The organism is Nitratireductor sp. OM-1, assembly GCF_003296175.1.
Taxonomy (GTDB): domain Bacteria; phylum Pseudomonadota; class Alphaproteobacteria; order Rhizobiales; family Rhizobiaceae; genus Nitratireductor; species Nitratireductor aquimarinus.
Genome location: NZ_CP029209.1, coordinates 740,279 through 851,684 on the forward strand (window position 1 = coordinate 740,279; position 111,406 = coordinate 851,684).

109 protein-coding genes, 2 pseudogenes and 3 riboswitches (2 of these 114 cut by a window edge) are annotated in these 111,406 nt (G+C 63.1%); of the genes and pseudogenes, 36 read left to right on the top strand and 75 right to left on the bottom strand.

Translation table 11 applies throughout. The features are described 5' to 3' along the window. Positions 1-571, top strand: partial view of a mechanosensitive ion channel family protein gene (locus DEJ54_RS22535; protein ID WP_113156985.1) — the 3' portion only. 359 nt of this gene lie to the left of the window's left edge; 571 of the gene's 930 nt are visible here — the last part of the coding sequence; the start codon falls outside the window, past its left edge; the stop codon is at positions 569-571. A 115-nt stretch (positions 572-686) separates the two neighbouring features. Here the strand turns inward: DEJ54_RS22535 and DEJ54_RS22540 are convergent, their stop codons facing one another. The 3 genes from DEJ54_RS22540 to DEJ54_RS22550 form a co-directional block, all read right to left on the bottom strand. Beyond that, positions 687-1,022: a YegP family protein gene (locus DEJ54_RS22540; protein ID WP_113156986.1), complete on the bottom strand. Its 336-nt coding sequence runs from the start codon at positions 1,020-1,022 to the stop codon at positions 687-689. A gap of 112 nt (positions 1,023-1,134) precedes the next feature. Continuing rightward, the gene (locus DEJ54_RS22545) at positions 1,135-1,719 is read right to left on the bottom strand and encodes an NAD(P)H-dependent oxidoreductase (protein ID WP_113156987.1); all 585 of its coding nucleotides are present in this window, start codon (positions 1,717-1,719) and stop codon (positions 1,135-1,137) included. Between the two features lie 7 nt (positions 1,720-1,726). Beyond that, positions 1,727-2,113 (bottom strand): hypothetical protein, encoded by a 387-nt coding sequence (locus DEJ54_RS22550; RefSeq protein ID WP_113156988.1) that lies wholly within the window; start codon positions 2,111-2,113, stop codon positions 1,727-1,729. A gap of 157 nt (positions 2,114-2,270) precedes the next feature. Between DEJ54_RS22550 and DEJ54_RS22555 the strand changes: the two genes are divergently transcribed. Both DEJ54_RS22555 and DEJ54_RS22560 read left to right on the top strand, forming a co-directional pair. Then, complete coding sequence (locus DEJ54_RS22555; protein ID WP_113156989.1) at positions 2,271-2,603, top strand: cytochrome c; 333 nt, start codon at positions 2,271-2,273, stop codon at positions 2,601-2,603. 24 nt (positions 2,604-2,627) lie between these two features. Then, on the top strand, positions 2,628-3,470 hold the full coding sequence (locus DEJ54_RS22560) for a universal stress protein (protein ID WP_113156990.1): 843 nt from the start codon (positions 2,628-2,630) through the stop codon (positions 3,468-3,470). Between the two features lie 141 nt (positions 3,471-3,611). Here DEJ54_RS22560 and DEJ54_RS22565 read toward each other — a convergent pair whose 3' ends face one another. From DEJ54_RS22565 to DEJ54_RS22575, 3 genes are read right to left on the bottom strand one after another with little or no spacing between them, the layout of a single operon-like run. Beyond that, entirely contained in the window at positions 3,612-6,821 is a 3,210-nt protein-coding gene (locus DEJ54_RS22565; protein WP_113156991.1) for an efflux RND transporter permease subunit, read from the bottom strand. After that, positions 6,818-7,780: an efflux RND transporter periplasmic adaptor subunit gene (locus tag DEJ54_RS22570; RefSeq protein ID WP_113156992.1), complete on the bottom strand. Its 963-nt coding sequence runs from the start codon at positions 7,778-7,780 to the stop codon at positions 6,818-6,820. The genes DEJ54_RS22565 and DEJ54_RS22570 overlap by 4 nt, the downstream gene beginning before the upstream one ends. Positions 7,781-7,799: 19 nt before the next feature. Beyond that, complete coding sequence (locus DEJ54_RS22575) at positions 7,800-8,000, bottom strand: DUF2892 domain-containing protein (RefSeq protein ID WP_113156993.1); 201 nt, start codon at positions 7,998-8,000, stop codon at positions 7,800-7,802. 181 nt (positions 8,001-8,181) lie between these two features. Here DEJ54_RS22575 and DEJ54_RS22580 point away from each other — a divergent pair, with 181 nt between their 5' ends. After that, positions 8,182-8,496, top strand: a complete 315-nt coding sequence (locus DEJ54_RS22580; protein WP_113156994.1) for a helix-turn-helix transcriptional regulator — start codon at positions 8,182-8,184, stop codon at positions 8,494-8,496. Here the strand turns inward: DEJ54_RS22580 and DEJ54_RS22585 are convergent. Beyond that, the gene (locus DEJ54_RS22585; protein ID WP_113156995.1) at positions 8,472-9,395 is read right to left on the bottom strand and encodes a DMT family transporter; all 924 of its coding nucleotides are present in this window, start codon (positions 9,393-9,395) and stop codon (positions 8,472-8,474) included. The two genes, DEJ54_RS22580 and DEJ54_RS22585, sit on opposite strands and share 25 nt — an antisense overlap. A gap of 99 nt (positions 9,396-9,494) precedes the next feature. After that, entirely contained in the window at positions 9,495-10,598 is a 1,104-nt protein-coding gene (locus DEJ54_RS22590; RefSeq protein ID WP_113156996.1) for a saccharopine dehydrogenase family protein, read from the bottom strand. Positions 10,599-10,721: 123 nt separating this feature from the next. On the opposite strand from DEJ54_RS22590, the gene DEJ54_RS22595 reads away from it, so the two are divergent. Further along, the gene (locus DEJ54_RS22595; protein WP_113156997.1) at positions 10,722-11,153 is read left to right on the top strand and encodes an Lrp/AsnC family transcriptional regulator; all 432 of its coding nucleotides are present in this window, start codon (positions 10,722-10,724) and stop codon (positions 11,151-11,153) included. 59 nt (positions 11,154-11,212) lie between these two features. On the opposite strand, the gene DEJ54_RS22600 is transcribed toward DEJ54_RS22595, so the two are convergent. The 4 genes from DEJ54_RS22600 to DEJ54_RS22615 all read right to left on the bottom strand — a co-directional run bounded on the left by DEJ54_RS22600 (position 11,213) and on the right by DEJ54_RS22615 (position 15,425). Beyond that, on the bottom strand, positions 11,213-12,019 hold the full coding sequence (locus DEJ54_RS22600; protein ID WP_113156998.1) for an ABC transporter permease: 807 nt from the start codon (positions 12,017-12,019) through the stop codon (positions 11,213-11,215). 190 nt (positions 12,020-12,209) lie between these two features. Then, positions 12,210-13,091, bottom strand: coding sequence for an ABC transporter permease (locus DEJ54_RS22605; protein WP_113156999.1), 882 nt, complete (start codon positions 13,089-13,091; stop codon positions 12,210-12,212). After that, positions 13,084-14,148: an ABC transporter ATP-binding protein gene (locus DEJ54_RS22610; protein WP_113157000.1), complete on the bottom strand. Its 1,065-nt coding sequence runs from the start codon at positions 14,146-14,148 to the stop codon at positions 13,084-13,086. Before DEJ54_RS22610 ends, DEJ54_RS22605 begins: the two co-directional genes overlap by 8 nt. Positions 14,149-14,300: 152 nt before the next feature. After that, positions 14,301-15,425 carry an extracellular solute-binding protein gene (locus tag DEJ54_RS22615; protein WP_113157001.1) on the bottom strand — a complete coding sequence of 375 codons (1,125 nt, stop codon included), beginning with the start codon at positions 15,423-15,425 and terminating at the stop codon, positions 14,301-14,303. 240 nt (positions 15,426-15,665) lie between these two features. Between DEJ54_RS22615 and DEJ54_RS22620 the strand changes: the two genes are divergently transcribed. Together DEJ54_RS22620 and DEJ54_RS22625 are read left to right on the top strand one after the other, a co-directional pair. Then, the gene (locus DEJ54_RS22620; RefSeq protein WP_113157002.1) at positions 15,666-16,415 is read left to right on the top strand and encodes an SDR family oxidoreductase; all 750 of its coding nucleotides are present in this window, start codon (positions 15,666-15,668) and stop codon (positions 16,413-16,415) included. A 411-nt stretch (positions 16,416-16,826) separates the two neighbouring features. After that, positions 16,827-18,044 (top strand): GTP-binding protein, encoded by a 1,218-nt coding sequence (locus tag DEJ54_RS22625; RefSeq protein ID WP_113157003.1) that lies wholly within the window; start codon positions 16,827-16,829, stop codon positions 18,042-18,044. Between the two features lie 201 nt (positions 18,045-18,245). Here DEJ54_RS22625 and cobF read toward each other — a convergent pair whose 3' ends face one another. The 8 genes from cobF to cbiE are packed head-to-tail and all read right to left on the bottom strand — an operon-like array spanning position 18,246 to position 25,276. Further along, entirely contained in the window at positions 18,246-19,007 is a 762-nt protein-coding gene (gene cobF / locus DEJ54_RS22630; RefSeq protein WP_113157004.1) for a precorrin-6A synthase (deacetylating), read from the bottom strand. Positions 19,008-19,009: 2 nt separating this feature from the next. Continuing rightward, on the bottom strand, positions 19,010-20,023 hold the full coding sequence (cobT, locus tag DEJ54_RS22635; RefSeq protein ID WP_113157005.1) for a nicotinate-nucleotide--dimethylbenzimidazole phosphoribosyltransferase: 1,014 nt from the start codon (positions 20,021-20,023) through the stop codon (positions 19,010-19,012). A 9-nt stretch (positions 20,024-20,032) separates the two neighbouring features. Next, entirely contained in the window at positions 20,033-20,797 is a 765-nt protein-coding gene (gene cobS / locus DEJ54_RS22640) for an adenosylcobinamide-GDP ribazoletransferase (protein ID WP_113157006.1), read from the bottom strand. A 4-nt stretch (positions 20,798-20,801) separates the two neighbouring features. After that, the gene (locus DEJ54_RS22645; RefSeq protein WP_113157007.1) at positions 20,802-22,115 is read right to left on the bottom strand and encodes a cobyrinate a,c-diamide synthase; all 1,314 of its coding nucleotides are present in this window, start codon (positions 22,113-22,115) and stop codon (positions 20,802-20,804) included. Further along, positions 22,112-22,888, bottom strand: coding sequence for a uroporphyrinogen-III C-methyltransferase (gene cobA / locus DEJ54_RS22650; RefSeq protein ID WP_113157008.1), 777 nt, complete (start codon positions 22,886-22,888; stop codon positions 22,112-22,114). The genes DEJ54_RS22645 and cobA overlap by 4 nt, the downstream gene beginning before the upstream one ends. Next, positions 22,885-23,649 (bottom strand): precorrin-4 C(11)-methyltransferase, encoded by a 765-nt coding sequence (cobM, locus tag DEJ54_RS22655; RefSeq protein ID WP_113157009.1) that lies wholly within the window; start codon positions 23,647-23,649, stop codon positions 22,885-22,887. Before cobM ends, cobA begins: the two co-directional genes overlap by 4 nt. Continuing rightward, a complete protein-coding gene (locus DEJ54_RS22660) occupies positions 23,646-24,050 on the bottom strand; it encodes a cobalamin biosynthesis protein (protein ID WP_245447830.1) in 405 nt (134 codons plus the stop codon). Before DEJ54_RS22660 ends, cobM begins: the two co-directional genes overlap by 4 nt. After that, positions 24,029-25,276, bottom strand: a complete 1,248-nt coding sequence (gene cbiE / locus DEJ54_RS22665; protein ID WP_113157010.1) for a precorrin-6y C5,15-methyltransferase (decarboxylating) subunit CbiE — start codon at positions 25,274-25,276, stop codon at positions 24,029-24,031. Before cbiE ends, DEJ54_RS22660 begins: the two co-directional genes overlap by 22 nt. Between cbiE and DEJ54_RS22670 the strand changes: the two genes are divergently transcribed. Continuing rightward, positions 25,275-26,048, top strand: a complete 774-nt coding sequence (locus DEJ54_RS22670) for a cobalt-precorrin-6A reductase (RefSeq protein ID WP_113157011.1) — start codon at positions 25,275-25,277, stop codon at positions 26,046-26,048. The two genes, cbiE and DEJ54_RS22670, sit on opposite strands and share 2 nt — an antisense overlap. Here the strand turns inward: DEJ54_RS22670 and DEJ54_RS22675 are convergent. The 6 genes from DEJ54_RS22675 to cobW are packed head-to-tail and all read right to left on the bottom strand — an operon-like array spanning position 26,012 to position 33,731. Continuing rightward, positions 26,012-26,776, bottom strand: coding sequence for a precorrin-3B C(17)-methyltransferase (locus tag DEJ54_RS22675; protein WP_113157012.1), 765 nt, complete (start codon positions 26,774-26,776; stop codon positions 26,012-26,014). The two genes, DEJ54_RS22670 and DEJ54_RS22675, sit on opposite strands and share 37 nt — an antisense overlap. Further along, on the bottom strand, positions 26,773-27,513 hold the full coding sequence (locus DEJ54_RS22680) for a precorrin-2 C(20)-methyltransferase (RefSeq protein ID WP_113157013.1): 741 nt from the start codon (positions 27,511-27,513) through the stop codon (positions 26,773-26,775). The genes DEJ54_RS22675 and DEJ54_RS22680 overlap by 4 nt, the downstream gene beginning before the upstream one ends. Next, entirely contained in the window at positions 27,510-28,142 is a 633-nt protein-coding gene (locus DEJ54_RS22685; protein ID WP_113157014.1) for a precorrin-8X methylmutase, read from the bottom strand. Before DEJ54_RS22685 ends, DEJ54_RS22680 begins: the two co-directional genes overlap by 4 nt. Beyond that, on the bottom strand, positions 28,143-29,354 hold the full coding sequence (gene cobG / locus DEJ54_RS22690; protein ID WP_113157015.1) for a precorrin-3B synthase: 1,212 nt from the start codon (positions 29,352-29,354) through the stop codon (positions 28,143-28,145). Then, positions 29,351-32,689: a cobaltochelatase subunit CobN gene (gene cobN / locus DEJ54_RS22695; protein WP_113157016.1), complete on the bottom strand. Its 3,339-nt coding sequence runs from the start codon at positions 32,687-32,689 to the stop codon at positions 29,351-29,353. Before cobN ends, cobG begins: the two co-directional genes overlap by 4 nt. 4 nt (positions 32,690-32,693) lie before the next feature. Further along, positions 32,694-33,731, bottom strand: a complete 1,038-nt coding sequence (gene cobW, locus DEJ54_RS22700) for a cobalamin biosynthesis protein CobW (RefSeq protein ID WP_113157017.1) — start codon at positions 33,729-33,731, stop codon at positions 32,694-32,696. 175 nt (positions 33,732-33,906) lie between these two features. Continuing rightward, positions 33,907-34,110: riboswitch (cobalamin riboswitch) on the bottom strand. Positions 34,111-34,228: 118 nt separating this feature from the next. Then, positions 34,229-34,429: riboswitch (cobalamin riboswitch) on the top strand. Positions 34,430-34,463: 34 nt separating this feature from the next. Between cobW and DEJ54_RS22705 the strand changes: the two genes are divergently transcribed. Genes DEJ54_RS22705 through cobO form a run of 3 tightly spaced genes read left to right on the top strand, consistent with a single transcriptional unit; the run spans position 34,464 to position 36,253 of the window. Next, a complete protein-coding gene (locus DEJ54_RS22705) occupies positions 34,464-35,084 on the top strand; it encodes a HupE/UreJ family protein (protein ID WP_113157018.1) in 621 nt (206 codons plus the stop codon). A 16-nt stretch (positions 35,085-35,100) separates the two neighbouring features. Next, a complete protein-coding gene (gene cobU, locus DEJ54_RS22710; protein ID WP_113157156.1) occupies positions 35,101-35,637 on the top strand; it encodes a bifunctional adenosylcobinamide kinase/adenosylcobinamide-phosphate guanylyltransferase in 537 nt (178 codons plus the stop codon). A 1-nt stretch (position 35,638) separates the two neighbouring features. Next, positions 35,639-36,253: a cob(I)yrinic acid a,c-diamide adenosyltransferase gene (gene cobO / locus DEJ54_RS22715; protein WP_113157019.1), complete on the top strand. Its 615-nt coding sequence runs from the start codon at positions 35,639-35,641 to the stop codon at positions 36,251-36,253. 205 nt (positions 36,254-36,458) lie between these two features. On the opposite strand, the gene cbiB is transcribed toward cobO, so the two are convergent. Further along, entirely contained in the window at positions 36,459-37,427 is a 969-nt protein-coding gene (cbiB, locus tag DEJ54_RS22720) for an adenosylcobinamide-phosphate synthase CbiB (protein ID WP_113157020.1), read from the bottom strand. Here cbiB and cobD point away from each other — a divergent pair. Both cobD and DEJ54_RS22730 read left to right on the top strand, forming a co-directional pair. Continuing rightward, positions 37,420-38,466: a threonine-phosphate decarboxylase CobD gene (cobD, locus tag DEJ54_RS22725; RefSeq protein WP_113157021.1), complete on the top strand. Its 1,047-nt coding sequence runs from the start codon at positions 37,420-37,422 to the stop codon at positions 38,464-38,466. The two genes, cbiB and cobD, sit on opposite strands and share 8 nt — an antisense overlap. Next, positions 38,466-38,972: a tyrosine phosphatase family protein gene (locus DEJ54_RS22730; protein ID WP_113157022.1), complete on the top strand. Its 507-nt coding sequence runs from the start codon at positions 38,466-38,468 to the stop codon at positions 38,970-38,972. Before cobD ends, DEJ54_RS22730 begins: the two co-directional genes overlap by 1 nt. 64 nt (positions 38,973-39,036) lie before the next feature. Here DEJ54_RS22730 and nhaC read toward each other — a convergent pair whose 3' ends face one another. The 4 genes from nhaC to DEJ54_RS22750 form a co-directional block, all read right to left on the bottom strand. Next, a complete protein-coding gene (gene nhaC, locus DEJ54_RS22735) occupies positions 39,037-40,548 on the bottom strand; it encodes a Na+/H+ antiporter NhaC (protein WP_113157023.1) in 1,512 nt (503 codons plus the stop codon). 198 nt (positions 40,549-40,746) lie between these two features. Beyond that, positions 40,747-41,751, bottom strand: coding sequence for an LLM class flavin-dependent oxidoreductase (locus tag DEJ54_RS22740; protein ID WP_113157024.1), 1,005 nt, complete (start codon positions 41,749-41,751; stop codon positions 40,747-40,749). Positions 41,752-42,046: 295 nt separating this feature from the next. Beyond that, positions 42,047-43,237, bottom strand: a complete 1,191-nt coding sequence (locus DEJ54_RS22745; RefSeq protein ID WP_371685987.1) for a CaiB/BaiF CoA transferase family protein — start codon at positions 43,235-43,237, stop codon at positions 42,047-42,049. Between the two features lie 13 nt (positions 43,238-43,250). Further along, positions 43,251-44,216, bottom strand: a complete 966-nt coding sequence (locus DEJ54_RS22750) for a hydroxymethylglutaryl-CoA lyase (RefSeq protein WP_113157025.1) — start codon at positions 44,214-44,216, stop codon at positions 43,251-43,253. Positions 44,217-44,366: 150 nt separating this feature from the next. Here DEJ54_RS22750 and DEJ54_RS22755 point away from each other — a divergent pair, with 150 nt between their 5' ends. Genes DEJ54_RS22755 through DEJ54_RS22770 form a run of 4 tightly spaced genes read left to right on the top strand, consistent with a single transcriptional unit; the run spans position 44,367 to position 48,029 of the window. Further along, the gene (locus DEJ54_RS22755) at positions 44,367-45,059 is read left to right on the top strand and encodes a GntR family transcriptional regulator (protein WP_113157026.1); all 693 of its coding nucleotides are present in this window, start codon (positions 44,367-44,369) and stop codon (positions 45,057-45,059) included. A 60-nt stretch (positions 45,060-45,119) separates the two neighbouring features. After that, positions 45,120-46,088 carry a tripartite tricarboxylate transporter substrate-binding protein gene (locus tag DEJ54_RS22760; RefSeq protein WP_113157027.1) on the top strand — a complete coding sequence of 323 codons (969 nt, stop codon included), beginning with the start codon at positions 45,120-45,122 and terminating at the stop codon, positions 46,086-46,088. Next, positions 46,085-46,516, top strand: coding sequence for a tripartite tricarboxylate transporter TctB family protein (locus DEJ54_RS22765; RefSeq protein WP_162742448.1), 432 nt, complete (start codon positions 46,085-46,087; stop codon positions 46,514-46,516). The genes DEJ54_RS22760 and DEJ54_RS22765 overlap by 4 nt, the downstream gene beginning before the upstream one ends. A 4-nt stretch (positions 46,517-46,520) precedes the next feature. Beyond that, positions 46,521-48,029 (top strand): tripartite tricarboxylate transporter permease, encoded by a 1,509-nt coding sequence (locus tag DEJ54_RS22770; RefSeq protein ID WP_113157029.1) that lies wholly within the window; start codon positions 46,521-46,523, stop codon positions 48,027-48,029. Positions 48,030-48,458: 429 nt separating this feature from the next. Here the strand turns inward: DEJ54_RS22770 and purU are convergent, their stop codons facing one another. From purU to DEJ54_RS22825, 11 genes are all read right to left on the bottom strand, one after another. Then, complete coding sequence (purU, locus tag DEJ54_RS22775; protein ID WP_113157158.1) at positions 48,459-49,313, bottom strand: formyltetrahydrofolate deformylase; 855 nt, start codon at positions 49,311-49,313, stop codon at positions 48,459-48,461. Positions 49,314-49,450: 137 nt separating this feature from the next. Beyond that, complete coding sequence (locus tag DEJ54_RS22780; protein WP_245447831.1) at positions 49,451-50,200, bottom strand: hydroxymethylpyrimidine/phosphomethylpyrimidine kinase; 750 nt, start codon at positions 50,198-50,200, stop codon at positions 49,451-49,453. Further along, positions 50,191-50,796 carry a thiamine phosphate synthase gene (locus DEJ54_RS22785; RefSeq protein ID WP_113157031.1) on the bottom strand — a complete coding sequence of 202 codons (606 nt, stop codon included), beginning with the start codon at positions 50,794-50,796 and terminating at the stop codon, positions 50,191-50,193. The genes DEJ54_RS22780 and DEJ54_RS22785 overlap by 10 nt, the downstream gene beginning before the upstream one ends. Next, positions 50,793-51,566 carry a thiazole synthase gene (locus DEJ54_RS22790; protein ID WP_113157032.1) on the bottom strand — a complete coding sequence of 258 codons (774 nt, stop codon included), beginning with the start codon at positions 51,564-51,566 and terminating at the stop codon, positions 50,793-50,795. The genes DEJ54_RS22785 and DEJ54_RS22790 overlap by 4 nt, the downstream gene beginning before the upstream one ends. Position 51,567: 1 nt before the next feature. After that, positions 51,568-51,765 carry a sulfur carrier protein ThiS gene (gene thiS, locus DEJ54_RS22795; RefSeq protein WP_113157033.1) on the bottom strand — a complete coding sequence of 66 codons (198 nt, stop codon included), beginning with the start codon at positions 51,763-51,765 and terminating at the stop codon, positions 51,568-51,570. Next, positions 51,749-52,723: a glycine oxidase ThiO gene (gene thiO / locus DEJ54_RS22800; protein WP_113157034.1), complete on the bottom strand. Its 975-nt coding sequence runs from the start codon at positions 52,721-52,723 to the stop codon at positions 51,749-51,751. Before thiO ends, thiS begins: the two co-directional genes overlap by 17 nt. Before the next feature lie 3 nt (positions 52,724-52,726). Next, a complete protein-coding gene (thiC, locus tag DEJ54_RS22805) occupies positions 52,727-54,544 on the bottom strand; it encodes a phosphomethylpyrimidine synthase ThiC (protein ID WP_113157035.1) in 1,818 nt (605 codons plus the stop codon). Between the two features lie 113 nt (positions 54,545-54,657). After that, positions 54,658-54,782, bottom strand: a riboswitch (TPP riboswitch). A gap of 109 nt (positions 54,783-54,891) precedes the next feature. Beyond that, on the bottom strand, positions 54,892-56,058 hold the full coding sequence (gene argE / locus DEJ54_RS22810; protein ID WP_245447832.1) for an acetylornithine deacetylase: 1,167 nt from the start codon (positions 56,056-56,058) through the stop codon (positions 54,892-54,894). A 16-nt stretch (positions 56,059-56,074) separates the two neighbouring features. Further along, positions 56,075-57,568, bottom strand: a complete 1,494-nt coding sequence (locus tag DEJ54_RS22815) for a tripartite tricarboxylate transporter permease (protein ID WP_113157037.1) — start codon at positions 57,566-57,568, stop codon at positions 56,075-56,077. Positions 57,569-57,593: 25 nt separating this feature from the next. Further along, a complete protein-coding gene (locus DEJ54_RS22820; RefSeq protein WP_206546451.1) occupies positions 57,594-58,106 on the bottom strand; it encodes a tripartite tricarboxylate transporter TctB family protein in 513 nt (170 codons plus the stop codon). A gap of 28 nt (positions 58,107-58,134) precedes the next feature. Next, on the bottom strand, positions 58,135-59,112 hold the full coding sequence (locus DEJ54_RS22825) for a tripartite tricarboxylate transporter substrate binding protein (protein ID WP_113157038.1): 978 nt from the start codon (positions 59,110-59,112) through the stop codon (positions 58,135-58,137). Positions 59,113-59,249: 137 nt separating this feature from the next. On the opposite strand from DEJ54_RS22825, the gene DEJ54_RS22830 reads away from it, so the two are divergent. Then, entirely contained in the window at positions 59,250-60,158 is a 909-nt protein-coding gene (locus DEJ54_RS22830) for a LysR substrate-binding domain-containing protein (RefSeq protein WP_113157039.1), read from the top strand. A 9-nt stretch (positions 60,159-60,167) separates the two neighbouring features. On the opposite strand, the gene DEJ54_RS22835 is transcribed toward DEJ54_RS22830, so the two are convergent. The 3 genes from DEJ54_RS22835 to DEJ54_RS22845 all read right to left on the bottom strand — a co-directional run bounded on the left by DEJ54_RS22835 (position 60,168) and on the right by DEJ54_RS22845 (position 61,927). Then, complete coding sequence (locus tag DEJ54_RS22835) at positions 60,168-60,473, bottom strand: XRE family transcriptional regulator (RefSeq protein WP_113157040.1); 306 nt, start codon at positions 60,471-60,473, stop codon at positions 60,168-60,170. A gap of 71 nt (positions 60,474-60,544) precedes the next feature. Next, on the bottom strand, positions 60,545-61,381 hold the full coding sequence (locus tag DEJ54_RS22840) for a universal stress protein (protein ID WP_113157041.1): 837 nt from the start codon (positions 61,379-61,381) through the stop codon (positions 60,545-60,547). Positions 61,382-61,477: 96 nt separating this feature from the next. Then, complete coding sequence (locus DEJ54_RS22845) at positions 61,478-61,927, bottom strand: pyridoxamine 5'-phosphate oxidase family protein (protein ID WP_113157042.1); 450 nt, start codon at positions 61,925-61,927, stop codon at positions 61,478-61,480. A gap of 244 nt (positions 61,928-62,171) precedes the next feature. Between DEJ54_RS22845 and DEJ54_RS22850 the strand changes: the two genes are divergently transcribed. The 4 genes and pseudogenes from DEJ54_RS22850 (at position 62,172) to DEJ54_RS22865 (ending at position 64,884) form a co-directional block, all read left to right on the top strand. Then, positions 62,172-63,464, top strand: a complete 1,293-nt coding sequence (locus DEJ54_RS22850; RefSeq protein WP_113157043.1) for an NAD(P)/FAD-dependent oxidoreductase — start codon at positions 62,172-62,174, stop codon at positions 63,462-63,464. A gap of 12 nt (positions 63,465-63,476) precedes the next feature. Beyond that, the gene (locus DEJ54_RS22855) at positions 63,477-63,836 is read left to right on the top strand and encodes a DUF5368 domain-containing protein (protein ID WP_113157044.1); all 360 of its coding nucleotides are present in this window, start codon (positions 63,477-63,479) and stop codon (positions 63,834-63,836) included. Between the two features lie 105 nt (positions 63,837-63,941). Beyond that, a pseudogene (locus DEJ54_RS22860) lies at positions 63,942-64,076 on the top strand (helix-turn-helix domain-containing protein); the annotation flags it as partial. Between the two features lie 289 nt (positions 64,077-64,365). Then, the gene (locus DEJ54_RS22865) at positions 64,366-64,884 is read left to right on the top strand and encodes an AraC family transcriptional regulator (protein WP_162742450.1); all 519 of its coding nucleotides are present in this window, start codon (positions 64,366-64,368) and stop codon (positions 64,882-64,884) included. On the opposite strand, the gene DEJ54_RS22870 is transcribed toward DEJ54_RS22865, so the two are convergent. Both DEJ54_RS22870 and DEJ54_RS22875 read right to left on the bottom strand, forming a co-directional pair. Then, positions 64,846-65,184: a DUF1801 domain-containing protein gene (locus tag DEJ54_RS22870; protein ID WP_113157046.1), complete on the bottom strand. Its 339-nt coding sequence runs from the start codon at positions 65,182-65,184 to the stop codon at positions 64,846-64,848. The genes DEJ54_RS22865 and DEJ54_RS22870 overlap by 39 nt on opposite strands. Positions 65,185-65,188: 4 nt before the next feature. Further along, positions 65,189-65,578, bottom strand: coding sequence for a VOC family protein (locus DEJ54_RS22875; RefSeq protein WP_113157160.1), 390 nt, complete (start codon positions 65,576-65,578; stop codon positions 65,189-65,191). Positions 65,579-65,858: 280 nt separating this feature from the next. Between DEJ54_RS22875 and DEJ54_RS22880 the strand changes: the two genes are divergently transcribed. After that, positions 65,859-66,440, top strand: coding sequence for a TetR/AcrR family transcriptional regulator (locus DEJ54_RS22880; protein ID WP_113157047.1), 582 nt, complete (start codon positions 65,859-65,861; stop codon positions 66,438-66,440). Between the two features lie 6 nt (positions 66,441-66,446). Continuing rightward, complete coding sequence (locus DEJ54_RS22885; RefSeq protein ID WP_113157048.1) at positions 66,447-66,734, top strand: YciI family protein; 288 nt, start codon at positions 66,447-66,449, stop codon at positions 66,732-66,734. 311 nt (positions 66,735-67,045) lie between these two features. Here the strand turns inward: DEJ54_RS22885 and DEJ54_RS22895 are convergent, their stop codons facing one another. The 11 genes and pseudogenes from DEJ54_RS22895 to DEJ54_RS22945 all read right to left on the bottom strand — a co-directional run bounded on the left by DEJ54_RS22895 (position 67,046) and on the right by DEJ54_RS22945 (position 78,231). Continuing rightward, complete coding sequence (locus DEJ54_RS22895) at positions 67,046-67,285, bottom strand: YMGG-like glycine zipper-containing protein (protein ID WP_113157161.1); 240 nt, start codon at positions 67,283-67,285, stop codon at positions 67,046-67,048. A 302-nt stretch (positions 67,286-67,587) separates the two neighbouring features. After that, positions 67,588-68,055 carry a VOC family protein gene (locus tag DEJ54_RS22900; protein ID WP_113157049.1) on the bottom strand — a complete coding sequence of 156 codons (468 nt, stop codon included), beginning with the start codon at positions 68,053-68,055 and terminating at the stop codon, positions 67,588-67,590. Between the two features lie 143 nt (positions 68,056-68,198). Continuing rightward, on the bottom strand, positions 68,199-68,951 hold the full coding sequence (locus DEJ54_RS22905) for an ABC transporter ATP-binding protein (protein WP_113157050.1): 753 nt from the start codon (positions 68,949-68,951) through the stop codon (positions 68,199-68,201). Further along, entirely contained in the window at positions 68,945-70,012 is a 1,068-nt protein-coding gene (locus tag DEJ54_RS22910) for an iron ABC transporter permease (RefSeq protein WP_113157051.1), read from the bottom strand. The genes DEJ54_RS22905 and DEJ54_RS22910 overlap by 7 nt, the downstream gene beginning before the upstream one ends. Continuing rightward, on the bottom strand, positions 70,009-71,184 hold the full coding sequence (locus DEJ54_RS22915; protein WP_113157052.1) for an ABC transporter substrate-binding protein: 1,176 nt from the start codon (positions 71,182-71,184) through the stop codon (positions 70,009-70,011). Before DEJ54_RS22915 ends, DEJ54_RS22910 begins: the two co-directional genes overlap by 4 nt. Then, a pseudogene (locus tag DEJ54_RS22920) lies at positions 71,177-72,396 on the bottom strand (MFS transporter). The gene DEJ54_RS22915 and the pseudogene DEJ54_RS22920 overlap by 8 nt, the downstream one beginning before the upstream one ends. Then, positions 72,393-74,282 (bottom strand): IucA/IucC family siderophore biosynthesis protein, encoded by a 1,890-nt coding sequence (locus DEJ54_RS22925; RefSeq protein WP_113157053.1) that lies wholly within the window; start codon positions 74,280-74,282, stop codon positions 72,393-72,395. Before DEJ54_RS22925 ends, DEJ54_RS22920 begins: the two are co-directional and overlap by 4 nt. Continuing rightward, positions 74,282-75,421 carry an NAD/NADP octopine/nopaline dehydrogenase family protein gene (locus DEJ54_RS22930; protein WP_113157162.1) on the bottom strand — a complete coding sequence of 380 codons (1,140 nt, stop codon included), beginning with the start codon at positions 75,419-75,421 and terminating at the stop codon, positions 74,282-74,284. Before DEJ54_RS22930 ends, DEJ54_RS22925 begins: the two co-directional genes overlap by 1 nt. Next, complete coding sequence (locus tag DEJ54_RS22935; protein WP_113157054.1) at positions 75,418-76,428, bottom strand: cysteine synthase family protein; 1,011 nt, start codon at positions 76,426-76,428, stop codon at positions 75,418-75,420. The genes DEJ54_RS22930 and DEJ54_RS22935 overlap by 4 nt, the downstream gene beginning before the upstream one ends. Then, positions 76,361-77,803 (bottom strand): Y4yA family PLP-dependent enzyme, encoded by a 1,443-nt coding sequence (locus tag DEJ54_RS22940; protein WP_113157055.1) that lies wholly within the window; start codon positions 77,801-77,803, stop codon positions 76,361-76,363. The genes DEJ54_RS22935 and DEJ54_RS22940 overlap by 68 nt, the downstream gene beginning before the upstream one ends. Next, positions 77,800-78,231: a ParB N-terminal domain-containing protein gene (locus DEJ54_RS22945; RefSeq protein WP_113157163.1), complete on the bottom strand. Its 432-nt coding sequence runs from the start codon at positions 78,229-78,231 to the stop codon at positions 77,800-77,802. Before DEJ54_RS22945 ends, DEJ54_RS22940 begins: the two co-directional genes overlap by 4 nt. Before the next feature lie 204 nt (positions 78,232-78,435). Here DEJ54_RS22945 and DEJ54_RS22950 point away from each other — a divergent pair, with 204 nt between their 5' ends. Genes DEJ54_RS22950 through DEJ54_RS22960 form a run of 3 tightly spaced genes read left to right on the top strand, consistent with a single transcriptional unit; the run spans position 78,436 to position 79,847 of the window. Next, positions 78,436-78,903, top strand: a complete 468-nt coding sequence (locus DEJ54_RS22950; RefSeq protein ID WP_113157056.1) for a group III truncated hemoglobin — start codon at positions 78,436-78,438, stop codon at positions 78,901-78,903. After that, positions 78,896-79,378, top strand: coding sequence for a DUF4149 domain-containing protein (locus tag DEJ54_RS22955; RefSeq protein ID WP_162742451.1), 483 nt, complete (start codon positions 78,896-78,898; stop codon positions 79,376-79,378). The genes DEJ54_RS22950 and DEJ54_RS22955 overlap by 8 nt, the downstream gene beginning before the upstream one ends. Before the next feature lie 4 nt (positions 79,379-79,382). Further along, positions 79,383-79,847, top strand: coding sequence for an Rrf2 family transcriptional regulator (locus DEJ54_RS22960; protein WP_113157057.1), 465 nt, complete (start codon positions 79,383-79,385; stop codon positions 79,845-79,847). A 39-nt stretch (positions 79,848-79,886) separates the two neighbouring features. Here DEJ54_RS22960 and DEJ54_RS22965 read toward each other — a convergent pair whose 3' ends face one another. The 6 genes from DEJ54_RS22965 to DEJ54_RS22990 all read right to left on the bottom strand — a co-directional run bounded on the left by DEJ54_RS22965 (position 79,887) and on the right by DEJ54_RS22990 (position 85,369). Further along, entirely contained in the window at positions 79,887-80,351 is a 465-nt protein-coding gene (locus DEJ54_RS22965) for a pseudoazurin (RefSeq protein ID WP_113157058.1), read from the bottom strand. 114 nt (positions 80,352-80,465) lie between these two features. Next, positions 80,466-81,932, bottom strand: coding sequence for a M81 family metallopeptidase (locus tag DEJ54_RS22970; RefSeq protein WP_113157059.1), 1,467 nt, complete (start codon positions 81,930-81,932; stop codon positions 80,466-80,468). 25 nt (positions 81,933-81,957) lie between these two features. Beyond that, positions 81,958-82,323: a RidA family protein gene (locus DEJ54_RS22975; RefSeq protein WP_113157060.1), complete on the bottom strand. Its 366-nt coding sequence runs from the start codon at positions 82,321-82,323 to the stop codon at positions 81,958-81,960. Between the two features lie 21 nt (positions 82,324-82,344). After that, on the bottom strand, positions 82,345-83,169 hold the full coding sequence (locus tag DEJ54_RS22980; RefSeq protein WP_113157061.1) for a carbohydrate ABC transporter permease: 825 nt from the start codon (positions 83,167-83,169) through the stop codon (positions 82,345-82,347). After that, positions 83,166-84,041, bottom strand: coding sequence for a carbohydrate ABC transporter permease (locus DEJ54_RS22985; protein ID WP_113157062.1), 876 nt, complete (start codon positions 84,039-84,041; stop codon positions 83,166-83,168). Before DEJ54_RS22985 ends, DEJ54_RS22980 begins: the two co-directional genes overlap by 4 nt. 95 nt (positions 84,042-84,136) lie before the next feature. Then, positions 84,137-85,369 carry a sugar ABC transporter substrate-binding protein gene (locus DEJ54_RS22990; protein WP_113157063.1) on the bottom strand — a complete coding sequence of 411 codons (1,233 nt, stop codon included), beginning with the start codon at positions 85,367-85,369 and terminating at the stop codon, positions 84,137-84,139. A 275-nt stretch (positions 85,370-85,644) separates the two neighbouring features. Between DEJ54_RS22990 and DEJ54_RS22995 the strand changes: the two genes are divergently transcribed. The 5 genes from DEJ54_RS22995 (at position 85,645) to DEJ54_RS23015 (ending at position 90,033) form a co-directional block, all read left to right on the top strand. Beyond that, positions 85,645-86,418, top strand: coding sequence for an SDR family NAD(P)-dependent oxidoreductase (locus tag DEJ54_RS22995; RefSeq protein WP_245447833.1), 774 nt, complete (start codon positions 85,645-85,647; stop codon positions 86,416-86,418). Positions 86,419-86,429: 11 nt separating this feature from the next. Beyond that, a complete protein-coding gene (locus DEJ54_RS23000; RefSeq protein WP_113157065.1) occupies positions 86,430-87,500 on the top strand; it encodes an ABC transporter ATP-binding protein in 1,071 nt (356 codons plus the stop codon). Between the two features lie 2 nt (positions 87,501-87,502). Then, the gene (locus DEJ54_RS23005) at positions 87,503-88,414 is read left to right on the top strand and encodes a MurR/RpiR family transcriptional regulator (protein ID WP_113157066.1); all 912 of its coding nucleotides are present in this window, start codon (positions 87,503-87,505) and stop codon (positions 88,412-88,414) included. 4 nt (positions 88,415-88,418) lie between these two features. After that, positions 88,419-89,477, top strand: a complete 1,059-nt coding sequence (locus DEJ54_RS23010; RefSeq protein WP_113157067.1) for a D-TA family PLP-dependent enzyme — start codon at positions 88,419-88,421, stop codon at positions 89,475-89,477. Between the two features lie 70 nt (positions 89,478-89,547). Next, positions 89,548-90,033: a hypothetical protein gene (locus tag DEJ54_RS23015; protein ID WP_113157068.1), complete on the top strand. Its 486-nt coding sequence runs from the start codon at positions 89,548-89,550 to the stop codon at positions 90,031-90,033. Between the two features lie 64 nt (positions 90,034-90,097). Here DEJ54_RS23015 and DEJ54_RS23020 read toward each other — a convergent pair whose 3' ends face one another. From DEJ54_RS23020 to DEJ54_RS23045, 6 genes are all read right to left on the bottom strand, one after another. Then, the gene (locus tag DEJ54_RS23020) at positions 90,098-91,171 is read right to left on the bottom strand and encodes a sn-glycerol-3-phosphate import ATP-binding protein UgpC (RefSeq protein ID WP_113157069.1); all 1,074 of its coding nucleotides are present in this window, start codon (positions 91,169-91,171) and stop codon (positions 90,098-90,100) included. 16 nt (positions 91,172-91,187) lie between these two features. Continuing rightward, a complete protein-coding gene (ugpE, locus tag DEJ54_RS23025) occupies positions 91,188-92,024 on the bottom strand; it encodes a sn-glycerol-3-phosphate ABC transporter permease UgpE (protein ID WP_113157070.1) in 837 nt (278 codons plus the stop codon). A 12-nt stretch (positions 92,025-92,036) separates the two neighbouring features. Beyond that, positions 92,037-92,918: a sn-glycerol-3-phosphate ABC transporter permease UgpA gene (ugpA, locus tag DEJ54_RS23030; protein ID WP_113157071.1), complete on the bottom strand. Its 882-nt coding sequence runs from the start codon at positions 92,916-92,918 to the stop codon at positions 92,037-92,039. Between the two features lie 59 nt (positions 92,919-92,977). After that, positions 92,978-94,303: a sn-glycerol-3-phosphate ABC transporter substrate-binding protein UgpB gene (gene ugpB / locus DEJ54_RS23035; protein ID WP_113157072.1), complete on the bottom strand. Its 1,326-nt coding sequence runs from the start codon at positions 94,301-94,303 to the stop codon at positions 92,978-92,980. 445 nt (positions 94,304-94,748) lie between these two features. Then, positions 94,749-96,539 (bottom strand): ShlB/FhaC/HecB family hemolysin secretion/activation protein, encoded by a 1,791-nt coding sequence (locus DEJ54_RS23040; RefSeq protein WP_245447834.1) that lies wholly within the window; start codon positions 96,537-96,539, stop codon positions 94,749-94,751. 2 nt (positions 96,540-96,541) lie between these two features. Beyond that, positions 96,542-102,097 (bottom strand): MBG domain-containing protein, encoded by a 5,556-nt coding sequence (locus DEJ54_RS23045; protein WP_162742452.1) that lies wholly within the window; start codon positions 102,095-102,097, stop codon positions 96,542-96,544. 746 nt (positions 102,098-102,843) lie between these two features. On the opposite strand from DEJ54_RS23045, the gene DEJ54_RS23050 reads away from it, so the two are divergent. The 4 genes from DEJ54_RS23050 to DEJ54_RS23065 are packed head-to-tail and all read left to right on the top strand — an operon-like array spanning position 102,844 to position 105,450. Next, on the top strand, positions 102,844-103,482 hold the full coding sequence (locus tag DEJ54_RS23050; RefSeq protein ID WP_113157075.1) for a 1-acyl-sn-glycerol-3-phosphate acyltransferase: 639 nt from the start codon (positions 102,844-102,846) through the stop codon (positions 103,480-103,482). Continuing rightward, a complete protein-coding gene (locus DEJ54_RS23055; protein WP_113157076.1) occupies positions 103,482-104,432 on the top strand; it encodes a phosphatidate cytidylyltransferase in 951 nt (316 codons plus the stop codon). Before DEJ54_RS23050 ends, DEJ54_RS23055 begins: the two co-directional genes overlap by 1 nt. Beyond that, positions 104,429-104,815: a hypothetical protein gene (locus DEJ54_RS23060; protein ID WP_113157077.1), complete on the top strand. Its 387-nt coding sequence runs from the start codon at positions 104,429-104,431 to the stop codon at positions 104,813-104,815. The genes DEJ54_RS23055 and DEJ54_RS23060 overlap by 4 nt, the downstream gene beginning before the upstream one ends. Continuing rightward, complete coding sequence (locus DEJ54_RS23065; protein WP_204360919.1) at positions 104,812-105,450, top strand: CDP-alcohol phosphatidyltransferase family protein; 639 nt, start codon at positions 104,812-104,814, stop codon at positions 105,448-105,450. Before DEJ54_RS23060 ends, DEJ54_RS23065 begins: the two co-directional genes overlap by 4 nt. Positions 105,451-105,548: 98 nt before the next feature. Here the strand turns inward: DEJ54_RS23065 and DEJ54_RS23070 are convergent, their stop codons facing one another. From DEJ54_RS23070 to DEJ54_RS23090, 5 genes are all read right to left on the bottom strand, one after another. Next, the gene (locus DEJ54_RS23070) at positions 105,549-106,586 is read right to left on the bottom strand and encodes a histone deacetylase family protein (protein WP_113157079.1); all 1,038 of its coding nucleotides are present in this window, start codon (positions 106,584-106,586) and stop codon (positions 105,549-105,551) included. A gap of 9 nt (positions 106,587-106,595) precedes the next feature. Continuing rightward, positions 106,596-107,561 carry an NAD(P)-dependent oxidoreductase gene (locus DEJ54_RS23075; protein WP_113157080.1) on the bottom strand — a complete coding sequence of 322 codons (966 nt, stop codon included), beginning with the start codon at positions 107,559-107,561 and terminating at the stop codon, positions 106,596-106,598. Continuing rightward, positions 107,554-108,855, bottom strand: a complete 1,302-nt coding sequence (locus tag DEJ54_RS23080; protein WP_113157081.1) for an ArgE/DapE family deacylase — start codon at positions 108,853-108,855, stop codon at positions 107,554-107,556. The genes DEJ54_RS23075 and DEJ54_RS23080 overlap by 8 nt, the downstream gene beginning before the upstream one ends. Positions 108,856-109,214: 359 nt before the next feature. After that, positions 109,215-110,837, bottom strand: coding sequence for an ABC transporter ATP-binding protein (locus DEJ54_RS23085; protein WP_113157082.1), 1,623 nt, complete (start codon positions 110,835-110,837; stop codon positions 109,215-109,217). A gap of 9 nt (positions 110,838-110,846) precedes the next feature. Then, positions 110,847-111,406, bottom strand: the 3' portion of a protein-coding gene (locus DEJ54_RS23090) for an ABC transporter permease (RefSeq protein WP_113157164.1). The gene runs 280 nt beyond the window's last position; only the last 560 of its 840 coding nucleotides appear in the window; the start codon falls outside the window, past its right edge — the gene reads right to left on this strand; its stop codon occupies positions 110,847-110,849.

Here is a 111,406-nt window from a genome sequence, read left to right on the forward strand (position 1 = left end):
TCTGGGCTTCGCGCTGCGCAGCACGCTGGCGGATGTCTTCGCCGGCATCGCAGTGGGCATCGAAGCGCCATATCGCATAGGCGACTGGGTTTCCATCGACGACCAGACGCGCGGGCGGGTGATCGAGATCGGCTGGCGCACCACGCGCCTGTTCACCCGCAACGACACCTATGTGATCCTGCCCAACAGCCAGATCGCACGGCAGAAGCTCACCAACTACAGCGCTCCGAACCGGAAATACCGAACGCAGGTGGAAGTGGTGCTATCTCACGCCTTTGCCGTCAGCGATGCGCGCAAGCTTCTGGCCGAGGCCGCCAGCCGTTCACCGATCATCGTTCAGACGCCGGCGCCGGACGTTCGGGTAGCGTCATACGATCCGGAAGGCATTCGCTATAATGTGCGATTCTGGGTGCCCAGCTTCGCCGATGACATCGACTGCCGGGATGCGATCTTCGCCGAGATCGATGCGGCCCTGCGCAATTCAGGCCTGCCGCTGCCCGTGCCGGGGATACGCATTGTGAATGGTGGAGCGGAGGCGACCTCCGCTCCACGCAAGGTCATGGAGCACTAAAGGGAAAGCCGGGCTTGGAGCGTTTCCGCTTTTCATTGGATCGCGAAAACGCCCTACTCATTGTTTTTACGCAATTCCGGTCGGAAAACCGGTTCCCACTTTTCCCGAAATTGCTCTAGGCCGTCAGATCTTCCAGCTTGGCGTCCGGGGCGTTGTTCTTCACGGACTGGATGCCGTTTTCGCGCGCGCTTTCGCTGCTATAGGATTCGCTCGTGCCGATCACCTGGCCATTGGAGGCCTTCAGGTTGAACATGGGCTTGCCCGAAGAGGTATCCTTGCGCTCGTAGCGCTCGTCCTTGGGAGAGTTGGTGCGAACGGACTCGATGCCGTTCTCCGCGCTCGACTTCTGCTTGTAGCCTTCGCTGGCCAGAATGATCTCGCCATTGCCGGCTTTCAGGCGAAACCTGAATTCACCCGCCTTGTCCTTGTAGAGTTCGAACTTTCCCGCCATTGCGGATGCCCTCCTGATGATGATGCGTCGTCACGTCTGGATCCGTGAATCCATATGCGCAAGATGCTTTGTTATGCCGGGTCTGTCACCCCGGGCGGTGTGGATTTCACAACTAGAGAGCACTCTTGCCCAGCGCGCGGACCTCTTCGATCCAGCTTTTGCGCTTTTCTTCACTCGCTTCTTCCACTGCGCCGAACAGGGTTTCGCGCACGGGCGAAAAACCGACGAATTTCAGCACGTGGCGGCGAAGGCTGCGCAGGCTGTGCGAGAAGAACCAGAGCCGGTAGATCAGCGCCGGCATGCCCATGGTGACGATAACCCGCGCCGATTTGCCCTTGAGCAGCGTTTCGGGAAACCCCTTCTCCTTGTAGGCAAAGGCAACGCCCGGACGCAGGAGCTGTTCGAGAAAGCCCTTCAGGAGCGCTGGCATGGTGCCGAGCCACAGAGGGTAGATGAACACCACATGTTCGGCGGCGGTCACGGCCTCCTGCGCCGGTTTCAGCGCGTCGGGCAGGGCTCCGTGCAGAAAATCCTGCTGTGAATTCAAAAGCGGGAAGTCCAGCGCCGCCAGATCGATGATGTCGACCACATGCCCGGCCCCCTGCGCCCCTTCCGCATAGGCGGCAGCGAAGGCGCGGCAGAGCCGGTCGGGGCTGGGGTCGGGATGCCCCAGCACGATGGCGATGCGCCGGATCATCGGGCCGCTAAAGCCGTTCGACCAGCTTCACCTGAAAGGTGTGCATCTGGCCTTCACGGGAGATGGAAACATATTCGCCCTGCCGGAAGCGTTCCTCCCCGAGGCGGAAGCCGATCTCGTCATCGCGCTCGCCTTCCTCATAGTCGAAATACCACTGGCCGCCGGGCTTGCGGCGCAACCGGCCAATCTTGTCCTGCGCGTCCGGTTCAAAGCGGCGCACGCGGCACTGCATCTGGTGCTTCTTCCACTCCACGGGGTCGAGGCGGCCCTCCGTGTCCAGCGGTACGAGCAGATCGTAGCCCTCGTCATGCTCACCCATCGGGTGCCCTTTTTCGCGGGCGAGTTCGAGCCGGACATGGCGAATTTTCGGAGAGAGGTCAGAAACTGTGGTCATGCTGGATCCTTTCGTTCTTCACCACCCTAGAAAGCCGATTCTGAAGGCGCTTTGACAAAGATCAAGTCATTGTTTGCCACTGTTCCTTGACCCGCATCAAAGTTTGCTATGCTAAAGCTGATAGTTCTTGAATCAATTATGATCCGAAAGGCTGGAAATGCAGAACTTCACGCTCCGCACGGGCGTCTTCGCGGCGCTCTTCGCAGCAGCCTGCGCTCAGGCGATGGCAGACGAAGCTGATGAACTCGTGGCCTATGGCCGGGAGCTGATCGAGACGAACTGCTCCAGTTGCCATGCCGTCGGCGCGACTGATGAGAGCACACATCCGGAAGCGCCGCCCTTCCGCGAGCTCTCGCAGCGCTATCCGCTGGAGGCGCTGGAAGAGGCGTTTGCAGAAGGCATTGTCGTGGGCCATCCCGACATGCCGGTCTTCATCGCCGAGCCTGACCAGATCGACGCGATCCTGACTTATCTCGCCACGCTCCAGTAGCGCTTTTTCAGAAGGAGAAGAACCATGGCCGATAAACCGAAATGCATTCTTGTCGGCCTTGAGGCCAGCGAGGGGTTCACCTCCACGCCGGCGCTCGATTATGCGGTGGCGCTTGCCGCCCATCATGGTTCCTGTCTCACGGTCTGCGCGCTGCCGCCATCCATCTACCTGCCGATCTCGCGCACCGGCGGCGGCCTGGCCAGCATCGTCAAGAAAGAGCTGGACGCACTGGAAGCCACGACGCGCGAAACCGCGAAGGCTGCGGCGCGGCTTGCCGCAGGGGCCGGCGTGGAATGCGTGACCGAGCAGTCGCTTTCGCGGCTTGAGCCACGCAGCGCACGCCTTGCGCGCCTCGCAAGGGTCAACGATTTGTGCGTACTCGACGCACCGGGCAAAGGCTCGGATATGAAAAGCGATGTGGTCGAGGATGTGCTGTTCGACAGCGGCCGGCCTGTGCTTCTGGTGCCGCAGGCTGGTGGCAACCCCGCGCCGAAGCGTGTTGCGGTTGCCTGGGACGGCAGCGCCCGTGCGGCGCGCGCGGTGGACGATGCGCTGTCCTTCCTGCAGGAAGCAGAGCAGGTGTTCATCGTTTCGGTGACCGGCGAGAAGGATCTCTCGCGCATGGCGCCGGGGGCCGACCTTGCCGCCTATCTCGTCCGCCACGGGGTCAATGACCCGCAGATTGAAACACTCACCGCCATTGATGGCGATGTCACGGCGCGGCTGAATGCGTTTCTGTCGGCAGAGCAGGTGGAGCTGATGGTGATGGGCGCTTTCGTTCATTCCCGCTTCCGCGAGGCTGTCCTCGGCGGTGTCACCCGCACCATGCTCCAAAGCGCGCCCGCACCGCTTCTGTTAGCGCACTAAAGAAATTCCAGGAAAAGCGGGAACCGGTTTTTCGTCCGGAATTTCGTAAAAACAATGCGTCAGGGGGAGGGGAGAAGTGCCTTCCCCCTGACGGGCACATGTGCGCCCGTATGAGGGGGAAGGCGAGGGCTTTCGCCGCAATCAGGTGCGCAGCACACGGTAGATCGCGGGGATAACCAGCACGGTCAGCAGCGTCGAAGACGCCAGACCGAACAGGAGCGAGATCGCCAGACCCTGAAAGATCGGGTCCGCAAGGATCACCGCCGCGCCGATCATCGCCGCAAAGGCGGTGAGCAAGATCGGTTTGAAGCGGATCGCACCGGCTTCGATCAGCACCTCGGTCAGCGGCCGCTCGGGCGACGCCGCATGGCGGATGAAGTCCACCAGCAGGATCGAGTTGCGGACGATGATGCCGGCAAGCGCGATGAAGCCGATCATCGACGTGGCCGAGAAGGGCGCGCCAAACAACCAGTGCCCGCCGAGAATGCCGATGAAGGTCAGCGGGATCGGCGTCAGGATCACCAGCGGCACCTTGAACGAGCCGAACTGCGCCACCACCAGAATGTAGATGCCGAGCAGGGCAACCATGAAAGCAGCGCCCATGTCACGGAAGGTGACCCAGGTCACTTCCCACTCGCCATCCCACAGAAGCGTGGGGGTGCTTTCGTCCGAGGGCTGGCCGTTCAGGCTGATGGTCGGCTTTTCGAGCCCCGTCCAGTCCTGCGCATCCAGCGCCTCCTGCACGGCCATCATGCCATAGAGCGGAGCCTCGAAATCGCCGGCCAGTTCTGCCGTCACCATCTCGGCCGCACGGCCATTGTGGCGGAACACCGGATAGGAGGCGCGCTCCTCGGAAATCTGCACGACATCGCCCAGATCCACCACGCCGCGGCTGCCCGGCAGCACATTGGCGGGAATCGGCGTCGTCAGGAAATCCTCGTCCAGCGTCTTCTCGCCCCTGGGCCGCTCGACACGGATCGGGATCGGCTGACGGCCTTCGCCGCGATGCGAATAGCCAACGGTCTGGCCGCCATTGAGGATGGCCAGCGTGTCGAACACGTCGCTCTCTTCAACACGGTAGAATTCCGCATCATCGGTCGAGACCGTGGCGCGCAGACGCCGGGCAGGATCGCCGAAGGAGTTGTCCACGTCCACCACGAAGGGAACAGAGCGGAACGCAGCCTCCACCCGCTCCGCCACCTGACGGCGCGTTTCAGCGTCGGGACCATAGATCTCGGCCAGCAGCGTCGCCATGACCGGCGGGCCGGGCGGCGGCTCAACGACCTTCAGGCTCGTGCCCTCGGGCACCGGCAGCGTGGCAAGGCGCTCGCGAATGTCGAGCGCGATGTCATGGCTGGCGCGGTCGCGCTCGCCCTTGCCGGTCAGGTTCAGCGCCACGTCGCCCTGTTCAGGGGCTGCACGCAGGAAGTAGTGACGCACCAGCCCGTTGAAGTTGAACGGAGCGGCCGAGCCCGCATGGGTCTGCACCGAGCGAACCTCGGGCAGTTCGAGCACGTTGCGCGCAACCGCCTGGGCAACCGCATCCGTGGCTTCCACGGAAGAGCCCTCGGGCAGGTCGATCAGCACCGCCAGTTCCGACTTGTTGTCGAACGGCAGCAGCTTCACGGTCACGTCCTTGGTGTAGAACAGACCGAGCGAGCCGAGCGTCACGAGACCAACGGCGATGAGGAAGAACCAGCTCCGCCCCTTGCTCTTTAGGATCGGCCGGGCCGCCCAGCTATAGATGCGCCCGAGCGAACCGCCCTGGTGATGACCGTCGCCACCATGCGCAGCGATGGGGGCCTTGCCGGCGGTCTTCATCATCAGCCACGGCGTGACCATGACGGCGACGAAGAAGGAGAAGATCATCGCAGCCGAGGCGTTGGCCGGGATCGGGCTCATATAGGGCCCCATCATGCCGGACACGAACAGCATCGGCAGAAGGGCGGCCACCACAGTCAGCGTGGCGACGATGGTCGGGTTGCCCACTTCCGCCACGGCCTCAATGGCCGCGCGGCGGCGGTCGCGCCCGTCACCCATGCCCCAGTGGCGTGCGATGTTCTCGATCACCACGATGGCGTCGTCCACCAGAATGCCGATGGAGAAAATCAGCGCGAACAGCGAGACGCGGTTCAGCGTGTATCCCATCACGCGGGCGGCAAACAGGGTGAGCAGGATGGTGACCGGAATGACGATGGCCACCACGATCGCTTCCCGCCAGCCAATGGCAACCCACACGAGCGCGATGATCGAAATCGTCGCAAGAGCCAGGTGGAACAGCAGCTCATTGGCCTTTTCATTGGCCGTTTCGCCATAATCGCGGGTGATCTCCACGGAGACACTGTCGGGAATGACATTGCCTTCGAGCAGCTCCACACGCTCCAGAATCTGGTGCGCCACGGTCACGGCGTTTGCGCCGGCGCGCTTTGCGACTGCCAGCGTGACGGACGGAACGCGTTCGATTGCGCCATCCTCGCTGCGGGTCACGGTCGAGACCAGCGCTTCGCTGGCGTCCGTCGTGAAGCTCACATCGGCCACATCGCGCACATAGACGGGGCGTCCGTCACGCGCGGTCAGCAGCAGATTGCCGATTTCGGCTGGCGTGCGCAGCGTTTCGCCCGCAACAACGGTGATCTGCTCACCCGCATCGCGCACCTGCCCGACGGGGAAGGCGCGGTTTGCGCCCGACACCTTGCCGGCCAGCTGCTGCAGCGTGATACCGTTGAGCGCCAGGCGGCGCGGATCGGGCGCGATGCGGATCACCTCGCCGGTTTCGCCAACCAGATAGGTCAGGCCGACATCCTCGATCTTTGCGATCTCGGTGCGCAGCTCGCGGGCGATCCGGGTCAGATCGGTCGCCGTGGTGCTGTCGGCGGCCTCGGGCTTCGGCGACAGGGTGAGCGAGACGATGGCGACATCGTCGATCCCGCGTCCAACGATCAGCGGTTCGGGAATGCCGACGGGAATGCGGTCCATATTGGCCCGCACCTTGTCGTGCACGCGCAGCACTGCGGCGTCGGACGAGGTGCCGACAACGAAACGCGCGGTGACCATGGTGCGGTCGTCGCCGGTCTGCGAATAGACGTGCTCGACACCGTCAATGCCCTTGACGATGGTTTCCAGCGGCTCGGTCACGAGTTTGACGGCGTCTTCCGCCTTCAGCCCGTTGGCCTGGACGTGGATGTCCACCATGGGAACGGAGATCTGGGGCTCTTCCTCGCGCGGCAGGGTGGCAAGCGCCACGAGACCGAAGGCGAAAGCCGCGATCAGGAAGAGGGGGGTGAGGGGCGAATTGATGAAGGTGCGCGTCAGCACACCGGCAATACCCAGCTTTTCTGGTGCTTGGTTCATGGCGCGATGACCGTGTCTCCGGCAGCGAGGCCGCTCAGGATTTCAACAAAGTCACCATCGTCGCGGGTAACGGTTTCGCCCGGAACCACCGTGCGTTCGATGGTTGCCCCGCCTGCTTCAACGGTGACGAAATCGATGCCCGAGCGCGTGGTGACGGCAGCGGCGGGAACGAGCAGCGCTTCGCGTTCGCCCACCGGCACACGCACGAGCACACGCGCATCGACAAAGGCAGTGTCGAGGCTTTCCACCTCCACATCCGCGATAACGCGGCCATTCTCGATCTGCGGATAGATTTTGGCGAGACGGCCTTCCACTTCCTGCCCCTGGCTGGTGATGTGAATGGCTGCATCTTCTTCGAGCGCGGCTGCGTGCCGTTCGGGGATTGCAAGACGCAGGAAGAACCCACCGCCGCCAATCGTGGCGATCGGTTCACCGGGCAGAACCACGGCGCCCCTTGTGACGGGAACCGTCAGGATCCGGCCATCGAGCGGCGCAAAGATTGCGCCCTCGGCACCCTGCTGTTCGATCACCGAACGCTGTGCTTCGGTGGCGGCGATCTGGTTGCGGATCACGTCCACCTGCGTGCGCAGCTGGTCGAGCCGCTGGGTGGTAACAACGCCGCGTTCCACCAGTGTCTGGCCGCGGGCGAGTTCTGATTCCGCCGTTTCCATCTGCGCCTCCAGCGCGCGCAGCTGCGCGTCTAGAGCGGCGATCTGGAATGCGATCTTGTCGTCACGGATCGTGCCGATCTGCTGCCCGGAGGTGACGTTGTCGCCCTCGCTGACATTCAGTTCGACAACGATGCCACCGATGCGCGCACGCGCCGGCACCGTATCCCGAGCTTCCACGCGGCCATAGACCGGCTTCCACTCGGTTATCGCAGTTGGCGTCAGGGTGATGTTTTCGGCGAGTGCCGGGCCTGCTGAAAGAAACCCGGCGAGAAGAAGAATGGCGCGCATCGGAGCCTCACTGTGGTGATTAAAACGCGGTGCCGGACTTCACGCCCAGCTTGCGGAACAGGAACGCGGCCGGGCAGAAGCCCGTGAAAGCCGACTGTAGCATGTTCAGGCCGATAAAGACCGTGAACCAGATGAACAGCGGCGAGACCCACATGGTCAGAACCACGGAGAGAAGTATCATGATGCCAGCAAAGGCGAGAACTGCGCGATCGAGTGTCATGGCTATGCCTCCTTGAATATTATGATGTCTTCATATATTAATATACGAGTGAAATGCAAGACCCGATGATTTGAACTTTCCCGCAACGACATGGATCGGATTGTGCAGCAGCCCGCGAGAGCGCTTGACATGACTGCCCGCGCACCCGACATCTGAGATGCTCATAAATTCATGTATTCAGATGAACGAAAACGACATCGCCGCCTTTGAAAGCAAGGCGCGGCAAGCCTCGGACCTCCTCAAGGCCATGGCCAACCAGAACCGGCTCATGATCCTTTGCCACCTGCTCGATGGCGAAGCGAGCGTGAATGCGCTGGCGGAAGCGGTTGGCATGTCCCAGTCGGCCTTATCCCAGCAGCTCGGCAAGTTACGGGCACTGGGGCTGGTGGAGACGCGGCGAGACGGCCAGCAAATCTATTACAGCCTTGCCGCACAGGAAGTGGAGCAGGTGCTCCAGACCCTCTACGGAATCTACTGCGCGTCCGGCAAGGGCTGAGCCTGCACATCCCTTGCAATGGCCCGCTCGCGGAAAACGATGTAGAGCCCTGCGCCAATGGTGATGGCGATGCCGAGAGCGGCGAGCCCGTTGGGCAGGTCGCGGAAGATCAGCCAGCCGATCACGGTGGCGAAGGGGATCTCCAGATACTGGATCGGCGCCACGGTGGCCGATGGCGCAAAGCGCAGCGACCAGGTCATGAGCAGGTGCCCGAACGTTCCGAAAAAGCCCGAAGCGATCAGGAGCAGCGTCTCCCGCAGATCCGGCTGCACCATGCGCAGCTGCGGCAGATCGAAACCGAGATTTATGAACGCGACCGCCGCAAAACCGATGACGGCGTAAATGCCGCTCACCACCTGAAGCGCAATCGGGTCGGCCACGCGCGAGATCTTCCGCGTTACCAGCATGTAGCCTGAAAAGGCAAAGGCGACGACCAGCGGCAGCAAAGCCGGCGCGCCCACGGTCACGAGGTTCGGCTGCACGACAAGAAGCGTGCCGATGAAGCCGACCGTGCAGGCTGCAAGACGCCTTGGGCCAATCGCTTCGCCAAGAAAGAACTTTCCGAAAGCGAGCATGATGAACGGCATGACGAAGGCGATTGCCACCGCGTCGGCCAACGGCAGATACCGCAGCGACATGAACATCGCGCCGATGCCCGTGATGTGCAGCGCCGTGCGCAGCACTGTCAGCCGCATCACATATGCGGGCAGTGCGAGCCGTATGCCGCTCCACCAGACGATAGGCAGAAGAAAGACCACCTGCGCGGCGAAACGTACGACCAGAAGCTCGAACAGCGGAATGGTCTCGCCCAACAGTTTCGCAATCGAGTCGCCCAGAGGGGCGACCGCGCAGAAACCGATCATCAGGAGGATGCCGACTAGCGGCCGGTCGTTTGTCATCGCGCGAGATTATGGAGGGGTTCTGACCCGCGCAATGTCACATGAGGCCGAAACGGTACGGCCAGCGACCTATTTCGCCGCTGGCCGAAAAATGCTCGATCAGGCCGCTTTTGCCTGCGGGCCGCTGTCCGGCTGATAGGTGCGGCCGAAGCGGTTTGCCAAAAAGTCTTCCAGCGCAATGTCTTCCTGCTGCACGAAGCCTTTTGCGGGGAGTTTGCCATTGGCGAGCAGGTCAAGCACGGTGCAGATGCCGGCTGCCGTCGTCTTCTGGATGGCGCTGCGCGCATGCGGCCCTGCCGGATCGGCGAACACGGAGTTGGCGTAGCTCTCCTGCACCAACCGGCCATTCTTCAGGCCCGTGATCGTCACGAAGATCACCACCACGTCCTGCATGGTGGTCGGCAGTGCGTGCTCGAAGATCTCCTTCAACAGATCGCGGCGCTCGATCAGGCGCAGATCGTTCAGCAGCATCTTCATGATCGAGGCATGGCCGGGATAGCGGATCGTGCGGTAGTTGAGATTGCGCACACGCCCTTTTAGCGACTCGCAGATGGAGCCCAGGCCACCGGACGTGTTGAACGCTTCGTAGCGCACGCCGTCCAGCGAGAACTCTTCCAGCCCCTCAAGCGGCGCGACTTCCTTCATTTCGCCATCGACAATGGCCTCGCAGGATTCGCAATACTCGTTGATCACGCCTTCCGGCGACCAGGTGAGATTGTAATTGAGCGCATTGGCCGGAAACTGCGGCAGCGCGCCGACGCGCATCCGAACATCGTGCAGCTCGTCAAAGCGCTTGGCGAGCGAATTGGCGGCGATGGTGATGAAGCCCGGCGCGAGACCGCACTGGGGAATGAAGGCCGTGTCGGCGGTCGCCGCGATCTCCTTCACGCGACGCGTGCTTTTCACATCCTCGGTAAGGTCGAGGTAATGCACACCGGCTTCGGCTGCGGCCTCGGCAATGGGAACGGTCAGATTGTAGGGCGCGGCGTTGAGCAGGGCGAACTTGCCCTTCAGAACGGCAGCCAGCGCCTTCGTGTCGGAAAGGTCGACCTCGACACCCGCAATCTGCGGGTGCTCGGGCAGGGCCGCGAGCTGTTCGGCCGAACGGTCGGCAACGGTGACCGAATAATCGCCCGAGGCGACCAGCATGTCAGCAATGGCAGCGCCGATGCGCCCGGCTCCGGTGACGACGATTTCCTTCATTCCGTTCCCTTTCGATTCTGTAGAATGCGCACCAAGTGTCACCCCGATCTGCGTTGAATCGAAGAGATAAATCGGGTAATTTGACTTATCATTTTAAACATATTGACGATAAGATTGGACAATATGACGGTATCGCAAGCGGATCGTGCGGTGATCGCTCTCCTGCGGGAGAATGCCCGCATGTCGGTGTCGGAAATCGCACGACGGCTCGGGGTCTCGCGCTCCACCGCGCAAAGCCGGCTCGAGCGGCTGGAGCGCAGCGGCACAATCGCCGGCTATGCGGTGCGGCTCTCAGGCGAATATGACGCCGCGCAGATCCGCGCGCATCTTCTGGTAACGGTTTCGCCAAAGCTCTCCGGCGATGTCATCGCAGCCATGGAGAAGATGCCGGCCGTGCGCGCGGTCCATTCCGTCAGCGGCTCGTTCGACATGATCATCGTCGTCGAAGCGCCCTCGGTGGCCGAGCTTGATGCGGTGATCGACACGATTGGCGCACTGAAGGGCGTCGACCGGACAATGAGCTCCATCATCCTGTCGACACGGATTGATCGTTAGATCGCTGGGCCAGAGCAATTCCGGAAAAAGCGGGTCCCGGTTTTTCGTCCGGAATTGCTCTAATCCGCCGCCATCCGCGCAGCGCTGCGGCGGCGGGCAATCTCATAGGCGATGGCTCCAAGCACCGTGATCGCGATCATGATCAACGCCAGCGCATTCACGGCGGGCGTCAGGCCCGTGCGCACCTTGGTGGCGATGTAGACCGTCAGCGGCGTATCGAAACCGCGCACGAACAGCGTCGTGTTGTAGTTCTCGATGGATTGCAGGATCGCCAGGAAACCGGCTGCGATGAGCGCGGGTTTCAGGAAGGGCAGGAGCACGCGGCGGAACACCATGAACTTCGATGCGCCGAGACCAAGGGCCGCTTCTTCCTGTGTCGGGTCGAAGCGCTGGAGCCGCGCCGTGATCATCAGCATGACATAGCAGATGATGAAGCTCGCCTGCGCCACCACGATCAGAAACACGCCGCCGCCGACGCCGAGCTGCCGCCACAGAACCAGTGTGGCGATGCCGATGACCACGCCGGGCGTGAGCAGCGGCGACACCATGACCGCATACATGAAGCTGCGGGCGCGCGCATGCAGGCTCGTGAGAACAAGCGCTGCCGCCGTGCCGATGGGCAGAACGGTGATCACAACGAAGAAGGCGACGATGAAGGAGGTCCACAGCGACTGCCACATGCCGCTGTCGCTCCACAGCGCATCGAACCATTGAAGCGTCGTGCCGCGCCACGGCGTCACGGTCGGGAAGCGGCTGGTGTTGAATGTGGCGATGCCCATGATCGCGAGCGGCGCGAACAGGTAGAGAAAGAACGCCACCATATAGAAGCCGAACATGGCCCGGGCGATGCGGTCGGCGGCACTCATGCGCGAACCTCCGGCGCTGTCCAGAGAGGCTGGCGCTGCCCCTCACCTGCCTGCCGGCATCCTCTCCCCGTAAACGGGGCGAGGAAAGGCTGCGGATATCTCGGCGCATTTCCTTCTCCCCGTGCGCGGGGAGAAGGTGCCCGAAGGGCGGATGAGGGGCAGCGCCTGCATGGACGAATGAACGCCAGACTCATTTCGCCACCTCCGTCAGGCTCACGCGGGCGATGCGCAGCGTGATCAGCACCACTGCCAGGCACAGCACCAGAAGAACCAGCGCATAGGCGGCGCCCCGGTTCCAGTCACCGCCTTCGAAGAACCAGTTGTAGATGATCTCGGTGAACCAGCGGCTGCCGGGCGCGCCGAGAAGGGCTGGCGCGACATAGCTGCCGGCGGCGAGCATGAAGGTGAAGACACAGCCCGTGGCTATGCCCGCCTTGGCATGCGGGATGACCACCCGCCAATGAATGCGCCAGGTGGATGCGCCGAGATCGCGCGCTGCCTCGATCTGCGATTTGTCGAGAGACTCAATCGCGTTGTAGATCGGAAACAGCATGAACAGGATGTAGGCGTAGGTCATGCCAGCCAGCACGCCGCCATCGCCATACCAGCGCACCGGTTCATCAATGATGCCGAGCGACAGAAGAAAGGCGTTCAGCGGACCGCGAAACGCAAGCAGGATATACCAGGCAAGTGTACGCAACACCTCGTTGATCCAGAACGGAATGGTCAGCGCGAGAAGCACAATGGCCGTCTGGTTCACCGTCGCGTTCTGGGCAAGCCAGAAAGCCATCGGATAACACACCAGAAAGGTGATGAAAGCGACAAGCGCGCTCGCCCACACGGTCTTGAAGAAGATCGCGCGGTGAACGCCCTCATTCGCGAGGTAGAGAATGTTGTCGAGCGAATAGACATCATTCGGCCCGCCGAGCTGCGATGGCGGCAGGTTGGGCCGCAGCGCGTAGTCGATCATCATCACATTGGGCGCGAGCACCATGCCGGCGAGCCACGCGCCGACCAGCGCCAGAAACAGCGTGCCAAGCCCCCCGCCAAAACGTCTGTAGAGATCAGACATCGGGCAGCACCACGGCGTTTGCGCTCTCAAAGCCGAAACCGGATTTCTCGCCAATGGCAGGTGCGGCTGCGAGTTCCGTGCTGGCGATGGAGGCAACCAGCGGCATGCCGTCCCCGGCCATGCCGTGCGCGAGCGCAAAAGCGCCCTCGAAATCGATACGCTCGATGGTGGCGGCCAACCGGTTGGTTCCACCGTTCGGCTTCAGCGCCTCGGGGCGCACATAAAGCTTCGCTGTCGCACCCGCTGAAAGCCCGTCGCCCGCGCGGCCGCTCAGCGTGCCATGGGCGCTCTCCACCGTCGCGATGCCGTTCTCGATGCCTTTCACCGTGCAGGGCAGGGCGTTGGTCTCGCCAACGAAGGTGGCGACGAAAGGCGTGGCCGGATTGTCGTAAAGTTCACGCGGCGCGCCCACCTGCTGCACCACGCCGGCGCTCATCACCGCAACGCGGTCCGACATGGCGAGCGCCTCGGACTGGTCATGCGTGATGTAGATGAAGGTAACGCCGGTGCGTTTCTGCAGCGCGCGCAGCTCGGCGCGCATGTGCTGGCGCAACTTGAGATCAAGCGCGGAAAGCGGCTCGTCGAGAAGCAGCACCTGCGGCTCGACCGCGAGCGCGCGCGCAATGGCCACGCGCTGGCGCTGTCCGCCGGAAAGCTCGCCCGGCATACGGTCGCCATAGCCTTCAAGCGCGATCAGTTTCAGAAGCTCGTCGGCCTTTTTGCGCCGCTCGGCCTTTGCGATGCCACGCGCCTCCAGCCCGAAGGCTATGTTTTCCCAGACTGGCATCAGCGGGAAGAGCGCGAGCGACTGGAAGATCATCGCGGTGGGGCGCTGATTGGGCCCCAGCGGGGTCATGTCCCTGTCGCCGATCAGAACGCGGCCTTCGGTCGGCTTCAAAAAGCCGGCGATCACCCGCAGCAGAGTGGTCTTGCCACAGCCGGAGGGGCCGAGAATGGAGAAAAACTCTCCGCCTTCGACCGTGAAGGAGACGTCGTCGACGGCACGGGTCGCCCCGAAAGTAACGCCGACATGATCGAGCTCTACGGAATGTGACATGGTCCCCCGGTTCTGGTGCGCGCGGTATTATGGTCCGCGTTCTTTTGAATATGTCGGCGCTCGCCCCTCCGCTTCGTCCTTCTCCCCGTACGCGGGGAGAAGGTGCCGGCAGGCGGATGAGGGGCGAGCGCCATCGTGCGTTATTCAGGGCCTTACGCCGAGAGGAAACGGTCCTGATATTCGTTGCGCTTGGCGACGAACCAGCTTTCCTGGATCGGCCACCACCACAGCTTGTCCAGCGCGTCGCCGGGATAGGCGGCGGCGAAGAAGGCCTTGGCCTCGTCCGTCGTCTTGTCGGCAGCGCCAACGGCGGTGGAGTTGATCGAGGTTGCATTGGTGTACATGGCGCCGGCTTCCGGCGTCAGGAACCAGTTGATGAAGGCATAGGCCTGCTCAAGGTTTTCCGCACCCTTCGGGATTGCAACGCCTTCCATCCACGCCAGCGCGCCTTCCTTCGGCGCGATGAAGCCGACGGGAAGACCTTCCTTGCCGAGAGCCGCTGCAGTGGAATCCCACGTCTGGCCGATGGTGCAGCCATTGATGCGGAATGCGCCCTGCGCTTCGTTCTCGTTGGACCAGAACTGCGCGATGTTGGCCTTGCGGGCAATCGCTTCCTCGAGAATCACGTCATAGATCTTGACCATGTTCTCTTCGGACTTGAAGGCGTCCGCCATCGGCATGGGCAGCTTGCCTTCGGCTTCGAGCCAGAGGCCGAGACCGACAAGACCCGAATGGCCGCGCACGGTGGCCTTGCCCTTCATTTCCGGCTTCCAGATGTCGCCATAGGAGGCGGTGCCGTATTCGAGCGGAGCCTGGTCCTTGTCGAAGGAAACCGCTTCCGTGCCCCAGTCGGTGGGCACCTGATAGCGCTTGCCGTCGATGACCGCGCCGAGATTTTCAGAATTCTTCCAGGCGCTCGGCAGGCAGTTGTCGACGTTGACCTTGCTTTCGTCGATCGGCTGCACCAGCTCGAACTCGACATAGTTGGGCACGCGGTCGACCGTCGGCCAGATGATGTCGAACCCGCCGCCATTGTTGGCGCGAAGCTGGTTCAGCAGTTCGTCATTGGTGCCGTAGGGGGTGTAATTGGCCTTGATGCCCGTCGCCTTTTCGAAAGCGCCGATCATGTCGTCGTTGAGGTAACCGGCCCAGGCGAAGATGTTGACCGCGCCGGAAGAGCCCTGCGCATAGCTGCGCGAGATGAGCGGCGCCGCCAGCGACAGTCCTGCCACAGCGCCCGCGCCCTTGATGAAGTTGCGTCGTTTGATCAAAGTCATGAAAGCACTCCCATTGTTTCTGCGTTGATATCGCAGCGGTTATTCCCGCCATGTTACAGCGCGATGACCGGTCGGCAACAAAAATCAGTCTAACGGACCGTCAATGTTGATGATCCTGCGCGGACATCAGTGTTTAGCGCACAAATTATCCTCTCTGGCCCATTTGTTCCACGCGAAAAGGCTGCTTGTATGCAAACGTTTGTAGCGGGCTGCTGTCCGACAGTGAGGGGAGAACTTTGCATGCGACTTCAGGGGAAGCGGATTCTGGTATCGGCAGCAGCTCAGGGCATCGGCCGGGCAAGCGCGCTGGCCTGCGCAGCAGAGGGGGCGTCGGTCGTGGCCGTCGATATCAACGAGGAAGGGCTTGCCTCTCTTGCCGCTGAAAACGCGTCCATCGAAACGCACCGGCTGGATGTGCGCGACCGCAGCGCAATCGATGCGCTCGCCGGCAGGGTCGGCCAGCTCGATGGCCTCTTCAATTGCGCCGGCTTCGTCCATCACGGCAGCATTCTCGATGTCTCCGAGGACGACTGGGCGTTCAGCATGGATCTCAATGTGACCTCCATGGTTCGCATGACGCAGGCGTTTCTACCCGGCATGCTGGATCGGGCCGAAGAGGCGGGCAGCGTGTCCGTTCTCAACATGGCGTCGATGGCGTCATCCATCAAAGGCTTCGTCAACCGCGCGGTCTACGGCGCCACGAAGGCGGCCGTGATCGGCCTCACAAAGTCCGTTGCGGCCGATTTCGTAAAGCAGGGCGTGCGCTGCAATGCGCTCTGCCCCGGCACGGTCGACACGCCGTCGCTGCGCGGTCGCATCGCCGCTGCGCCGGATCCCGTTCAGGCCGAGAAGGATTTTATTGCGCGTCAGCCCATGGGGCGGCTTGCGACGGTCGACGACATCACACCGCTGGTCGTGTTTCTCCTGTCGGACGAAAGCCGCTTCGTCAGCGGTCAGGCCGTTCTCGTGGATGGCGGCGTGACCATCTGATTTCAGGGCAGGGTGGTTGATACTCTCCGCCCTTGTTCGGTGATATCGAATTTCTGCAAAAAACCGGGGCGCGCCAAAGTGTGCGCCCCGGCATTTTCCGACCCGGTGTCCATCTTCCGGAGAACGCTGCATTGCCGGCTGGAGCCATGCAACTCCGGGAAACGATGATCGGCAGCACTGTATCCGGCTTCGGAGCAGGCCTTCGGTCTCCACCTCCAGGCTGGCACGAACCACAGAAACCGCTTGCCATCACCCAGGGCAGGAGCGAACCTCCACACCTCCACACCTCCACACCTCCACACCTCCACACCTCCACACCTCCAGGCCCTTAGGCCCCTAGGCCCCAAGGCACGTCTTGCGCTTCGTGTTTGTTATGATATTACATACCATATTGCAGCAAAGGAACCAATCATGCCGAACCAGGACAAACGCCTGCCCGTCACCGTGCTTTCCGGGTTTCTGGGGGCGGGCAAGACGACGCTCTTGAACAATGTGCTCAACAACCGGGCAGGACGGCGCGTCGCGGTGATCGTCAACGACATGTCGGAAGTGAACATCGACGCCGACCTCGTGCGCGAGGGTGGGGCGAACCTGTCGCAGACAGACGAAAAGCTGGTGGAGATGACGAATGGCTGCATCTGCTGCACGCTGCGCGACGATCTTCTGAAAGAGGTGCGGCGTCTGGCGGCGGAGGGGCGGTTCGATTACCTGCTGATCGAATCCACCGGCGTTTCCGAGCCATTGCCTGTGGCCGCCACATTCGAGTTTCGCGACGAGCAGGGCCACAGCCTTTCCGATGTCGCGCGGCTCGACACGATGGTCACAGTGGTCGACACGCTGAACCTGCTCGAAGACTACGCCAGCCATGATTTCCTGCGCGACCGGGGCGAAGTCGCGGGCGAGGGGGACGAGCGCACGCTTGTGGACCTGCTGGTCGACCAGATCGAGTTTGCCGATATCGTGATCCTGAACAAGGTCAGCGACGCCGGCCCGGAGCGCCTTGATGCAGCGCGCAAGATCGTCACCGCGCTCAATCCCGATGCGCAGATCATCGAGACAGACCATTCCCGCGTCGCGCCCGCCCGCATCTTCGATACAGGCCTTTTCGATTTCGAGACGGCTCACCAGCACCCGCTCTGGGCCAAGGAGCTTTATGGCTTCGCCGATCACGTGCCAGAGACCGAGGAATACGGCGTTTCCTCCTTCGTCTATCGCGCGCGGCGTCCCTTTCATCCGCAGAAAGTGCATGCGGTGCTGAATGCCCCGCTGCCCGGCGTCATCCGCGCCAAGGGTCATTTCTGGATCGCAACCCGGCCCGACTGGGTTGCCGAATTCAGCCTCGCCGGCGCTTTATCCAGCGTGAAGCCGCTTGGCACCTGGTGGGCGGCGGTGCCGCGCGAACGCTGGCCAAACCACCCGGAAGCAAAAGCCTTCATGGACCGCTACTGGAGCGAACCCTATGGAGACCGGCGTCAGGAGCTGGTCTTCATCGGCACAGGCATGAACCGCGAACGCATCACCGCAGCGCTGGACGATGCGCTGGTGGGCAGTGAAACCGACTTCGAGCCAGCGCAGCACCGTGCACTGGCGGACCCTTTCCCGCGATGGCAGCGCGCGCAGGCCGCCTGAGGGGCGGTGTGCCCGCAGCGCGTGTCCTCTCCCTCGCCCTTCGACACGCTCAGGATGAGGGAGAGGACATGGATCGTGGTTAGAAACTCTGTGGAGCGGAAGCGGGCATAATTCAGCCCCCCGCCACAGAAAGGTGGGGCGCCCACACAGCCCTCATCCTGAGCGTGTCGAAGGACGGGGGCGGGAAGACGTACGCTAACCCTACCTCCTGACCCGCAAAAGATAGGTATCCATGATCCAGCCCTTGTCTTCCCGCGCTCTAACCCGCGCCTCCACAATCTGCCCGGCAACATCCCCAAGCGGCCCGGCGATCAGAAGCTCATCCGGCGTACCCAGATACGCGCCCCAGTAAATCTCGTAGGCATCGCCATCGAGCATTTGAAAGGCGCAGTCGCCGTCGAGCATGACGAGAAGCGTATCGGCATTCGGCGGGAAGCCCTCCGCTTTCAGCCGCCGACCGGTGGTGATCAGGATCGAACCGCCAATCGTGTTGATCGGCATATGGTGGCTGGCCGCGAGCGCCTGAATGCTGGTGATCCCCGGCACCACTTCCAGCGCGACGTCAAGCGCGGTTTCCCGGCGCATGTGCTCGATGATGCGCAGCGTGCTGTCATAGAGCGAAGGATCGCCCCAGACGAGAAACGCCGCGCGACCCGTCTCGCCCGTATGCGCCGCAAGCAGATCGCCATAGGCGCGGGCGATGGCCATGTGCCAGTCGTCCACGCCCCGGCGATAACTCGGATTGGCGGCGTCACGCACCGGCAGGTCGAATTCCACGATCCGCGTCTGCCGGTTTTCCAGAAACCGCTCGCAGATGACACGGCGCAGATCGGCCAGATCCTCCTTCGCTTCCCCCTTGCGGGGGATAAGGATCACGTCAGCCCGGTTCAGCGCATTGATGCCCTGAACCGTCATGTGTTCGGGATTGCCGGTGCCAATGCCGATGAGCGAAAGCGTGCGCATGATCAGCCGTCCGAAACGCCGGCTTCGGCAAAGGTCGCCATGCCGTTGTGGCAGGCAAGCGCGCCGCGCAGAATGTTGATCGCAAGGCATGCGCCAGAACCTTCGCCAAGCCGCATGTCGAGATCGAGCAGCGGCTTGAAGCCCAGCTCGCCAAGCAGCCTGCGGTGGCCGGGTTCGGCGGAAACATGGCCGGCAATGGCATGCGCCAGACCGTCTTCGCCAAGGCGCGCAAGCGGGGCGACTGCCGATCCGCACACGAAACCATCGAGCAGCAGCGGAATCCGCTTCTGCCGCGCGGCAAGGGCCGCGCCAAACATGGCGGCAAGCTCGCGACCGCCGACGCGGCGCAGCGCCTCCAGCGGATCGGAGAGCGCCTCGCCATGGCAGGCAAGCGCTGCATCCACGGCCTCAGCCTTGCGCGAAAGGCCGGCATCGTCAACGCCTGTGCCCCGGCCCACCCAGTCGGCTCCCCGGCCACCGAACAGCGCGGCGGCAAGGGCCGCTGCGGCGGTGGTGTTGCCGATGCCCATTTCCCCGAGTGAGATGAGATCCGCTCCCTCCGGCACCGCATCGAAACCGGTCTGAACGGCCTTCAGAAAATCCGCTTCATCCATGGCCGGCGCTTCCGTGAAGTCCGCAGTGGGACGCTCGATCTCGAGCGACGTGACGGTGAGGCTCGCCCCCGTCTGTTTCGCGAGCTGGTTGATGGCGGCGCCCCCGGCGGAGAAATTCGCCACCATCTGCGCCGTCACCTCGGCCGGAAAAGCCGAAACACCCCGTGCGGTCACGCCATGGGAGCCCGCGAAAATCAGCACATGAACCCGCTCAAGCGCAGGCTTTTCGCGTCCCTGCCAGCGGGCAAGCAGGATGGCCGCGTCTTCCAGCCGGCCAAGGCTGCCGGGCGGTTTGGTCAGCACTGCCTGGTGGGCGGTTGCAGCCTGCGCGGCGTCCTCATCGCCACTGGGACGGACATTACAGGCGGCGCGCAGATCGTCGATTTTGAGAAAGCGGGTCATGGAAGTCCTTCAGATGAAATAAGCGACGGCGGCGATGAGCACGGTGGTTTCGGCAAGCTGCTGCAGCGCGCCGAGCACATCGCCCGTCTGTCCGCCGATCTGTTTTTCGGCGAGCCGTTTGATGAAGAAGAGCGCCAGCAAAAGAAGCGGCGCGGTCACAAGCACAAAGCCGGGACCGGAGATGAAAAGCAGCGCGCCACCAATCGCGAGCGCCACGAGAACGGTAGCCGTTTCCGGTCGCCCTGCGCCTGCCGAGAGCCCGTCTTCGCGCGCCGGTGGCGAAAGGCGCATCAGCGCCGGCATCAGGGCGCGCGAGGCCGTGTGCGCCATCAGAAGGGCGGGAACCGCGACAAGCCCGAGCGACGAAAGCGCCGTCCAGCGCATCAGAAACGACAGGATCAGTGCGGCAACGCCATAAGAGCCGATGCGGCTGTCCTTCATGATCGCGAGCTTTTTCTCGCGCGTCGAACCGCCGCCGAAACCATCGGCCACGTCTGCAAGCCCGTCCTCATGCAGCCCGCCGGTCACAAGCGTCCCCACTGCAAGCGCGAGGGCGGCTGCAATCGTGGCCGGCAGGCCAAGCATCGCCGCGCCGATCAGCACCGCACTGCAAATCGCGCCGACCACCAGACCGGCCAGAGGCGCTGCCCACTGGGCGGCCGCAAACCCGTGCGCCGGCATCTCGAACGCAGGCAGCGGCAGCCGCGTGTAGAAGCCGAGACAGGCGGCCACATCGCGAAGGGCTGTCACGAGCATCGAGCGGGGTCCGGCCATCGCGTCAGCTCCGCGCGATGGCGTGAAAATAGGTGCCGGAGACATGCCCGCGCCGCGCACCGGATGGGCCGAGAGCGCGGCCCTGTCCATCCGCAAGCATGGCGAGCGGCGCATCACTGCCCGGCTCCACAAGCCGCGAATAGTGGAATTCATGACCACGGATCGTCTCGCCCTTGCTGCCGATGGCGCAGTCACTCATCAGCGTTGCCTGCCGGTAGCCGAGGTTCATCTTGCGCTTCGCATAGCTCGTCACATGACCGAGCAGCCCCAGCATTGCGTGGCGAACGCCTTCGGCATCCTCCAGCGCCTCGCCCAGAACCATGAACCCGCCGCACTCGCCGTGAATGGGCCGGTTCTCCGCAAAAGCCTTCATCGAAGCACGAAAATTCTCGGCAGCAGCGATCCGCCCCGCATGAAGTTCGGGATACCCACCCGGCAGCCAGCAGGCGTCGGCGCTTTCCGCCGGTCCTTCATCGGCAAGCGGCGCGAAGGGCAGAAGCGCGGCTCCCGCCTCGCGCCAGTGCCGGGCGAGATGCGGATAGACAAAGCTGAAAGCGGCATCCTGCGCGATGGCGATGCGTTGCCCCGGCGGCGGCAGAAGCCGCGCCGCATCGCCCGCCTGCATGGAAAGCGGCACGGCAGCCTTCATCACGGCGTCGAGGTCGATGGACTGTTCCATCACATTGGCAAGCCGCTCGATGAAAGCTTCGAGGGCGGCATGTTCACTTGCCTGCACAAGGCCGAGATGCCGCTCCGGCAGCGCCATGTCCGGGTTGCGATAGACCGCGCCCAGAACCCTGATGCCAATGGCCTCGATGGCGTCGCGCGCCATCGCTTCATGGCGCGGGCTCGCCACCTGATTGAGCACGACGCCGGCAATCCGCACCTTCGGGTCGTAAGCTGCAAACCCCTTTGCCAGCGCGGCTGCAGTCTGCGACTGGCCGGACACATCGAGAATGACAATGCAGGGCACGTCATAAAGGCGCGCAATGTCCGCCGCAGCGCCGGAGCGACCCGGCTCCGACACGATACCGTCAAACAGGCCCATGGCGCTTTCGATCAAAAGCATGTCGGCGTCTTCGCCCTGCCGGCTTCCCAGATGGGCGAGCAGATCCGGATGCATGGCCCAGCTGTCGAGATTCACGCCGGGCTTCCCGGTCGCCGCCTGATGAAAGCCGGGATCGATGTAATCGGGACCGGATTTCGCGCCATGCACGGCGAGGCCACGCCTCTTGAGCGCGCGCATCAGGCCGATGGTCACACTGGTCTTGCCCGAACCCGAACGGGCCGCGCCGATGATGATCGCCCGCGCCGTCATACCAGTGCCTCGCGCAGCGCCACGATGCCGCCGATCACGATGATGGACGGCGAGCCGAACCCTTCCACCGATGCGTCGGAGACAAGCGTGGAAAGCGCCGTCGTCAGAATGCGTTCTTCCGGTTTCGTCGCGTTCATGATGAGCGCCGCCGGCGTATCGCCCGCCATGCCGCCGGATGTGAGCGCGTCCACGATCAGGGCGAGCTTGTGCATCCCCATATAGATGACGATGGGCTGACCCGTTTTCGCCAGCGCCGCCCAGTCCAGATCGTCCGGCGTGCCGGCGGCGTGGCCGGTCGCGAAGATCACCGCCTTGTTCACGCCGCGCATGGTGGCGGGAATGCCCGCATCGGCGAGCGCCCCCACCGCCGAGGTGACGCCTGGCAGAAAGCGGAAGGGAATGCCGGCGAGTGCCAGCACCAGCGCTTCTTCGCCGCCACGGCCAAACATGTTGGGGTCTCCGCCTTTCAGGCGCAGCACCCGCTGTCCCGCCTCTGCGTGTTCCACCAGAAGCCGGTTGATTTCATCCTGCGCCGTGGAGGGCTGGCCGGCGCGCTTGCCGACGAAAACGTGCCGCGCTTCCGGCGCGGCCTTCAGGATATCCGGATCCACCAGCGCGTCATAAATCACCACATCCGCCGCATCGAGCGCAGCCAGAACACCGAGCGTCAGGCAGCCGAAGCCACCAGGCCCGGCACCGGCAAGCCACACATGGCCCGGCTCAAAAGGCGTTGGTTCAAAAGGCAGGCGGTTGAGCGCCTCAAGCGTGCTCATAATCCCTCCCGCCCGCGAAACCGGCGCTGATAATCGGCGCTGTAGAGCGCGCTCTCGCGAAAATCCTTGGCGCCCAGCCCCGGCCCGACGAGAATGAGCGCCGTGCGCTCGATGGGATCTTTCGCCATCTCTGCTTCGATGGTGGAAAGCGTGCCGCGCAGAATGCGCTCATCCGCCCAGCTTGCGCGGGCAACAATCGCGACCGGGCAGTCGGGTCCGTAATGCGGGGTCAGCTCCGCCACCACCCGGTCCAGCGCATGAATGGCGAGATGAATGGCGAGCGTCGTGCCGGTGGCCGCGAAATTGGCGAGCGTCTCGCCCTCCGGCATTTTCGAGGCGCGGCCGGAAATGCGGGTCAGGACAAGGCTCTGCGCCACTTCCGGAATGGTCAGCTCGCGTCCCAGCGCCGCCGCAGCCGCCGAGAAGGAAGGCACGCCCGGCGTCAGCGTGTAATCGATGCCGAGCGCCGAAAGACGGCGGATCTGCTCGGCAACCGCGCTCCAGACGGAAAGATCGCCCGAATGCAGCCGGGCGATATCCTCGCCCGCTTCATGGGCGCGGATATATTCCGCCTCGATCTCTTCAAGCGACATGGGTGCGGTGTTGACGATGCGCGCTCCCGGCGGACAGTGCGCGAGCAACGCCTCCGGCACCAGCGAACCGGCATAAAGGCAGACCGGGCAGCGCGCGATCAGGTCGCGGCCGCGAACGGTGATTAGGTCGGCAGCGCCCGGTCCGGCGCCAATGAAATGAACGGTCATGATTTTCTTCCGGTGGTCGCGATGGCGCAGGTAACGCCGTCAAGTGTGATCCTCGGCCCGAGAAGCCGGCCTGCCGGGCCGCAGACGGCCAGCGCCGCCGCCTCTGAGGCCGATGGCAGGCCCGTGGCTGAGCGCGCCTGTTCCGAGCGGGTCAGACAATGCGTCGCCGCCGCCTGAAGTGCCGCATCATCGGCAATGACAAGCGGCAGGCCGAGCGCCTTTGCAGCATCCGTCAGGCCGGGCTCGTCCCGCTTCCGTGGCACGGTCGCCACTGCATCAAGCCTGTCCCGCGCGATGTCATGCGTTGTCAAAGCGGCGTCGAGCGCGGCAAGAACAGCATCGCGCGTGACGCCTTTTCTGGCTCCAAGCCCGGCGCAGATCATGGTTTCCTCCAGCGCCATTGAAACACCGGCATGGCCGGGCGCAGCGCCGTCATGCCGCCAACGGGCGCGGCGCGCGCGACGGCGATCTCGATCAGTTCTCCGCCGTGCCGCCCGTGGCAGTCGATCAGAAGCGCCTGCGTTTCGAGCGTCACCCCGTTTGCGACAAGACGCCCCCCGGTTCCAAGAGCGGCCATCGCCGCATCCATCAGCCCCGGCGCAGTCGCCCCGCCACCGATGAAAACCACATCGGGCGCGGCAAGGCCCGCGAGCGCGGCGGGAGCCTTTCCCTCAACCATGGTGAGCTGCGGCACGCCCATGCGCTCCGCGTTGCGGGCAATGCGCGCCGCGCGCTCCCTGTCCGCCTCGATGGCGATGGCGCTGAGCGATGGGTGCTGCTGCAGCCATTCGATGGAAATGGAGCCTGAACCCGCACCGATGTCCCAGAGCCGTTCACCGCGTTTCGGGGCAAGCGCCGAAAGGGTGACGGCCCGCACCTCCGATTTGGTGATCTGCCCGTCATGCTCGAAAAGCGCATCTTCCAGCCCGGTTCCAAGCGGCAGGATGCGCGCATTCTCATCCGCCGCCACCTCGATTGCGACCACATTCAGATCGTCAAAACTGTCTGCGGAAAGCGCTGAAGCCATGAAGCTGACCTGCCGTTCGCGCGGTCCGCCCAGCGCTTCCAGCACGTGAAAGCGCGAGGGGCCAAACCCCTCAGCCGTGATCAGCTCGGCTATCGCAGCCGGAGCCGCGCCATCGGATGTGAGCGCGAGAATGCGCGCGCCGGGATGAAGCAGCGGGCGGATCAGCGCAATGGGCCTGCCGTGCAGTGAAACCGTCTCGACCGATTGCAGCGGCCAGCCAAGCCGGGCAGCAGCGAGCGCAAAGGAAGAAGGCGCGGAAAAGACACGCATCTCGTCCGCCGGAATGCGCCGCGTCAGCGTCGCGCCCACACCGAAGTGAAATGGATCGCCGGAGGCGAGCACGCAGACCTTTTTCCCTCTCAGCGCTTCGATCTCATCAAGCGCCTTGCCAAAGGGGGAGGGCCACTGCCGCGTCCCGCCGGAAATCTGGCCTGCCGCCAGTTCGAGGTGCCGCGCACCACCAAACACGATCTCCGCACCGGCAATCGCGCGGCGCGCCTCCCCGCCAAGCCCGGCCAGCCCATCCTCGCCTATCCCCACAATGGTGAGCCAACGCTTAGCGCTTTCCGCCTGACTGCAAAATGCTCTAGAAGACGTCATGGCAAAGCAGACCCTTCTCATTCTTGGTGGAACAGGCGAAGCGCGGCGGCTTGCGGAGCGGCTTTGCGCGCGCAGCTCGCTGCGCGTCATCACCTCGCTTGCCGGGCGCACCCGCACACCGGAAGCCTTGCAGGGTGAGGTGCGTGTGGGCGGTTTCGGCGGCGCTGAGGGGCTCGCGCGTTATCTCGAGGACGAAGGCATCGACCTGATGGTGGACGCCACGCATCCCTTCGCCGCGCGCATGGCGCGCAATGCAGCGGAAGCCGCCAGCCTGACCGGCGTGCCGCTCATCACGCTCATGCGCCCCGCCTGGCAGCCGGTCGCCGGCGACAACTGGCAGATCGCGGCCGGCATGGCCGAGGCGGCAACGCTGCTCGGCTCTGAGCCCCGGCGCGTCTTTCTGGCCATTGGCCGGCAGGAAGTTCAAATGTTTCGCGCGGCGGCGCAGCATCATTATCTGGTGCGCAGCGTGGAGCCGGTCGAACCGTCCCACCTGCCGGCGAACGCCGCATGCATTCTGGCGCGTGGTCCGTTCTCTGAAGACGATGAAATCACGCTGCTCGCCGATCACCGCATCGAGATCGTGGTTGCCAAGAACAGCGGCGGTGCTGCGACCTATGGCAAGATCGCAGCCGCCCGCAGGCTCGGCCTGCCGGTGATCATGATCGACCGGCCAAAACCGACTGGCGCAGCCGTCGTGGCCGACATCGAAGATGCGATGGGCGCGATCGACACTCACTTGGCGGCTCCCGTCGCCGAGCGCGGCGCATAGACCAGCGGCGATTTGCCGGGGCGTTCGATCATCCGCGTTTCCGGCGATCCGATGATGACGCAGGTGGCCATGTCGGCCATCTCGCCGCGCGCCTCGTTCAGCGGAACAATCGCCATGCGCTCATCAGGCCGGCCTGCGGCGCGGCCGAACACGACGGGCGTGGAGGCCGGAAGAATGCCGCTCAACAGTTCAAAGGCGCGGCCAAGCTGCCAGGGCCGGGCGCGGCTGATCGGATTGTAGAGCGCGATCACAAAGCCCGCACCGGCAGCAGCCGCAAGCCGCGTTTCGATCAGGTCCCAGGGTTTCAGATTGTCCGAAAGCGATATGGCGCAGAAATCATGACCGAGCGGCGCGCCCACGCGGGCGGCCACCGCAAGCATGGCCGTCAGCCCCGGCACGATCTCCAGATCGAGCGCGCGCCATTCCTGCGGCCCTTGCTCGATGGCCTCGCACACGGCCGCCGCCATGGCGAAAACACCGGCATCCCCGCCCGAAACCACGGCCACATGCCTGCCTTCAGCGGCCATGGTTAGCGCCGCCTTGGCGCGGGCAAGTTCTTCCCGGTTGTCGGAGGCGTGACGGGTCTGGCCATCATTCAGTTCGAGCCGGTCGAGATAGGGACCATAGCCAAAGAAATCGCTTGCCGCCGCAATGGCTGCGCGCGCCTCCGGCGTCGTCTGTGCCGGTTTTCCGGGGCCGGTGCCGATGACGATGAGACGCCCGCTCATGCCGCGCCCTCCTGCGGCCTGGCCTGCCAGCCCGGTCCGAGCACGAGCGAGAAATAGGGGGCGGTGTCGTCGGCCTTGTCGGCGAGCGGCGTCATACTGGTATTGTCCATCGTGCCGCGTTCCACATAGACCGCACCGACGAGCCTGCCGGCCCGCGCCAGCGCCCGGCGGATTTTCGGCAGATTGCGCCCCACCTTCATGATGACGAAGGCTTCCGTGTCGCTCACGCGGCGCACAAGCTCGTCTTCATCGAGCGTGCCGGGCAGGACCGTCATGATGTCGTCGCCCTGAACGATTGCGATGCCCGCCTGCGACCAGCAGCCGGACATGGCCGTGATGCCGGGGATCACCTCGGTCGGATAGAGCGCGGCAAGCCGCACATGCAGGTGCATGTAGGAGCCGTAAAATAGCGGATCGCCCTCGCTCAGAACCGCAACCGTTCGGCCCGCTTTCAGATGCACTTCCACCGCGCGCGCCGACTCCTCGTAAAAGCCGGTGATGGCTTCGATGTAGCGCGGGTCGTTCTTGTCGATTTCGGTCGTGACCGGATATTCCAGCGGCAGCTCCACCGCCGCCTCCGGCAGGAGGTCGTCGACGATCTTGCGGGCATTGCCCCGGCGTCCGCGCTTTGCGAAATGCGCCACCACGTCCGCCCGCTCCAGCGCCTTCAGCGCCTTGACCGTGATGAGTTCGGGGTCGCCGGGCCCGGTGCCGACGCCAATCAGGGTTCCGCTCACAGTCCCGCCCTCGCAAGTGCGTTGATCGCCGCCGCCGTCATGGCGCTGCCGCCCATGCGGCCGCGCACGATGGCAAAGGGAATGCCAAGCCCGCTCTCGGCGAGCGCTTCCTTGGATTCCATCGCGCCAACGAAACCGACCGGCATGCCGATGATGGCGGCAGGCTTCGGCGCACCGGCGCGCAGCATGTCGAGCAGGTAGAAGAGTGCGGTCGGCGCATTGCCAATGGCGATCACCGCTCCTTCCATGTGTTCGCGCCACAGTTCCAGCGCAGCGGCGGAACGCGTGTTTCCGATCTCCCGCGCAAGCTCCGGCGTACGCGCATCGCGCAGGGTGCAGATCACCTCATTGTTGGCGGGCAGCCGCGTGCGGGTCACGCCGCGCGCCACCATCTCCGCATCGCACAGGATCGGCGCGCCGGCTTTCAGCGCCGCGCGGCCTGCCGCAACGAAACCCTCGGAAAAGACAAAGTGCTCCGCCGCCTCAACAAGCCCGCAGGCATGGATCATGCGGATGGCGATATCGGCCTCTTCCGCACTGAAGCGCGCGAGATTGGCCTCGGCGCGTATGATCGCGAACGACTTTTCATAAATGGCATTGCCGTCGCGTATGTACTCGGTTTCTTGCATTCAGCCTGTCTTTCGAAGAAGGGCGGCGCGCAGCTTCTCGCCGCGCTCGATGAGGAAGGTGCGAAGGCGTTCGGAAGGCTCCACGCCAACGGAGGAAAGCGTGCAGCAACCCTCGGCCGCGATCAGGTTCACCGCAGCCCCGGCGGGCCGGGCGCATCCTTTTTCGCAGGCCGAGAGGTGTAGACGAAACGAACCGTCCGGCAGACCGGCTTCCGCCGCCTCGGCGGCAAGCGCCTTGGCGTCGAACCGCGCCGAGGCACAGGCCGGCGCACCGGCGCAGGCGGCTATGGAAAGACGCGGATCATGCCCGTCCGTGACAAATCCAAGAGCCTCAGCCGCGCGCGACAGCGCTTCCTGCCGGGACTCATCAAGCCCGATCAGCAGCAGGCCGCTGCGCGGCGCAAGGCGTATTTCCCTGGCATCCGAGGCGGCCTCGCAAAGCGCGACCAGCGCCTCCGCTGCGACCTGGCCGAAGGGCAGCGCGATCCCGAGCGCGCTGTCCCCGTCTTTCAGCGCAAACAGACCAACCGGCGCACTGTCAGCCCGCGCGAAATATTGCACGGCTGGCTCAAGCCCGGCCCGGAGCGCCTCTCTCTGCGCCTGTGTGAAATCGCGCGCGCGTCCGCCGGTCTGCGCCAGCAGATCAAGAACGGCAAGCGCTGTAGCGCCCACCGCCTGCTCATCGCCCTGGCCTAACCTGCTCGCCGTCGCGCCATTGCCGCCGACGCCGATCTGCCAGAGACCGTCTCCCAGCGCCACAAGCTTGATGTCGGCTCCGATGGCGTCGAGATGCAGCCTCCCGCCACCATCGACCGTGACCGAGACCTTGGGGGCAAGGCGCGGGGCAAGGCAGTGCGCTGCCGCATGTTCATCGATCCGCCGGGCAAGCGCGGTCGGGTCGCTCAGCGCATCCCGCGCCAGACCGTCAAGCGGTCCCGTTTCCACCGCGAAGCCATCCACGGCCCCAAGATCGAGCGCGTTGATTTCCGCCCCGAGCAAAGGCGTGCTCTCAGCGGTCAGGCCCCGGATCTGCAACTTTCCACGCGCGGTCACTTCCAGAATGCCATTGCCGTGGCGGCCCGCCGCTTTTGCGATGCCCGCCAGCTTCTCAGGCGTCAGCGCGCCATGGGCCGGCGCAATCCGCGCGAGCAGCCCGTCGCCGGTCTTCATGGGGGCGGAGAGTGTGGGGCAAGCGCCACGCCGCATCGTCATGCCGTCGCCTCCGCAAAAAGTGCTGCCAGATCGTCATCGACGGAGTTGCGCCGCGGGTGCCAGAGGCCACGCCTGCGCGCAGCGTGAAACCGTTCCGCCATCGCCCGGGTCGCCGCCGGATTCTCTGCAAGCAGGAAATCGCGCACACGCTCATCGCCGAGATAGGCATCGAACACGGCATCGATCAGGCTGCCTGAAACCGCATCCGTGGTCTCGGCGAAGCCGATCAGCCGGTCGACCGTTTCCGTCAGTTCCGCCGCGCCGCGCGGGCCATGGCGCAACTGCCCTTCGATAAAGCGCGGATTGACCGCACGGGCGCGCACGGTGCGGGCAATGGCCTGCGCCAGCGAGCGGGCGCGCGGGCGCTCCGGATCGGTCGTGTCGAGCACCACCAGATCAGCCTTGCCGCCCAGCGCTTCCACCGCCGCCGCGAACCCGCCGATAAAGGCCACATCCGCCGAGCCTTCGAGAATGTCCCGCCCGGCATCGTCGCCCGTATGGATGAGCATGTCGGCATCCGCCACCTGCCGCGCAAACGCGCCGTCTTCCCGCCGGCCTTCGCCCTCCGCGCCGCCGAAGGCAAACGCGCCCGCGTCCAGATAGGCCTGTCCGAGTTCGGCGCGCTCCTGCCAGTCTCCGCGCGCAAGCTTTTCTTCCGGTCCCGCACCATAGGTGCCGGGCGCGGAACCGAAAATACGCGCCGGAGCCTTGCCGGCCACGCGCGCAGCAGCGGCAAGCGGGTTTTCGCTCTCGTCTTCGTCGCGCGCGGCCACGGCGGCAACCGCAGTGTCGAGCAACGCGATCTGGGTCGGGAACATGTCGCGAAACAGGCCTGAGATGCGCCACGTCACGTCGATGCGCGGACGGCCAAGGCTTGCCGGCGGCAGCACTTCAATGCCCGTCACGCGCCCCGTCGCCTGATCCCATTGCGGCCGGCAGCCCATCAGCGCCAGACCCTGTGCGATCTCCTCGCCGCCAGTGCGCAGGCTGGCGCTGCCCCACAGGTCGATGACGAGCGAGCGCGGCCAGTCGCCATGCTCCTGCAGATAGCCGCGCACGGCCTCATCCGCCGCCATCCTGCCCAGTGCGGTTGCGGTCGGCGTCGGCAGGGTGCGCGGATCGGCGGTGAAGATGTTGCGGCCGGTCGGCAACACATCGGTACGCCCCCGCGCCGGCGCGCCGGAGGGGCCGGGCGCGATGTGTCGGGCATCAAGTGCGGCCAGAAGCGCGTGCTTTTCGCTCTCCGCGCAGGCGCTGCGTTCAGGCCCTTCATCCATGCCGCTGCCCCGGCCATAGATGTGCAGCCCGTCCTTGATGGCGAAATCTTTCAGATCACAGAGCCAGGCATCGATCTGCATCAGCGCCGCATCCGTGTCGCCCGTGTCCTCAACGCCGGCATCACGGGTCAGACCGGTGCGCTCGGCGGTTTCCACGATCAGCTGCGCCAGCCGGTCGCGGCGGCGGCGGTCCAGCCCGTCGGCCTGCGCATATTCGTCCACCAGCCGTTCCAACTCCTGCTGGTCCTGCGAGAGCCCTGCGCCCGCCAGTGGCGGCGTCAGATGCCCAAGCGTCACAGCGCCGATCCGGCGCTTGGCCTGCGCCGCTTCACCCGGATTGCTGACGATGAAGGGATAGACCACCGGCAGCGCACCAGCCACGATCTCCGGAAAGCAGGTTTCCGTCAGCGCCACGGTCTTGCCCGGCAGCCATTCCAGCGTGCCATGCGCACCCACATGGATCAGCGCATGGGCATCGAGCCCCTCCCGCATCCAGTGGCCGAAGGCGACCAGCGCATGGCGCGGTGCAAGTGTCGGGTCATGATAGTCCACGCGTCGGTCTGCCGAGCGCCCGCGATCCGGCGCAAGCGCCACGGTGACATTGCCGAACCGCGCCGCGCGGAACGGAAAGACTCCATCTTCCGCATCGTCTTCCGCCGGCCCCCAGGTGGCGAGCAGCGTTTCGCGCGCCTCTTCGGGCAGCGCATCGAAGGCCACCCGGTATTCATCCAGCGAAAGCGCTTCCGAAACCTGCTCAAGCCGCTGCATCAGCGCCCTTGGCGTCTCCGGAACACCATCAACCGCATAACCCGCTTCATCAAGGTCATGCAGCATGGCGAGCACACTCGACGGCACGTCGAGACCCACCGCATAGCCGGTGCGCCCTGGCGCACTCGGATAATCCGGGATGAGAACGACAATGCGGCGTTCAGCCACCGGAGTGCCACCGAGCTTCAGAAAGGCGGCGATCCTTGCCGCAACCTGCCTTATGCGCGCCGGTTCCGGTCGGTTGCGCTGAACGCCGAAGGAAAGCCCTTCATCCAGCGCCGCCTCATCCTTGAAGGAAATGGCGCCAGCCATCAGCCGGCCATCGAGTTCCGGCAGCACCACATGCATGGCGAGGTCCGCAGGCGCGAGACCGCGCTGCCCTTCCTGCCACGCTTCGCGCCGCGTGGTGGCGGTGACCACCTGAAAAACCGGCACGCCAAAGCGGTCGAACAGCGTTTTTTCGCCGGGTTCCGCGCCGCTCGAAAAGGCCGTCGCGGTGATGAGCGCCTGCGGCTTCAACGCCTCCACGGCGTTGCGCACGAGATCGGCGGCAACCGGGTCACGCAGGCTGGAAACGAAAACGGGAACCGCACACAGCCCCTGTTCCTCAAGCGCCTCCACCAGCGCGTCGATGGGCGCAACATCGCTTGCCAGCAGCATGGAGCGATAAAAGAGGACCGGTACGACAGGCCTGTCGGCATTCGCACCGGCCGGGAAGAAGGATGGCTCAACAATGCCATGGCCCGGTGCATAGAAGCCGGCCTTGGCCACCGATTCCGCCTCCGGCGCTTCGATGTCCCGCCCCGCAAGGCGCGCCAGTTGCATGGTCAGCGCGCGCATATTGTCCGGTCCGCCTTCGCGGAAGCAGGCGAGCAGCGCCGCGCGCGCTTCCGGCGAAACGGTGGAGCGCTCGGCCAGGCGCGGGTCGTCCTGATGGCATTCGCCGGGAAGCAGCGCCAGCGCGATGCCCTTTTGCCGGGCCAGTGCTGAAAGCCGGTCGCAGCCATAGCGCCACCACTCATAGCCGCCCAGCACCCGCACCAGAATGACGCGGGCATGCGCTGCCGTGTTGTCGATCCACAGATCGACCGACATGGGGTGTCTCAGGTCGCGCAGCGCGGCAAGACGCAGCGCGGGCAGGGCCTCACGCTGCACCTGCCATGCAGAGGCAATCCCCGCCAGATCGCTGTCGGTGAACGACAGCGCCACCATGTCCGCCGGCGACTGCTGCAGATCGACAGGCTCGATCAGATCGTCGAGTGAGGCACTGGTGGTGGCGAGGATGTGCATCGGATCAGGCCGAGAGAAGGCTTTCGATACGCGCGCGGTCGATGCCCTTGAGGCCGATCACCACGAGCCGTGTCTCGGCGGCTTCGCCGGCCTTCCACGGGCGGTCATAGTGGTGCGAGACGCGCGGGCCGACCGCCTGCACCTGCAGACGCATGGGCTTGCCCTTCACATGCGCAAAGCCCTTGAGGCGCAGAACCTCGCCGGTTTCCACCGCCGCATTGACCCGCGCTTCCAGATCTTCCGGCCTGAGCACCGGCGGCAGGTCGACAACGAATGTGTCGAAATCGTCATGCTCATGGTCATGCGCATCGTCGTGATGCGTCTTGCGGTTCTCGATGTCGTCCTCGACGGCAAGCCCGAGACCCAGCAGCAGGGCAGGGTCCACCTTGCCATGCGCGCTCGGCACGATCTGCACATTGCGCGACAGATGCCCCGCAATCCGCGCGCGGGCGCGCCCGGCGGCCTCCTCATCCAGAAGATCGTTCTTCGACAGAACGATCAGGTCAGCGCAGGCCACCTGGTCGTCGAACACTTCTTCGATCGGATCATCATGGTCGAGCGAATCGTCGGCTGCGCGCTGTGCATCCAGCGCGTCCAAGTCAGCAGCCACCTGGCCGTCGGCAAGCGCCGGCCCGTCCACCACGGCAATAACGCCATCGACCGTCACGCGGTTCTTGATTGCCGGCCACTGAAAGGCCTGCACCAGCGGCTTTGGCAGCGCCAGACCGGACGTCTCGATCAGGATGTGATCGACCTTCGGCTCACGTGCGAGGATCTGGTCGAGCGCCGGCACGAAATCATCGGCAACCGTGCAGCAGATGCAGCCATTGGCCAGTTCGAGAACGTTTTCCTCGGGGCAATTGTCCAGCCCGCAGCTCTTCAGCACCTCGCCATCGATGCCGGCATCGCCGAACTCGTTGACGATGATCGCCAGCCGCTTGCCATGCGCGCCTTCCAGAACATTGCGGATCAGCGTCGTCTTGCCGGCGCCGAGAAAGCCGGTCACGACGGTGCAGGGAACCCGGTCGAAACTCGTGGTCATGGGATATCCTTCAGGTGATGGAGTGTGGAGAACGATAAGACGCGGGTGAGGGGCGCACGGGCCTTTTGCGGCCGCGTACTGGCAGAGACACCATGAATGGTCGGGAGAAGGCGCGCAGCGGCGCTGTCAGCAGTCACAATGCACACTCCTTGCCCGGGACACCCGCCAGGCGGTCAGGATTTCATTCGCAGACGGCAGGTTTCCTGGCTCACGGGTCGATGCGCTCTCCAGCCTTCCCAGGGCAAACCCCAGTGGCGTGTCAGGTGCGCTCTCCGCTTACAGTTGCGGGGACAGCTGCGGCATTGGGCAAGGCCCGCACCGCATTCCCTCTAAGGATCAAGACCTACCAATCAGGCCGACCATTGCGGTCATATTGACAGGTACTGATCCAAGCCCTCTCCATTGCGGGAGAAGGACCGTCTGCTGCGCATTTACGGCTCGCCCGCCACGTCTGTCAATGCGGGCAACAAAGCGTTTGCGGGGCGTGGCGATTCTTGTATGCTCCGCCCGCTGTCGGTTCCGCTGAAGCGGACCCAGAGGGAACGTGGTGCGGCGCAAAAGCGCCAAAACCACGGCTGCCCCCGCAACTGTAAGCGGAGAGCGTTTTCCTGATCGCCACTGAGGCATGACGCCTTGGGAAGGCTGGAAAGCGCATCGACCCGTGAGCCAGGAAACCTGCCGACGGCCTGAAAGAAGCACCGTAACCCTCGGGTGGAGGGGAAAGGACCGGACATGAACACGCGTTTCCTGCGCACTTTTTCCGCATTCGCTTTTGCATCGCTCTTCGCAACCAGCGCCCAGGCCCATCACGCCATGGACGGGCAGACGCCCACGACCCTTTACGAAGGGCTGGTTTCAGGGCTCGCCCATCCTGTGATCGGGCTCGATCATCTGGCCTTCATCGTCGCTGCCGGCCTGTTTGCCGCCGTCGCCGGCATGAGCCTTTTTGCGCCGCTTCTCTTTGTTGCCGGCTCGCTTGTCGGTGTTGGCCTGCACCTGATGCTGCTCGATCTTCCGGCAGCCGAAATCGTCATCGCGGCAAGCGTTCTTGCTGGCGGTTGGCTTCTGGCGCGCGGTCGGGCCGTGGAAAGCCACATGCTCGTCTTCGCCCTGTTCCTGGTGGTCGGCGTGTTCCATGGCTATGCCTTCGGCGAAGCCATTGTCGGCAGCGAACAGACGCCGCTCATCGCCTATCTCGCAGGCCTTGCCGCAATCCAGAGCGCCATCGCGCTTGGCGTCTATTTTCTCGTCCGCTCGCGCGGCTGGGCGGTTGAGGCCATGCAGCCCCGGCTTGCTGGCGCCGCCATTGTCGGTGTCGGCATAACCTTCCTTGCCGGACAACTTGTCGGCTGAGCCGGCGGATCTGACGATGCGTTCACTTCATTTCGTTCTGGGCGGCGCGCGCTCCGGCAAGAGCCGCCATGCCGAAACGCTGATCGAAGCCGCGCCCGCACCCTGGCACTACATCGCCACGGCCCAGGCCTTCGATGACGAAATGCGCGAGCGCATCGCCATTCACCGCGCGCGGCGCAAAGGGGCAGTGGCGGGGCCGGGGGAAGTAGCGGGGGCGTGGCAGACGCACGACGCCCCGCTCGACCTGCCGGGCGTGCTTCAAACCCTGCCGGCCCGCGAAACGGTTCTGGTCGATTGCCTCACCCTGTGGCTCAGCAATCTCATGCTCAACGACCATGCGCTAAAACCTGCCGCCGAGCGACTGCTTGCAGCTCTTGCCGCAAGAGAGGGAACCACAGTTCTCGTTTCCAATGAGGTCGGCTTCGGCATCGTGCCAGAAACCCCGCTCGGACGCCGTTTTCGCGATGAGGCGGGGTTCCTGAACCAGAAAGTCGCCGCCGTTGCCGACAGCGTCACGCTGGTGGTTGCCGGCCTGCCCATGAAAGTGAAGTGACATGCGAGAGATCGACGCAAACGAAGCCGAGCGCCACAAGGCAAAGATGGCCAAACGCAAGGCCGTTCAGGATGCCGAGGTGCGCGACAAGACGGTCGAGAAGGGGCTTCTGATCGTCAATACGGGGCCGGGCAAAGGCAAGTCCACCGCTGCCTTCGGTCTTGCGCTGCGCATGCTCGGCCATGGCCGCCGCGTCGGTGTCGTGCAGTTCATCAAGGGCGCATGGCATTGCGGTGAGAAGGATGCCTTCGCCGCCTTTGGCGATCAGGTCTCCTGGCACACGATGGGCGAGGGCTTCACTTGGGAAACACAGGATCTCGAGCGCGACATCGCCGCCGCCGAGCGGGCGTGGGGAAAGGCCGAGGAACTGATGGCCGATCCGACCATCGGTCTTGTCGTTCTCGACGAGCTGAACATCGCACTGCGCTACGACTATCTCGATCTTGAACGCGTCGTGACCACGCTGACCAACCGGCGCGACGACCTTCATGTGGTCGTGACCGGCCGCAACGCCAAGCCAGCACTCACCGAGGCCGCCGACCTCGTCACCGAAATGGGGCAGGTAAAACACCACTTCGCCGCTGGCGTGAAAGCGCAGAAGGGCATCGAGTTCTAGATCGCCTGCTTTGAGGTGGTGCGTGGTCGACAAGCTCACCATGAGGGAGGGAGAGACACAGCAACTGCGTCCTCCATGTTGATGAACAGGCTTGCCAGTCGCCACCTCCCTCATGGTGAGCTTGTCGAACCACGCACAACGCAGCTGCCAGAAGATCAGAGAGCGTGGCAAACGCGCCCCACGCCTTCGCCTCAATCCGCCAATCTCAGAAAGCCAGATGCCAGAGCCCGGCGGCAAGCGCCAAAAGCCCGATCAAAAGCCCGTCCGCAATCCGATAGAGCGTGAGCGCCCGGCGGATGTCGCCGGCATTGGCGGCGCGGCGGCCGCCATCGCCCATCACCGCATCATCCACCACCTCGCCGCCATAGCGGCGCGGGCCGGCAAGGGCGAGGCCCAGCGCGCCCGCCATCGCCGCTTCCGGCCAGCCGGCATTGGGCGAACGATGATGGCGCGCATCACGGCGCACCGCCCGCCATGCCGCTCCAGCCGAGGCGTCGCGCATGAAGAACGCAGCGGTAATGAAGAGAAACGCCGTCAGGCGCGAAGCGGGCAGGTTGATCAGATCGTCAAAACGCGCCGCCGCCCAGCCGAAATGAAGATGCCGCGCGGTCTTGTGGCCGATCATGGAATCGGCCGTGTTCGCAGCCTTGTAGAGCGCGCCGCCCGCCAGTCCGCCAACCGCCAGCCAGAACACCGGCGCAACCACGCCGTCGGAGCAGTTTTCGGCAAGGCTCTCGATGGCCGCGCGCGAAACCCCGGCCTCGTCGAGGCTTTCAGGATCGCGGCCAACGATCTGCGAAACCGCTTTTCGGCCTTCCGGAAGCCCGCCGGTGTCCAGCCCGTCCGCCACCGCTTTCACATGGCTTGCAAGGCTCCGCTGGGCGATCAGAGAACTGCCGGCAAGCGCGGCGACCAGCAGCCCGGCCCAGCCGGAAAGGGCCGTCTGGATCAACCAGCCGGCAAGACCTGCGAGCATCAGAATGACGACCAGCGAAAGCACGCCATTCAGGCGGCGCGCACCGGGCGAAAGGGTTTCAACATTGCATCGCGCGTCCGCCAGCGCGATAAGACGGCCAATCCAGGTGACGGGATGACCGATCAGGCGAAAGAGCCGCTGCGGATAACCGATGGCGAGCTCGACCAGCATGGATGAAAGGGCGATCAGAATGGACATCAGGCCTCGACTGGCTGACCGGGCGGCGGAGAAGGTAACCGATCACGGCGGCAGTCTCGTTCGGGCTTCGGCGCAGTTTCCAGACGCGCCGACGCCCTGGCTCGACCTGTCCACCGGCATCAACCCGCACCCCTATCCTGTTTCGCCCCTGCCTGCCAGCGCCGTCGAGCGCCTGCCCGAAGAAGCCGACATTGCCGCGCTGACCGCGCACGCGGCCCGGCATTACGGCGCGCCGTCTTCGGCAAACGTCATCGCCGCGCCCGGAACGCAGCTTCTTCTCCCGCTGGTCGCATCGCTTCTGGCACCCGGCCCGGCCCGCATTCTCGGCCCCACCTATGCCGAACACGCGCGCGCAGCCGCACTGGCCGGCCATGCGGTCGAAGAGGTGGAGAGCTTCGATGCGCTTCGTGGCGCGCGGCTCGCCGTGGTGGTCAATCCAAACAATCCCGACGGGCGGCTGATCGGTCGAAGTGACCTTCTGGATCTCGCCGCAAGCCTGCGCGCTGATGGCGGCGTTCTGGTGGTCGATGAGGCCTTCATGGATGTTGGCCCGCAGGCCGAGAGCCTCGCCGGCGATGTGGAAGCCGGCAACATCCTCGTGCTGCGCTCGTTCGGAAAGTTCTTCGGTCTCGCAGGCCTGCGCCTGGGGTTCGCGCTCACCTCCACTGAACGCGCCCAAAAACTCTCAGGCTGGCTCGGTCCGTGGGCTGTTGCAGGGCCGGCGCTCCACGCCGGGCTCGAGGCGCTTGCAGACCATAACTGGCAAAGCGCCATGCGCCAGAGGCTCGCGACGGAGCGCTTGCGTCTCGACGCGCTCTTCCACGAACAGGGTCTGACCATCGCCGGCGGAACGGATCTCTTCCGCTTCCTGCGCCATCCGCGCGCGGCGGATCTTTTCGATCATCTTGGCCGCAGCGGCATTCTCGTTCGGCGCTTCGCCGGACGGCCGGATTGCCTGCGCATCGGCCTGCCGGGCGATGATGAGGCTTTCGAACGCGTGCGCGCCGCTCTGCAAAGCCGGGACGGGGGAGGGGCATAATGCTTTATGTCTGCCCCGGCGCGCATCTACAGCGCATGCTCAAGGCCACCGGCGCACAGCACATGATTTCGCTCACCTCGAACGGCGAGCCCCCGGCTCTGGATGATGCCAGCGCCGTGCCGAACCGCCTGCACCTCGCCATGCACGACATCGCGGATCTGCGTCCCGGCCTCATCGCGCCGGAGCTCGATCATGTCGAACGCCTGCTCGATTTCGCACAGGACTGGGACTGGCGCTCGCCAATGGTCGTGCATTGCTATGCGGGCATCAGCCGCTCCACGGCCGCCGCCTATGTCATCGCCAACGCCTTCGCCCGCGAGATGGACGAATTCGCCCTTGCGCAGATGCTGCGCGAGCGCGCCCCGAGCGCCACGCCCAACCGGCGCATCGTCGCGCTGGGCGACCGGCTCCTTGAGCGCGAAGGCCGGATGATCCGCGCGATCCACCAGATCGGCCGTGGCGCAGAAGCTTTTGCGGGCGAGCCGTTTCACTACCCCGCCCGCTGAATGTGAAACAGGCCCCGTAGATCGCCGCGCGTCCATCCAAGGGGCCTGTCCGTGTCACAGCGGCTTATTCCGCCGGTGTCGTGCTCGGTATGGCGGGTGTCTCCCAGCCATGGTCGCTCAGATCAGCGATGGTCTCACCGCTATCGTGCCAGCCCTGTATCTCCGCCTCGCTCGCCCGTGGCGAGAAAAGCCCCGTATAGGCATAGACGAGCCCGATCACCGGTGAGAGCCAGCAGGCAAAGGCGAGCGGAATGTAGAGCAGGTTCTCCAGATGCCCGTCCGAGACGCCGAGCGCCAGCGCGCTGATGACGAATGCGCCGCCAGCATTCCACGGAACCAGCGGCGAAATCAGCGTACCGCCTTCCTCGATCGCCCGCGACAGGTTGAGCGTGGAATAGCCCATGCCACGATAGACCGGCGCATACATGCGGCCGGGCAGCGCGATGGAAAGATAGGGATCGCCCGCCACCAGATTGGTCGCCATGGAGGTGCCGACGGCGGCCGTCTGGATGCCGGCGAAGCTCTTCACCTTCATCATGATGGCGCGGATGATCGTCTCCAGGCAGCCGGTCTTCTCCAGAGCCCCGCCAAAGCCGAGCGCGATCAGCACCAGTGAGATCGTCCACATCATCGACTGGATGCCGCCGCGATTGAGCAGCGAGTCGATTTCGCTCACACCCGTGTCGATCTTGTAGCCGCTATTGGCGTAGGTGAAGACATCATGCAGCCCGACGCCCTGCACGAGCATCGCCGTCAGGCCGCCAGCCAGAACGCCTGCAAACAGAGAGGGGATAGGCGGCATGCGCTTCACGGCCAGCGCGATCACCAGAATGGCCGGCAGAAGCAGCCAGGGCGAGATCACGAAATTGTCCTGCAGCGACGAGGTGATCGCGTTGATCTTGTCAAAGGATGCACCACCGGACTCGATCAGCGCATAGCCGGCGAAAAGGTAGATACCGAGCGCAATCAGCATGGAGGGAATGGTGGTCGGCATCATGTTCTTGATGTGCGAGAACACGTCGACGCCCGTCACCGCCGGGGCAAGGTTCGTCGTGTCGGAGAGCGGCGAAACCTTGTCGCCGAAGAACGCGCCGGAAACCACCGCGCCTGCCGTCCAGTAGACGGGTATGCCGAACCCCGCACCAATGCCCATCAGCGCCAGGCCGACCGTGCCGACCGTGCCCCACGAGGTTCCCAGCGACAGCGAAACGACCGCGCAGAGAAGCATGGCGGCGGCGAGGAATATCTGCGGAGACAGAATGGTGAGGCCGTAATAGATCAGCGTCGGCACCGTGCCGCTCGCGATCCAAACGCCGATGATCATACCAACAGTGATCAGAACCGAAACGGAAGGCAGTGACACGTGGATGACGTGGAACACGCCCTTTTCGATGTCTTCCCAGTCAAACCCCAGCTTGACGCCGACAAGGCCGGTAATCGCCAGCCCTATGGCCAATGGCACATGCGGGGTGAAATCGTCGAAGTAGAATAGCTGTACGCCAAGCACGATGAGCGTGAGCAGCACCGGCGTGAGCGCAAGCGGTAAGCTCGGCAATGCCTTTTGCGAGGACGACATGTCTCTCTCCCATTATCGTTCGAAGAAAGGCGCGTTTTCCCCGCGCTCTTGTTCACTTGACGATAACAGGAGCAAAAACTCGTTTGGTCTTAATTTGCCGATTTCAAGGTCGATCAGACCAAATTTTCCAAAATCCTTGGATCAGTTCAGGCTTAAAGCATATCTCCAACAGAGCTGTTATGGGGTCATCCTGTGGCCTCAGACCTCCTGCGAAGTCCGGGTTTCAGAGAGAATTTCCGCCGCGATCCGGAAGGATTTGAGGCGCGCCTCATGGTCGTGGATCTGGCCGGTGATGATGATTTCATCCGGCCCGTAGCGGGTGATGAAACCATGCAGCGCATCGCGCACCGTATCCGGGCTGCCCGCCGCCGTGCAGGCCAGCGCCTGCGCCACACCTGCCGCGATTGCCGGGTCGAATGTTGCTTCCACATTCTCCATCGGCCGGGGCAGGGGGCCTGGCCGCCCGAGGCGCAGATTGGCAAAAGCCTGCTGCATTGTGGACTTCAGGAACATGCCTTCCGCGTCCGTATCGGCTGCAAAAACGTTCAGCGCCATCATGAAATACGGCTTCTCCAGATGCTCCGAAGGACGGAAGGTCTGGCGATAGATCTCGCTCGCCTGTTCCAGCGCCGCGGGTGCAAAATGCGAGGCGAAGGCGTAGGGCAGGCCCAGATGCGCCGCGAGCTGCGCGCCATAAAGGCTTGAACCGAGAATCCAGATCGGCACATGCGTGCCCGCGCCGGGAATGGCGCGCACTTGCTGGCCGGGCTGCCCGTCGCCGAGATAGGCCATCAGTTCCATCACGTCGCGCGGAAAGCCGTCGCCATCTTCCAGCCCGCGCCGCAGCGCACGCGCCGTCGCCATGTCGGTGCCGGGCGCGCGACCAAGACCGAGGTCGATGCGGTCGGGATAAAGCGTCGCGAGCGTGCCGAACTGTTCTGCGATGACCAACGGCGCATGGTTTGGCAGCATCACGCCGCCCGCACCAACGCGGATGGACTGTGTCGCCGCAGCCACCTGGCCGATAAGCACTGCGGTGGCCGCACTGGCAATGCCGCTCATATTGTGGTGTTCGGCCAGCCAGAAACGGCGATAACCCCATCTCTCGGTGTGGCGCGCCAGATCAAGCGTATTGCGCAGGGCGTCTCCAACACTCGAACCGTCGGGAACGGGAGCCAGATCGAGAACGGAAAACGGAACCATGGGGAAACTCCGGAGGGGCAGGACACTCCCCGGCATATGGGTGCCGTTCAACGCCGATCCAAGGGTGGCGCACCAAATGGCCCCTAAAGCAACGAACCGAGAGAATGCATCTGGGCCGCTCTTTGTACCACCGAACAGGTAGACAACGCCCCATTGCAGCGACGCTGTGCGTGGTTCGACAAGCTCACCATGAGGGAAGTTGTACCTGGCAATGAGCCTTGATCAGAGACGTTGCAAGGAGTTCAATAGCTAACCCCGTCCCTCATGGTGAGCTTGTCGAACCACGCACAGCGCTCTAATCGCTGCCGATGGCGCCCTCTTTTGCCAGCGCCTCAATCTCGTCCGCAGAGAAACCACTCGTTTCCAAAACCGCCCTGGTGTCTTCCCCCAGTGCGGGGGCGGGGTGGCGTAATCGGCATGGCGTTCCACTCAGCTTCACCGGAAAACCCAGCATCCGGATCGGCCCATGGTTCGGCTGATCCACCTCGATCACCATTTCCTGCGCGCGCGTCTGCGGGTCATTCAGCGCCTCGGCCAGGTTCTGCACCTTGCCGCAGGGCACACCGGCTGCGTTCAGGCGCGCAATCCAGGCCTCCTGCGTGTCGCCGCCGACCGCGCCGTTGATCATCTCGTTCAGTTCGGCGCGTCGGCCGAAACGCTTTTCATTCGTGTCATAGCGCGCGTCCTCAAGCAGATGGCCAAGCCCCAGCACATCGAGAAAGCGCTTCAGGATCACATCATTCGATGGAGCCACCGCAATTTCGCCATCGCTCGCCCGGAACAGCCCGTAAGGGGCGACCAGCGGGTGGTCGTTGCCGGTGCGCGCCGGCAGTTCCCCGGTGGTGAAATATTCGGACGCCAGATAGGCCATCATGCTGATTGCGCCGTTCATCATGGCGGTTTCCACGTGCTGTCCCGCGCCATTAAGATCGCGGGCGCGCAGTGCGTTGACGATGCCGAAAGCGCAGTAGAGCCCGGCCACCAGATCGGTGATCGGCTGCGCAACCCGCATTGGCTCCCCGCCTTCCGCCCCGTTCACCCCCATCAGCCCGCTCATCGCCTGTGCGATGAAGTCGAAGGCCGGGCGTTCCACATAAGGGCCGGTCGAGCCGTAGCCGTTCACATTGGCGGTCACCAGCTTCGGGTTCAGCGCCTTCAGGCGCTCTTCGCCAAAGCCCATCCTGGCCATCACGCCGGGACGAAAATTGTCGACCAGCACATCCGCGCCGGCGATCAGGCGTTCTAGAACCTGCCGGCCGCTTTCACTGTAAAGATCGATGACGACCGACTTCTTGTTGCGGTTGAAGCTCGCATAATAGGCGGAAAACCCATCCCGCAGCGTGCCCTGTTCACGGATCGGATCGCCCTTGGCGGGCTCCACCTTGATGATTTCCGCGCCCATGTCGCCCAGCATCATGGTGCAGAAGGGGCCGGAGAGAACGCGGGTCAGGTCGATGACGCGGATACCGTCTAGAGGCGCTTTCATGTCGGTCATCCCGTCAGCCATTGGCCGTCGCAACACTGTCCATGCCGTAGGTTTGAAGCCGTGGCCCCGCCTTCATAACCTGGCCGGGCAGGGTGCGCCCGATCACCGCTTCCGCCTCCCGCGAAACCCTGATCAGCCTGTCGAGATCGACGCCGCTTTCCACGCCGCATTCATCCAGCATGTAAACCAGATCTTCGGTGCAGATATTGCCCGTCGCATTCGGCGCGAAGGGGCAGCCGCCGAGCCCGCCAATGCTTGCCTCATAGCGGGTGACGCCTTCCAGAAGCCCGGCATAGACGCAGGCCAGCCCCACACCGCGCGTATTGTGAAAATGCAGCGCGATGTCGGCTTCCGGCACCGCCTCGCCAAGCGCGCGGCAGCGCTCCTGCACCAGCGGCGGCGTGGCCATGCCGGTGGTGTCGCCCAGCGAAAGCGTGGTGATGCCCATGTCCCGATAGGCCCGTGCAATGTCCACGATGGCGCTCACCGGCACATTGCCCTCAAACGGGCAGCCGAACGACGTCGCAATCGCGCCGAAGACGGGAATGTTCGCTTCTCCGGCAATCCGCACGATGTCCGCAAATCCTTCCAGAGACTGGGCGCGGGTGCGGTTCACATTCTTCAGATTGTGGCTCTCCGACGCCGACATGAAAACGACCATCGCGTCGATGCCGGCCTCGGCTGCACGAACCGCGCCCTTTGCGTTGGGCACCAGCGCAGTCAGCACCGCCCCCTTCGAGCGGTCGATCCCGGCCAGAACATCTGCTGCATCGCGCAGTTGCGGAACCGCGCGGGGCGAGACGAAGGAGGTCACCTCCAGATGACGGATGCCGGCATCGATCAACCCGTTGACGAGGGCGATTTTCCGGTCCGTTGGCACGAATTCCGGTTCCGATTGCAATCCGTCGCGCGGCCCCACCTCGATGACGCTGACGGTCTCGGGGAAGCCCTTCACATGGTGGCCGGTTGCTGCTGTCACGATTTTTCCTCCCACCTGATTGCATCGGTAGACCGGATTGGTATACCGTCTCGCAAAGTCCGGTCAATGGCCCTTCAGAAAATGGCGACCGGAAGAACAATGGCGCGGCCCGGGCATCGGCTGCGCATCCGGGAGGAAGACAGACGACCCATGGGTGAGGCCGCGCGCGACATGTCCGAACAGCCGCTTGGTGAGCGCGTCCTGTCGCGCATTCGCGGCGATGTTCTGTCGCTCAAGCTAGCGCCGGGCGAGGTCGTCTCGGAGCGTTCGCTGGAGGCAGCCTATGGCGTGTCGCGCACGCCCATCCGGCAGGCGCTGGCGGAACTGATCCGCGAAGGGCTCGTGGTCAAGGCAGAGCGCGGCTACGCCATTGCGCCATTCGATCTCCAGCAGCTCGAAGAGATCTTCGAATACCGCGAGATCGTCGAGGATGCGGCGATCCGCCTTGCCTGTGAACGCGCCAGGCCCGAAGAGCTCGACGTCATTCTGCGCACGGTGGATGAGGGCTTAAGCGATTTCACGCCGGACGACTGGTTCGAGGCCGGGCTCGATGTTCACGTGCAGCTTGCGGCCCTTTCGGGAAACCGCTTTTTGCGCGACGCGGTGCAGGATGCGGTCAACCGCACGATCCGCGCCCGCTGGCTGGTTGCCAGCTCGCCGGAGGCGCGCGCGATCGCCCATCGCGAACACAATGAAATCATAGCGCTTGTAAGGCAGCGGAAGACTGAGGAGGCCGCCGCCGCCATTCGCAGGCATGCGCAGGATGTGCGTGGGCAGATCCTGCAGGCGCTGGAGGATTCGCGTCGCCTTTTTGGCGCGCGCGGGTTCGTGGAAGGAGGCTGAGGCCGGTCAGGGAAACCGGCTTCGGGATCTCGCATCTCGGTTTCAACAAGGGAGGACTTGATGATGAAATTATCGAAGCTCTTTGGAGCGGCCGTCGTTTGGACGTCGCTCTCCGTTGCCGGCGCGACGGCAGCCGAATGCATTGCGCCCGCCGACCCCGGCGGCGGCTGGGACTTCACCTGCCGCACCATCGGCAAGATGCTCTTTGACCAGAAACGCGTGGACGCCCCGGTGCAGGTCACCAACATGCCGGGCGGCGTGGGCGCAGTTGCCTATGCCAAGGTCATGTCCTCGCGCGCCGATGACGCGGATCTGATGGTCGCCACCTCCACGGTGGGCGTCACGCAGATCGCGCAGGGCAAATATCCGGCAGACACATCCGTGATGCGCTGGGTTGCCATGCTCGGCACCGATGTCGGCGTCATTCTCGTGCCGAAGGATTCCGAATTCGAGACGCTCGATGATCTGGTTGCGGCACTCAAGAAAGACCCGAGCGCGCTTGCCGTCGCCGGTTCGTCCGGTGCGGGCGGCTGGGACCACATCCGCCTTCTCATGCTGGCGCAGGCCGCAGGCCTTTCCGGCGATGACTACAAGCAGATCCGCTGGGTGCAGTTCGACGGCGGCAGCCCGGCCGTCACGCAAATGATCGGCGGTCAGGTACAGGCGGTCTCCACCGATCTCGGCGAGATCGCAGGTTTTGTGGAATCGGGCGATGTGCGTATTCTCGCAGCCCTTTCCGACGACCGCATTCCAGCCTTCCCCGACGCCCCGACCGCCAAGGAGCAGGGCCTCGACGTGACCGGCTACAACTGGCGCGGTTTCTACACGGGCGGCGAGGTGTCCGACGAAGGCTACAGCGCCTGGGTCGACCGTCTGCAGAACCTCTATGACACCGATGACTGGAAAGAGACGGCGCAGGCCAACGGCCTTGTTCCGGTCTGGCGCGGCGGCGACGAATTCGAAGCCTATGTGAAGGACCAGTCCGAGCAGATGCGCAAGATTTCCCAGGAGATCGGAGTCATCAAGTGACAGACAGGATCGTCGGCCTTTTTCTTCTGGCCATTTCGATCTGGTACGGCGTGACCGCGGGAGACTATGAGGCGAGCTTCGGCGACCCTCTTGGCCCCGCGGCCTTCCCCGTCATGCTGTCCGTGCCTGCGGCCATTCTCAGTCTGGTCATGATCATCCGGCCCGATGAGGAACCGGCCTGGGTCACGGGCAAGCCGCTGTTGCTGCAGGTGGCGGCGGTCTCGCTGCTGCTTGCCTATGCGGGCTTTCTGGAAGTGCTCGGTTTTCCGCTTGCCACCTTCATCGCCGTCGCGCTTTTCGGGCGCATTCTGCGCAGTTCCTGGCCGAAATCCATCGCTTCGGCGGCAATCATGAGCGCGTTCCTGTTCCTCACCTTCGACAAGCTGCTCGGCCTGCCGCTGCCGCTTCTCCCAGAATTCGTGAGCTGATTTCATGGATATGCTCTCCGCCCTTGCGCAAGGCTTTGCGGTCGCCATCACGCCGACCAATCTGGCTCTGGCGCTGTTCGGCTGCTTTGCGGGAACGCTGATCGGCGCGCTGCCGGGCCTTGGTCCGGTAAACGGCGTTGCCATTCTCATCCCGCTCGCCTTCTCGCTCGGGCTGGAGCCCACCTCGGCGCTCATCATGCTGTCATGCATCTATTATGGCTGCATGTATGGCGGGCGCATTTCGTCGATCATGCTCAACATCCCCGGCGATGAACCGGCGATCATGACAACGCTCGACGGCTACCCCATGGCGCGCGCCGGCAAGGCGTCGGAAGCGCTCGCCATCTCCGCCGTCGCCTCCTTCATCGGCGCGACCTTCGCCACCATCGGCCTCACCCTGTTTGCGCCGCTTCTGGCCAAGGCCGCCATCTATTTCGGCCCCGCCGACTATTTCGCGCTCTATGTCATGGCGTTCGCCACCATTGGCGGCATCACCTCGGTCAATCCGTTCAAGACGCTGCTCGCGGCCTTCATCGGCCTGATGATCGCGACGGTCGGTCTCGACCCGGCCACGGGCACCGCGCGCTACACCGCCGGTTCGTTCCATCTCTATGACGGGTTCGACCCCATCGTCGCCATTGTCGGCCTGTTCGCCATCTCCGAAGTGCTGGTCTATCTGGAGCGGGTGCATCAGGGCGAAACCAAAATGGTCCCGCTTGGCCGTGCGCTGCCGCGCTTCAAGGACATGATGTCCGGCGGCTGGGCCAATCTGCGCGGCTCGGTCATCGGCTTCATCTGCGGCATCCTGCCGGGTGCCGGCGCATCACTCGGCGCGTTCATGTCTTACATCGCCGAACAGCGCTGGAGCGCCAAGGACGGCAAGTTCGGGCAGGGCGATCCGCGCGGCATCGCTGCGCCCGAGGCCGGCAACAACGCCGCGTCCGGCGGCGCGCTCATCCCCATGCTCACGCTCGGCGTGCCCGGCAGCGGCACCACCGCCGTCATGCTGGCGCTGCTCATCTCGCTCAACATCCAGCCCGGCCCGCTGCTCTTCGACCGGCAGCCGGAACTGGTCTGGGGCCTCATCGCCGCGCTCTACCTGGCCAATGTCGCGCTGCTCATCATGAACATCCCGATGATCGGCCTGTTCACGCGCATGCTTTCCATGCCGCAATGGGTGCTGATGCCCTTCGTCGTGATGGTCAGCTTCCTGGGCGTCTACTCGATCAGCCATTCCACCTTCGACCTGTTCGTCATGGTCGGGTTCGGCGTGATCGGCTACATCCTGCGCATGCTGGGCATTTCGCTGGTGCCGGTCATTCTGGGGCTGCTTCTGGGTGCGGACATGGAAAACAATCTGCGCCGCGCACTCTCCATCTCGAATGGCGACTTCCAGATTCTGGTCTCAAGCCCCATCGCGCTGACACTCTACGCCATCACCGCAACCATGCTGGGCCTCGCCTTCCTGCTCGCCTTCCGCGCCCGCAGGCGAAACCGCGCTGCGGCGGGCTGAACCAGCGCGAGCCCACCTCCACACTTCGTCATCCTCGGGCCTGCCCCGAGGATCCATGCCAGAACCGCAATCATCTGCGCCGACAACGGCATGGATACCCGGCTCAAGGCCGGGCATGACGAAAACCGGAGAGCAAGGCGGAACACCCAACCCTCAGCCTGAACGGCGACACCCTGCGCATGCCAGCCCCCGCCTTCCTACGCACTTTCCGCGCGCAGAAGCAAAACAGCGCTACCGCGAGCCGAACACCCCCAGCCCACCTCCACACTTCGTCATCCTCGGGCCTGACCCGAGGATCCATGCCAGAACCGCAATCATTTGCGCCGACGACGGCATGGATACCCCGCTCAGGGCCGGGCATGACAAAATCAGAGATCAAAGCGGGACGTGCAGGCCCGAGCGCCCTTCACGACACACTGTTGACAGGTGTCACCCGAAGACGACCGTCTTGTGCCCGTTCATCATCACCCGGTTTTCCAGGTGCAGCTTCACGGCGCGGGCCAGAACCCGGCTTTCGATGTCGCGGCCGGTGGCAACGAAATCCTCTGCCGTCATGGCATGCGTCACACGCTCGGTTTCCTGCTCGATGATCGGCCCCTCATCGAGATCCGGCGTCACATAATGCGCCGTCGCGCCGATCAGCTTCACGCCGCGCTCATGCGCCTGATGATAGGGCTTCGCGCCCTTGAAGCTCGGCAGAAACGAATGGTGAATGTTGATCACCTTGCCGTAGAGACGGTTCGAGAGCTCGTTCGAAAGCACCTGCATATAGCGCGCGAGGATGACGAGATCCGCGCCCGTCTCCTTGAACAGCTCAAGCAGCTTTGCTTCCTGCTCCTGCTTGTTCTCCTTGTTCACCTTCCAGCAGTGATAGGGGATGCCCTCCATCTCCGCCGTGCGGCGTGAATCCTCATGGTTCGAAACGATGGCCACCACCTCGGCGTCCAGCCAGCCGACACGGATCTGGTAGAGCAGGTGCAGCAGCGCGTGGTCGAACTTCGACACCATGATGATGATCTTCGGCCGCCGCGTCGTGTCGCTCATCGCGGTCTTCATGTCGAAGCGCGCAATGGCCGGCTCCAGCGCGCGCATCAGCCCGTCGCGTTCCACGCCCTCGGGCGCGGTCGCGGCAATGCGCATGAAGAAGCGGTTGCTCTGGCGATCCCAGAACTGGTTGGATTCAGCGATGTTCGCACCCAGACCGGCGAGTTCCGTCGTCACTGCCGCCACGATGCCGGGGCGATCTTCGCAGGTAAGATTGATGTGAAACGTCTTCTCGGTCATGGCTTTGCCTGAACTTGTGATCTGAAAGGAAAAGCGCCCGCAGGCGCGGGGCGTTTTATACGCCATCGAACGAGGATTGAAATGGTTTTAGTGTCTCACCAAGGCTGACGCTGAGTGACAGCCGGGCGCAGCCTGCCTCAGGCAGCCAGCCAGCGTTCGGAAAGATGGGTTTTGGCCGTCCGCACGCTTGCCTCCAGCGCATCGCCCCGGGCAAGGCCAGCAGCGACGGCGCTCGCCAGCATGCAGCCGGTGCCGCGCATTGCGCCGGGCAGGCGCGGTCCATCAAAACGAAGCGACGGCCCGTCCGCCCGAAAGAGCGTGTCAACCGCGCGAACACCACGCGCATGTCCACCCTTCACCAGCAGCGCGCGCACGCCCCCGGCAAGCATCCGGCCTGCCTGGGCATGCCGGTTAGCCTCGCATTCCGCTTCTTCCTCTCGCGTCAAAATCGCCAGTTCCGGCAGGTTTGGCGTAACAAGGCTGCACAGCGGCATCAGCTTTTCGCGCATGGTTTCAATCGCGTCTTCGGCAAGCAGCGCCCGCCCGGAAGACGAAGCGATCACCGGATCGAGCACCACCGGAATGTCGGCATTTGCGCGCAGAATGGCCGCGACGCGCTCCACCGTCTCACCGGCTCCCAGCATGCCGATCTTGATCGCCGTCACCCGGTTGGCCGAAAGGGCGGCAAACATCTGCGCTTCCACCATCTCAGGGGCGCAGAGGTCGACGCGGCTCACCGCCTCATGCGTCTGCACGGTCACTGCCGTCACGGCAAGGCATGTCTTCACGCCGAACGCCGAAATCGTCTCGATGTCGCGCGCAATACCGGCCCCGCCGGAGGAATCCGAGCCGGCGACCACCAGCACATGCGCCGCACTCATCGCCATTTCTCCGTCGCCGCCAGCCATTCGCGGGTGCGCGCTTCCGGATCGGGGTTCAAAGTGATGTCCGTCACCACGGCGGCGCTGTCCGCACCGGCTCCAAACACGCCGGGCAGTCGTTCCGGGTTCAGCCCGCCAATCGCCACCAGCGGCACATCGCCGACACGCTTTCGCCAGTCGGCCAGCCGGTCGAGCCCCTGCGGCGCCCATTTCATCTTCTTCAGGATCGTTGGATAGACCGGGCCGAGCGCCACATATTCCGGTTTTTCGGCAAGCGCCGTGCGCAGTTCCGCTCCATCATGGGTGCTGATGCCAAGCTTCATCCCCGCCGCGCGGATCGCGCCAAGATCGGCTTCCGCCAGATCTTCCTGTCCCAGATGGATGAAGTCGCAGCCCGTCTCGATGGCAAGCCGCCAGTGGTCGTTGACGATCAGCTGGCAGTCGTGACCGGCGCAGATGCGCTTTGCCTCGGCGATCTCGGCCTTGAGGTTTTGCTCATCCATCTCCTTGATGCGCAACTGCACCAGCTTCACGCCCAGAGGCGCAAGCCGGGCAATCCACGCCGCGCTGTCAACGATGAGATAAAAGGGATCAAGCTTCATTCGAAAACGGCCTTGCCAATAATCGGGGTTGAGGGAACGGCCATGTCGCGCGGCTCCAGCGGCCCGGCGCGAAAGGCCACGTGGCCGGCCTCGACCGCCCCGGCAAAGGCTGCCGCCATCGCTGCCGGATCGCCGGCCTTTGCAACGGCCGTGTTCAGAAGAACCGCGTCGAAACCAAGCTCCATCACCATGCCCGCATGCGAGGGGCGTCCGAGTCCCGCATCCACGATCAGCGGAATGTCGGGGAAATGCGCCCGGATCGCCCGCAATCCGTCCACGTTCACAGGCCCGCGCGCCGAGCCGATGGGCGCGCACCAAGGCATCAGAACCTCGCATCCCGCCTCAAGAAGCCGTTCGGCCACCACCAGATCGTCGGTCGTGTAGGGAAACACCCTGAAACCCTCGGCACTCAGGATGCGCGCGGCTTCCACGAGGCCAAACACGTCCGGCTGAAGCGTGTCATGGTGGCCGATCACTTCGAGCTTGATCCAGTCCGTGCCGAAAAGCTCGCGCGCCATCTGCGCCGTGGTCACCGCTTCCTTCACCGAGTGGCATCCGGCCGTGTTGGGCAGAACCCGCACGCCCAGTTCCCGGATCAGCTCCCAGAACTGCCCGCCAGTGCGGTTTCCCGCCGTCTCGCGTCGCAGCGACACGGTCACGATATCGCAGGCCGAAGCCCGCACCGCCTCGGCCATGATGGCGGGGGAGGGGTATTGCGCAGTGCCCAGCAGAAGCCGCGATGTCAGTGTTTCGCCGTAGAGCGTCAGCATGTCAGCCTCCCTGCATGGGCGAGAGAATTTCGATCCGGTCGCCTTCATCAAGTGTGCAGAGAATGCGTTCCCCCGCCCGCACCAGTTCGCCATTGCGCGCCGTGGCGAGAAAGTCGGGCGCATAGTCGAGTTCGTCGAGAAGGGCGGCAAGCGTCGTTGCCGTCACGCGCCGCTCCTCGCCATTAACCGTGAGCTTCATTCAGAGCCTCCACGCGTTCGTTCAGGATCAGGGCCGCCGCCTCCTGCGCCATTGCGGGCGAGAGCAGAAAGCCATGGCGATAAAAACCGTTCACGCTGATCCCCTCCCGGGTCTGCTTCACGCGCGGCAGATTGTCGGCATAGGCCGGGCGCACACCGGCGCCCGTCTCCACGATCTTCGCTTCCGCAAAGGCCGGGTGCAGGCTGTAGGCCGCGTTCAGGAGTTCCATTGTCGAGCGGGCGCTGATCGGCCCGTCATCATCGCTTTCGATCATCGTCGCGCCGACCATGAAGTGATGCCCCTCGCGCGGCACGATATAGACCGGAATGCGCGGATGAAGCAGACGCACCGGGCGTGAAAGGCTGATCTCTTTCGTGCGCAGCAGAAGCATTTCGCCACGCACTCCACGCAGCTCGTCATCAGCCGCCGCCATGCCGGTGCAATCGGCAATCCTGTCCGCCTCAACCGGCGTATCGTTACCGTAAGCAAAGCGTACTCCCGCCGTTTTCAACGCGGTTATCAGCGCCGTCATCGCCCGGCGCGGGTCGAGATGCGCTTCATCACGGAAGAAAAGCCCACGCCGAAACCGCCCGGCAAGGTCCGGCTCCAGTGCCGCCACGCCGTCGCCATCCAGCCAATCATGGCCGCCCGTGCGGGTGGCGAAGCGGTTGAGTTCCGCCGCATCGCGCGCAGGCGCGACCACCAGCGTTCCATTGTGCAACACATGGCCGGGCAGCGCCCCGTCCCACCAGTCCGCCGCAAGGCGTCCCAGTGTCAGAACCGGCTCCTCCGCGCTCTCGCGCTCGCACCAGGGCGCAAGCATCCCGCCGGCAAGCCATGAGGCGCTGCCCGCCGGTCCGGCGCGAACGTCGCAGACAGTCACCTGCGCGCCCGCCCGGACAAGCTCATGGGCCAGCGTGAGGCCGGCAATGCCGGCCCCGCGAATGAGGACATGCATGGGTCAGTCCCCGTTCTCCGCCGCCACCTGGTCGAGCGGCATGTAGAGATCGCCGCCCTCGCGGAACTTCTCCGCCATCTTCGCCATCCCCTCCTTCTGCGCCTCGGCGCGGATGTCGTGGGAAATGCGCATGGAGCAGAATTTCGGGCCGCACATGGAGCAGAAATGCGCCACCTTGTGCGCCTCCTTCGGCAGGGTCTGATCATGGAAATTACGCGCCGTTTCCGGGTCCAGCGAGAGGTTGAACTGATCCTCCCAGCGGAACTCGAAGCGCGCCCGCGAAAGCGCATCATCGCGGATCTTCGCCGCCGGATGCCCCTTGGCGAGGTCCGCCGCATGCGCTGCGATCTTGTAGGTGATGACGCCTGTCTTCACGTCATCGCGGTCAGGCAGGCCCAGATGCTCTTTCGGCGTGACGTAGCAGAGCATGGCCGTGCCATACCAGCCGATCATCGCCGCGCCGATGCCGCTCGTGATGTGGTCATAGCCCGGCGCAATGTCCGTGGTGAGCGGCCCAAGCGTATAGAACGGAGCCTCGCCGCAGACCTCGAGCTGCTTGTCCATGTTTTCCTTGATCTTGTGCATGGGCACATGACCGGGGCCTTCGATGATGACCTGGCAGTCCTTCTCCCAGGCGATCTTCGTCAGTTCGCCCAGCGTTTCCAGCTCGGCAAACTGGGCTGCGTCATTGGCGTCGGCGATGGAGCCGGGCCGCAGGCCGTCGCCCAGCGAGAACGACACGTCATAGGCGCGGCAGATGTCGCAGATTTCCGCAAAGTTCTCGTAGAGAAAGCTCTCCTTGTGGTGGTGCAGGCACCACTTGGCCATGATCGAGCCGCCGCGCGAAACGATGCCCGTGACACGGTCGACCGTCAGCGGAATGTAGTGCAGGCGCACACCCGCATGGATGGTGAAATAGTCGACGCCCTGTTCGGCCTGTTCGATCAGCGTGTCGCGGAACACCTCCCAGTTCAGATCTTCGGCAATGCCGTTCACCTTTTCCAGCGCCTGATAGATCGGCACGGTACCGATCGGCACGGGCGAATTGCGGATGATCCATTCGCGGATGTTGTGAATGTTGCGGCCGGTCGACAGGTCCATCACCGTATCGCCACCCCAGCGCGTCGCCCACACCATCTTTTCCACTTCCTCTGCCATGGAGGAGGTGACGGCGGAATTGCCGATATTGGCGTTGATCTTCACGAGGAAGTTGCGGCCGATGATCATCGGCTCGGCTTCCGGGTGGTTGATGTTGGAGGGGATCACAGCCCGGCCGCGCGCCACCTCGTCACGCACGAATTCCGGCGTCACGAAATCGGGGATCGATGCGCCAAAGCTCTCGCCGTCGCGGGCAAGCGCGGCCTTGGCCTGCGCGCGTCCGAGATTTTCACGGATGGCGATGAATTCCATCTCCGGCGTGATGATGCCGGCGCGCGCATAGGCGAGCTGCGTGACGGCCTTGCCGTCCTTCGCTTTCAGCGGCTGATGGCGAATGGGAAATTCCGGCGTCAGCCGGTCGCCGGTGGCAAAACCATTGTCTTCCGGTTTGACGTGGCGTCCCTCATAGGCTTCCACGTCGCCGCGCGCCTTTACCCAGGCTTCGCGGATGCGCGGCAGGCCCCTGTCGATCTCGATCAGCATGTCGGGATCAGAGTATGGGCCGGAGGAATCGTAGACGGTCACCGGCGGTTCGCCGGCGCTTGGATGCACGGCGATTTCGCGCATGGGCACGCGAATCTCGGGGTGAAGCGTTCCGGGTTTGTAGACCTTGCGCGACGCCGGCAACGGGCCGGTGGTTACGGTCGGGGCAAATGCGTCCATGGGTTCAGAGCCTCCTCTGCTCGTTCAGCAATGGAGACCCAGTTCGTGCCGAGAGGAGGAAGAGCTGTGACGTTCCTGTACGGAAACGGTTTTCGGCCGCGATAAGCCTGTGACCCGCCAAGCATGCACCATCCCTACGCCAGTATGAACTGGATCAGGTTCATCGGGTCACTGCGCTGCATGGAAAACCATGCCAGCAGAATCTCAGCCCCTTGGCGGGACCCCCCAGGTGAGGCTTTAGGGTGGGCGAAGGCGGTGCTGCTTGTCAAGCAGGCTGACGCGGTTGTGCAGAACTCTGCGTCAGGGGAGGGCCGGCCGCGATGAGCGGCCGGGCCGGAAAGCTTAGGTCAGGCCGGTTCGGTGACCTTCCGGGCGACCTTGCCCAGGAAATCGAGGCAAAGGTCCAGCTGCTCGATGGCAACGAACTCATCCGGCTTATGCGCCTGGCGGATCGAGCCGGGGCCGACAATCACCGAAGGGATGCCGCCGATGGTCTCGAACACACCGCCTTCCGAACCGTAGGACACCTTGCCGGACCATTCCGGCATGATGTCGCGGAAGAAGGCGAAGCCGTCGGTCGACGTGCTGTCGCCCATCGCCGGATAGGCGAAAATTTCTTCCCATTCGATGCCGGTTTCGGCGCATTTCGCCTGCATTTTCGGCAAAATTTCTTCGTTTGCGCGCTTTTTCAGAGATTCCAGTTCGGCCCGCGCATCATGGGTCGGCAGGCTGCGGATCTCGAAGGTGAAGCTGCACAGATCCGGCGTCACATTGGTCGCGACACCGCCGGAAATCATGGTCGCCAGCATGGTCGAATGCGGCACCGTGAAGTCGCGGTCGAAGGGGCCTTCCTCGCCGATCTGCTCGCCGCGTTCGGCGATCATCGAAACGATGCGCGCCGCATAGTCGATGGCGTTGACGTGATCAGGCGCGAAGGAGGAGTGGCCGGACGTGCCATGCACATGGCAGCGCATGGCGATCTTGCCCTTCTGGCCGGTCACCAGCGTCATGTCGGTCGGCTCGCCGATGATCGCCAGCATGGGCGGCACGTCGAGCGCGGCCAGCCATTCGGCGATGGCCGGCGCACCGAGGCAGCCCACTTCCTCGTCATGCGAGAAGCAGAGCCAGACCGGCCTTTCCAGCTTCGCGGCTGCAAGCTGCGGCACCATCGCCATGACACAGGCGGCAAAGCCCTTCATGTCGCAGCTTCCGCGGCCATAGAGCTTTCCGTCGCGCTCGGTCAGGTCGAACGGACCGGAAGTCCAGCCCTTTTCCAGCGCCGGCACCACATCGGTGTGGCCGGACAGCACGACGCCGGGAACGTCGGCAGGGCCGATGCGGGCGATCAAGTTTGCCTTCTCGCCCGTCTCGTCCAGCAAAATGACCGGCTCGATGCCGTATTCCCGCAGGAACGCCGCCATGTGGTCGATGAGCGGCCGGTTCGTGTAGCGGCTCGTCGTATCGAAGGCGACCAGATCCTTCAGGTGGCTCTTGGCATTCTCAAGCAGTGACATGGTGGACTTTTCGGCCTCAGGCATTCTGTGCAGCACGGTTCTCTCGGTATTTTTGCCACTCCCGGCGGATCGTCAGGCCGACGAAGAACACGATCAGACCTGCGAAAATCCAGGAAATGGCGGACTGGAAGAAGACGGACGGGTCACCGCGCGAAATGGCCAGCGCGCGGCGCAGATTGTCCTCGAACATCGGCCCCAGAATGAAGGCGATCAGGAACGGCGCCGGGGGGATGTTCAAAAGCAGCATGATGAAGCCGACCACGCCCATGATGAGCAGGACGGTGACGTCGAACATGTTGCTGGAAATCGAATAGATGCCATAGACGCACAGCATCAGGACCACAGGCGTCAGAAGCACCTGCGGGATCGACGCGATGTGCGAGAAGAAGCGCACCGTCAGCTTGCCCGCACCGAACAGCAGGACCGAGGAGAACATCATGCCGATGAACAGCATGTAGACCTCGTTCAGATTGTTCTGGAACAGAAGCGGGCCGGGCGTGAGGCCCTGGATCATGAACGCGCCGAGCATGACGCCGGTGATCACGTCGCCGGGAACGCCGAGCGCCAGAAGCGGGATCATGGTCGCGCCGCAGCAGCCATTGTTGGCCGATTCAGAAGCCGCGATGCCCTCCAGCTCGCCCTTGCCGAAATTCTCGCTGTTGGGGGAGGAGCGACGCGCCTCACCATAGGAAAAGAAGGCGGCGGCCGACGGCCCGATGCCCGGAATGGCGCCCAGAATCACACCGATGAAGCTGCCGCGGATGATGGATTTCACGGAGCCGCGGAATTCCGCCAGCGTCAGCCGGTTGTCGCCAAGTTTCATGGCCTGGCCATGGTTTTCCTCGCGGAAAACGATGAGACGCAGAAGCTCGGGCAGGGCGAACAGACCGATCAGAACGGGTGCCACGGAAAGGCCACCCTTCATGTCCTCGGTCATGGCGAAGCGGAACGAGCCGTACATGTCCTCGCCGACGGTTGCCAGAAGCAGACCGAAACAGGCCGACACGACGCCGAGCAGCAGCGAGCCGCCGGAAATGGAGGCGACCATGGTCAGCGCGAAGGCCATCAGCATGAAATATTCCGGCGGACCAACGCGCAGCGCCAGAAGCGCCAGCGGGGCCGCGAGGAAGATCAGCGAAATGTTGGACAGGAAATCGCCGATACAGGACGAGATGAGCGCCATGTTGAGCGCCTTGCCGGCCTTGCCCTTCTGGGCGAGCGGCCAGCCATCAAGCACCGTACAGGCGGCGGACGCCGTGCCCGGCGTCTTGATGAGGATCGCCGAGATCGACGCGCCATAGGTGCTGCCCTTGTAGAGCGCAACGAGCAAAAGAATGCTGGTGACGGGCGACAGATAGAAGGTGAAGGGCAGGGCGAGCGTCACCGCCATGGTGCCGGTCATGCCCGGAATGGCGCCGATGATTACACCGGCCAGGATGCCCGCGCCCATGGCCAGCACATTGGCCAGCGTGGCGACGGATTCGAATGCGAAAAGAAGATCGTTCCACATGTGTTGAGCGGTCCTGGTGGCGTTCTCAGTTGAAGGTGGGGAAGATGCCCCAGCTCCCCTGAGGGAAGGGCGTGTGCGTTACATTACCGAAGAAGAGCTGCAGGCCGAGCGGCAGCAGGACGGCCAGCGCAAGCACTGCGACCCAGCGCGACGAAGCTCCGGCGAGAATGAAGGCAGCGAGCGCCAGCAGCATCGATGACGGCAGAAAACCGAGGCGCGGCGCAAGAAAGACGAAGCCTGCAAATGCGGCGAGCGCCAGCGCGAGCCGGATCAGCCGGTTGCGCCATTCCGCAGGCGAGGCAGGCGAATATTCCGCCTCTTCCGGAGCTGCGCGCCCGCCGCTGAGAGCCACAAGCACCATCGCCAGAATGCCGAGCGCGAGGCCCAGAATGGAGACGGTGCGCGGCCACATGTCGGGCGGGGGCGCGAAGCCTGGAATGAAGGAAGGACGCGGCACGTGGATCGGGATCAGTGCGAAAAGCACCACGCCGAAGAAGAGGGCGATCAAAAAGCCCCGGAGCATTCCCTTGTTCAGCATGCCGCGTCCTCCTGGTTCTTAAGTTGGCTTACTGAATGTAGCCGAACTCGCGGGCGAGCCCGTTGAACAGCTCGTACTGCGACTTGGCATAGGCAGGCATGTCTTCCTTGCCAGCCGTGGAGATGGAGCCGCGGCGCTTGGCCAGCTCAAGCCAGGTCTCGTCCTCGCCAACCTTGTTGAGGGTTTCCTGCCAGCGGGTCACGACCTCTTCCGGCAGATCCTTCGGGCCGTAGAGTGCGCTCCAGCCGGTGATCTGGCCAGCCTTGTCGAAGCCGAGCTCGGCTGCAGTCGGGACGTCAGGCAGCGTGTCCATGCGCGACGGTGCGTAGACCATCAGAGCGCGCATCTTGCCAGACTCGATGTGCGGCATCAGCGAACCGGCCGCGATGGCGAGGAAATCCACATGGCCGCCCAGAAGCGCGGTCGCGAGAGCGCCGCCGCCCTTGTAGGGCACGAGGGTCGCTGCCGTCAGCGGGTCGAGTTCATTGTCGGCCAGCAGCGCCTGAACGGTGAAGCCGTCAATGGCGGTCGCGCCGGATGCGCCATAGGTGAGGGCGCCCGGCTCGGCCTTCATCGCCGCGATGAGCTCTTCAGCCGACTTGTAGGGGGAGTTTTCCGCCACGGCGAGGATCATCGGGGTTGCTTCGAGCGAACCGAGGAAGGTGTAGCCATCCCAGCCGACCGGGGAGCTTTCCTGAACCGCCGGGTAGAGCGCCATGCCAACGCGGGCGAGAAGAAGCGTGTAACCGTCCGGCTCGATCTCGGAAACGAAACGAGCGCCGATCATGCCGCCATTGCCCGGCTTGTTGACCACGACAACCGGCTGGTCGCCGAGATAGTCACGAGCGGTCTCGGCCAATGCGCGCGCCGCCATGTCCGAAGCGCCGCCTGCGCCATAAGGCGCAACGATGGTCACGGCCTTTTCCGGATAATCGCCCGCGTGCGCCGTGCCGGCTGCGAGAACGAGAGCGGCAGCAGCCACAATGTTTTTCAGTACAGATTTCATGCAGGGTCCTCCCTGGGAGAGTGAAGCCATTCGCCCGGATGAACCGAGCGCACGCTTTTTTTGCACAGTATGCTTTATTTCGCAAATTATGCCTGTTAGTATTACTATTATTAATAGTGACTATTGAGGATGCGCAGATGAACCTGAAACAGCTCGAGGCGTTCGACGCCTTCATGAGCCATGGTTCCGCGACGCGCGCGGCTGCGGCGCTGAAGATCAGCCAGCCCATGGTGAGCCGCCTTCTCGGCCAGTTGGAGGAGACGATTGGCTTTCCCCTGTTCGTGCGCAAACGCAACCAGCTCATGCCGACCCATGAGGCGATCCTGTTCCACACCAATGTCTCGCGTTCGCTGACGGCGTTTCAGGAGCTGGAGCGCGAAGCGCGCGCCATCGCCAACCGGCAGGTGGGGCGCATCGTGGTGGCTGCACAGCCGATCTATGTGGACACGTTCCTGCTGGACGTCGTCGCGCGCTTCAAGCAGACGCACCCGGACGTTGCGGTGAAGATCGTCGATACGGGCCTTGAAGAGCTTCTGCGCATGTTCAACGAGGGAAGCTGCGATCTGGGCGTCGGCATCACGCTGGATGCGAGCCCCTATGGCGCGAGCCTCATTAACCTGGGGGCCTGCGAGGCGCGCTGCCTGATCCCGAAGGGGCACAGGCTGGCGGGCAGGGATGTGGTGCAGATTGAAGATTTGCGGCGCGAAGTGTTTGTGGAGCTGGCCATCGGCAGCCCGCTGCGCACCCGCGTCGACTACATGATGCAGACCGCCGGCGCGCAGCGCCAGATCGCGGCGGAGGCGCGCACCCTGCGCGCGGTGCACGGCCTCGTGCGGCGTGGCGTCGGCATTGCCATCGTCGATCCGTTCAGCAGTCTTCTGCCTTCGGGCGACGATGTGATCGAGCGGCCGCTAAAGCCCTCCATCCCATGGGAAATGGCGATCTTCCATCACGAAGACCGCCCGCTGAGCCGGATCGAAAACGCCTTCATCGACACGATCCGCGCCGAGATCGGCATGCTGCGCGAGCAGGGCGTTCTCTCCTAAGGCAGGCCCTCAGGGCACGTCATTGTCGGCGGCGCGGCCGCCTTCGCTTTCCCAGTCGGACATGCTTCTGGAAAGGGTCGCATCGAACCGAAGGCGCACACCTGCGCCGCCATATCTGTCTTCATCGATGAATTCCGCGCCAAGCGTCTCAAGCGCCGTCTCGATGCTTTCAAGCTGCGCATCATCCGGTTCCGACAGCATCTGCTCATATTGCTCGATCACGAAGATCGGCACATTCGCGGCATTGGCCAGCACCTCTCTGGAAACGCGGGTCATGGCCCGCGCCGCGCGGCACTGTTCGGGTGTGATCGACATTGCAGACGTTTCCCTTTCGTCGGTTTGGCGCGCCTCTCGTTCAGCGTGCCCCCATTCAGCGTGCCCCGCGCTCAGCGCGCCATGAAGACCGGCACTGCCGGTTCTTCGATCATCGACCGCGTGACGCCGCCGAAAATGCGTTCGCGCAGCCGCGAATGCCCGTAAGCGCCCATGACCACAAGATCGGCCTGCATGTCCTGCGCGCGCCGCTGAAGCGTTTCGGCAACACTGCGGCCGGAGCTGGTGACGCGCTCCACGGTCACTTTCGCACCCAGGCGGGCCAGATAAGTCGCGAGATCCGCGCCCGGTTCTTCGCCATCCGCGCGCTCGCCGGCCTCGGGGTCGATCATCACCACATGGACATTGCCGGCAGCCGCGAGCAGGGGCCTTGCCTCATGCACGGCCCGCGAGGCCTCCAGACGGCAATCCCAGGCAATCATGATGTTGCTCGCGACGAGCGCCATGGGCCTGTCGTCCGGGAAGATCATGGCTGGAATCTGGGCATGGAAGAACAGGCCGTTCAGCACCGGGCCGCGCAGATCCTCGTTGTTTCTGAGATCCGCTCCAATGACGGCGAGATCCGCATAGCGCGCCCGGCGGCCGACCACATCGTCCACCACGGTCCGCTCCACGAAAACACTGTCGACATCCGCCGAAACCTGCGCCCTGGCGATGATATCATTGACCTCTTTCACCCGCTGGCTGAGGCGCTCGATATCAGCCTGGCGCTCGACGGCCCAGGTTTCCGAAACGGTGGCGGCATAGGTGCCAACCGGCGGTGGAGCGGCGATGCCGAGCACCTGAACGGCCAGATGAGACTCGTTCTGCTCGCAAAGCGTCAGCGCCTGCTTCAGGTCATTGTCGCCCTGACTGGCAGAGATCACACAGAGTATTGTCTTGTAAGACATCGTCGCTCTCCCAAAACCGTTGAATGCAATCAAGTATGGTCCCTGTCCGGCCCTTCCGCCTTGTTCTGGATCAAGGCGGAAGGCTGCGCCATGGCTCTATTCCGCCTCACGGTCGGCCAGCCGGCCCGACATTTCCTCGACCGCAATGCGGAAGAACAGGTGCGGCTGTTTCGTCGTGACGGGAAGAACCGGCTTCAGGCCGCCAGGCAGCCACCAGTTTTCGTGCTGGCTCAGCAATTGCCACGCCTGCTCACGCTGCTTCTTGTGGCCGATCTCGTTTGGCAGTTCCTCGAAACGGCCATTGACGACCACGCTGCGCCAGCCCTTCTCGTCCTTCTCCTCAATCAGCATCGAAACACGCGGATTGGCGCGCATGAAATCGATCTTGCGACCGGGAAGCGAGAAGGCATAAAGGCTGCCCTGCGCATGCACATAGTGGATCGTCGCCAGATAGGGCTCGCCATCCCGGGCGCAGGCAAGCCGGCCGAGCCGGTTGCGATCCAGCACCGCGACGCATTCTTCTTCTGTCAGGGAGCGAATGATCATCGAGCCTGTTTCCTGCTGCTGCCATTACCTCTGACCTTCAGCCGAAACCGACTGAAAGTCGTTGATGCAGATCAAGGGCATTCCATTCCTGTCGACAGGATGCGAGATCTGCGCGTCGACAGTATTGCATCACCCCGCTTGATCTTAATCAAGGAAAATAGCCGTCTATTGTCTTATCCATCATAATGAATGTGGCTCCGGATGAAGTATCCCGCAGGCCACGACAAGCAGGGAGGCTCTGACCTTGAACAGACGCCAGTTCATCACTCTTTCCGCCGCCGGCGCCCTTCTTGGCGCATCCGCCCACACCGCGCCGGCCCAGACCGTGAAAACATCCGCTTCCATCGTGATCATCGGGGCAGGGGCCGCTGGCACATCGCTTGCCAACCGCCTGGTGCGCAGGCTCGATGGCGCGAAGATCACCATCGTCGATCCAAGCGAGCGGCATCTTTATCAGCCGGGGCTCTCCCTCGTTGCAGCCGGGCTGAAACCGGCAGATTACGTCGTCTCCTCGACGGCGCACTGGCTGCCGGACGGCATCGACTGGATTGCCGAGGCCGCCACGGAAATCGACCCGGAAGCCCGCACGGTCACGACCAGCGGCGGCCAGACGGTCCGCTATGATTTCCTCGTTGTGGCACCGGGCCTGGTTCTGGATCACGACGCCATCGAGGGGTTCTCGCTCGACATGGTCGGCAAAAACGGCATCGGCGCGCTTTATGCGGGACCGGACCATGCCGCGCGGACCTGGGCTGCGGCTTCGAAATTCACCGAGGAGGGCGGTGTCGGCGTGTTCACACGGCCCGCCACCGAAATGAAATGCGCGGGCGCGCCGCTCAAGCACACCTTCCTCATCGACGACATTGCCAGAACCAACGGCAATGCCGGCAAGACGGAGATCATCTACGCCAACAATTCGCAGGCGCTATTCGGTGTGCCCATCGTGGCCGAGAAGGTGCGCATGCTGTTTCAGGATCGCGGCATCGCGCCGGCGCTCTCGCATGTGCTGAAGCGTGTGGACGCCGGCCGCCGGATCGCCACCTTCGACACGCCGGAGGGCGAGAAGGAGCTTGGTTACGACTATCTCCACGTGATCCCGCCGCAGCGCGCGCCCGATGTGGTGCGCCAGTCGGGCCTTTCCTGGGCGGACAAATGGACCGATCAGGGCTGGGTCGAGGTGGACATGCAGACGCTGCGCCACCTGCGCTATCCCGATGTTTTCGCGCTGGGCGATGTGGCCGGCGTGCCCAAGGGCAAGACCGCAGCCAGCGTGAAATGGCAGGTGCCGGTGGTCGAGGATCATCTGGTCGCGGCCATTGCGGGGAACGAAGGTACGGCAAGCTACAATGGTTACACCTCATGCCCGATGATCACCCGCGTGGGCCGGGCGATGCTGGTCGAGTTCGACTATCAGAACAATCTCGTTCCATCCTTCCCGGGCATCATCGCGCCGCTGGAAGAATTATGGATCAGCTGGCTGATGAAGGAGCTGGCGCTCAAGCCGACCTACAACGCGATGCTGCGCGGCGAAGCCTGAGAGGACAGGATCATGAAAGACCTTACATTTGGCACGATGATCGCGGTGTTCGAAGAAATGTTCGGACGCGGTCTGTTCTGGTTTCTGGTTGTGGCGGCCGTGGTGATCACGCTGGCCTATATCTATGTGCTGATCCGCGACCGCTCGGTTTCCATGAAGAAGTTCCTGTGGGCGCAGCTTTCCATGCCGTTCGGCGCGGTGGCGGCGGTGGCGCTGGTGCTGTGGGTGACGAAATCCAGCCTGTCGGATCTCGGCGGGCCGATAGACGTCATCATCTTCCTCGGCATCGCGGCGCTGGGCGCGGTGGGACTTTCGATCCTCGTCTACACCGCCGGTTCACTCATCGCACCGCCGGAGCGCTCGGAGGGTTAGATCGGTTCCATAATGTATGTTATGCGATCATTTGATATAGCTGGGTGGGTTCAAGTTTGAAGTGCGACTTGCGAGAGATAACAATGACTTATCTCTCGCCCCCCCATGAAACGCACCTACTCACAGATTGGCGTGGATGAACGCCGCAAGATTGCCCGCTGGCGGATGGCCGACATTAGCGTTGACCACAACGCCGCGAAACTCGACCGGCATCGTTCAACGATTTTCCGCGAGGTCAAATAGCGGGCATTCGTGACAAAGCCACCTGCCAGCAGCCCCCAATGACTGTCATGCGGACGAGCCAGCCGTTGCTTCGCTCTGGATCAGCGGCAGCTATTCGTTTACTTTGACTGTCATGCCCGCATTGACCCAAGCTACCTCCCCCTGCGTTCATCGCTGGACCTACGCAGTCGGGGCCAACGAAGTCTCGGTGGTTCTTCCAGATGGTTGTGTCGATCTGCTTGTCTTGTCCTGCGGCAGGGCGGGAAGCGAGGTTCTTCAAGTCACTGACTGGGACTTCGCGCCAAGGTTGGTCAGGCTCGACGCAGGAACCTGCCTGACTGGATATCGGCTGCGGCCTGGCACCACGCTAGACCTTGCCGAATTCGAGATCGCGGACCGTGACGTGTCGAACCTTGATACAGAGATCGAAGCCCTCACGCGGCATGACCAAGAGATTTCGGAAATCATCGATGCCCTTTGCTTGCCGGGCAACAGCGTTCATCGCCTGGCCCGGCAACAGGGCGTATCGGAAAGAACCCTGCAACGTCGGTTCAGGCACCTGTCGCTTCCAACCCCGGCCTTCTGGCGTCAGCTGGGTCGGGCCCGGCGGGCGGTTCAGGCCCTACCATGTCGCGTCCCGCTTGCCGAGATCGCGGCGCACTACGGCTATAGCGACCAGGCCCACATGACGCGAGAGTTCGTGCGGTGGTTCGGCTGGACGCCCGTCCAACTCCACCGGAACCCTGCTGCGATTGCCGATCTGGCGCAACCCGGGCTTGGCAACTGGTCATTGGAAATCGGCTTGGAGATCGCGGGCCTGACGTAGGAAATGCCCGCATCGCTTGTCCACGATGTCGGCGAGGCTGGCGAGCTTGATGTGACGCCGGTGCTTTCCGCCGCCTTCTAGCACCTTTTCCGGATCAGCCAGCTGCGCGCCGTTGGTGAACTCTAGGGAAACGTGGTCCTTGTAGGCGAAAATCCCGCAGAACTGCGATTTGGGCTGCCCGGGAACGCTCTCGACCATGGTTCCCCCATATTTCGCGACAAAGGCCGCCTCCGGCTCGACCGTTGCGACAACAGCTTTCAACTGAGCGACAATTTTGGCTTTCTCTGACTCCTCCATCATGGCCTCAACCCGGCAACTGTACTGCTGTGCAGATTTCGATCAGATACCCATTCGGGTCCGCCACGTATGACGTTGTCTGCCCCCATGGTTCATCGCGCGCGTCCTGAATGAGCGTGGCCCCCGCGTCGAGCGCCCTTTGCAGGGTGCCAGCCACATCCTCCGTCTCGAATGCTATCTCGAACGTCGGTGCGTCCGGTCTCGGCAGCGCCGGGTCCTTGTCCAACTGACGCATGAGGGTTCTTGAGGAGAAAGCCAGTTTGGTTTCCCCTGTTAGCAGCTCGCCGTAATCGCCGCTTTCGTGAAGGAAGCCGCGTTCGAACCCAAAAGCCTTTTCGAAGAAGTCGAGCGACGACGAGACGTCATCCACGTAGAGAATCGTGTAGCGAAAGATCATGTGAGGTGTCTCCAACAATGCGACCACAACGATAGGCCACGATGGGATGGCGGTCTTGAAGAAAGCCGACATTCAGCGGCTGCGCAGCATCACGCACTCCGGGCTCCAACCCGCCATTGTGACAGCCGCCATTCGGATTGCTGGTGTACGGCCCCGGCGACCGCTCTGAGCCCATGCTACCGAATGCTGCGCGATGCACGACGGCCGCTTTCGGAGTTCGCGCTTGACAAATTAGGACGCTCGTCCTAATCTTGGCTACAGCGACTCTTCAGGGGCCTCCATGTCACGATCAGCCACTCGCAAACGTATCGAAGAAAAGGCCGATGCCCTCTTCTACGAGGCAGGTTTCGAGGCGACATCCTTTGCGGACATTGCGGGAGCGGTCGGCATCTCCCGCGGCAATTTCTACCACCACTTCAAATCCAAGGACGATATTCTCGACGCAGTCATTGACCGTCGCCTGGCAGCAACACAGACACTGCTCGAGTCCTGGGAAACGGATGCCGCACCGAAAGACCGAATACGGTCTTTCATCCGCATCCTCATCACCAATCGGACCAAGATCATGGCATTCGGATGCCCGGTCGGGACGCTAACGACCGAGTTGGCCAAGCTGGATCACATCGCAGAATCGCGCGCCGCAGAGATTTTCGGCCTGTTTCGCGACTGGCTTGCGGATCAGTTCAGGGCGCTCGGGCATAAGGACGGTGCCGATGCTCTGGCGTTGCATGTTCTCGCCCGCTCGCAAGGCATCGCAGTGATGGTCTCCGCTCTCAAGGATGAGGCATTCCTCAGGGCGGAAGTCTCCGCGCTGGAGGCGTGGCTTGACCGACTTCCCGTTCAAACCTCAACGAAAGACTAGACAACAGTGTTCATCATCTATCTCCGCTTCTCCGAAAACAAATCAGCCGCCTCGGATTTCATGCCGGCCCACAACGAATGGATCGCTCAGGGTTTCGGCGACGGCATCTTTCAATGTGTGGGCTCTCTGACACCGGAAGGCGGCGGCGCGATTCTGGCGACAGGAGAAAGCCGCGAAGAGATCGAGAGGCGCATCAATACCGATCCGTTCGTAGAGCACAATGTCGTCATTGCCGAGATCACCGAAGTCGACGTCAAGAAGACAACACCCGCGCTTGACTTCTTGAAAGCCTGAACGATGCCAAAGCTCTTCACATGAGCCGATGGTGAACCACGCTGGAGCTGGTCAGGTGCGGCGCCGGAGTTCCTCGACTATTACGACAAGGAATGGGGTTCTCCGGTTGCCGTCTACGCTCGGAACGCCAGCTTTCGGGCAGCCACCAGTGCTAATGGGATGACAGAGATGGAGCCGTCACCTGGCCGAGCAATTCAACTCCCTGGGCACGAACGATTGTCAATGCCTCAGGGATTGCGGCGCGTCCGGCAGAAAATCCTGTCGGACGTCTAATTCCGCCACTTGAAAATCCTGCACATTCGGATCGGGAACTACTTACGGCACCGGGCCCTGTAGATCCGACCGTCGCGACCGCGATATTCGCAATATCCGTTGCGAAGGTTTCGAACGAGAAGCCCGCCCAACGCCCCTGCGCCGGCGCCAATAAGCGCTCCTCGACCACCGTCGGCCAATCCGCCGACAACAGCACCTGCTGTGGCTCCCACGCCAACGTCCCGCTCTGTGGTGGTGCAGCCAGCTATGGCAAAGGCGGCTGCTGCAACGACAAGCATATTCCGAACCATCGTGTACCTCACAAAAATCCACCCATTGGCACCCCAAAAGGCTACACTTGTTGCAATCTTCAAACAAGCGGCTCCGTCTCACCATCGATTTCAAGAGGATGCAGGCAGGCGCCAGCGCGTTGATTTACGGTGAGCAAATTCGCGTAAGGAACCATGCTAGCGTGGAGTTCTCCGGCTCATGACAAACTTCCGGTTCCTCAGGGACGAACTATACAACTCCGTAACAAGCATGCAGCCGCCGGCGTTTCACTCTCCGCCATCGCTCTGGCTTCACTACTCCCATCACACACCTACTCCCCGTGCCAGCCCTCAATGGACCAGCCTGTCAGGTTCTGAACCTCCTCGCGGGAAACGGATCGGACAGGCTGGATGAATGTCCAGACATGTCCCTCGGGATCGCGTGCGCGATAGGTGCGGTCGCCGTAGATCTGGTCTTCCGGCTCCTGCAAAATCTCTGCGCCGGCCTGTCGGGCGTGCTCGCAATGATCGTCGAGCGCGCCCTTGAGCTTGATGTAGAGAGCCTGCGTGTTCTTCGCACCCACCGAGGCCGGGCTGGCGACATGGGAAGACCATTCGGAATCGACGATGATACAGGCATCCCCGATGCGCATTTCGGAGTGAACGAGTTCACCGTCCCTGTCCCGCACCACGGTATGACGCTCAAAACCGAATGCCCGTTCGAGCCAGTCCAGCGCGGCGGTCGGATCGCGGTAGAAGACGCCCGCCCCCAGCGTGGCGCGCCTGAATGGGTCCTGCATGTTGCCGCTCCCGAAATCGGCCGAGATGTGCGCAGGCGCCGATCAGGCAAGCCATGATACACTCAGCCACAAGAGTTGAAGATTGCAGCCGGTTCGAAGCATTTCCGGGCGGGTCGCGCAAGACTGAACGTCGAATGGCTCCATCAGATCGCCTCATCCACGATGAGATGCGGTTCGCCCCGGGAGCAGGGTTCGACGCGGGCGCGCACGCGGAAGCTGGTCGCGAGGTTGTCGGGGGTCAGCACATTGGCCGCCGGCCCAAAAGCATGAAGCGTTCCGTTTGACAGAATCGCCACCTCGTCGGCGAATTTCAGCGCCAGGTTGAGGTCGTGCAGCGCGATCAGGACGAGCATGTCCTTTTCGCGCGCCAGCCCGCGCACACAGCTCAGGGCTTCCAGCTGGCGGTTCATGTCGAGCGCGCTGGTCGGCTCGTCCAGAAGCAACACCTGCGGATCGCGCACGAGGCACTGGGCAAGCCCGACAAGCTGGCGCTGCCCGCCACTCAGTTCCGACAACACCTCGTCGGCGAGATGGTCGATGCCAAGCGTTTGAAGCGTCTGGTCGACCGCCATCAGGTCACCGTTTCGCAGCCGCCAGCCGCTCACCTGCTTGCGGGCCAGAAGAACGGCCTCGAAGACGGTCAGAACCGCACTGCCGCTCTGGTCCTGCGGCATGTAGGCGATGGCCCGGGCGGGATCGCGCACATTTCTGATGCTGAAGGAGCCCGGCCCCGGCAGAAGGGCGGCGATGCGGCGGAAGAGGGTCGACTTGCCCGCCGCGTTGGGGCCGACAATGGCAACCACCTTGCCGCCGTCGCAGGGCGGCAGCGTGATGTCGCGCAGCACATCACGCGACCCGAAGCGAACACCCAGGCGATCCGTGCTCAAAACTACCATATCTCTCTCCCGTTCTTGAGGATCAGATAGAGGAAGACCGGCAGGCCAACGGCCGCGGTCACGATGCCGATGGGCAGCACGACGCCGGGCACAGCGACCTTTGCCAGGATCGAACTCAGCGACATGATCAGCGCGCCGGTCAGCGCGCTTGCCGGCAGGAGAAAACGCTGGTCCTCGCCCACCATCATGCGCGCGATATGCGGGCCAACGAGCCCGACGAAGCCGATCGTGCCCACAAAGGCCACCGGAATGGCCGAGAGAAGCGACACGAGGATCAGCGTTTCAAGCCGCAGGCGGCGCACCGGTATGCCGAAGCTGGCCGCCCTCGCCTCGCCCAGCCGCAGCGCGGAAAGCTGCCAGCGGCGGCGCAGGAAGATCGGCAGCGTGATGGCCACAGCGAGCGCGGTCATGAAGAATTTCGGCCATGTGGCCTTGGCGAGGCTCCCCATGGTCCAGAACACGATGGCAGCAACCGCCTCCTGATTGGCGAAATACTGGGTGATGGCCAGCGCGGTGTTGAAGCTGAAGACAAGCGCGATGCCGAACAGAACGATGGTCTGGATGGACGCCCCGCGCCTGATGCTCGCCATGTGGATGAGACAGGCCGTCGCCATGGCGACCACAAAAGCGTTGACCGCAACCACATATTCGCCCGCTGCCGGAATGAGGGCGACACCGAAGGCGATGGCCAGCGCCGCGCCGAAGCTCGCGCCGGCTGAAATGCCCAGCGTGAAGGGGCTCGCCAGCGGGTTGTTCAAAATGGTCTGCATCTGCGCCCCGCCAATGGCGAGCGCCATGCCCACGACGATGGCCATTAAGGCGGCCGGCGTGCGGATGGACCAGACGATAACCCGCATCTGCGCATCGGCCTCGACCGGCGCGATCAGCGTGCGCGCCACATCCCAAAGGCCATAGCTTGCCGGCCCTGTGGCGATGTCACCGATCAGCGCCAGAACGAGAGCGACGGAGAGAGCGGCGAGAACGAGCTTTCGCCGCAGGGTCAGCGCCTGATAGGAGGTGCGCCCCGAAAGGGGCGCTGTTTCACTGCGAATGCCGGTCATGACGGATTGTCGGACAGGCTCACGGCGTAGCCCGGCAGATAGTCCACGGGCAGGAAGCGGTGGTGATAGTCCGCAAATGTCTCGTCCGGGTCCAGATCGGCAAAGAGCTCGGGATGGAACCATTTCGCCATCTGCTGCACGGCCACGAAATCATAGGGGCTGTTGTAGAACTGGTGCCAGATGCCGTGGAAATTCTGCTTTTCCTGCGCCTCGGTGCCGGCATAGGCATTGCGCGTCGTGTACCAGTCCAGCTTTTCGCGCGCGTTTTCGGTGTCTTCGCCCGGACCGACCGGTATCCAGCGTCCGCCTGGAACATAGGCTTCCCAGTCCGCGCTGGTAACGACCACATGCTCCGGATTGGAGACGATCACCTGCTCCGGGTTGAGCTGGCCGAAGGTCGCGGGCAGGAAATCGCTACCTATATTGTGGCCGCCGGCGAGCTCGACATATTTGCCAAAATTCTCCGGCCCGAATGTGAGGCAGCATTCCTCCGAATAGCCGCCGATGCGCTCAATGAACACGTTCGGTCGTTCAGGCCTCTGCGCGGCGATGACATCGGTCACCTCGGCCATTGCCTTGCGCCGAAAGGCGACGATTTCCTCGGCCCTGTCCTCGCGGCCCATGATCTTGCCGAGAAGGCGGATTGTCGGATCGGTGTTTTCGAGCGGCATGTGCCGGAAATCCACATAGAGGACCGGAATATCGAGCGCGGCGAGCTTTTCGACATATTCGGCGTCCTCATTGGCGCGCATGGCCTCGAGGTTGAGCAGAACCACATCGGGCTTCTGGATGATGGCGGACTCAATGTCGATCAGGCTGTCTTCCTGCCCCTTGAAGGTGGTGAGGTCCGCAAGCTCGGGAAACGCCATCAGATACTGCGCATAGGTTGCGGGGTCCGCCTCGATCAAGTCGTTGCGCCAGGCGACAATGCGCGAAAGCGGGTTTTCCGGGGCGAGCGATGCAATGAGGTAAAGCTGTCTGCCCTCGCCCAGCAAGATCCGCTGAACGGGCGCCTGAACGGCGACCTCGCGGCCTGCAATATCGGTCACGACAAGCGGTGCCTGCGCCTGAGCCGCCGGCCTGTCTTTGGCAAGAGCCAACCCTGATGGCACGGTCAGGGTCAGCAGAACTGCCATGGCGATGGAGCCAAGCAGGGTTCGTCTTTCAGTCATTTGAAATCTCCTGTTTGTTTGAGTGTCGCTCCCTCAGCCATGTGCCGAGCGCGATGCAGGTGGAGAGGGCGTAGAGGGATGAGACGAGTGGGAACGCGGCTTCCAGTCCCAAGAGCCGCGTTGCGATGACGCCGGCGGTGATGCCGATCACGGATGCGCCCTGCTGCCAGCTTTGCGCGAGGCCAAGCGCCCGCCCCTGCCGGTCGCCCGGCGTGGCTGCCGAGACAAGTGACAGAAGAACGGGCGTGGTGCCGCCCAGAAGCACACCCCAGAGGAAATAGAGCATGGTGAATGTCGCAACGGAGCTGGTGGCCCCGGCGAGATGCGTGACGAGCAGGCACGCGGTCGTGATCAGCACGCTCCAGCCCAGCACAAAGGCGTTGGGCCGCTCTTCGAGGAACCGCGCCCACAGCGGCGCGGCAAGCACGAAGCCGAGCGCGAGCAGGCCGTAGCTGAAACCGGCAACCCAGTGGGCCGCGCCGAAAACCTGCGTCATGTAAAGCGCAAACGGAACCTGAAGCACCATGCGGCTGGCAATGAGCGTGCTCATCAAAACAAAGAGCGCGGTGACAGGCGCTTCGGCCGGCCGCGCCTGCACCCTGCCCGCGCCCACGGCGGGCGCTTCGCCCTGCGGTGTCGGCAGGCTTAGCCAGGCGACAAGGGCGCAGAGGGCGCAGACCGCGCCGGCGGTGAGGTTGATCACGGCGAAGGGATAGGCATCGAGGATCAGCCCGCCCAGAAACGCGCCGCCAAGCGAGCCCACATTGGTGGCCACCTGGAGCCAGGCGAACAGGCTTGTGCGGTCCCTGCCCCCGGTGACCTGAACCCCATAGGCCTGCGCCGGGGCAATATAGCCCGCGCATCCCCCTGCAGAAAACGCAGGGCCATGATGGTCCACACATCGGTTGCGAAGGCCACCAGCAATTGCGTGACGGCCAGCCCCGCAAGCGCGCGCACCATCATCAACCGGTTGCCGTAGCGGTCACCCATCCGCCCCCAGAAAGCGCTGGTCAGCGACATGCCGAGCATGGGAAGCACGTAGACGCCGATGCCGGCAAGGGCGAAGGCGTTTTCAGAAGCGCTCAGCGCCTCGATGTGCAGCGGCCAGAACGGCCCGCTCATCTCCATCGCGCCCATGGAAACGAATTGCAGCGCAAAGAGCAGAACAAAGACCGGCCCGAAGCCGCGAATGACCGTTGCCGTGAGCGTCATTGCGCCTCCGCCAGCGGGTTGGGCAGCGTGTGCTCGGCGCGGTAGTCGCGGTATCGCTCCAGATGCATGCGCAGAACGGAGCGCGTCGGCCAGGGCTCTTCAAGGAACGCCGCACGCTCCCGCTGCCAGAAGGCGTCGCTCAGCATGCGCGGGCGCAGCGCGTCGAAAACGCTTTCCGCTTCTTCTCTGAGAATGCGCCACAGGCCTGTGTCGCGGAGCTCATAGTGATCGGTGAGGGTGAGCGCGATCTCGTGCAGATGGCAGACGAAGCAGGCATCGATGAGGAAGGACCGCACCGGGCCGATATCCTCGTCGAACGTGGTGGGCAGAATGCCCTCCCGCACAAAGGGTTTCAGCCGGAAGCCACGTTCCTCGAAAAGCGGTGCGAAGCTGCGGCCATCGCCGAAATCGCGGATCAGGAGTTTTCGTGGTCTGCCCGCCGCATCGAACAGGATGGTGCTGTTCTGCTGATGCGCCTCCAAGGCGATGCCATAGAGCAGATACATGGTGAGCACGGGCTCGATGATGGTGCGTGCATAGGAGCGGAAGAAGGCTTCCACCCCCGCATCGCCCTCGCCGCCCTCGTCTCCCCGGGCGATCAGCTCGCAGATGAGAGGCCGGCCATCGAGCGGGCTTTCGGCAAGAAGGGCGGCAACGGCGACCGCGATCTGACCGTCGGCAAGCTTCAGCACATCGGTGTTGCGATAGACAACAGAGAGAAAGCGGCCGGGATGCTCATCGCCCGTTTCGGGATCGCGGAGGATCGCGCCCAGTTCCTCGGTGAAAATGTCGAGCCTGTCACGCAGTACCTCCCCCTCCCGCATCAGGATCTCGCGGATCATCGCGCTGAGACGCGGCCCCATATGAATGGACTTGGCCTGCAGGGTGCGCTGCTCGCTTGTCATCCAGATCGCGACCGGCAATTTGATGAAGGGGCGCGGGGTATGCGTCTCCGGCAGCATGGTGCGGAACGACATGGAAGGCAGCGTCACCAAGTCGGGGCCTTCCGGGTCGAGCACGCCACGGGCGATCTCGTCTGCAAATTCGTGGCGCACGAAATGCGTCAGATGCCAGGCATGGATCGGCAGCGGTATCCACTCCGTTACCACCTGGCCGCACGCCTCCAACCGGTGCGACCAGTCCCGCCAGCAATCGGGGAAATTCTGCGCGAACCAGTCGGAATAATCGCCCACATGAGGCATTCTCTCGACATAGGCCCAGTCCCTGCGCAGCGCGGCAATACGCACCGGCACCCGCGCGCCGAACTCGGGCGAGAACGCTTCCACGTCTTCTGCCGAGAGGCCCGGGCGCGCCTTCCACGTTGGATAGAAGGGGTGCCCTTCAAGCGCGCCCCATTGATCGAGGAACATCGCCGCCAGATGGGGCGGCAGGGTCTCCTGCAGATAGGCAAGGAGGCCGGAGGCCTTCGCATCATCGATCCGGCGTCGCAGCCCCGCGCTCCAATCCGCGCGGTAGCGACGCGCCAGAATGTCGTTTGCCATGCTGTTTTCGATGTCGCGCAGGAGATGTGTGATGCCATTGGCCGCGGGCGACATGGCAAGGCTCGGGGCAATCGCCCGCACCAGCGTGACGGGATGCTCGATGCGGGCGCGAACGCCTGCCGCATCCACAAGCTCAATCGGTCCGAAATTGCGCAGTGTGCCGGCGGGCGCACGACGCAGATCAGCGAAATGGAGAACCCGGCGCGATGGCCAGAGCGGAAGTTCCGCCTCATTTCTGTCCCCGGCCCATTGCAGGGCCGCCGGATCGAGCAGGCCTTCGGCGAACAGGCAGCGGATGAGCCTTCGCAGTGCGTTCTGCACTGCGTTTTCCCGCAAAGGCGCTTCATCGAGACTGGCGGCGGTGTAAAGGCGAATGTCATCCATCACGCAGCCTCCGGCCAGTTGCGGGGCACATAGGCTGGCGCGGTTTCGGCCAACCCGCCGTGATAATCACAGGCCCAGCGATAAGTTTTCGCGATGTTGGGAACCGCCACGCCGAGCCGTTTCGCCATCTCAACCAGCAGGGCCTGCCCGAAACCGATGTCCTCGTGGAAGGCGCGGCTTTCGCGGTCGATCACCAGCCCCCGCCCCTGCGGATCAGGCGTCATGGGGGCTTTGATACCGGCATAGGCGCGGTTCGTGCGCAGGAGCGAATAGAGGCTTCGGGCATCCCCGATCTGGTCGCCATAGGCTTCGATCAATTCCTGCCGGAGCGGCTTCACGCTGCTGAGATCGATGCCGAGCTTCGCCTCTGCCGCATGGCGGATCGCCTGATTTTCCGCATCACACGCCTCAAGGAGATCCGCGCCCTTTTGCGGACAATCGCTCCACCAGCAGACGGGTGCGTCGAACGCTCTGCCCTGCCATGGCCCGTCCGGGCCGATCAGGCCATAGAGCACGGCCGGGTGCATGAGCGCATTGCCAGGCGTGAGCGTGATTTCCAGATAGTCGCGCAGCATCGTCACCGGGGCCGCAAACAGCGTGGCAAGCATGCCAGCCAGTTCCGCACCGTGGGCGTCATCCTCGCGGCGGTGAAGCGCTGCATAAAGCAGCGCCTTTGCACCGCCCATGCGCACGCGCTTTCCGGGCGTCAGGTCGAACGCCGTGTGGGGCACATCCTTCATGCCCCAGATCACGACATTGTCGTGTCCAGCCAGAATCTCGGCGGCCAGCCAGTCGAACCCGCAAAAGCCGGGGATCGCGCCGAGAAAGACGCGCCTCTCCTGCGAGAGGTGTGGCGCAAGCTGTTCAAGAAGCCCGGCGCGCGCCTGTGCGGGCTGGGTCACCACGACGAGATCCGTCTGGGAGAGCGCCCGCTCGACATCCGCGCCCACATAGTCTGGCCGCGCCGAGAGCACACCGCCGTCAGCGGAGTGCGCCTCCCACTGGCCCTCGCCAGAGGCCCAAAGATCGGCCAGTTCGGCGTTCCGGGTGAAGACGGAAACGCTGACATTCGGCTGCTGCCTGAAAAGCACTGCGTTGAGATGTCCGGTGCGGCCCGCGCCGCAGATCGTGACCTTCATGCCGCGCACGCCATGCCGGAGAGCCAGAATTCGAGCTGCTCGCCAATCGCTGGATCCAGCAGGTTGCGTTTGAGCATCCAGTCATCATCGAAGATGGAGCCAAGATATTTCTCGCCGCCATCGGCCACCACGGTGACAACCGTGCCCGAAAGATGGCCCGACGCGATGAATTCCAGCGCCTTGTAGATGGTTCCGCCCGTGGAGCCCCCGACCAGAAGACCATGATGGCGGGCGACATGGCGCGCGGTTTCAAACGCCTGCGTGTCGGTAACCTGCACGCCTTCATCGATGCAGGTGTAATCGAGCACTTTGCCCACTTCGTCGCCGGCCGGGGTTCCCGTGCCAGACTGATAATAGGCATGCCCCGGCTTGCCGAAAACGATGGAGCCCGCAGGCTCCACCGCGATCGTGCGAATGCGCGGGTTGTGCCGCTTCAGACGCCGGGCGATGCCGGTCATGGAGCCGCCGGTACCGACACAACCCACAAAGGCGTCGATCCCTCTGGGAAACTGAACGAGCAGTTCATCGACAAAGCCGGCATAGCCATCCGGGTTCGCCGGATTGTCGGACTGGTTCATGAAGAGCGCGCCGGGTAGCTGCGCACCGAGCTGTGCGGCAAGCCGCTGCCGCTCCACCACCGCAACCTCGTCTTCGCGAAAATCGCCTTCGACAAAGCGGATCTCCGCGCCGAGCGCCCGCATGGTGCGGATCTTGTCGGGTGCGGCGTGGTGGTCGACCACGGCGATAAAGCGCAGGCCGAATTCCTGCGCGGCAAGCGCCAGGCCTATGCCGGTATTGCCGGAAGAGGATTCAACAATCGTCCCGCCGGGGGAAAGCCTTCCGTCTTCAAGCGCGGCAATGACCATGCTGCGCGCCATGCGGTCTTTCATCGAACCGCCTGGATTGTTCTTCTCGATTTTGAGTGCCAGCGTAGCGTCGCTATTCGGCACAGGGATCGTCATGACCGGCGTATAACCGATCAACTGGCCAATGGTGCTGCAAAGCATGTGCGCCTCTCGTCAGTGTGTCAGGAACAAGAGCTGGCTGCCCATTTGAGTCCTGAACCACGCAAAGGCGGCCCGGCATCGGGTGGCGATGAAATTCGTTTTCGAGGAGGTCCATCTGGTAGCCGCCAGTGTTGGCGCAGACCAGAATGTCTCCGGCGCGTGGAGCAACCGGAAAGGTGAGCCAACGGTTGCACAGCACGTCTTCATCCAGGCAGCTGTGGCCTGCGATGTAGGCACGAACGGGCCTGAGTAAGCGTGCGGAGCGACCCGTCGGCAAAAGGACCGGATCGACCAGAAATTCGGACGAAAACCACGTCTCGCAGGCGCTGAAACTGCTGCCTTCGACGAAGATGACATGGTCATCGGCGGTGAGCGCCTTGACCCGCAGAATCCGAAAGAGCGTCAGCGCCGTCTGATCGGCGAGCGCGCGCCCCGGCTCCAGCCCAAGCGTCAGCGCTTCGCGCTTCAGATAATCCGCAACGCTGTGGCCATCACCCATGGGAGCGTCGAGCAGATGGCGCAGCCAGTCGGCGGCGGAAAGCGCGCCCCCATAGGGATAGAACGCGGATGGCACTCTTCCGGTTCGATAATCGTCAGGCCTCTGCGCCTGCAAATGCGCGCGATAGGCGTGCGGATCGACATATTGCGCCGGCAATCCGCCGCCAATGTCGATCATGCGCGGGGCGAGCCCCATGGCGCGGGCTTCAGCGATCAGCGGAGCGGCCTCAAGCAGCGCTTCTGCGCGCTTCTCCCAGGCATAACCACTTATATGAAAATGCAGCCCATCGAAGCGCAGTCTCTTTTCGGCGGCAATGCGCGCAAGGCAGGCGCGCAGGCGCGGTGCGGGCATGCCGAAACGGCTCTTTTCATGACCGGCAGGCTGCAGGCGCAAAAGCACCGGCTGCACGCACTCCCGGTCTGGAAGGCGGGCGATCAGATCATCGAGTTCTTCCGGTGAATCGACCGAAATCAGGGCCTGACAATCGATCAGGGCCTCGTGAAACGCCCGGGATTTCGCCGGTCCCGTTGCCACGAGCTTTCCCCCATCGGCTCCGAGATGCAGGGCGTCCTGAAGCTCATAGAGGCTCGACACATCAATCCCGGCACCGGCTTTCAATGCCGTGGCCATCAGGCCCGGTGATTTGTTGACCTTGGCGCCATAATAGACCGCATGGGCGATGCGACGCTGCGCGAAAACCGCCTCCATCGCGGCCAGATTCTTTGCCAGTTGTTCGGGCCAGATCAGGTTGAGCGGGGAGCCGTGCCGGTCGATCCACTCCATCGGAAGCGTGCTTTCTTCGGCCAGAAATCTTGCGATTTCCGGGCTTAAGACGGGGGAGAGCCCGGCATTGGGCTTGTGGCCATGAAACGTCACGGGCGCGCCTCGGGCGCTGACCTGAAGAAACGCGGCGCGATGCCCGGGTGACGCAAATGGCCAAGCGGCAGCGCGCAGTCGGGCAGTTCCTCTACGAATAGATGCCGCGTGGTCTTGCTCGGGAATTTGCGGCCGCTGCGCGCCATCGCGAAGATACGCGCTGGCGTTATCGTCATGCCCGGCCGCCAGCTCTCCACCTTCACATCGCAATAGTCGCGCAACACGACCGGAACGACGGCAAGACGCAGGCGCTGGGCGACGGCGAGACGATGATGGCCATCCATCACGAACAGGGCGTTCCTCTCGACCGCGATGGGCACGGTCCAGAAGCCGTGGCGCAGAATGACGTCCTGAAGCCCGGCAACCCGGTCGGGGTCGACGTCTTCGGTTGGTATCAGGCTTTCTGGCGAAAGGAGACGATACTGCATCACGAGTGATCCGCTGTTTTCGTTCCCAATCATCATTAATATGAGTATCTTTGTCAAGATTAAATGAGAGGCGCTGCACAACCCATGGCTGAGACCGCCGCCCCCTCGCCTGCCAGGCAGATCGGCGCTGCGACATCGCGTCTGTTGAGTGGACGCGCCTTCATGATAAAAGTGGCATCAAATATATCACTTTAGGAGCATGCCATGAGCGATGCATTGTCGGCGCGCCCCAGGCCGCAGCCGGACGAGGCCCTGAAAGACCCGGCGGTGGACCGCGCTTTCATCGGCCGTCTGGTGCGGGAATTCTATCGCCGTGTTCGCAGCGATGCGCGTCTCGGCCCGATTTTCGCCGGAGAGATCAAGGACCACTGGGAACCGCACCTGGAAAAGATGACGGACTTCTGGTGCGCCGTGATCCTGAAGGATGGCAGCTATCACGGCAGACCCGTGCCGGCGCATGTGAAGCTCACCACCGTCGAGGAATCCGACTTCGACATCTGGCTCGGCATCTTCCGGCAGACGGTTGCAGATCTGTGCGCGCCGGGCACCGCGGCGGTCTTCGTCGAGCGGGCCGAGCGCATTGCAAGGAGCCTGCGGCTGGCCATGTTCTTCCGCCTGCCTGCGGCGCTCGGACCGGATGCGGCGCGTGCGAGGAGTGCGGGCAATGCGTGAGAACGAAACCAGCCCCGTGGCGCTCGCCGCCTATGGCTTCATCGCCCTCATCTGGCTGGGCATGGTGTGCGGTGTTTCCTTTCTGGCCACACCGGTGAAATTTCAGGCGGGCTCGATGTCGCTGCCTGTCGCGCTGGAGATCGGCAATGTCACCTTCGCAGCCTTTTCGCGCGTTGAATGGGCGCTGGCTGTCCTGCTGATGATGGCGACGGTGTTCGTTTATCGGCGACGCATGCTTCTTCTGGCAACGGCGCTTCTGGTGGTGATCCTCGCTGTGCAATCCTTCTGGCTTCTGCCCGTGCTTGACGCGCGCATGGCGGCCGTTATTGCCGGTTCGCCGCTGCCGGCCTCCATGCACCACTTCATCTACGCTTCCGGCGAGGGCCTTAAAGCGCTCCTCCTGCTTGGCGCATCGCTTTGCGCCCTGTTCGGTCTGGTGCGCTCCCACAGGGTTTCCGGCGCAGCGCAGGGGTGACGCCATGCGTATGACGCAGCAGACGGATTATGCGCTCAGGATGCTGATTTATCTGGCGCTGCGGGGCGATGCCGGTTGCACGGTGAGCGAGGTGGCGAATGCCTATGATCTGTCGCGCAACCATCTGTTGAAAGTCGCGCGTCGGCTTTCGCAGATGGGTGTGGTGACCACGGAGCGCGGCCGCTCCGGTGGCATCGCGCTGGCGCGTGCGCCGGAGGAAATCACCCTTGGTGCGGTCGTGCGGGAGATGGAGGAAAGTTTCGCGCTGGTCGCCTGCATGGGCGGTGGCGAGACGCGCTGCGCACTGAACCCGGCCTGTCGCCTGAGGGGCGTCGTGGCCGAAGCGCTGGATGCATATCTGGCGGTGTTCGACCGCTATTCGCTTGCCGATCTCGTGGCCGAGCGTTCCGCGCTTGCCGGGCTTCTGGGCCTTTCGCTGGAGCCTCCCGCGGCCCCGGCCCTGAATTAAAGCCGGGCAGGAAACCCGCCCGGCATAGCCCTGCCCGGATCAGTTGGCAGCGAGCTTTTCCGGCAGCGCTTCAAACAGTTCGGCAAAGTGCTTCTTCGCCTTTCCGGGGTGCTTGACCTTCGCCGCAGCGTCGGCATTCCCCGGCTCGCCGACCACCACCAGGGCGACCATCCCCATGCCGTAATGCGGGGTGCATTTGACGCCGTAAATGCCTTCTTCCGTCAGCGTCACCGAGAAATCCTTGCTGACCTTGCTGCGGAATGTTTCTGCGCCTTCAGGAACCATGCCCTTGATGGTCTCGGCATTGTGGCCGGGATCGACCGAGACGAAATTGATCGTGTCGCCGGGCTGCGCGCGAACGAAATCCGGCTCGAAAACCATCACGCCCTTCTCGCCCTTGTTGAGCATCCTGATCTCAAACTCGGCGGCGAAGCCGGGCGTTGCGACGATGCCAAGGGCAAGGCCGGCAACAAGTGCCACGGCGGCGGTTTTGATCGCTTTCATGAATGGTCTCCTGGGTTCGGCTTCGAACGCTTGATATCGACGGCTCCTTCTAGCCGTCGACATGGAGGCACACTTTGCGATTGGTCAAACAGGCCGCATTTGAGCGCAGGTTTTCTACTGGAATGCGTTCTCGTCTATCGGCCAGATTGGGCGGGCGAGTTTGGTGTATCCCGCCGTCTTCGGATTGTTTGGATAGCACCCTTCCACCGCCGCGTAGATGATCTCTTCCGCGATGGGCGCAAAACCCGCATGGAAGTGGTTGGTCGACTTGATGAGAAGCACCTGCTTTTCCAGCGGATCGACCCCGAGATTGGAAAAGATATCCGGCTCGAAGGTCTGGGTGCGGTTGGTGTTGAGAACGATGTCGATCTCGGTGCCGACAAGCCGCACCACAGCCGCCGGGCCAAGCGTGACGCGGCTGGTGCCGAAGGTCTGCCACCCTTCTTCCGCCAGCCTGCGGATTTCGAATGTGCCGTCAAATGGCGTGCCACTGGCCGCATTCGCCTTGCCGCCGATGCGCATGTCGAGAATGGTGCCCTCGCCCGCGCCATGGGCAAAGCCGACGGCCTGCGGATCCCAGATGGTCGCAACACCCGCGCGCGTGATGCCGCTTTCAACAAGCGCATGCAAAAGCGCGGTGTTGTCGCCTGCGGTTCCGCCACCGGGATTGTCCCACATATCCGCGATCACGACGGGTTTTCCGCTCCTGCCGCCGGCGCCGGCTTTCGCGATGGCGTCTTCGATGGAGAGGCTGTTCATCGCGGTCATGCCACGCATGCCGCGCACCTCCAGCCCCAGTTCTTCGGCCAGTGCGTCACCGGCCTCCGGCGCATTATCGGTGACGACCATGACCTGGGTGCCAAGCTCGGGCACGTTGCCTCCCATGAAGCCATGGATCAACGAGGCCGAAAGAACGTCTCCCCTGCCCTGCAGCGCCTTCATGCGGTCCACGAAGGAGCGCATGGGCTCGCGGCTCGTGGGAAAGACGTCGATCATGCGGCAGTCGAAGGTGGAGATCACGGGGCGTATTTCGCCGCGCGTGGCGCGCAGCGCCAGATCCACCACATGCTCGGCGCGCTCCAGAAAATCCGTATGCGGAAACTCCAGAAAGGCGGCGAGAATGTCCGCCGCCGCAACGCGCTTCGCCGTCAGGTGGCTGTGCGGATCGAGTTCGGCGGCAACGATCACATTGGGGCCGACGATCTCGCGCACACGGGCAAGCAGATCGCCCTCGCAGTCGTCGAGCCCGCGCGCCACCATCGCGCCGTGCAGGCCGAGCACCACGCAGTCCACCGGCATGGCGGCCCGCAGCTGATCGAGAATCTCATCGCGCAGCGCCTCATAGACATCGAGACGGACATAGCCGCCCGGTTCCGCCCAGGTGGCGGTGCCCTCGATCAGGGTGAACCCCTCCTCCTTCGCCCGCCGCCGCAGAACCGGAATCGGCGCGGAGCAGAGCGTCGGGGTTTCGGGATGGTCGCCGGGTCCGGCGTAAAAGGCCATCTCGAAATCCCCGCGATCCGTGGGGATGGGCGAAAAGGTGTTGGTTTCGGTGGCGAGCGACGCCGTGAAGACACGCATGCGATGAGATTCCGGTTTGTCTGGATCAGAGCGGCTTGTAGGCGACGGCCTCGACCTCGATCTTGATGTCGAGCATCAGCCGCGATTCAACGGTGGTGCGGGCCGGTGGATCCTTGGGGAAGTGCTTTCCATAGACGGCGTTGAAGGGGCCGAAATCGCGCGCATCTTCCAGCCACACGGTCGTCTTGACCACATCGTCCAGCGAGCAGCCGGCGAGCGCCAGCGCGGCCTTGACGTTGGCCATCACCTGCTGGGTCTGCTCGGTGATGCCGCCCTGAACGACAACGCCATCCTCACCAACGGGCACCTGGCCCGAAATGTAGACGAAGTCGCCGGCGCGAACGGCGGGGGAAAGCGGCACATGGGATGTGCCAAAGCACTGCTTGGTCATCGATAAACTCCGTTTTGAGACCTATTTCACCGCGCCGATGGCGAGGCCACGCACGAGATAGCGCTGCAACCAGGCAAAGATGATGGCGACGGGAATTGTGGCGACGAACGTGGCCGCCATGACATGGTGCCATTCGACCGTGTAGCGGCCGGCAACCAGCGAGAAGATCTGGATCGGCAGCGTGTAGCTCTCCTGCCGTCGCAGCATGGTGAGTGCGATCACGAACTCGTTCCAGGCATTGATGAAGGAGAAGATGGCGGTAACCGTCATGGCCGGAAGGGCAAGCGGCAGGAACACCATCACCAGCGCCTTTGCCGGGCTCGCGCCCTCAATCCAGGCGGCTTCCTCCAGATCCTTCGGGATGGTGGAGAAATAGCTCTGCAGCATCCACACCGTGAAGGCGACATTGAACGCGCCATAGACGAAGACGATGGAATTCACATTGTCGAGCAGGCCGAGCCACACGACCAGCCGGAACAGGCCGATCACCAGCACGATGGGCGACAGCATCTGCGTGACCAGAAGGAACTGGCGGAAGAAGCCCTGTCCCGCGAAACGGAAACGGCTCATCGCATAGGCTGCGGGAATGGAGACGGCGAGCGCCAGCACGGTCGACAGAACCGAAACATAGACCGAGTTCCACAGCGCATTGCCGAAATTGGTTACGGCCCACATGTCGATGAAGTTGCGCCATGCCGGCTCGCGCGGCCACCAGGTGGGCGAAAGCACTTCATTTGCCGGCTTGATCGCGGTGATGAACATCACGGCGAACGGGAACAGGATCAGCACGATGAGCGGCGAGAGCAGCGCCCAGTAGAGGAAGGATTTCTTCAGCTTCGGGCTCATGTGCGCTCCCTCCGCATGGCCAGCGAGACATAGAGAACGGTGAAGGCGAGCAGCAGCACGAACATCATCACCGAAAGGGCCGAGGCCTCGCCGAGTTTACCGAAACGGAAGCCCAGCTTGTAGAGATAGGTGACGAGAATGTCGGTGGAGTTCGCGGGGCCGCCCTGCGTGGTGGCCCAAATGATCGGAAACGAGTTGAACACATAGATCATGTTCAGCACGATGGAGATGTTCAGGAACGGCTTCATCAGCGGCAGGGTGATCTCGCGGAATGTCTGCCAGCGCGACGCGCCCTCAAGCTTCGCCGCCTCATAAAGATCGTCGGGAATGGAGGAGAGGCCTCCGAGAAAGATCGTCGTGGTGAAGGGCACCGTGACCAGAATGCCGATCATGATCTGCACCGGAAAGGCGGTGGAGGCGCGGGCGAGCCACTGGATGTTCTGGTCGATCAGACCGAGACCATGAAGGCCGGAATTGAGCATGCCGCTTTCGCCGTTCAGCGCCCAGCGCCAGACAATGGCGGTCATGGTCAGCGACACGGCCCAGGGCAGCATGATGATGACGCGCGCAATCGCACGGCCATAAAAATCCTCGTTGAGGATCATGGCGACGGGCACGGAAACGACGAGCGTGCCGATGACGATGGCGCCAGTCCAGATGAAGGTGCGCCACAGCGCGCCCAGAAAATCCGGATCGGTGAAGACCGCCACGTAGTTTTCGACACCGTTGAAACCGCGCAACTGGCCGAAACGATTGACGTCATTGAGCGAAATCGTGCCGAGCTGGTAAAGCGGCCACAGGATGATGAACGCGGCGAGCAGGAACCCCGGCAGGATCAGCAGATAGGGATTGGTCAAAGGCGAGCGGATCATGGTCCCGTCACGTCTTGCCGGCTCATCGCCGGATGAAACTTGGAAGTCGGCATGCGCGGCGCTGGGCCGCGCATGCCGGTTCGGTCAGGCCGTGATCAGTTGCCGAGAATGCTGTTGATCTCGCCGGCAGCGGCATCAAGCGTGGCCTTGGCCTCGCCATTGCCCAGATAGATGGTCTGGACCGCATCCGACGTGGTTGCCGCGATCTCCTCCCAGCCGGCGATGACCGGTGCAAAGCGGGCGTCCGGCAGAAGCGCGGTGAACTCCTTCAGATCGGCATTGTCGGCAAAGGCCGGCTGTGCCGCGACTTCCGGATTGACCGGCAGGAAGCCCTCGCCGGAGGTGAACTTGGCGCGCCATTCGGTGGTGAACAGCTGATCGAGGAACTTCCAGGCCAGATCCTTGTTCTCGGAATTCTCGAACATGATGATGGAATCGGTCACGCCATAGGTGCCACGGTCACCCTCGGGACCGGCCGGAATGGCCGCCACGCCATATTTGAGATCCGGCGCTTCTTCCTTGATCTGGTTGGAAAGGAACGGCGCGGTGATCATCATGCCGACCTTGCCCTGCTTGAACAGGTTCTGCACGTCCTCACGATTGTAGGAGGTGACGCCCGGCTGCGTTGCGCCGGAATCGATCAGCGACTTGTACATTTCCGCCGCCTTGTAGCCGGCATCGGTGTCGAGGCCGGACGTGCCGTCTTCTTCCACCAGCTCGCCGCCATAGGCCCAGAACGCATAGTAGAAATAGACGTCCGTCTCGATTTCCTTGCCCTGAAGTCCGAAGCCGGCAATATCATCACCCAGCGCGCCGATCTTCCTAGCTGCCTCGGCAAGCTCATCCCACGTGTCGGGAACTTCGGTAATGCCGGCCTGCTCGAACAGGTCCTTGTTGTAATACATGGCGCGGGCCGATGCGGCGACCGGCAGCCCATAGGTCTTTTCCTGCATCACCGAAGGCTCAAGGAAGACCGGGAAGAAGCGGTCTTTGAAGTCCTGAGTCATGTAATCATCGAGCGGCGCGGCAATGCCCTGATCCACGAAGTCGATCAGCCAGCGCGTGCCGATGATCGAGAGATCGGCATTGGCGCCGCCGGAAATATCGGTGGTCAGCTTTTGCAGAAGCACATCCCACGGCACCACTTCGACCTGGATTTCGGAGCCCGGATTGGCTTCCTCGAAGGCTTTTGCGGCTTCCTCGAAATACGGGCCGGTTTTCGAGCTGTATTCCGCAACGGTCACGCGCACGGTCTCTGCATGCGCCCATCCCATCGCGGCTAACAAAGCAGCGCCGGCAACGGCTGTCCTGAGTGCAGTCCTTTTCATGTCTGTCTCCCTGTTCCTCTCTTGGGTTCCTGTTCCATCTCCCGTTCGGGAGGCGGCGGCCTGACCTGTTTTCCCGGTTGCCTTCTCGGCGTGAGCGGCAATCTTTTATGTAATTTTTTTACAGAAATTCGCTTCTGGCAAGGAAAATCGCACAATCGTGTTGCTAAATTACGATTTTTCGGCAAGCTTTAGATGTCGGCTGGTGTAACTGCCGACGCCCCGTCTGCCTGTGAAACGAAAAACACGAGCACAAAAGCGGCGGACGAAACGAGCGAATGAATGGGAGTGCAATGATCGATCTTGGTGGCCAGAGAATCGTCGTAACGGGCGCGGCCGGTGGCATTGGCCGGGCCATGGTGGAGGTTCTGTCGGGTTTCGGAGCTTCAGTCGTCGCGTGCGATCTGGATGAGGCTGACTTATCGTTCGACGGCGTTGCCGAGGCGCAGCGTTTCGACCTGCTGGACGATAAAGCGGTCGAGGCGGCTGCAAAACGGATCTGCGAAAACGGGGTCCCTTCCGCCATCATCTCCAATGCCGGGTGGACACGCGCCGAAACGCTGGATGATGTCACGCCCGAAGCGCTGACCCATGAGCTGAACCTCAATCTGCGCAGCGCGGCGCGTCTTTCGCAGGCGTTTCTGCCCGCCCTGCGCCAGCGCGAAGGCGGTGCGGCCTTTGTTTTCATCTCCTCGATCAACGCGCTTTCCCATTACGGCAACCCCGCCTATGCGGCTGCCAAGGCGGGGCTGATCGCCTGGATGCGCGCGGTCGCCACGGAAGAAGGCCGGAACGGGATCCGCGCCAATGCGATCACACCTGGTTCCGTTCGCACCATGGCGTGGGATCATCGCATCGAGCGCGACCCGGAGATTCTCGGCAAGGTCGGAGCGCTTTATCCGCTGCGCCGCATGGTGGAGCCCACGGAAGTGGCGCGCGCCGCCGCTTTCTTCGCCTCCCCGCTTTCAAGCGGCATCACCGGCACGGTGCTTCCCGTGGATGCAGGCATTTCCGCCGGAAACCTGCCCTTTCTCGAACAGATCGCCGGCTAAGGAGCCCCTTCATGGCTGAGTTGAAACTGACGGATATCTGCAAACGCTACGGCTCTCTGACAGTCATCGAGAAACTGTCTCTGGCCATCGACGATGGCGAGTTTGTCGTTCTGGTCGGGCCGTCCGGCTGCGGCAAGTCCACGCTTCTGCGCATGATTGCGGGGCTGGAAGCGATCAGCGCCGGCGACCTCATGATCGGCGGGGCGCGCGCCAACGATATCCCGCCACAGAAGCGGGACACCTCTATGGTGTTCCAGTCCTATGCGCTCTTTCCGCATATGAGCGTGCGCGACAATATCAGCTTCGGTCCGCGCGTGCGCGGCGAGCCCAAGGACGAAACGGAGCGCCGCATCAAGAAGGCGGCTGAGATTCTCAATCTTGGCGACTATCTGGATCGCAAGCCGGGACAGCTTTCCGGCGGTCAGCGCCAGCGCGTCGCCATGGGCCGCGCCATCGTACGCGATCCGAAAGTGTTCCTGTTCGACGAGCCCTTATCCAATCTCGACGCCAAGCTGCGCATCCAGATGCGCACCGAGATCAAGGCGCTGCACCAGAAGCTCGGCACCACCATCGTCTATGTGACCCACGACCAGATCGAAGCCATGACAATGGCCGACCGGATCGTTGTCATGAATGGCGGCAATATCGAGCAGGTGGGCACGCCGCTGGAGCTCTATGACAACCCCGCAAACACCTTTGTCGCCGGCTTCATCGGCTCGCCTGCCATGAGCTTCCTTCAGGCGCGGACGGAAAGCGCCGATGGCGCGCCGGTTGCCGTTCTGGGCGATGGCAGCAAACTGCCCATCGCCGCCGGCGCGGGCGACGGACGCCCGGTCACGATCGGCATCCGGCCTGAATCCTATGTGCGTGACCCGCAGGGACCGCTGGCGCTCAAAGTGGCGGTGGTGGAGCCGACAGGGCCGGAAATCCATGTGTTCGGAACGATTGCGGGCGAGGATGTGCGCGTCGTCCTGCGCGACCGCGATCTGCCGCGGCCCGGTGAGGAATTGCGGCTTGCGGTGCCCGTCGAGCACGTGCATCTGTTCGACCACGACAATGGCCAGCGACTGAAGGCAGCCTGAAAATGGACGAACGCGCGCCCAACGACACGGAACGTACGGTCGATATCATCGCCCGGCTGCAGGACCGGCTGGAGCGGGGGCGCGGCGCGGAAATTCGTCTGGTCGAGAGCATTCTGGCCGATCCGCATTTCGCGGCGCACGCGCCGATTGCGCAGATCGCCGAACGGGCGGGCGTGAGCGAACCGACCATCACGCGGCTGGCGCGGGCGCTCGGTTTCCCCGGCACGCGCGACATGCGTTTTCACCTTGCGCAGGCGCTCGCCATTGGCGGGGCCTATCTGCGCGAGCCGAGCGCGCCGGTGGAGGAGCTGCCGCTTTCCGGTCAGGTGGTCGCAAAGGTGGCGACCGGCGCACATGCCGCGCTCGACCTCATGTCGATGGCGCTGGCCGATATCGACCTGGAGCCGATGGCCCGCAGCATCAGCCGGGCAAGCCAGATCCTGATCTATGGCACTGGCGGCAGCTCGTCCTTTGCCGCCGTGGAATTGCAGAACCGGCTCTTTCGCCTTGGCCTGCACGTCACCGCCCACACCGATCCGCAATTGCAGCGCATGAGCGCTTCCGTTCTGGAGCCGAAAGCGGTGGTGATCGGGTTTTCCGTTTCGGGCCAGGCGCCCTCCGTCATGGATGCGGTGACCATCGCCCGCCAGTATGGCGCGCGGGCTTACGTGGTGACGACGCCCAACACGCCGCTGGCCGAGGCCGGCGACGCGCTTCTGCCGCTGACCTTCAAGGAAGACGGCAATCTCTACAAACCTTCCTCCATGCGGTATGCGCTGCTGGCGAGCGTCGACATCATCGCCATGGCGACGGCCCTGACGCTCGGCAAGAAGGTGCTTGAACCGCTGCGCCGCGTGCGCCATAGCCTTGCCAGCCAGAATATCCGCGATCCCGAACTGCCCATTGGAGACTGATGCCGTGCGCATTCTCGACCTGGAAACGCCGGCGGTGGTCATCGACCGCGCCAGGGCGAAAGCCAACCTTGTTCGTGCCCAGGCCTATGCCGACGAACATGGTCTGAAGCTACGCCCGCACATCAAGACGCACAAACTGCCCATGTTCGCGCAGCTTCAATGCGATCTGGGCGCAGTGGGCATTACCTGCCAGAAAATCGGTGAGGCCGAAGTGATGGCCGATGCCGGGATTACCGACATCTTCATCCCCTACAACATTCTGGGCGCGGGCAAGCTCGACCGGCTTCTGGCGCTGCACCGGCGCATCACCATCTCGGTCACCGCCGACAGCGCGGTGACGGTGGCGGGTTATGCTGCGCATTTCACCGATCCCGATCATCCCCTGCCGGTTCTCATCGAGTGCGATACGGGCGCGGGGCGCTGCGGCGTGCAGACGGTCGAAGAGGTCGTGACGCTCGCGAAAGAAATCGACGCAGCACCTGGCCTGCGCTTCGAAGGCTTGATGACCTATCCGCCGCGCGGGAAACTCGCCGAGGTGGAAGAATGGCTGAGCGAGGCCATCGCTGCACTTGAGAAAAACGGCCTCAGGGCGAACACGGTTTCCAGTGGCGGCTCGCCCGATTTCTACGAGGCGGGAAGCGTGAAGAGCGCGACCGAGCACAGGCCCGGAACCTATATCTATTCAGACCGGATGCAGGTGGCTTTCGGCCATGGCACGCTGGAAGACTGCGCATTTACGGTGCTTGCCACGGTGGTGAGCCGCCCGACGGAGAACCGCGCGGTCATCGATGCGGGCTCCAAGGCGCTCGCCGCCGACCTCGCGCCCGTGCCCGGCCATGGTCACATCGTGGAATATCCCGATGCGGTGATTACCGGGCTCAGCGAGGAGCACGGCGTCATCGATCTTTCAGGCTCTGCCAAAAAACCTGAAATCGGGGAGAAAGTGCGCATCATTCCCAACCATGTCTGCCCGGTGTCCAACCTCTATGACGAGGTGAACCTTGCCGATGGCGACACCGTCACCGAGACCGTTCCGGTCGCTGCGCGTGGCCGCCTGACCTAGAGCAATTCCAGGAAAAGTGGGGACGCTCTAGACCCTGCCCCCAAACCCCATCATCAAGACGGAGGAGCTGATGAACTACGACAAGAATCCCTTTCCCGAAGGCGACGCCGACCGTCATTACTTATGGGAGATGCTGGTGCGGCGCGATATCGACGCGTTCCTCTCGCAGGACTGGTCGATGGTGGAAGGGGATTTTGCCGAAGACCGGTTCTTCGGCATGCACGCGCATTTTCTGAGCGATGCGGATTCCTGGCGGCTTCAGTTTCCCAACGTCGAGACCTATCGCGACGAGTGGTTGCGTCAGGGCAAGGAAACGGCGGCCACTGCGTTTGCCGAGCCGCTGCGCGAAGCCCTGTTCCGTGTTACCAACATGCGCGACATCGACATCGATGGCGACCGCGCGGTGCTGCACAAGAAGTTCAACGGCATGGTTGCCAAGGCCGACGGCACCGTCGACCGGCTGAACTGGCAAACGCTCTATTTCTGCTCGAAAATCGACGGGCGCTGGAAGATCACCGGCTTTGTCGGTTACATGCCGAACCCGCTTTGCGCCTGATTTTCAGAAACTTGCGCTAATTTTTTCAAGCGCCGTCGGGCCTCTCGCCCGGCGGCGCTTTTTGTCAGAGGCGCTTGCCGGTCTCGGCATCGAAGAGATGCGTCATGCCCTTCTGGATGGCGAGCGGCAGCGTGTCGCCGGGAGCGACCTGCGCGCTGCCGGACAGCCGGGCGATCAGTTCGCCGCCCGCGCCATTTGCGCCGGACAGTTTGCCGTGAGCAAGCGTGTCCGCACCAAGCGTTTCCACTGCGGTGACCGACAGGTTGAGCGTGGCCTCATCCGCCGAAACAAGCTGCAGATGCTCCGGGCGCACGCCGAAGAGAACCGGCCGGCCAGCTTCTGCGAGCTGGGCGTCGAGCGCCAGCTTGCCGCCGCCTTCCAGCTCAAAATCCGAGCCCGAGACGCTGCCCTGCAGAATGTTCATGGCCGGCGAACCGATGAAGCCGGCGACAAAGCGCGTGGCCGGACGCTCATAGACATTCATCGGCGTGTCGATCTGCTCGGCAATGCCGCCATTCATGACCACCAGCCGATCGGCCAGCGTCATGGCTTCCACCTGATCATGCGTCACGTAGAGCGCGGTGGTGCCCACCGAGCGCTGCATCTGCTTGATCTCGAGACGCATCTGCACACGCAGCTTGGCATCGAGGTTGGAAAGCGGCTCATCGAACAGGAAGACGGCGGGATTGCGCACGAGCGCGCGGCCCATGGCGACACGCTGGCGCTGACCGCCGGAAAGGGCGCGCGGCTTGCGGTCGAGATAGGGCTCGAGCTGCAGCATGGTGGCGGCCTTGTCGACCCGCTGGCGGATCTCGTCCTTCGTCTTGCCGGCAATCTTGAGGCCATAGGCCATGTTGTCGAACACGCTCATATGCGGATAGAGCGCGTAGTTCTGGAACACCATGGCGATGTCGCGCTCGCGCGGTTCCAGATCGTTGACCAGCCGGCCGTCGATTTCCATCGTGCCGCTGGTGATGCGCTCAAGGCCTGCGACCATGCGCAGAAGCGTGGACTTGCCGCAACCGGAGGGGCCGACAATGACGATGAACTCGCCATCGGCCACATCGAGGCTTACGCCGTGAATGACCTCGGTCTTTGCGTAGGATTTGCGGATATCGCGAATGGAAATCGTCGCCATGCCGATTTCGGTCCTTCTATTTTTCTGTCTCGACGAGGCCTTTGACGAACAGGCGCTGCATGAAGATCACCACAGCCACCGGCGGCAGAACGGCCAGCATGGCGGCTGCCATGGTCACGGGCCAGTTGCCGTAGTCATCGGCGGTCGGCATCATCTGCTTCAGACCCATCACGATGGTGTTCATCTCCGGCTTTGTGGTGATGAGCAATGGCCAGAGGAACTGGTTCCAACCGTAGATGAAGAGGATCACGAACAGCGCTGCGATGTTGGTCACCGAGAGCGGCAGCAGGATGTCCTTGAAGAAGCGCAGCGGCCCCGCGCCATCGACGCGCGCAGCCTCCACCAGCTCGTCCGGCACGGTCATGAAGAACTGGCGGAAGAGGAAGGTGGCGGTTGCCGAGGCGATGAGCGGCAGGATCAGGCCGGTATAGGAATTGAGCAGGCCAAGCGAGGCCACGACCTCATAGGTCGGCACGATACGCACTTCCACCGGCAGCATGAGCGTCATGAAGATCGCCCAGAAGGCGAGCATGCGGAAGGGGAAGCGGAAATAGACGATTGCATAGGCCGACAGGATGGAGATCGCGATTTTGCCGATCGCAATGCCCATGGCCATGATGAACGAGTTGAACAGCATGCGCCCGACAGGCGCGGTCACGCCCGAAGCCAGCGCCTCGCTGTAATTGTCGATGAGATGCGGCCCGGGCAGCAATGGCATGGGCGGGCGGATGATATCAAAATGCGTCAGCGTCGAGCCGACGAAGGTGAGATAGATCGGGAAGCAGACGATGGCGATGCCGATGATCAGCACCGCATGCATCAGAATGGTTCCAAAACCCCGTTTTTCGACCATGATCCGCCCTCCTCAGTAATGCACGCGCCGCTCGATGAAGCGGAACTGGATGACGGTCAGAATGCCCACGACAACCATCAGGATGACGGACTGGGCGGCGGAGGAGCCGAGGTCCTGCCCGACGAAACCGTCGGAGTAGACCTTGTAGACGAGAATGGTGGTCGACTGACCGGGGCCGCCTGCGGTCATCGTGTGAATGATGCCGAACGTCTCGAAGAAGGCATAGACGATGTTGACCACCAGCAGGAAGAAGGTGGTGGGCGACAGAAGCGGGAAGATGATCGTGCGGAAGCGGTGCCACTTGCCCGCGCCGTCGATGGCGGCAGCCTCGATCAGGCTCTTCGGAATGGCCTGCAGACCGGCCAGGAAAAACAGGAAATTGTAGCTGATCTGCTTCCACGCGGCAGCGAGGATGACAAGCGACATGGCCTGACCGCCATTGAGAACCGGGTTCCAGTCGATGCCGATGGCCTTCATGTAAAAGGCGATGACGCCGATGGAGGGCTGGAACATGAACAGCCACATCACACCGGCAACGGCAGGCGCGACGGCATAGGGCCAGATCAACAGCGTCTTGTAGGTCCCCGCGCCTTTAATGACCTGATCGGCCATAACGGCGAAAAGCAGCGCGACCGACATGGAAACCACCGTCACGAAGAAGGTGAAGACCGCCGTCGTGATGAACGACTTGAGATAATACGGGTCGCTGAAGAGATATTCGAAGTTCGAGAACCAGACGAACTGCGCGCCCAGACCGAACGGATCAGGCAATAACAGCGACTGGTAGAGAGCCTGCGCGGCAGGCCAGAAGAAAAAGACAATGGTCACCAGAAGCTGCGGCGCAAGCAGCAGATATGGCAATAATCGATTGTCGAAGGTAACGCGTTTTTCCATGGGCCGACCAAATGATACGGGGCCGGCAGCTGTTGTGCCGGCCCCGCAATTTTACAAGATTAGCGCGTCGACTGCTCGAAGCGGCGCAGCAGCTGGTTGCCGCGGTTCACAGCTTCGTCGAGTGCGGTCTTGGCGTCTTTCTCACCCTGCCATACGGCTTCCAGTTCCTCGTCGATGATGGCGCGGACCTGATCGAAATTGCCGAGGCGGATGCCCTTGGAGTTGTCCGTCGGAGCCTTGCCGGTCATCTGCAGGATGGCGATGTCGGTGCCCGGGTTCTCGTCGTAGAAGCCCTGCTCCTTGGTCAGCTCGTAAGCGGCGGTGGTGATCGGCAGATAGCCGGTGTCCTGGTGCCACTGAGCCTGCACTTCGGCGCTGGAGAGGTAGTTCAGGAAGTCGGCAACGCCGGCATATTCCTCGCCCTCATGGCCCGACATGACCCACAGCGATGCGCCGCCGATGATCGTGTTGAAGGGCGCGCCTTCCGCATCCGCCCAGTAAGGCAGGTTCGTCACCGTGAACGGGAAGTCGGCCTCGGCCTTCACACCGGCATAGCCAGCGGAGGATTCGGTGAACATGGCGCACTCGCCCGAACGGAAGCGCGCACCGCCCTCATTGCGGCGGCCGGAATAGCTGAACAGGCCGTCTTTCGCCCATGCGCCCATCTTGTCGATGTGCTTCACCTGCAGGTCGCCATTGAAGGCGAGCTCGGTGTTGGTGCCGGCAAAGCCATTGGCTTCCGTGGCAAACGGCACATTGTGGTAGGCGCTCAGGTTCTCAAGATGAATCCAGGACTGCCATGCCGTCGTGAGCGGGCACTCGGAGCCCGATTCCTTCAGCTTGACGAGGATTTCCTCGACTTCCGACCAGGTAGCCGGCTTGGTCTCGGGGTCGAGACCGGCAGCCTCAAGCGCGTTCTTGTTGATGTAGAGAACGGGCGTGGAGGAGTTGTAGGGCAGCGACAGCATCTCGCCGTCGGTGTTCGTGTAGTAGCCGGCAACCGGCGCGAGATACGCGCTCGGGTCGAAATCGGCTTCGGCTTCCGCCATCACTTCGTAGACCGGCTTGATCGCGCCCTTGGCAGCCATCATCGTCGCGGTGCCGACTTCGAACACCTGCAGGATGTGCGGCTGTTCGCCGGCGCGGAAAGCGGCGATGCCTGCGTTCAGAGCTTCCGAATAGTTGCCCTTGAGCGTGGCAACGACTTCATACTGGTCCTGGCTGGCGTTGAAGTCCGCTACCTGCTTGTCCAGAAGTTCACCGAGACGACCGGTGAAAGCATGCCAGAACTGGATCTGGGTTGCTTCGGCCTGTGCGACGCCGACCATTGCCGGCAGCGCCACCGTTAAAGCAGTCGCGGCGGAAAGCATTGCGCGAAATTTCATCTCTTATCTCCCTGTAGAGCTGGTCGCCGATTTTGAAACCGATCTCTCTTGACCAGCTATTGTTACCGTTGGATGACAACACCTGAAGAACAATATGTCTATACCTGTCGGACACAGAATTTTCATATTACTTTCATTTACCTTCGTTTTTGGCATAGCGAAAGAGGCATTCGATGCGGCGTTTTTGTCGCGCGTGCGGCGCGCGGAAGCACACTGCTTTCGCGTGTCACCGCGGCAGTGCGCATCAATTGGCAGGGTATTCAGACAATGCGCCTGGCAGCCACGACAATTGCATTTATTTAATTGTGGATGGCATTGCAGCCAGGCAGGGCGACAGAAAACAGCCGCCATCACATGGCGACAGCAGCCGTCTCACGGCCTGAAGGAACAACCGAATCGTCAATGCCATGAGCCGGCGCGCATGGGACGGCGTCGGTCCAGACAGCTAGAAACGCGCCGTTATGGAACCCTGCAGGTTCCAGTCACCGGCCTGCGTGTTTCCACCGTCACTGAGAGCAACGCCGGCTATGAAACTGGCTGAGAAGGTTTCGCCGACACTGTAATCGAACCCCACTCCAAGCCCGCCCAGCGTTGTGCTCCGGTCCGTGCTGTGATCGCCCCCGAAGCCGAGATCGGCGAAGAAGTAGGGGGACAGGCTGTCCTGAACGGGCGGAAGCCAGTCGCCCCCGACCCGGTCTCCCAGCAGCGAGATGTTCGGCAAACGCAGTTCGTTGCGCCAGATGATGCCGCTGTCCACGCTCACATCATCGTAATTGTAACCGCGCACCGCATAGCGCCCGCCAAGAGAGACGCGCTCGGTATCCGGCAGCGCCTCGCCGGCAAGGGTTCCCGAGAGTGAGGAAATCCAGGAGACCTGCGCCGGCAGTGGTGTGGCGCGGGTGAGATCCATGGCCAGGTAGGCATATCGAAGGTCATCGATACGACCGTTGGAAAACGGGTGCCAGCTGGCCATGTCGTTGCCGTGAAGCACGCCGCCCGGATTGGCTTTCACGCGCACATCGACGACCGTTTTGCCCCAGCGGTCTTCGAAATCCCCGCTCCAGCCCAGCACCAGCTGGAAAAGCTCCGCACTTCCCTCTGCCACCGACACGCCGTTGAACAATGTACGGCGTTCGAGACGCTTGAACTCAACACCGCCATAGATATCGCCCCAATAGCGTCCCGGCAGGATGTTGGAGACCGCCGACCGATAGATCACCGGCAGTTCGAACGTGGTGTTCTCAATGGTGAAAAAGCGGTTCGGCCGGTCGCTGCTCGCAACCAGGGCCGGGGCGATTTCCAGACTTTGGCGGGCGAAGGTCGGGATGGTCAATCTACCCGCATGACTGATGTATCCCGGATAATCACCCTCCCGCGGAATGATGATCCCCGGATCACTCCAGATGTCGTCGCTTGCCGTCATCTGATAGGAAATCCAGGGTGCGCCCGGCAGGGGCAGACGCGCAGAACCACCAAGGAAATAGCGGTCCCGCCCGGTGTCGCTTGAGCCGGAATTCGACCAGCCGGCAAAAACCTGCCAGGGCCGCTGCGTCCGGATCATGACGTCAAGATTGCTGAGCGCGGTGTCCTCGCCGGGCCGAAACACCCCTTCGGCGCGCCGGTATGGAGTGCGGTTCAGCCAGTTCAGATCCTCTTCCAGCGCCCGTGCATCGATTTTCTCTCCGCGCGCCGCGCGCAGCCCCTTCCGGATGCCCTCGGCTTCGCCGGGGGCGACGCCTTCGACCGTCACATCGCCTGTGCGAAACTCTATGACGCGAACCTGCAGCACACCGCTGGTGATTTCCTGTGGCGGCAGGGTGACGGAGACAAACGGGTAACCGGCATCCCTGTAGATGCTGGCGATTGCGGCCTGGATCCTGCCCGCCAGCGCCAGGGTCAACGGCTCGCCGATGAACGCGCCCAGTGCAGTCTCGGCGGCCTGCCGGTCGATGATCTCGATTTCCCCACCGACGCCTTTTGGCGGTGCAGCGGCAGCCTTATCGTCTTCTCCGATCAGATAAACGCCGGCGAGATCGACACCGAGTGGCGTCGTGTCCGTCGCACCGAACTCCTGTTCATCCACGCCGAGGGACACCGGCTCGCCCGGCGCGACCTGCGGCAGGTTGCGCTCGAGAGCCGACTGCGCAAAAGCTGCCGGATGAAGGAACAGGATGCCAGCGCTCAGTGCGATGGGCAGCGTCAGCAGATGCTGACGGATCGAAAACTCTGATGTCATCATCATTCCACCGCAGCGCTCAGCCATGCGCCGTAAGATCGGTTACAGGGGTAAACGGCCAGCGGGCCGCTTTCGCTGACAGCCACCGGTTCGCAGGTCTCGGTCTCTCCATCTCCTGCTTCGATCAGCAGAGGCGGTGAAGACTCATATGCCTGAGGCTGGATATCGGGTGTCGGGATATTCGACCCGTCGAGGACGGTGAGAATGCCGCCGAGATAGGTCAGTTCGTAATTGGGCGAGAGCGCCAGTGAGCCCTGACCAATGGCGTATGCGCCGACCGGTGAGTTCAGGTTCGCCGTCGTGGACAGGCTGCCGCTCATCTGGTCGCCATTGACCAGCGATCCGGAAACGATGGCGTAGGTCAGCGCGGGATTGGCTTCGTCAATGTCGCGCTGCAGATCGTCCGCCCGCACCGTGACTGCGCGCCTGTTGACGGTCACGTCAGCGCCGGTGAAGGCGATCTGATAGTTGCCGCCAGCCGATAACGACCCCTGCGTGATCCCATAGGCACCCACATCGCTGGTGGAGGTCGCGCCACTGGAGAGCGCTCCCGTGAATACCGATGCATCATCGCCGCCGATCAGTCCGCTGTGGGAATAGCCAAGGGTCGGCGCACCGTCGCCATAGGTCATGCTCGCCGCATTTGCCGTCACCCACAGGGTCGCCGGCGTGATGGCGAGAGAACCCGATTCAAGCGTCAGATCGTAGCCAAATTGGCCGGAATAAAGCCCCGCCAGGGTCAGATTGCCGCCCGTGTAGGTTCCCGCATCTGCGTTGGCTGCAAGATAGCCTGCAGTGCCGAAAATCCGGGAGCCGTCATAGGGGCCGCCATAAACGAGCGTTCCCACATCGGAACTTGCTGCGCTGCCGTCATAAACCTTGCTGACGCTGCCGCCCGTCACGCTGAGACCGGTCATGAAACCGCGCAGGAGCGGGGTCGTGTAACCGTCGTAGATGCGCCAGACCGCGCCTGTCCCGCCCTCATCATCAATGTTGAAGCCATAAGCGGTGAAGGTCGAGAGCTGCGTCATCTGCGCGCCTGTAAGGCCGGTCACGCCGGGAACCGTGGGATCATACGAGAAGCCGACAGCATCCGTCAGGCCAGACGCATCGGTGTCCCATAAAGTCGCACTGAAGGAAGCGCCGGTATCAACGAGCCCTGCAATGCCGCCCTCATTGCCGTCGCCGGCAGAGGCGGAGCCTGTGGCATAGGCTCTTGCAACCGATCCGGATGTAGCCAGTTGCCCCAGAAGGCCGCCCGCGAACGCGGCAGCCGACACGGCGCCCGTCGCATAGGAATCCGTGATCGACCCGTCATTCACGCCGGCCAGGCCACCGGCCCCGTTGCCGCCTGCCGTCACATTGCCAGTGGCGAAGGATTGCGTGATGGAGCCCGTATTGTACCCGACCAGACCGCCAAAGTTGAAGTTCAGGTTGATCGCGCCGCCGACGGTCACATTGCCGGTGGCGTAGGACTGATGGATCGTCGATCCGCTATCGGTGACACCGACCAGCCCCCCGATATCGCTGACGCCGCCAATGCCGGTCACCGCACCGGTGGCGGAGGATCGGGCGACCGTCCCATCCAGCGTGCCGACCAGACCGCCGATGCTGTGGGCTGTGCCGGAAACGTCTGTCGAGGTCTGCACATCACCGATGGTGGATCCGGCGTATCCAGCCAGTGCGCCAACATGACCATTGCCGGAGACGCTGCCGCCGGACAGGATGAGATCCGACAGGGACGAACCGGCAGCGGCATAGCCGAACAGGCCGACATAGTCGTCGGCTGCGCGGTCGATGGTCAGACCGCTGATCGCATGCCCCTGTCCGTCGAGACTGCCGCTGAATTCGGCGCCGTAGACGCCGATCGGGTCGAAGCCTGCACCGCCATTCCAGCCTGCCGTACCCGATGCATCGATATCGTTGGCAAGGACAAAGGCGCTGCCGAGAAGACCGCTCGATCCCACGCCCTGCAATCCATAGACATCCGCGATCTGATAGGGCGTTGCAGATGACCCATCGCCCCCGAGCGCACGAAGGAACTCGCCGCCCGCTATGTTGAAATCATTGGCGTGGAAACCCGGAAGTGTGCTGCCGACCTGCGTCCAACTGGCGTCAGACTGGAACCGGTCGACATAAATGTCGCCGGTCACCATGGCGGCGACGTTGGTTGCGGTGCCTGTCCGGTCAACGTGCAGCCTGCCACTGGCGGCCGTCATCGATCCGTTGACCGTGATCGAAGTGTTGCTGGCATGACTGTAGAGAGTGAGTTCATTGGAACTCGCCCAGGCAAGGTCCCCGTTTACCGTCAGGTCGCCATTGACGGCCCCGACAAACACGGAACTCTTGTCGACAGAGAATGTGCCGCCGGTTGAAGCGGTCAGCCCGCCCCCTGCGTGCATACTCATGTTGAGTGAAAAGTCAGATCCGGCGTCCAGAACAATATCAAGGCTCTTGCCATTGTTGTCCGATCTCAGAACGCTGCCCGGAAGATTGGTTATGAAATCCAGATCGCTGTCGCTGAACGAACCCAGCGTGGCCTGCAGGTTCGTGGAAACATCCGTAAGAGCCGCGGCGTCCGTCTCGAGCCGGAACGTGTTGCCCCAGATGTCCGCGCCGGAGACCCCGCTGGCAGTCATGCGGTCGGAATAGGTTGCGCTTTGCGTGCTCTCGCCATCGAGATAGGTGAGAACGCCGGCAGCGTCGAGCGATCCCGCATCGGTCAGGATATAGTAGTAGCCATTGGCGCCGGTAACGGCAGAGCCAAACAGGCTGCCGCCGGAAATGCCGCTGACATCAGCCCCGGAAAGCGGTGTGCTGCCGCTGTCAGCATAGGCCGTGCCCGAAACGGCAACCGGCGTCGAAGCATATTGCCAGCCGAAATAGGGGTAGAGGTCGTTGCCAGTGGCCCAGATGGTGTTGTTCAGGCTGAAGCCAAGCCCGAAGTCGAGCGAGCCCTGCATCTGCGCGGTGGTCCGGCTGCCGGTGTTGGTAACTGTCGGAGTATAGAACGCCGTATATCCGATCGCGTCGCTCCGCCCGGTCGTGCCAATGTCCCAGGCCGCGTTGGTCATGGATACATTGTTATTCCGGAGCGTACCAATAAGCGCGCCCGCATAGCCATCGGTCGCCACGCGCCCCGTGACAAAGGAGTTCATAATGGTCGTGTACCGGTCGGCCTCGCCAATGAGACCACCCGCAGAAGCACCATTGATGCCGAGCACCTGTCCGGCAAAATAGCTGTTCTCAATCGTGAGGTCCTCGGAGCCCCCGACAAGACCTCCAGCCACACGGAAGTTGCCTGACGCAACAACCGTCGCGGTCGAGTAGGAATTTTCGACCCTGTTGCTGTTGTCATTGGCGGTTCCAACGAGTCCGCCAGAACGCGATCCGGTTATTGTTCCAGTCGAGCTGGAATTCGATATGGTCAGCCCCTCAGTCACAATGCTCACCAGGCCACCGACGGCGCTGCCCGTGCCGTTTTCCGTGACAGAAACATCCGCATGCACATTGGTCATCGTCGATCTGTCGAGGTTTCCATGAAACCGGCCTACGACGCCTGCGCCCCACGTTTCTGTCTCAACCGTACCGCTGACAGTGACATTCGACATGTGATGACCGATGGCCCCGCCGCTGTTCTCACCGACCAGGATCGCTGTCTGGGAACCTCCGGTCACGCTGGCATTGGTGACGTTGAGGTCCTTGATTTCCGGCTCCGACGGAACGGCCCCCCCCCAATAAGAAATGAGTGCAACATTGTGACCTGAGGGCCGGTTTATAAACAGCCCGTCGATCGTATGGCCCTGGCCGTCCAGATTGCCTGCCAGTCTGACGGGCCTGAACCCTGCGCCGCTGTTCCACCCCGACACTGGCGACGCATCGATGTCACTGACGAGCTGATAACTGAGTTGAGCAAACACCCCTGCTCGACGATCCCTGTCTGTGATTCCCTGAAGCCCGTAGATATCGGAGAGCTGATACGGGTTTGCTGCGGTCCCGTCCCCGCCGCGCGCCCGCACAAACTGCCCAGCATACTCATCAACCCGGAAGTCGCCCGCCTTGAATGATGGCAGGGCAGCCCCGACCTGCCCCCAATAGCCGCGCTGAAGGGTGAAGGTCCCGACATCGACAAGGGCATAGTTGGAATGGGTGTGGATCGTGCCGACGCTATCGGGTCCGCCCTGACCTTTTGCGATCAGCGTCAGGCCGCCATTCGGCGCCAACACGCCAGCGTTCATCTCGATATCGTTGTAGGCGTCCAGCGTCAGCGTGTTTGTGCTGCTCCAGGCCAGGCCATTGTTCACGATAATGTCGCCGGCGCCAGGGGTGCCGGCCACGGGGCCGTTTGCGGTCGTCGCCGTCGTTTGCAGCGTGACGTTCGAGTTTGCGAGGGCGTTCTGAATCGTCTGCGCCGGCCCGTAAGTGATGATGATGTCTTCCGGGTCGATCAGCCAGTTGCCCGTCGTACCGCCCGCAGCGGATGTGTCGATCGAGACGCCGTTGAAGTCGACGGTCTTCCTGCCCGAAGTCTCGATAAAGCCACCCGTGCCGCCGGTCCCGCCCCGCGCGCTGAGCGCGCCGGAGACGGTTGTGTCCTTTTCGGCGAAGATCATGATCTCGCCGCCCCTGTCGCCATCGCTTTCAGCGGAGGCGTCAAAGGTTCCGGTGACCGTGATGTCCCCGCCGGTGACGGTGATCGTTCCGCCCTCGCGCGCCGGACGCGGTGTCGGAATGGGCACGTTCGCCGCCATCCTGCGGGCCTTGAGGCGACCGCTGGCCCTGACCTTGCCCGTGGCCCCGGCGGTCAGAAAAATGCGGCCGCCGGAACTGGTGACGCCCGTCGCCTTGATGACATCGTCCGTGTTGCCGGCCAGTGCATAGACATTGCCGCCATTGGCGCGGATCTCGGCATTCGCGGCAGCAATCGTGCCGGAATTCACCGCTTCTGTGTCCGGGCCACCAAGTTCCACGGAGAGGAGCCCGTCCGTATCGGCGGCATCTTTCATCAGCACCTTGTAGCCTGCGCCAAGCGCGGCGGTGCCGTTGGGGGCTTCCAGTGTGCCGGTATTCTCCACCCGCCGGGCAATCAGGGCGATGTCGCCCTGTGCAGAGCGGATCGTGCCGGCATTCGTCACCTCGGCGGTGCTGTTGCCGGAGAAGGTCATCCCGCCGCCATTGAGGAAATCACTGTCGGTCACATCATGCGTGGAGGCGACAAACGACCCTCCCGTAGCGACCAGACCGCCACTGCCGACCACCACACCGGCTGGATTGATGAGGAACACGCTGCCAGTCGCGGTGAGGCTGCCGTCGATCTGGCTTGAAACACTGCCGGTGACGCGATTGAGCGTCGCGCCGTTGCCGTTGTCGAAATGAACCTGATTGCCCGATCCTACAGAAAAGCCGCTCCAGTTCACGACGCCGGTTTCGGTCGTCTGGCGGATATCCAACCGCGGGCCGTTTGCCGATATTGTCCCGTTGCCGGTCGTAAACTGTCCCCCGGTGGGCAGAACGTCATCGGCCATGGCGGTGGCGGGAACGAGCGCCGTGGTCAGCATGAGCGACGCGTACAGCGCGCGGGAGAGCCGGACACGCTTGGATAAGGTCCTGCTACCCCTCCCGGTTTCCGTCGCACAGAAACCAACCATCCGATCCGTCATGCCTCAATATCCTCCCGGAAGACACGTGTTCCAGCCGATATCACTTTCAATACAGAGTGTTTCAGGTCAGATTCCACCTACCAATTCTGACCAATACTGACTGAATCTGACGACCGGGCTGACGGACAGCCATCCGTCATCGTGAAACCACAGGGGTTATTGTGCGGGCGTTGTAACGCTGCCTCTTTCCCGGCTCGCGCACGGTCTCGAAAACCTGCTGGCCTCCTCCAGTGCCATCACAGCGAGCTGTAACGATCCACATACTTGCGCATGTAAACGGCGACACGCCGTGTAAACACCTTCTCAATCTGCAAGCGAAGACGTCGTGGTTAGCAAGGCCGGGTGCAACGACGATTTCAAAATAGGAAAACTAGCTTATGTGCCAATAAGCCCCGCATGGCCCGCCCTTCAACCTGAGCGGAGGCGATGACAGTACAGGAAATGAAAATGCCCGCTCTGCACCGCCACGGGACAGTCGAGCACGACCCGTGGCGCTGTTAACGTGTCAGGCTCCATTACATCCATGCCTTTTCGGGCATGGAGAATTCATGCTGTTTTCAATCGCCGTTATTATTTGGCCGCACGCTGCAACCGTTCTATACAGCGTCTGAATCTGGTTTCCACGCAAAGCTCCAGGGGACACAATGGCATTTTTGTCGCGGGTGGCGGCAGGCGCGATCACGCTGTTTGCACGTTTCATCACCGCTGTACGCGCCGACTGGCAGGGCATCGAGCCGGTTCCCCGTCAGCGCGTCTATTTCGCCAATCATGTGAGCCATGGCGATTTCATCCTGCTATGGACGGTGTTGCCGCCGCGCATGCGCCGGCAGACCCGGCCCGTCGCCGGCGCCGATTACTGGCTGAAATCACCCGTCAGGCGCTTCATCGGCCGTGACGTGTTCAATGCGGTGCTGATCGACAGAAACCGGGACACGCGCGCAAGCGACCCCATCGGGCAAATGGCCGATGCGCTGGATGGCGGGGCCTCCCTCATCATCTTTCCCGAAGGCACGCGCAACGAGACCGACGCGCCGCTGCTCTCTTTCAAGAGCGGCATCTACCATCTGGCCAAGGCGCGGCCAGACGTGGATTTCGTTCCGGTGTGGATCGACAATCTGAACCGCGTCATGCCCAAGGGCGAATTCGTGCCCGTACCGCTCATCTGCACGGTCACGTTCGGTGAAGCCATGCGGGTCGGTGATGACGAAACGAAAGAGGCTTTCCTCACCCGGGCGCGCGATGCGCTTCTTTCCCTCTCGGCAACTTCGGAAGGTGACGCGTGATGAGCGAACATCAGATCGACCTTTTGAAACTGCTCGGCGGATTGGCCGGCGTGCTGATTGCGGCATCGCTGGTGGGCTATGTGCTTCAGCGCAAATTCTCGCCCGATGGCTCCAACACGGCCATCGAAAACCTCAACGACCGGGTGAACGCCTGGTGGGTGATGATCATCCTCATGGGCGGCGCGCTCATGTTCGGCCGGGTTGGCGCGATCCTGCTGTTCGCTTTTGCATCATTCGCCGCACTGCGCGAATTCGTAACGCTGACCAACACGCGGCGCGGCGACCACTGGGCGCTCGCCTCGGCCTTCTTCATCTTCCTGCCGCTGCAATATTATCTCATCTATATCGACTGGTACGGCCTCTATTCGATCCTGGTGCCGGTCTATGCGTTCCTTCTTCTGCCCATTGTCTCGGCGGTGCGCGGCGATACGGATCATTTTCTCGTCCGGGTGGCGGAGGTGCAGTGGGCGCTGATGATCTGCGTCTTCTGTGTGTCCCACGTGCCCGCGCTCCTCACACTGGATATCCCCGGCTATGAGGGACGCAATTTGCTTCTGATCGCCTTCCTCGTGGTGGTCGTGCAGTCGAGCGACGTCCTGCAATATGTCTGGGGCAAGCTGCTCGGGCGCACGAAGATCGCGCCCAACCTCTCGCCCTCCAAGACACTGGAAGGTTTGATCGGTGGCGCGCTCAGTGCAACGCTGGTGGGCGCGGGGCTGTTCTGGATGACGCCCTTCACCCCGGTTCAGGCCGGGCTTCTGTCCTTCGTCATCGTGCTTCTGGGCTTTTTCGGCGGGCTCGTCATGTCGGCCATCAAGCGTGATCGCGGCGTGAAGGACTGGGGGCATCTGATCGCCGGGCATGGCGGTTTCATCGACCGGCTGGATTCGGTCATCTTCTCGGCCCCGATCTTCTTCCACCTGGTGCGCTACTGGTGGTCGCTCACATGAGCCCTGCGCTTGCCCGACTGGCGAGATCGAGCGCCGTTCACATGGCGTTCGCGTTTCTCGCCATGGGAAGCTGGGCCGTGTTCGCCAACCGGGGGCACGCAATGCCGCGTCCGCTGGTGGCGGGCATGGTGCAGGGGCTTTTGTCCGCCTGCATCACACTGTTCCTGAAACGCATCGTGGAGTGGCTGACCAGTCGCTTTTCCGGCCTTGGCGCGCTGGTTCTGCCGCCGCTCATCGCCTGTCTCGTTTCCGCAACGCTTCTGTCCGCGATCCACGCGGCGGCGGGCACACCCGAACTCCTTGCGACGGTCGCCCTGCCGCTGACGGTCGCCACATCCTATGCCGCCCTTTACACCTACACCCTATGGAGCGCCCGACCGTGAGCGATACTGAGAACCGACGTCCGCTGGCCAGCCGCGACACCGGCTGGGCGCACAGCATCACGCGCTGGCTGGCCGCCACATCCATCACACCGAACCAGATTTCCATGGCGAGCATGGGCTTTGCGGCCCTCGCCGGTCTCGCCCTTTGGCAGGCGGGATCTGCCGATGGCGTGATCCGGGCAGTGCTTCTCATTCTGGGCGGGCTGTTCGTGCAGTTCCGCCTCCTGTGCAATCTGTTCGATGGCATGGTCGCGGTCGAGGCGGGCAAAAGCGCGCCGGACGGCGCTTTCTGGAACGAGTTTCCCGACCGGGTCGCCGATATCGCGATCCTCGTCGGCGCCGGCTATGGCCTTGGCCTGCCAGCACTTGGCTGGGCGGCGGCGGGTTTTGCCGTTCTGACGGCCTATGTGCGCGAGCTCGGTCGCGCTTGCGGCCAGCAGGCAGACTTTTCCGGCCCGATGGCCAAGCCACACCGCATGGCGACCATCACGGCGGCGGCAGTGCTGTCGCTCTTCGAGCCGCTCTGGAACGGGCGCGGTGAAGTGTTGACCGTGGCGCTCTGGATCGTGGCCATCGGCGCGGCCCTCACTGCGCTGCGCCGTTCGGCGCGTCTGGTGAAGGCGCTTCGCGGATAGCGCGTTTTGCTTTCAGCTGAAATCCGCACAAATACGAGAGCAGATCGAGCAGCGCGCCATCACCCCGTTTGAAACCCGGGGTGATGGCATGTCCGTTGTCAGTCCGCCGCGCTCGCCAGCGCATCGCGGCTGGCGGTGAGGAAGATTTCCGCGTTTTTCGACAGTGACGGGCCGAGATAACCGCCCTCCTGGATCAGCGCAGTCGGCAGGCCGAGCCCGACGATCTCGCGCGCCATGGTGGCGAACCCTTCGCCTGTCAGTTTCACCTCCGACAGCGGATCGTCTTCCGCCATGTCGAGGCCGAGCGAAACCACCAGCGCTTCCGTGCCGAAATCCCTGAGCGCCGCGAGCCCTTCGCGGAAGCGCGTCAGGATCGTCTCGGTGTCGGAGCCGGGTTTCAGGCAAAGATTGAGCGTCGCGCCCTCGCCTTCGCCCTCGCCACGCTCATCCTCATAACCCAGATAATAGGTCGGATAGAGATCCGGGTCCGTGTGCAGCGAACAGACGAAAACGTCACCGCGATCATAGAAGATGTCGAGCGTGCCATTGCCGGTGTGGGTATCGATGTCGAGCACCGCCACCTTGCCGAAATGCGAGCGCAGGCTCTGCGCGGCAATGGCCGCATTGTTGAACAGGCAAAAGCCGTTCGAGGCGTTGGAAAGCGCGTGGTGTCCCGGCGGGCGGCACAGGCCATAGACCATGCGCGCGCCTTCCTTCACCCGTTCGGCGGTTTCAAGCGCCGTCTGCGCCGACCAGTAGACCGCGTTCCACGTGCCTTCCGTCAATGGCACCGACGTGTCGGTCGCCCACCAGCCGAGCTGACCGAAAACGGAGGATGACGGACGCCCCCGGCGCGGGCCAGGATGACAGTTCGGGATCGGCTCCTGATCCGGCGCTTCGGCGCGCCAGCGCTCATAGGCGTCCTTCCAGAAATCCACGTAATCGGGATCGTGCACGGCCTTGATCGGGTCCTCGCCGAAATCGCGCGGGGTCTCGATGGGAAAGGCGTTGCGCCTGAGCATGTCGCGGATGAGGATGGCGCGTTCGGCCTGCTCGGGATGCGGCATGTAGGCCCCGCGCCGGAAATAGCGGGCGGGCGTATGTAACAGCTGACGTTCGTCGAAAATGGCTTTCATTGTCATCCTTCAATATCCGTTGGCTCTGTCGACCACCGTTTCCGGTATCCGTCCTGCCACCACGTCCCTGGCTGCGCGGGCGAGTTGTTCCGCCATGCGCCGGGGCGAGCAGTCGCTTGCCTGATGGGGCGTGACGAGAATGCGCTCATCCGCCCAGAAGGGATGCTCCGCCGGCAGCGGCTCGATGTCGAAGACGTCGAGCGAGGCGGAGGAAAGGCGTCCGCTGTCGAGCGCCTTCAGAAGATCGGCCTCGATCAGATGTTCCCCGCGCCCAAGCTGGATCAGCGCCGCGCCCACGGGCATGCGATTGAAGAAATCGAGATCGAGAAGGCCGCGCGTCTGCGCGGTCAAAGGCAGCACGTTGATGAGGATGGCGGCCTGCTCGGCAACCCGCTCGGCAGCCCCCTCCCCGCTTTCGAAACGCACACCCGGCATGGCGTCGCGCGGTGCGTTGCGCACGGCCGCGACTACCGGAAAACCCATCGCTGTCACCGCGCGCGCGATGGCGCGGCCCATCAGGCCGAAACCCAGAATGCCGACGGGCGTTTCCCGTGGCGGCTTCATCCTTGCCGAAATCAGCCGCGCCCATTCATGCTTCGCCTCATGCACAATGTGATGGCGCATGTTGCGGTGATGCCAGACCACGTGCCACGCCGCGAAACCGGCCATGACATCGCCCTGATCCTCGTCGCGCACACGCGTCACCAGCGCATCGGCTGGCAGGCTCGGGCAGCTGATGATGCTGTCGACACCGGCGGCGATGGAACTTGCCAGCCGCAGATTTGGATAGGGCAGGAAGGCGTCGTCCGCAGGACGCCAGCACAGCGCGAACCGGATCGTTTCGGGATCATCGATCTCATGGGGATGGCGCAGCCGGATCGTGTCTGCATGGGGTGCCAGCGCCTCGGCGAAAATCTCCCGAAGATCGTATGCGGCACTGAGAAAGACGCCCTCGATCACGTCCTGCTCAGCCATTGCCGGCCTCTCCCTCGATCGGTTCAACCCCGCACCAGTCGGCGATGAAAAGCGCAATGGCGCCCGTCACGCGCTTGATGGACGACAGGCTGACGCGCTCGTCGAAACCGTGAATGTTCTCCGTGATCGGGCCATAGACGAGGCACGGCATGCCGGCATAGATCACGAAGACCCGCGCATCGAGATAGCCCGGCGTGACGAAGCTTTTCAGTTCGCTCGACGTGGCCTTGCGATGGGCGTCGGCCAGTGCCTGCTCGGCCTCGGTTCCTTCTTCCAGAACGTAACCGCGCGCGAAGAACCCGTTCCAGATCACCTCCGGCGGGCGGTTTCCCAGAAACGGATCATCGGCCAGCTCACGCGCCAGATGCGCCTCGATCTGCGCTGCCCGGTCCTTCGGGTCGTCGCCGGGATAGATGGCGATGCGGCAGGAAATCCTGCACCATGCGGCAACGGTGGACGCCCAGTCGCCGCCCTCGATCTTGCCGACATTGAAGTTGATCGGGTGATCGAGTTCCTCGAAATAGGGATAGTTCACCTTTTCGGCGTTCCATTCCTCGGTCAGGCGTTTCAGGCTCTCTATGACGCGGTAGCTCGCTTCGATGGCATTCGCGCCCGTGCCGGCCTCGCGCACATGCACCGGATGGCCCGACACATTCACCTCGAACCACAGAACGCCGGTGTTGGCCCGCACCAGCATTTCGTCTTCCGGCTCGGGAATGATGGCGGCGTCCGCCGTATAACCTTCCACCAGACAGGCGAGCGCGCCATTGCCGGTGCACTCCTCCTCCACGACGCTCTGCACATGCACTTTCGCCGCCGGCTGCAGGCCGATGCGACGCAGTGCGTCGAGCGCAAAAATGTTCGCCGCGATGCCGGCCTTCATGTCGCCGCCGCCGCGCCCATAGAGCCAGTCGCCCACGCGTTTCGGCTCATAGGGCGGCGAAACCTCCCACATATCATGCGGGCCTTCCGGCACCACATCCATATGGCCATTGAGGATCAGCGAACGGCCCTTCTCGACGCGCGGCGCATGCGTAGCGATCACATTGACCGCATCGGAATAATCGACGGCCACGGGCGAGAAACCGGGATGATCCCTGATCTTGTCTTCATCGATGTGAAAGGTCTCAACCGCGTAGCCGCGCGCTTCGAGCGCCTTGTGCACGAATTCCTGAGCGGGCTTTTCCTTGCCGCGCAGCGAGGGGAAACGGATCAGGTCTTCCGTAAAGCCGATCTGCTCTTCAAAACCTTCCTCGACTGCGGCGAGGATCTTCTGTGCCAGTTGTTCGTCCACGTTGGTGGTTCCTGCAGATTAGTATTGAGGATGGTGGGAGATGGTGCGCGCTGCTTCTCCCGCCGTTACAGGTCGTGCAGCAGCAGAACGTCGAATGCCTGCCCACGTCATCCCGCCCTCGCCCTTCGACAGGCTCAGGATGAGGGCTGGTGGCGGTGATAGCTGGCTGAGCGCTGGTGTTGGTGTTGGTGTTGGTGTTGGTGAGAACCGGCTCAGGGCTGGTGTTGGAAACGCAAGCGTTGTGCAATCCCCTGGCATAGGCACCAGCCTATCCATGCCCCTTCCCTCATCCTGAGCTTGTCGAAGGGCGAGGGAATGGGCACGCACCGCGCTGAAGTGAGCTCCTATCGTCACCGGGCCTACCCCGCTGCCGCCAGCTCCTTCTCGCGGCCGGGAATGGCCTCGATCAGGGTCCGGGTGTAGTCACTCTGCGGATTGTTGAAGATGGCGTGCGCCGGTCCCATCTCCACCACCTTGCCCTTTTGCATCACCGCGATGCGGTCGCAGATCTGTGCGGCAACCCGCAGATCGTGGGTGATGAAGATCAGGGCCAGGTTCAGCCGCTCTTTCAGATCGGCCAGAAGATCGAGCACCTGCGCCTGGATCGACACGTCCAGCGCGGAAACCGCTTCGTCGGCGATGATGACGCGCGGCTCCAGTGCCAGCGCGCGGGCGATGCCGATGCGCTGGCGCTGGCCGCCTGAAAACTCGTGCGGATAGCGGTCGATGGCAAGCGCATCGAGATCCACCAGTTCCAGAAGCTTGACCGCGCGGGCATAGGCTTCCTGTTTGGAAACCCCGTGCGCCATCGGCCCCTCGGCGATGATGCGCCCCACCTTGGAACGCGGGTTCAGCGAGGCGTAGGGGTCCTGGAAAATCATCTGGATCGACTTGCGCGCCTCGCGTAGCGCATCGCCGGAAAGCTGCGCCATGTCATGACCGGCAAGCTTCACCGTGCCGGAGTCCGGCTGCATCAGTCGCACCAGACAGCGCCCGACACTGGACTTTCCAGAACCGGATTCACCCACGATGCCGAGCGTTTCACCTTCGCAGAGGGTGAGGTTCACGTCGTTGACCGCATGCACGACGCGCGGCTTGGAGAAGAACAGGCCGCCACCGGTCACATAGGTCTTGTTGAGCCCCTCCACCTCAAGGATCGGCGTCTTGCCCACCGGCGCTTCGGTCTCTTCGGCCGCAAGTTTCGGGATCGCGGCGATCAGCTTCTGCGTATATTCGTGCTGCGGATTGTCCAGCACCTCGTCAGCGGTTCCCGCCTCGACGATCTTGCCATACTGCATCACGGCCACGCGGTCGGCGATTTCGGCCACCACGCCAAAATCATGAGTGATGAACATCACCGCCATGCCGTGCTTTTCCTGCAGATTGCGGATCAGCTCCAGAATCTGCGCCTGCGTCGTCACGTCGAGCGCGGTGGTCGGCTCGTCGGCGATCAGGATGCGCGGTTCGAGCGCAAGCGCCATGGCGATCATGACGCGCTGGCGCTGGCCGCCCGAAAGCTGGAACGGATAGGCGCGCGCGGCCTTCTGCGGATCGGGAATGCCCACTTCCGTCAGAAGTTCGATGGCGCGGGCAGCGCGTTCCTTCGGCGTAAGCAGACCATGCGCCTCGAACACTTCCGCGATCTGATCTTCCACCCGCATCAGCGGGTTGAGGGCCGACATGGGCTCCTGAAAGATCATGGCGATCTTCTTGCCGCGCAAATCCATCATCTCGGCTTCGGAGAGTTTCAGAACATCCGTGCCGTCGAAGATGATCTCGCCGCCGACCGGCCGCACCAGATCGGGCAGCAGGCCCATCGCGGCATTGGCCGACATGGATTTGCCGGAACCCGATTCACCGACAATGCAGAGGATTTCGCCGGGAAACAGATCATAGGTCACATCATCGACGGCGAAGTCGCGGTCGGCGCCTTCCGGCAGCGCGATCTTGAGGTTCTTGATGCTGAGCACTGGGTCTTTCATCGCGCCCTCCTATTTGCCACGCCGCGCAAGGCGGGGATTGAGCGCGTCATTCAGACCCTCACCGATCAGGTTGAGCGCCAGAACGGTGAGCAGGATGGCGACGCCGGGGAAGAAGGAGAGCCACCAGGCCTGGCGGATGACCGTGCGCGCAGCGCCGATCATGTAGCCCCAGGACATCAGGTTCGGATCACCGAGCCCGAGGAAGGACAGCGAGGATTCCAGCAGGATCGCGGTTGCCACCATCAGCGATGCAAGCACGATGATGGGCGAGATCGTGTTGGGCAGAACCTGCCTGAGAATGATCGTCAGGCTCGTCTGGCCGGAAAGGATCGCCGCTTCCACATATTCACGCGAGCGCAGCGACAGCACCTCGCCGCGCACAAGACGGGCGACCGGCGGCCAGCTCACAATGGCGATGGCGGCGATGATCGACTGGATCGACGGTTCGAAAATGGCGACCAGAACGATGGCCAGAGCGAAGCTCGGCACGGTCTGGAAGAACTCGGTGAAGCGCATCAGCGCATCATCCGCCCAGCCGCCGAAATAGCCGGCGAGCGCCCCGATCGGAA

Excerpts from the sequence above, each read along its gene's own strand:
- DEJ54_RS22540 (WP_113156986.1), bottom strand. The coding sequence starts at position 1,022 with ATGGCGGGAAAGTTCGAACTCTACAAGGACAAGGCGGGTGAATTCAGG.
- DEJ54_RS22545 (WP_113156987.1), bottom strand. The coding sequence starts at position 1,719 with ATGATCCGGCGCATCGCCATCGTGCTGGGGCATCCCGACCCCAGCCCC.
- DEJ54_RS22550 (WP_113156988.1), bottom strand. The coding sequence starts at position 2,113 with ATGACCACAGTTTCTGACCTCTCTCCGAAAATTCGCCATGTCCGGCTC.
- DEJ54_RS22555 (WP_113156989.1), top strand. The coding sequence starts at position 2,271 with ATGCAGAACTTCACGCTCCGCACGGGCGTCTTCGCGGCGCTCTTCGCA.
- DEJ54_RS22560 (WP_113156990.1), top strand. The coding sequence starts at position 2,628 with ATGGCCGATAAACCGAAATGCATTCTTGTCGGCCTTGAGGCCAGCGAG.
- DEJ54_RS22565 (WP_113156991.1), bottom strand. The coding sequence starts at position 6,821 with ATGAACCAAGCACCAGAAAAGCTGGGTATTGCCGGTGTGCTGACGCGC.
- DEJ54_RS22570 (WP_113156992.1), bottom strand. The coding sequence starts at position 7,780 with ATGCGCGCCATTCTTCTTCTCGCCGGGTTTCTTTCAGCAGGCCCGGCA.
- DEJ54_RS22575 (WP_113156993.1), bottom strand. The coding sequence starts at position 8,000 with ATGACACTCGATCGCGCAGTTCTCGCCTTTGCTGGCATCATGATACTT.
- DEJ54_RS22580 (WP_113156994.1), top strand. The coding sequence starts at position 8,182 with ATGAACGAAAACGACATCGCCGCCTTTGAAAGCAAGGCGCGGCAAGCC.
- DEJ54_RS22585 (WP_113156995.1), bottom strand. The coding sequence starts at position 9,395 with ATGACAAACGACCGGCCGCTAGTCGGCATCCTCCTGATGATCGGTTTC.
- DEJ54_RS22590 (WP_113156996.1), bottom strand. The coding sequence starts at position 10,598 with ATGAAGGAAATCGTCGTCACCGGAGCCGGGCGCATCGGCGCTGCCATT.
- DEJ54_RS22595 (WP_113156997.1), top strand. The coding sequence starts at position 10,722 with ATGACGGTATCGCAAGCGGATCGTGCGGTGATCGCTCTCCTGCGGGAG.
- DEJ54_RS22600 (WP_113156998.1), bottom strand. The coding sequence starts at position 12,019 with ATGAGTGCCGCCGACCGCATCGCCCGGGCCATGTTCGGCTTCTATATG.
- DEJ54_RS22605 (WP_113156999.1), bottom strand. The coding sequence starts at position 13,091 with ATGTCTGATCTCTACAGACGTTTTGGCGGGGGGCTTGGCACGCTGTTT.
- DEJ54_RS22610 (WP_113157000.1), bottom strand. The coding sequence starts at position 14,148 with ATGTCACATTCCGTAGAGCTCGATCATGTCGGCGTTACTTTCGGGGCG.
- DEJ54_RS22615 (WP_113157001.1), bottom strand. The coding sequence starts at position 15,425 with ATGACTTTGATCAAACGACGCAACTTCATCAAGGGCGCGGGCGCTGTG.
- DEJ54_RS22620 (WP_113157002.1), top strand. The coding sequence starts at position 15,666 with ATGCGACTTCAGGGGAAGCGGATTCTGGTATCGGCAGCAGCTCAGGGC.
- DEJ54_RS22625 (WP_113157003.1), top strand. The coding sequence starts at position 16,827 with ATGCCGAACCAGGACAAACGCCTGCCCGTCACCGTGCTTTCCGGGTTT.
- cobF (WP_113157004.1), bottom strand. The coding sequence starts at position 19,007 with ATGCGCACGCTTTCGCTCATCGGCATTGGCACCGGCAATCCCGAACAC.
- cobT (WP_113157005.1), bottom strand. The coding sequence starts at position 20,023 with ATGACCCGCTTTCTCAAAATCGACGATCTGCGCGCCGCCTGTAATGTC.
- cobS (WP_113157006.1), bottom strand. The coding sequence starts at position 20,797 with ATGGCCGGACCCCGCTCGATGCTCGTGACAGCCCTTCGCGATGTGGCC.
- DEJ54_RS22645 (WP_113157007.1), bottom strand. The coding sequence starts at position 22,115 with ATGACGGCGCGGGCGATCATCATCGGCGCGGCCCGTTCGGGTTCGGGC.
- cobA (WP_113157008.1), bottom strand. The coding sequence starts at position 22,888 with ATGAGCACGCTTGAGGCGCTCAACCGCCTGCCTTTTGAACCAACGCCT.
- cobM (WP_113157009.1), bottom strand. The coding sequence starts at position 23,649 with ATGACCGTTCATTTCATTGGCGCCGGACCGGGCGCTGCCGACCTAATC.
- DEJ54_RS22660 (WP_245447830.1), bottom strand. The coding sequence starts at position 24,050 with ATGGCGCTGGAGGAAACCATGATCTGCGCCGGGCTTGGAGCCAGAAAA.
- DEJ54_RS22670 (WP_113157011.1), top strand. The coding sequence starts at position 25,275 with ATGGCAAAGCAGACCCTTCTCATTCTTGGTGGAACAGGCGAAGCGCGG.
- cbiE (WP_113157010.1), bottom strand. The coding sequence starts at position 25,276 with ATGACGTCTTCTAGAGCATTTTGCAGTCAGGCGGAAAGCGCTAAGCGT.
- DEJ54_RS22675 (WP_113157012.1), bottom strand. The coding sequence starts at position 26,776 with ATGAGCGGGCGTCTCATCGTCATCGGCACCGGCCCCGGAAAACCGGCA.
- DEJ54_RS22685 (WP_113157014.1), bottom strand. The coding sequence starts at position 28,142 with ATGCAAGAAACCGAGTACATACGCGACGGCAATGCCATTTATGAAAAG.
- cobG (WP_113157015.1), bottom strand. The coding sequence starts at position 29,354 with ATGACGATGCGGCGTGGCGCTTGCCCCACACTCTCCGCCCCCATGAAG.
- cobN (WP_113157016.1), bottom strand. The coding sequence starts at position 32,689 with ATGCACATCCTCGCCACCACCAGTGCCTCACTCGACGATCTGATCGAG.
- cobW (WP_113157017.1), bottom strand. The coding sequence starts at position 33,731 with ATGACCACGAGTTTCGACCGGGTTCCCTGCACCGTCGTGACCGGCTTT.
- DEJ54_RS22705 (WP_113157018.1), top strand. The coding sequence starts at position 34,464 with ATGAACACGCGTTTCCTGCGCACTTTTTCCGCATTCGCTTTTGCATCG.
- cobU (WP_113157156.1), top strand. The coding sequence starts at position 35,101 with ATGCGTTCACTTCATTTCGTTCTGGGCGGCGCGCGCTCCGGCAAGAGC.
- cobO (WP_113157019.1), top strand. The coding sequence starts at position 35,639 with ATGCGAGAGATCGACGCAAACGAAGCCGAGCGCCACAAGGCAAAGATG.
- cobD (WP_113157021.1), top strand. The coding sequence starts at position 37,420 with ATGGACATCAGGCCTCGACTGGCTGACCGGGCGGCGGAGAAGGTAACC.
- cbiB (WP_113157020.1), bottom strand. The coding sequence starts at position 37,427 with ATGTCCATTCTGATCGCCCTTTCATCCATGCTGGTCGAGCTCGCCATC.
- DEJ54_RS22730 (WP_113157022.1), top strand. The coding sequence starts at position 38,466 with ATGCTTTATGTCTGCCCCGGCGCGCATCTACAGCGCATGCTCAAGGCC.
- nhaC (WP_113157023.1), bottom strand. The coding sequence starts at position 40,548 with ATGTCGTCCTCGCAAAAGGCATTGCCGAGCTTACCGCTTGCGCTCACG.
- DEJ54_RS22740 (WP_113157024.1), bottom strand. The coding sequence starts at position 41,751 with ATGGTTCCGTTTTCCGTTCTCGATCTGGCTCCCGTTCCCGACGGTTCG.
- DEJ54_RS22745 (WP_371685987.1), bottom strand. The coding sequence starts at position 43,237 with ATGAAAGCGCCTCTAGACGGTATCCGCGTCATCGACCTGACCCGCGTT.
- DEJ54_RS22755 (WP_113157026.1), top strand. The coding sequence starts at position 44,367 with ATGGGTGAGGCCGCGCGCGACATGTCCGAACAGCCGCTTGGTGAGCGC.
- DEJ54_RS22760 (WP_113157027.1), top strand. The coding sequence starts at position 45,120 with ATGATGAAATTATCGAAGCTCTTTGGAGCGGCCGTCGTTTGGACGTCG.
- DEJ54_RS22770 (WP_113157029.1), top strand. The coding sequence starts at position 46,521 with ATGGATATGCTCTCCGCCCTTGCGCAAGGCTTTGCGGTCGCCATCACG.
- purU (WP_113157158.1), bottom strand. The coding sequence starts at position 49,313 with ATGACCGAGAAGACGTTTCACATCAATCTTACCTGCGAAGATCGCCCC.
- DEJ54_RS22780 (WP_245447831.1), bottom strand. The coding sequence starts at position 50,200 with ATGGCGATGAGTGCGGCGCATGTGCTGGTGGTCGCCGGCTCGGATTCC.
- DEJ54_RS22785 (WP_113157031.1), bottom strand. The coding sequence starts at position 50,796 with ATGAAGCTTGATCCCTTTTATCTCATCGTTGACAGCGCGGCGTGGATT.
- DEJ54_RS22790 (WP_113157032.1), bottom strand. The coding sequence starts at position 51,566 with ATGCTGACGCTCTACGGCGAAACACTGACATCGCGGCTTCTGCTGGGC.
- thiS (WP_113157033.1), bottom strand. The coding sequence starts at position 51,765 with ATGAAGCTCACGGTTAATGGCGAGGAGCGGCGCGTGACGGCAACGACG.
- thiO (WP_113157034.1), bottom strand. The coding sequence starts at position 52,723 with ATGCATGTCCTCATTCGCGGGGCCGGCATTGCCGGCCTCACGCTGGCC.
- thiC (WP_113157035.1), bottom strand. The coding sequence starts at position 54,544 with ATGGACGCATTTGCCCCGACCGTAACCACCGGCCCGTTGCCGGCGTCG.
- argE (WP_245447832.1), bottom strand. The coding sequence starts at position 56,058 with ATGTCACTGCTTGAGAATGCCAAGAGCCACCTGAAGGATCTGGTCGCC.
- DEJ54_RS22815 (WP_113157037.1), bottom strand. The coding sequence starts at position 57,568 with ATGTGGAACGATCTTCTTTTCGCATTCGAATCCGTCGCCACGCTGGCC.
- DEJ54_RS22820 (WP_206546451.1), bottom strand. The coding sequence starts at position 58,106 with ATGCTGAACAAGGGAATGCTCCGGGGCTTTTTGATCGCCCTCTTCTTC.
- DEJ54_RS22825 (WP_113157038.1), bottom strand. The coding sequence starts at position 59,112 with ATGAAATCTGTACTGAAAAACATTGTGGCTGCTGCCGCTCTCGTTCTC.
- DEJ54_RS22830 (WP_113157039.1), top strand. The coding sequence starts at position 59,250 with ATGAACCTGAAACAGCTCGAGGCGTTCGACGCCTTCATGAGCCATGGT.
- DEJ54_RS22835 (WP_113157040.1), bottom strand. The coding sequence starts at position 60,473 with ATGTCGATCACACCCGAACAGTGCCGCGCGGCGCGGGCCATGACCCGC.
- DEJ54_RS22840 (WP_113157041.1), bottom strand. The coding sequence starts at position 61,381 with ATGTCTTACAAGACAATACTCTGTGTGATCTCTGCCAGTCAGGGCGAC.
- DEJ54_RS22845 (WP_113157042.1), bottom strand. The coding sequence starts at position 61,927 with ATGATCATTCGCTCCCTGACAGAAGAAGAATGCGTCGCGGTGCTGGAT.
- DEJ54_RS22855 (WP_113157044.1), top strand. The coding sequence starts at position 63,477 with ATGAAAGACCTTACATTTGGCACGATGATCGCGGTGTTCGAAGAAATG.
- DEJ54_RS22870 (WP_113157046.1), bottom strand. The coding sequence starts at position 65,184 with ATGATGGAGGAGTCAGAGAAAGCCAAAATTGTCGCTCAGTTGAAAGCT.
- DEJ54_RS22875 (WP_113157160.1), bottom strand. The coding sequence starts at position 65,578 with ATGATCTTTCGCTACACGATTCTCTACGTGGATGACGTCTCGTCGTCG.
- DEJ54_RS22880 (WP_113157047.1), top strand. The coding sequence starts at position 65,859 with ATGTCACGATCAGCCACTCGCAAACGTATCGAAGAAAAGGCCGATGCC.
- DEJ54_RS22895 (WP_113157161.1), bottom strand. The coding sequence starts at position 67,285 with ATGCTTGTCGTTGCAGCAGCCGCCTTTGCCATAGCTGGCTGCACCACC.
- DEJ54_RS22900 (WP_113157049.1), bottom strand. The coding sequence starts at position 68,055 with ATGCAGGACCCATTCAGGCGCGCCACGCTGGGGGCGGGCGTCTTCTAC.
- DEJ54_RS22905 (WP_113157050.1), bottom strand. The coding sequence starts at position 68,951 with ATGGTAGTTTTGAGCACGGATCGCCTGGGTGTTCGCTTCGGGTCGCGT.
- DEJ54_RS22910 (WP_113157051.1), bottom strand. The coding sequence starts at position 70,012 with ATGACCGGCATTCGCAGTGAAACAGCGCCCCTTTCGGGGCGCACCTCC.
- DEJ54_RS22915 (WP_113157052.1), bottom strand. The coding sequence starts at position 71,184 with ATGACTGAAAGACGAACCCTGCTTGGCTCCATCGCCATGGCAGTTCTG.
- DEJ54_RS22925 (WP_113157053.1), bottom strand. The coding sequence starts at position 74,282 with ATGGATGACATTCGCCTTTACACCGCCGCCAGTCTCGATGAAGCGCCT.
- DEJ54_RS22930 (WP_113157162.1), bottom strand. The coding sequence starts at position 75,421 with ATGAAGGTCACGATCTGCGGCGCGGGCCGCACCGGACATCTCAACGCA.
- DEJ54_RS22935 (WP_113157054.1), bottom strand. The coding sequence starts at position 76,428 with ATGCTTTGCAGCACCATTGGCCAGTTGATCGGTTATACGCCGGTCATG.
- DEJ54_RS22945 (WP_113157163.1), bottom strand. The coding sequence starts at position 78,231 with ATGCAGTATCGTCTCCTTTCGCCAGAAAGCCTGATACCAACCGAAGAC.
- DEJ54_RS22950 (WP_113157056.1), top strand. The coding sequence starts at position 78,436 with ATGAGCGATGCATTGTCGGCGCGCCCCAGGCCGCAGCCGGACGAGGCC.
- DEJ54_RS22955 (WP_162742451.1), top strand. The coding sequence starts at position 78,896 with ATGCGTGAGAACGAAACCAGCCCCGTGGCGCTCGCCGCCTATGGCTTC.
- DEJ54_RS22960 (WP_113157057.1), top strand. The coding sequence starts at position 79,383 with ATGCGTATGACGCAGCAGACGGATTATGCGCTCAGGATGCTGATTTAT.
- DEJ54_RS22965 (WP_113157058.1), bottom strand. The coding sequence starts at position 80,351 with ATGAAAGCGATCAAAACCGCCGCCGTGGCACTTGTTGCCGGCCTTGCC.
- DEJ54_RS22970 (WP_113157059.1), bottom strand. The coding sequence starts at position 81,932 with ATGCGTGTCTTCACGGCGTCGCTCGCCACCGAAACCAACACCTTTTCG.
- DEJ54_RS22975 (WP_113157060.1), bottom strand. The coding sequence starts at position 82,323 with ATGACCAAGCAGTGCTTTGGCACATCCCATGTGCCGCTTTCCCCCGCC.
- DEJ54_RS22980 (WP_113157061.1), bottom strand. The coding sequence starts at position 83,169 with ATGAGCCCGAAGCTGAAGAAATCCTTCCTCTACTGGGCGCTGCTCTCG.
- DEJ54_RS22985 (WP_113157062.1), bottom strand. The coding sequence starts at position 84,041 with ATGATCCGCTCGCCTTTGACCAATCCCTATCTGCTGATCCTGCCGGGG.
- DEJ54_RS22990 (WP_113157063.1), bottom strand. The coding sequence starts at position 85,369 with ATGAAAAGGACTGCACTCAGGACAGCCGTTGCCGGCGCTGCTTTGTTA.
- DEJ54_RS22995 (WP_245447833.1), top strand. The coding sequence starts at position 85,645 with ATGAATGGGAGTGCAATGATCGATCTTGGTGGCCAGAGAATCGTCGTA.
- DEJ54_RS23000 (WP_113157065.1), top strand. The coding sequence starts at position 86,430 with ATGGCTGAGTTGAAACTGACGGATATCTGCAAACGCTACGGCTCTCTG.
- DEJ54_RS23005 (WP_113157066.1), top strand. The coding sequence starts at position 87,503 with ATGGACGAACGCGCGCCCAACGACACGGAACGTACGGTCGATATCATC.
- DEJ54_RS23015 (WP_113157068.1), top strand. The coding sequence starts at position 89,548 with ATGAACTACGACAAGAATCCCTTTCCCGAAGGCGACGCCGACCGTCAT.
- DEJ54_RS23020 (WP_113157069.1), bottom strand. The coding sequence starts at position 91,171 with ATGGCGACGATTTCCATTCGCGATATCCGCAAATCCTACGCAAAGACC.
- ugpE (WP_113157070.1), bottom strand. The coding sequence starts at position 92,024 with ATGGTCGAAAAACGGGGTTTTGGAACCATTCTGATGCATGCGGTGCTG.
- ugpA (WP_113157071.1), bottom strand. The coding sequence starts at position 92,918 with ATGGAAAAACGCGTTACCTTCGACAATCGATTATTGCCATATCTGCTG.
- ugpB (WP_113157072.1), bottom strand. The coding sequence starts at position 94,303 with ATGAAATTTCGCGCAATGCTTTCCGCCGCGACTGCTTTAACGGTGGCG.
- DEJ54_RS23040 (WP_245447834.1), bottom strand. The coding sequence starts at position 96,539 with ATGACATCAGAGTTTTCGATCCGTCAGCATCTGCTGACGCTGCCCATC.
- DEJ54_RS23045 (WP_162742452.1), bottom strand. The coding sequence starts at position 102,097 with ATGCTGACCACGGCGCTCGTTCCCGCCACCGCCATGGCCGATGACGTT.
- DEJ54_RS23050 (WP_113157075.1), top strand. The coding sequence starts at position 102,844 with ATGGCATTTTTGTCGCGGGTGGCGGCAGGCGCGATCACGCTGTTTGCA.
- DEJ54_RS23055 (WP_113157076.1), top strand. The coding sequence starts at position 103,482 with ATGAGCGAACATCAGATCGACCTTTTGAAACTGCTCGGCGGATTGGCC.
- DEJ54_RS23060 (WP_113157077.1), top strand. The coding sequence starts at position 104,429 with ATGAGCCCTGCGCTTGCCCGACTGGCGAGATCGAGCGCCGTTCACATG.
- DEJ54_RS23070 (WP_113157079.1), bottom strand. The coding sequence starts at position 106,586 with ATGAAAGCCATTTTCGACGAACGTCAGCTGTTACATACGCCCGCCCGC.
- DEJ54_RS23075 (WP_113157080.1), bottom strand. The coding sequence starts at position 107,561 with ATGGCTGAGCAGGACGTGATCGAGGGCGTCTTTCTCAGTGCCGCATAC.
- DEJ54_RS23085 (WP_113157082.1), bottom strand. The coding sequence starts at position 110,837 with ATGAAAGACCCAGTGCTCAGCATCAAGAACCTCAAGATCGCGCTGCCG.